This is a genomic window from Niallia sp. FSL R7-0271, assembly GCF_038005785.1.
Taxonomy (GTDB): Bacteria; Bacillota; Bacilli; order Bacillales; family Cytobacillaceae; genus Niallia.
Genome location: NZ_JBBOTZ010000004.1, coordinates 1 through 115343 on the forward strand (window position 1 = coordinate 1; position 115343 = coordinate 115343).

Annotated in this window: 129 protein-coding genes and 3 pseudogenes (1 of these 132 running past the window's edge); 47 read left to right on the plus strand and 85 right to left on the minus strand. The window is 32.8% G+C overall.

Translation table 11 applies throughout. From position 1 onward, the window contains the following. The 24 genes from MKX82_RS29135 to MKX82_RS29250 all read right to left on the minus strand — a co-directional run. Positions 1-207: type IV secretory system conjugative DNA transfer family protein (locus tag MKX82_RS29135; RefSeq protein WP_341082251.1), on the minus strand; the 207-nt coding region annotated here is incomplete at its 3' end. Then, positions 207-635: a hypothetical protein gene (locus tag MKX82_RS29140; RefSeq protein ID WP_182102350.1), complete on the minus strand. Its 429-nt coding sequence runs from the start codon at positions 633-635 to the stop codon at positions 207-209. The genes MKX82_RS29135 and MKX82_RS29140, both read right to left, overlap by 1 nt. A 9-nt stretch (positions 636-644) precedes the next feature. Continuing rightward, on the minus strand, positions 645-1229 hold the full coding sequence (locus tag MKX82_RS29145; RefSeq protein WP_182102351.1) for a hypothetical protein: 585 nt from the start codon (positions 1227-1229) through the stop codon (positions 645-647). Between the two features lie 11 nt (positions 1230-1240). Continuing rightward, the gene (locus tag MKX82_RS29150) at positions 1241-2308 is read right to left on the minus strand and encodes a bifunctional lytic transglycosylase/C40 family peptidase (protein ID WP_182102352.1); all 1068 of its coding nucleotides are present in this window, start codon (positions 2306-2308) and stop codon (positions 1241-1243) included. Beyond that, complete coding sequence (locus tag MKX82_RS29155; RefSeq protein ID WP_182102353.1) at positions 2308-3714, minus strand: hypothetical protein; 1407 nt, start codon at positions 3712-3714, stop codon at positions 2308-2310. Before MKX82_RS29155 ends, MKX82_RS29150 begins: the two co-directional genes overlap by 1 nt. Next, a complete protein-coding gene (locus tag MKX82_RS29160) occupies positions 3715-5697 on the minus strand; it encodes a VirB4 family type IV secretion system protein (protein ID WP_341082252.1) in 1983 nt (660 codons plus the stop codon). A gap of 15 nt (positions 5698-5712) precedes the next feature. Further along, positions 5713-6309: a hypothetical protein gene (locus MKX82_RS29165; RefSeq protein WP_182102355.1), complete on the minus strand. Its 597-nt coding sequence runs from the start codon at positions 6307-6309 to the stop codon at positions 5713-5715. 38 nt (positions 6310-6347) lie between these two features. After that, complete coding sequence (locus MKX82_RS29170) at positions 6348-6737, minus strand: hypothetical protein (protein WP_182102356.1); 390 nt, start codon at positions 6735-6737, stop codon at positions 6348-6350. 57 nt (positions 6738-6794) lie between these two features. Next, a complete protein-coding gene (locus tag MKX82_RS29175; RefSeq protein WP_341082254.1) occupies positions 6795-7202 on the minus strand; it encodes a CagC family type IV secretion system protein in 408 nt (135 codons plus the stop codon). 8 nt (positions 7203-7210) lie between these two features. Further along, positions 7211-8341 (minus strand): hypothetical protein, encoded by a 1131-nt coding sequence (locus tag MKX82_RS29180; RefSeq protein ID WP_182102358.1) that lies wholly within the window; start codon positions 8339-8341, stop codon positions 7211-7213. A 69-nt stretch (positions 8342-8410) separates the two neighbouring features. Next, the gene (locus MKX82_RS29185) at positions 8411-9460 is read right to left on the minus strand and encodes a WxL protein peptidoglycan domain-containing protein (protein ID WP_182102359.1); all 1050 of its coding nucleotides are present in this window, start codon (positions 9458-9460) and stop codon (positions 8411-8413) included. Between the two features lie 57 nt (positions 9461-9517). Beyond that, positions 9518-10129, minus strand: a complete 612-nt coding sequence (locus MKX82_RS29190; RefSeq protein WP_182102360.1) for a hypothetical protein — start codon at positions 10127-10129, stop codon at positions 9518-9520. Then, complete coding sequence (locus tag MKX82_RS29195) at positions 10129-10749, minus strand: hypothetical protein (protein ID WP_182102361.1); 621 nt, start codon at positions 10747-10749, stop codon at positions 10129-10131. Before MKX82_RS29195 ends, MKX82_RS29190 begins: the two co-directional genes overlap by 1 nt. A gap of 43 nt (positions 10750-10792) precedes the next feature. Continuing rightward, on the minus strand, positions 10793-11032 hold the full coding sequence (locus MKX82_RS29200; RefSeq protein WP_182102362.1) for a hypothetical protein: 240 nt from the start codon (positions 11030-11032) through the stop codon (positions 10793-10795). A gap of 145 nt (positions 11033-11177) precedes the next feature. Next, positions 11178-11315 (minus strand): hypothetical protein, encoded by a 138-nt coding sequence (locus tag MKX82_RS29205; RefSeq protein WP_182102363.1) that lies wholly within the window; start codon positions 11313-11315, stop codon positions 11178-11180. A gap of 5 nt (positions 11316-11320) precedes the next feature. Next, positions 11321-11686, minus strand: coding sequence for a hypothetical protein (locus MKX82_RS29210; RefSeq protein ID WP_182102364.1), 366 nt, complete (start codon positions 11684-11686; stop codon positions 11321-11323). A gap of 17 nt (positions 11687-11703) precedes the next feature. Then, positions 11704-12462, minus strand: coding sequence for a hypothetical protein (locus tag MKX82_RS29215; protein ID WP_182102365.1), 759 nt, complete (start codon positions 12460-12462; stop codon positions 11704-11706). After that, entirely contained in the window at positions 12450-13277 is an 828-nt protein-coding gene (locus MKX82_RS29220) for a hypothetical protein (RefSeq protein WP_182102366.1), read from the minus strand. Before MKX82_RS29220 ends, MKX82_RS29215 begins: the two co-directional genes overlap by 13 nt. Beyond that, complete coding sequence (locus MKX82_RS29225) at positions 13277-14467, minus strand: CpaF/VirB11 family protein (RefSeq protein WP_182102367.1); 1191 nt, start codon at positions 14465-14467, stop codon at positions 13277-13279. The genes MKX82_RS29220 and MKX82_RS29225 overlap by 1 nt, the downstream gene beginning before the upstream one ends. A gap of 26 nt (positions 14468-14493) precedes the next feature. Continuing rightward, positions 14494-14853: a hypothetical protein gene (locus tag MKX82_RS29230; protein ID WP_328170219.1), complete on the minus strand. Its 360-nt coding sequence runs from the start codon at positions 14851-14853 to the stop codon at positions 14494-14496. 271 nt (positions 14854-15124) lie between these two features. Continuing rightward, on the minus strand, positions 15125-18274 hold the full coding sequence (locus tag MKX82_RS29235) for a MucBP domain-containing protein (RefSeq protein WP_182102369.1): 3150 nt from the start codon (positions 18272-18274) through the stop codon (positions 15125-15127). A gap of 82 nt (positions 18275-18356) precedes the next feature. Further along, a complete protein-coding gene (locus tag MKX82_RS29240; RefSeq protein ID WP_182102370.1) occupies positions 18357-19490 on the minus strand; it encodes a hypothetical protein in 1134 nt (377 codons plus the stop codon). A gap of 589 nt (positions 19491-20079) precedes the next feature. Further along, complete coding sequence (locus MKX82_RS29245; RefSeq protein ID WP_182102371.1) at positions 20080-20358, minus strand: hypothetical protein; 279 nt, start codon at positions 20356-20358, stop codon at positions 20080-20082. Then, the gene (locus tag MKX82_RS29250; RefSeq protein ID WP_182102372.1) at positions 20327-20629 is read right to left on the minus strand and encodes a helix-turn-helix transcriptional regulator; all 303 of its coding nucleotides are present in this window, start codon (positions 20627-20629) and stop codon (positions 20327-20329) included. Before MKX82_RS29250 ends, MKX82_RS29245 begins: the two co-directional genes overlap by 32 nt. 117 nt (positions 20630-20746) lie before the next feature. On the opposite strand from MKX82_RS29250, the gene MKX82_RS29255 reads away from it, so the two are divergent. Continuing rightward, on the plus strand, positions 20747-21199 hold the full coding sequence (locus tag MKX82_RS29255) for a helix-turn-helix domain-containing protein (RefSeq protein ID WP_182102373.1): 453 nt from the start codon (positions 20747-20749) through the stop codon (positions 21197-21199). Positions 21200-21265: 66 nt separating this feature from the next. Here MKX82_RS29255 and MKX82_RS29260 read toward each other — a convergent pair whose 3' ends face one another. The 3 genes from MKX82_RS29260 to MKX82_RS29270 are packed head-to-tail and all read right to left on the minus strand — an operon-like array spanning position 21266 to position 23650. Continuing rightward, on the minus strand, positions 21266-21853 hold the full coding sequence (locus MKX82_RS29260; RefSeq protein WP_182102374.1) for a response regulator transcription factor: 588 nt from the start codon (positions 21851-21853) through the stop codon (positions 21266-21268). Continuing rightward, positions 21846-23222: a sensor histidine kinase gene (locus MKX82_RS29265; protein WP_182102375.1), complete on the minus strand. Its 1377-nt coding sequence runs from the start codon at positions 23220-23222 to the stop codon at positions 21846-21848. Before MKX82_RS29265 ends, MKX82_RS29260 begins: the two co-directional genes overlap by 8 nt. Continuing rightward, positions 23219-23650, minus strand: coding sequence for a hypothetical protein (locus tag MKX82_RS29270; protein WP_182102376.1), 432 nt, complete (start codon positions 23648-23650; stop codon positions 23219-23221). Before MKX82_RS29270 ends, MKX82_RS29265 begins: the two co-directional genes overlap by 4 nt. A gap of 210 nt (positions 23651-23860) precedes the next feature. On the opposite strand from MKX82_RS29270, the gene MKX82_RS29275 reads away from it, so the two are divergent. After that, complete coding sequence (locus MKX82_RS29275; RefSeq protein WP_182102377.1) at positions 23861-24208, plus strand: helix-turn-helix domain-containing protein; 348 nt, start codon at positions 23861-23863, stop codon at positions 24206-24208. A 495-nt stretch (positions 24209-24703) separates the two neighbouring features. Here MKX82_RS29275 and MKX82_RS29280 read toward each other — a convergent pair whose 3' ends face one another. The 3 genes from MKX82_RS29280 to MKX82_RS29290 all read right to left on the minus strand — a co-directional run bounded on the left by MKX82_RS29280 (position 24704) and on the right by MKX82_RS29290 (position 27575). Continuing rightward, positions 24704-25900, minus strand: coding sequence for a hypothetical protein (locus MKX82_RS29280; protein WP_182102378.1), 1197 nt, complete (start codon positions 25898-25900; stop codon positions 24704-24706). Positions 25901-26431: 531 nt separating this feature from the next. After that, positions 26432-26743, minus strand: a complete 312-nt coding sequence (locus tag MKX82_RS29285; RefSeq protein ID WP_182102379.1) for a hypothetical protein — start codon at positions 26741-26743, stop codon at positions 26432-26434. Continuing rightward, on the minus strand, positions 26736-27575 hold the full coding sequence (locus MKX82_RS29290) for a ParA family protein (RefSeq protein ID WP_182102380.1): 840 nt from the start codon (positions 27573-27575) through the stop codon (positions 26736-26738). Before MKX82_RS29290 ends, MKX82_RS29285 begins: the two co-directional genes overlap by 8 nt. 460 nt (positions 27576-28035) lie before the next feature. Here MKX82_RS29290 and MKX82_RS29295 point away from each other — a divergent pair, with 460 nt between their 5' ends. The 4 genes from MKX82_RS29295 to MKX82_RS29310 are packed head-to-tail and all read left to right on the plus strand — an operon-like array spanning position 28036 to position 30513. Then, positions 28036-29187 (plus strand): ParM/StbA family protein, encoded by a 1152-nt coding sequence (locus MKX82_RS29295; protein ID WP_182102381.1) that lies wholly within the window; start codon positions 28036-28038, stop codon positions 29185-29187. Between the two features lie 54 nt (positions 29188-29241). Further along, positions 29242-29667 (plus strand): hypothetical protein, encoded by a 426-nt coding sequence (locus tag MKX82_RS29300; RefSeq protein WP_182102382.1) that lies wholly within the window; start codon positions 29242-29244, stop codon positions 29665-29667. A gap of 38 nt (positions 29668-29705) precedes the next feature. Continuing rightward, on the plus strand, positions 29706-29870 hold the full coding sequence (locus MKX82_RS29305) for an antitoxin VbhA family protein (RefSeq protein WP_182102383.1): 165 nt from the start codon (positions 29706-29708) through the stop codon (positions 29868-29870). Continuing rightward, the gene (locus MKX82_RS29310) at positions 29863-30513 is read left to right on the plus strand and encodes a Fic/DOC family protein (protein WP_182102384.1); all 651 of its coding nucleotides are present in this window, start codon (positions 29863-29865) and stop codon (positions 30511-30513) included. Before MKX82_RS29305 ends, MKX82_RS29310 begins: the two co-directional genes overlap by 8 nt. Before the next feature lie 296 nt (positions 30514-30809). Here the strand turns inward: MKX82_RS29310 and MKX82_RS29315 are convergent, their stop codons facing one another. Together MKX82_RS29315 and MKX82_RS29320 are read right to left on the minus strand one after the other, a co-directional pair. Continuing rightward, complete coding sequence (locus MKX82_RS29315) at positions 30810-31061, minus strand: hypothetical protein (RefSeq protein WP_182102385.1); 252 nt, start codon at positions 31059-31061, stop codon at positions 30810-30812. Further along, entirely contained in the window at positions 31042-31290 is a 249-nt protein-coding gene (locus tag MKX82_RS29320) for a hypothetical protein (protein ID WP_182102386.1), read from the minus strand. The genes MKX82_RS29315 and MKX82_RS29320 overlap by 20 nt, the downstream gene beginning before the upstream one ends. Positions 31291-31551: 261 nt before the next feature. On the opposite strand from MKX82_RS29320, the gene mobQ reads away from it, so the two are divergent. From mobQ to MKX82_RS29340, 4 genes are all read left to right on the plus strand, one after another. Further along, positions 31552-33615 carry a MobQ family relaxase gene (gene mobQ / locus MKX82_RS29325; protein ID WP_182102387.1) on the plus strand — a complete coding sequence of 688 codons (2064 nt, stop codon included), beginning with the start codon at positions 31552-31554 and terminating at the stop codon, positions 33613-33615. A gap of 31 nt (positions 33616-33646) precedes the next feature. After that, positions 33647-35161, plus strand: a complete 1515-nt coding sequence (locus MKX82_RS29330; RefSeq protein WP_182102388.1) for an ArdC-like ssDNA-binding domain-containing protein — start codon at positions 33647-33649, stop codon at positions 35159-35161. Between the two features lie 27 nt (positions 35162-35188). Beyond that, a complete protein-coding gene (locus MKX82_RS29335; RefSeq protein WP_182102389.1) occupies positions 35189-35374 on the plus strand; it encodes a hypothetical protein in 186 nt (61 codons plus the stop codon). Between the two features lie 643 nt (positions 35375-36017). Further along, complete coding sequence (locus MKX82_RS29340; protein ID WP_182102390.1) at positions 36018-36380, plus strand: hypothetical protein; 363 nt, start codon at positions 36018-36020, stop codon at positions 36378-36380. 14 nt (positions 36381-36394) lie between these two features. On the opposite strand, the gene MKX82_RS29345 is transcribed toward MKX82_RS29340, so the two are convergent. The 4 genes from MKX82_RS29345 to MKX82_RS29360 form a co-directional block, all read right to left on the minus strand. Next, on the minus strand, positions 36395-37231 hold the full coding sequence (locus tag MKX82_RS29345) for an ATP-dependent DNA ligase (RefSeq protein WP_182102410.1): 837 nt from the start codon (positions 37229-37231) through the stop codon (positions 36395-36397). A 171-nt stretch (positions 37232-37402) separates the two neighbouring features. Continuing rightward, positions 37403-37645, minus strand: coding sequence for a hypothetical protein (locus tag MKX82_RS29350; protein WP_341082258.1), 243 nt, complete (start codon positions 37643-37645; stop codon positions 37403-37405). 204 nt (positions 37646-37849) lie between these two features. Beyond that, complete coding sequence (locus tag MKX82_RS29355; RefSeq protein WP_341082259.1) at positions 37850-38410, minus strand: hypothetical protein; 561 nt, start codon at positions 38408-38410, stop codon at positions 37850-37852. 411 nt (positions 38411-38821) lie between these two features. After that, a complete protein-coding gene (locus MKX82_RS29360; protein ID WP_182102392.1) occupies positions 38822-39085 on the minus strand; it encodes a hypothetical protein in 264 nt (87 codons plus the stop codon). Positions 39086-40133: 1048 nt separating this feature from the next. On the opposite strand from MKX82_RS29360, the gene MKX82_RS29365 reads away from it, so the two are divergent. The 12 genes from MKX82_RS29365 to MKX82_RS29420 all read left to right on the plus strand — a co-directional run bounded on the left by MKX82_RS29365 (position 40134) and on the right by MKX82_RS29420 (position 46060). Beyond that, the gene (locus tag MKX82_RS29365; protein WP_182102393.1) at positions 40134-40409 is read left to right on the plus strand and encodes a hypothetical protein; all 276 of its coding nucleotides are present in this window, start codon (positions 40134-40136) and stop codon (positions 40407-40409) included. 558 nt (positions 40410-40967) lie between these two features. Further along, entirely contained in the window at positions 40968-41225 is a 258-nt protein-coding gene (locus tag MKX82_RS29370) for a hypothetical protein (RefSeq protein WP_182102394.1), read from the plus strand. Between the two features lie 36 nt (positions 41226-41261). After that, entirely contained in the window at positions 41262-41516 is a 255-nt protein-coding gene (locus MKX82_RS29375) for a hypothetical protein (RefSeq protein ID WP_341082260.1), read from the plus strand. After that, positions 41516-41929 (plus strand): hypothetical protein, encoded by a 414-nt coding sequence (locus tag MKX82_RS29380; RefSeq protein WP_182102396.1) that lies wholly within the window; start codon positions 41516-41518, stop codon positions 41927-41929. Before MKX82_RS29375 ends, MKX82_RS29380 begins: the two co-directional genes overlap by 1 nt. A gap of 96 nt (positions 41930-42025) precedes the next feature. Then, positions 42026-42427 (plus strand): hypothetical protein, encoded by a 402-nt coding sequence (locus tag MKX82_RS29385; protein ID WP_182102397.1) that lies wholly within the window; start codon positions 42026-42028, stop codon positions 42425-42427. Further along, positions 42424-42798: a hypothetical protein gene (locus tag MKX82_RS29390; protein WP_182102398.1), complete on the plus strand. Its 375-nt coding sequence runs from the start codon at positions 42424-42426 to the stop codon at positions 42796-42798. The genes MKX82_RS29385 and MKX82_RS29390 overlap by 4 nt, the downstream gene beginning before the upstream one ends. After that, positions 42795-43055, plus strand: a complete 261-nt coding sequence (locus MKX82_RS29395; protein WP_182102399.1) for a hypothetical protein — start codon at positions 42795-42797, stop codon at positions 43053-43055. Before MKX82_RS29390 ends, MKX82_RS29395 begins: the two co-directional genes overlap by 4 nt. A 550-nt stretch (positions 43056-43605) precedes the next feature. Then, positions 43606-43878 (plus strand): hypothetical protein, encoded by a 273-nt coding sequence (locus tag MKX82_RS29400; protein ID WP_182102400.1) that lies wholly within the window; start codon positions 43606-43608, stop codon positions 43876-43878. Positions 43879-43955: 77 nt separating this feature from the next. After that, a complete protein-coding gene (locus MKX82_RS29405; RefSeq protein ID WP_182102401.1) occupies positions 43956-44105 on the plus strand; it encodes a hypothetical protein in 150 nt (49 codons plus the stop codon). Positions 44106-44108: 3 nt separating this feature from the next. Further along, positions 44109-44495, plus strand: a complete 387-nt coding sequence (locus MKX82_RS29410) for a hypothetical protein (protein ID WP_182102402.1) — start codon at positions 44109-44111, stop codon at positions 44493-44495. Further along, positions 44492-44938 (plus strand): hypothetical protein, encoded by a 447-nt coding sequence (locus MKX82_RS29415; RefSeq protein WP_182102403.1) that lies wholly within the window; start codon positions 44492-44494, stop codon positions 44936-44938. The genes MKX82_RS29410 and MKX82_RS29415 overlap by 4 nt, the downstream gene beginning before the upstream one ends. 483 nt (positions 44939-45421) lie before the next feature. Then, entirely contained in the window at positions 45422-46060 is a 639-nt protein-coding gene (locus MKX82_RS29420) for a hypothetical protein (protein WP_182102404.1), read from the plus strand. A 332-nt stretch (positions 46061-46392) separates the two neighbouring features. On the opposite strand, the gene MKX82_RS29425 is transcribed toward MKX82_RS29420, so the two are convergent. Continuing rightward, positions 46393-46761 carry a hypothetical protein gene (locus tag MKX82_RS29425; RefSeq protein ID WP_182102405.1) on the minus strand — a complete coding sequence of 123 codons (369 nt, stop codon included), beginning with the start codon at positions 46759-46761 and terminating at the stop codon, positions 46393-46395. Positions 46762-47064: 303 nt separating this feature from the next. Here MKX82_RS29425 and MKX82_RS29430 point away from each other — a divergent pair, with 303 nt between their 5' ends. From MKX82_RS29430 to MKX82_RS29455, 6 genes are all read left to right on the plus strand, one after another. After that, positions 47065-47298 carry a hypothetical protein gene (locus tag MKX82_RS29430; RefSeq protein ID WP_341082262.1) on the plus strand — a complete coding sequence of 78 codons (234 nt, stop codon included), beginning with the start codon at positions 47065-47067 and terminating at the stop codon, positions 47296-47298. A gap of 12 nt (positions 47299-47310) precedes the next feature. Continuing rightward, a complete protein-coding gene (locus MKX82_RS29435; protein ID WP_259347140.1) occupies positions 47311-47466 on the plus strand; it encodes an aspartyl-phosphate phosphatase Spo0E family protein in 156 nt (51 codons plus the stop codon). A 216-nt stretch (positions 47467-47682) separates the two neighbouring features. Continuing rightward, the gene (locus MKX82_RS29440; RefSeq protein WP_341082263.1) at positions 47683-48141 is read left to right on the plus strand and encodes a JAB domain-containing protein; all 459 of its coding nucleotides are present in this window, start codon (positions 47683-47685) and stop codon (positions 48139-48141) included. 755 nt (positions 48142-48896) lie between these two features. Beyond that, positions 48897-49286: a hypothetical protein gene (locus MKX82_RS29445; protein ID WP_182102327.1), complete on the plus strand. Its 390-nt coding sequence runs from the start codon at positions 48897-48899 to the stop codon at positions 49284-49286. 16 nt (positions 49287-49302) lie between these two features. Continuing rightward, complete coding sequence (locus MKX82_RS29450) at positions 49303-50046, plus strand: hypothetical protein (RefSeq protein ID WP_182102328.1); 744 nt, start codon at positions 49303-49305, stop codon at positions 50044-50046. Between the two features lie 31 nt (positions 50047-50077). Beyond that, entirely contained in the window at positions 50078-50830 is a 753-nt protein-coding gene (locus tag MKX82_RS29455; protein ID WP_341082264.1) for a hypothetical protein, read from the plus strand. A gap of 37 nt (positions 50831-50867) precedes the next feature. Here MKX82_RS29455 and MKX82_RS29460 read toward each other — a convergent pair whose 3' ends face one another. From MKX82_RS29460 to MKX82_RS29495, 8 genes are all read right to left on the minus strand, one after another. After that, positions 50868-51416 (minus strand): GNAT family N-acetyltransferase, encoded by a 549-nt coding sequence (locus MKX82_RS29460; protein ID WP_182102330.1) that lies wholly within the window; start codon positions 51414-51416, stop codon positions 50868-50870. Between the two features lie 264 nt (positions 51417-51680). Further along, complete coding sequence (locus MKX82_RS29465; protein WP_341082265.1) at positions 51681-52337, minus strand: SEC-C metal-binding domain-containing protein; 657 nt, start codon at positions 52335-52337, stop codon at positions 51681-51683. A 266-nt stretch (positions 52338-52603) separates the two neighbouring features. Then, complete coding sequence (locus MKX82_RS29470; RefSeq protein WP_182102332.1) at positions 52604-53119, minus strand: hypothetical protein; 516 nt, start codon at positions 53117-53119, stop codon at positions 52604-52606. A gap of 27 nt (positions 53120-53146) precedes the next feature. Continuing rightward, positions 53147-53719 carry a toll/interleukin-1 receptor domain-containing protein gene (locus tag MKX82_RS29475; protein WP_182102333.1) on the minus strand — a complete coding sequence of 191 codons (573 nt, stop codon included), beginning with the start codon at positions 53717-53719 and terminating at the stop codon, positions 53147-53149. 341 nt (positions 53720-54060) lie between these two features. After that, positions 54061-54444: a DUF3888 domain-containing protein gene (locus MKX82_RS29480; RefSeq protein ID WP_182102334.1), complete on the minus strand. Its 384-nt coding sequence runs from the start codon at positions 54442-54444 to the stop codon at positions 54061-54063. A 190-nt stretch (positions 54445-54634) separates the two neighbouring features. After that, complete coding sequence (locus tag MKX82_RS29485) at positions 54635-55027, minus strand: DUF3888 domain-containing protein (RefSeq protein WP_182102335.1); 393 nt, start codon at positions 55025-55027, stop codon at positions 54635-54637. A 255-nt stretch (positions 55028-55282) separates the two neighbouring features. Continuing rightward, positions 55283-55882, minus strand: coding sequence for a DUF4304 domain-containing protein (locus MKX82_RS29490; protein ID WP_182102336.1), 600 nt, complete (start codon positions 55880-55882; stop codon positions 55283-55285). A gap of 157 nt (positions 55883-56039) precedes the next feature. Beyond that, positions 56040-56690, minus strand: a complete 651-nt coding sequence (locus tag MKX82_RS29495) for a uridine kinase family protein (RefSeq protein ID WP_182102337.1) — start codon at positions 56688-56690, stop codon at positions 56040-56042. Positions 56691-57001: 311 nt separating this feature from the next. On the opposite strand from MKX82_RS29495, the gene MKX82_RS29500 reads away from it, so the two are divergent. Both MKX82_RS29500 and MKX82_RS29505 read left to right on the plus strand, forming a co-directional pair. Continuing rightward, positions 57002-57331, plus strand: coding sequence for an ArsR/SmtB family transcription factor (locus tag MKX82_RS29500; RefSeq protein ID WP_127738749.1), 330 nt, complete (start codon positions 57002-57004; stop codon positions 57329-57331). A gap of 1 nt (position 57332) precedes the next feature. Then, entirely contained in the window at positions 57333-57566 is a 234-nt protein-coding gene (locus tag MKX82_RS29505; RefSeq protein WP_127738748.1) for a hypothetical protein, read from the plus strand. A 44-nt stretch (positions 57567-57610) separates the two neighbouring features. Here MKX82_RS29505 and MKX82_RS29510 read toward each other — a convergent pair whose 3' ends face one another. Both MKX82_RS29510 and MKX82_RS29515 read right to left on the minus strand, forming a co-directional pair. Next, entirely contained in the window at positions 57611-58369 is a 759-nt protein-coding gene (locus MKX82_RS29510) for a DUF5626 family protein (protein WP_127738747.1), read from the minus strand. 424 nt (positions 58370-58793) lie between these two features. Continuing rightward, positions 58794-59321 carry a GrpB family protein gene (locus MKX82_RS29515; RefSeq protein ID WP_127738746.1) on the minus strand — a complete coding sequence of 176 codons (528 nt, stop codon included), beginning with the start codon at positions 59319-59321 and terminating at the stop codon, positions 58794-58796. 379 nt (positions 59322-59700) lie between these two features. Between MKX82_RS29515 and MKX82_RS29520 the strand changes: the two genes are divergently transcribed. Beyond that, positions 59701-60258 (plus strand): recombinase family protein, encoded by a 558-nt coding sequence (locus MKX82_RS29520; protein ID WP_127738745.1) that lies wholly within the window; start codon positions 59701-59703, stop codon positions 60256-60258. Positions 60259-60315: 57 nt separating this feature from the next. Next, entirely contained in the window at positions 60316-61128 is an 813-nt protein-coding gene (locus tag MKX82_RS29525) for a helix-turn-helix domain-containing protein (protein WP_341082269.1), read from the plus strand. A 280-nt stretch (positions 61129-61408) separates the two neighbouring features. On the opposite strand, the gene MKX82_RS29530 is transcribed toward MKX82_RS29525, so the two are convergent. From MKX82_RS29530 to MKX82_RS29560, 7 genes and pseudogenes are all read right to left on the minus strand, one after another. Further along, positions 61409-61957: a DUF421 domain-containing protein gene (locus tag MKX82_RS29530; RefSeq protein WP_002029079.1), complete on the minus strand. Its 549-nt coding sequence runs from the start codon at positions 61955-61957 to the stop codon at positions 61409-61411. A 247-nt stretch (positions 61958-62204) separates the two neighbouring features. Then, on the minus strand, positions 62205-63698 hold the full coding sequence (locus tag MKX82_RS29535; protein ID WP_000454745.1) for a phospholipase D-like domain-containing protein: 1494 nt from the start codon (positions 63696-63698) through the stop codon (positions 62205-62207). 352 nt (positions 63699-64050) lie between these two features. Beyond that, positions 64051-64558, minus strand: a pseudogene (locus tag MKX82_RS29540) (DUF421 domain-containing protein). Positions 64559-64672: 114 nt separating this feature from the next. Beyond that, on the minus strand, positions 64673-65533 hold the full coding sequence (locus MKX82_RS29545) for a DUF421 domain-containing protein (protein ID WP_048519831.1): 861 nt from the start codon (positions 65531-65533) through the stop codon (positions 64673-64675). 29 nt (positions 65534-65562) lie between these two features. Further along, positions 65563-65769, minus strand: a complete 207-nt coding sequence (locus MKX82_RS29550) for a DUF1657 domain-containing protein (protein WP_000215800.1) — start codon at positions 65767-65769, stop codon at positions 65563-65565. Between the two features lie 11 nt (positions 65770-65780). Then, a complete protein-coding gene (locus tag MKX82_RS29555; RefSeq protein WP_088015411.1) occupies positions 65781-66044 on the minus strand; it encodes a SpoVA/SpoVAEb family sporulation membrane protein in 264 nt (87 codons plus the stop codon). Between the two features lie 126 nt (positions 66045-66170). Continuing rightward, positions 66171-66728, minus strand: coding sequence for a recombinase family protein (locus MKX82_RS29560; protein ID WP_000583545.1), 558 nt, complete (start codon positions 66726-66728; stop codon positions 66171-66173). Positions 66729-67090: 362 nt separating this feature from the next. On the opposite strand from MKX82_RS29560, the gene MKX82_RS29565 reads away from it, so the two are divergent. Together MKX82_RS29565 and MKX82_RS29570 are read left to right on the plus strand one after the other, a co-directional pair. Beyond that, positions 67091-68083 (plus strand): exosporium leader peptide-containing protein, encoded by a 993-nt coding sequence (locus MKX82_RS29565; protein ID WP_341082272.1) that lies wholly within the window; start codon positions 67091-67093, stop codon positions 68081-68083. A gap of 326 nt (positions 68084-68409) precedes the next feature. Further along, positions 68410-71372, plus strand: a pseudogene (locus MKX82_RS29570) (Tn3 family transposase). A 201-nt stretch (positions 71373-71573) separates the two neighbouring features. Here the strand turns inward: MKX82_RS29570 and MKX82_RS29575 are convergent. Next, on the minus strand, positions 71574-73010 hold the full coding sequence (locus MKX82_RS29575; RefSeq protein WP_001053964.1) for an IS4 family transposase: 1437 nt from the start codon (positions 73008-73010) through the stop codon (positions 71574-71576). Positions 73011-73150: 140 nt separating this feature from the next. On the opposite strand from MKX82_RS29575, the gene MKX82_RS29580 reads away from it, so the two are divergent. Beyond that, positions 73151-73441, plus strand: a complete 291-nt coding sequence (locus MKX82_RS29580; RefSeq protein ID WP_000009206.1) for a DUF1281 family ferredoxin-like fold protein — start codon at positions 73151-73153, stop codon at positions 73439-73441. Between the two features lie 191 nt (positions 73442-73632). Here the strand turns inward: MKX82_RS29580 and MKX82_RS29585 are convergent, their stop codons facing one another. The 8 genes from MKX82_RS29585 to MKX82_RS29620 all read right to left on the minus strand — a co-directional run bounded on the left by MKX82_RS29585 (position 73633) and on the right by MKX82_RS29620 (position 80207). Beyond that, positions 73633-74016, minus strand: a complete 384-nt coding sequence (locus MKX82_RS29585; protein WP_000955217.1) for a hypothetical protein — start codon at positions 74014-74016, stop codon at positions 73633-73635. A 446-nt stretch (positions 74017-74462) separates the two neighbouring features. Then, complete coding sequence (locus MKX82_RS29590; RefSeq protein WP_001998774.1) at positions 74463-75089, minus strand: hypothetical protein; 627 nt, start codon at positions 75087-75089, stop codon at positions 74463-74465. A gap of 260 nt (positions 75090-75349) precedes the next feature. Beyond that, the gene (locus MKX82_RS29595) at positions 75350-76207 is read right to left on the minus strand and encodes an HAD family hydrolase (RefSeq protein ID WP_000243342.1); all 858 of its coding nucleotides are present in this window, start codon (positions 76205-76207) and stop codon (positions 75350-75352) included. A 108-nt stretch (positions 76208-76315) separates the two neighbouring features. Next, a complete protein-coding gene (lacD, locus tag MKX82_RS29600; protein WP_000949804.1) occupies positions 76316-77305 on the minus strand; it encodes a tagatose-bisphosphate aldolase in 990 nt (329 codons plus the stop codon). A gap of 17 nt (positions 77306-77322) precedes the next feature. Then, positions 77323-78258: a hexose kinase gene (locus tag MKX82_RS29605; RefSeq protein WP_000603954.1), complete on the minus strand. Its 936-nt coding sequence runs from the start codon at positions 78256-78258 to the stop codon at positions 77323-77325. A gap of 178 nt (positions 78259-78436) precedes the next feature. Beyond that, complete coding sequence (gene lacB / locus MKX82_RS29610) at positions 78437-78955, minus strand: galactose-6-phosphate isomerase subunit LacB (RefSeq protein WP_000587220.1); 519 nt, start codon at positions 78953-78955, stop codon at positions 78437-78439. Between the two features lie 53 nt (positions 78956-79008). Then, positions 79009-79437 (minus strand): galactose-6-phosphate isomerase subunit LacA, encoded by a 429-nt coding sequence (gene lacA, locus MKX82_RS29615; RefSeq protein ID WP_001023673.1) that lies wholly within the window; start codon positions 79435-79437, stop codon positions 79009-79011. 17 nt (positions 79438-79454) lie between these two features. Then, positions 79455-80207 carry a DeoR/GlpR family DNA-binding transcription regulator gene (locus MKX82_RS29620; protein ID WP_000910758.1) on the minus strand — a complete coding sequence of 251 codons (753 nt, stop codon included), beginning with the start codon at positions 80205-80207 and terminating at the stop codon, positions 79455-79457. A gap of 269 nt (positions 80208-80476) precedes the next feature. Here MKX82_RS29620 and MKX82_RS29625 point away from each other — a divergent pair, with 269 nt between their 5' ends. From MKX82_RS29625 to MKX82_RS29640, 4 genes are all read left to right on the plus strand, one after another. Then, positions 80477-80788, plus strand: a complete 312-nt coding sequence (locus MKX82_RS29625) for a PTS lactose/cellobiose transporter subunit IIA (RefSeq protein WP_001030968.1) — start codon at positions 80477-80479, stop codon at positions 80786-80788. Between the two features lie 18 nt (positions 80789-80806). After that, positions 80807-82471, plus strand: a complete 1665-nt coding sequence (locus MKX82_RS29630; RefSeq protein WP_033674580.1) for a lactose-specific PTS transporter subunit EIIC — start codon at positions 80807-80809, stop codon at positions 82469-82471. Between the two features lie 15 nt (positions 82472-82486). Further along, entirely contained in the window at positions 82487-83965 is a 1479-nt protein-coding gene (locus MKX82_RS29635; RefSeq protein ID WP_000400079.1) for a glycoside hydrolase family 1 protein, read from the plus strand. Positions 83966-84112: 147 nt separating this feature from the next. Beyond that, a complete protein-coding gene (locus MKX82_RS29640; protein WP_000398674.1) occupies positions 84113-85090 on the plus strand; it encodes an ROK family glucokinase in 978 nt (325 codons plus the stop codon). A gap of 177 nt (positions 85091-85267) precedes the next feature. On the opposite strand, the gene MKX82_RS29645 is transcribed toward MKX82_RS29640, so the two are convergent. From MKX82_RS29645 to MKX82_RS29665, 5 genes are all read right to left on the minus strand, one after another. Further along, positions 85268-85420, minus strand: a complete 153-nt coding sequence (locus tag MKX82_RS29645) for a hypothetical protein (RefSeq protein WP_001998766.1) — start codon at positions 85418-85420, stop codon at positions 85268-85270. Between the two features lie 841 nt (positions 85421-86261). Continuing rightward, positions 86262-86459, minus strand: coding sequence for a hypothetical protein (locus MKX82_RS29650; RefSeq protein ID WP_000273339.1), 198 nt, complete (start codon positions 86457-86459; stop codon positions 86262-86264). A gap of 304 nt (positions 86460-86763) precedes the next feature. After that, a protein-coding gene (locus MKX82_RS29655; protein ID WP_085964999.1) for an IS3 family transposase occupies positions 86764-87920 on the minus strand; the annotation gives its coding sequence in 2 pieces (ribosomal slippage) (positions 86764-87668 and positions 87668-87920; 1158 coding nt in all). A 163-nt stretch (positions 87921-88083) separates the two neighbouring features. Next, complete coding sequence (locus MKX82_RS29660) at positions 88084-88812, minus strand: Fic family protein (RefSeq protein WP_000462861.1); 729 nt, start codon at positions 88810-88812, stop codon at positions 88084-88086. A 139-nt stretch (positions 88813-88951) separates the two neighbouring features. Beyond that, positions 88952-89944, minus strand: a complete 993-nt coding sequence (locus MKX82_RS29665; protein ID WP_000418884.1) for a helix-turn-helix domain-containing protein — start codon at positions 89942-89944, stop codon at positions 88952-88954. A 402-nt stretch (positions 89945-90346) separates the two neighbouring features. On the opposite strand from MKX82_RS29665, the gene MKX82_RS29670 reads away from it, so the two are divergent. Then, on the plus strand, positions 90347-91495 hold the full coding sequence (locus MKX82_RS29670; protein ID WP_000566232.1) for a tyrosine-type recombinase/integrase: 1149 nt from the start codon (positions 90347-90349) through the stop codon (positions 91493-91495). A 710-nt stretch (positions 91496-92205) separates the two neighbouring features. Here the strand turns inward: MKX82_RS29670 and MKX82_RS29675 are convergent. From MKX82_RS29675 to MKX82_RS29705, 7 genes are all read right to left on the minus strand, one after another. Next, a complete protein-coding gene (locus MKX82_RS29675) occupies positions 92206-92385 on the minus strand; it encodes a hypothetical protein (protein ID WP_341082273.1) in 180 nt (59 codons plus the stop codon). 95 nt (positions 92386-92480) lie between these two features. Beyond that, positions 92481-92780 carry a hypothetical protein gene (locus tag MKX82_RS29680; protein WP_000442224.1) on the minus strand — a complete coding sequence of 100 codons (300 nt, stop codon included), beginning with the start codon at positions 92778-92780 and terminating at the stop codon, positions 92481-92483. An 84-nt stretch (positions 92781-92864) separates the two neighbouring features. After that, the gene (locus MKX82_RS29685; RefSeq protein WP_002170402.1) at positions 92865-93359 is read right to left on the minus strand and encodes a hypothetical protein; all 495 of its coding nucleotides are present in this window, start codon (positions 93357-93359) and stop codon (positions 92865-92867) included. Positions 93360-93373: 14 nt separating this feature from the next. Next, entirely contained in the window at positions 93374-94069 is a 696-nt protein-coding gene (locus tag MKX82_RS29690) for a hypothetical protein (protein ID WP_161799219.1), read from the minus strand. A gap of 270 nt (positions 94070-94339) precedes the next feature. Further along, positions 94340-95071, minus strand: a complete 732-nt coding sequence (locus MKX82_RS29695) for an alpha/beta fold hydrolase (RefSeq protein ID WP_001040756.1) — start codon at positions 95069-95071, stop codon at positions 94340-94342. A gap of 84 nt (positions 95072-95155) precedes the next feature. Then, complete coding sequence (locus tag MKX82_RS29700) at positions 95156-95386, minus strand: helix-turn-helix domain-containing protein (protein WP_000974627.1); 231 nt, start codon at positions 95384-95386, stop codon at positions 95156-95158. 9 nt (positions 95387-95395) lie between these two features. After that, positions 95396-95872 (minus strand): DUF2975 domain-containing protein, encoded by a 477-nt coding sequence (locus MKX82_RS29705; protein ID WP_000820334.1) that lies wholly within the window; start codon positions 95870-95872, stop codon positions 95396-95398. A gap of 392 nt (positions 95873-96264) precedes the next feature. Here MKX82_RS29705 and MKX82_RS29710 point away from each other — a divergent pair, with 392 nt between their 5' ends. The 6 genes and pseudogenes from MKX82_RS29710 (at position 96265) to MKX82_RS29735 (ending at position 103773) form a co-directional block, all read left to right on the plus strand. Further along, positions 96265-96891: a recombinase family protein gene (locus MKX82_RS29710; protein WP_000690663.1), complete on the plus strand. Its 627-nt coding sequence runs from the start codon at positions 96265-96267 to the stop codon at positions 96889-96891. Between the two features lie 2 nt (positions 96892-96893). Then, the gene (locus MKX82_RS29715) at positions 96894-99941 is read left to right on the plus strand and encodes a Tn3 family transposase (protein ID WP_012477907.1); all 3048 of its coding nucleotides are present in this window, start codon (positions 96894-96896) and stop codon (positions 99939-99941) included. Positions 99942-100021: 80 nt separating this feature from the next. Continuing rightward, positions 100022-100786, plus strand: a pseudogene (locus tag MKX82_RS29720) (Mu transposase C-terminal domain-containing protein); the annotation flags it as partial. Then, entirely contained in the window at positions 100779-101588 is an 810-nt protein-coding gene (locus MKX82_RS29725; protein ID WP_127738743.1) for an AAA family ATPase, read from the plus strand. The pseudogene MKX82_RS29720 and the gene MKX82_RS29725, both read left to right, overlap by 8 nt. A 295-nt stretch (positions 101589-101883) precedes the next feature. Beyond that, entirely contained in the window at positions 101884-103050 is a 1167-nt protein-coding gene (locus MKX82_RS29730; RefSeq protein WP_182102338.1) for a YaaC family protein, read from the plus strand. Positions 103051-103170: 120 nt separating this feature from the next. Then, positions 103171-103773: a recombinase family protein gene (locus tag MKX82_RS29735; RefSeq protein WP_182102339.1), complete on the plus strand. Its 603-nt coding sequence runs from the start codon at positions 103171-103173 to the stop codon at positions 103771-103773. Positions 103774-103842: 69 nt separating this feature from the next. On the opposite strand, the gene MKX82_RS29740 is transcribed toward MKX82_RS29735, so the two are convergent. From MKX82_RS29740 to MKX82_RS29755, 4 genes are all read right to left on the minus strand, one after another. Next, positions 103843-104595 carry an adenylate/guanylate cyclase domain-containing protein gene (locus tag MKX82_RS29740; RefSeq protein WP_182102340.1) on the minus strand — a complete coding sequence of 251 codons (753 nt, stop codon included), beginning with the start codon at positions 104593-104595 and terminating at the stop codon, positions 103843-103845. A 139-nt stretch (positions 104596-104734) separates the two neighbouring features. Then, positions 104735-105490 carry an adenylate cyclase gene (locus MKX82_RS29745; RefSeq protein ID WP_341082277.1) on the minus strand — a complete coding sequence of 252 codons (756 nt, stop codon included), beginning with the start codon at positions 105488-105490 and terminating at the stop codon, positions 104735-104737. 2 nt (positions 105491-105492) lie between these two features. Then, positions 105493-106056: a Pycsar system effector family protein gene (locus tag MKX82_RS29750; protein ID WP_182102342.1), complete on the minus strand. Its 564-nt coding sequence runs from the start codon at positions 106054-106056 to the stop codon at positions 105493-105495. A gap of 250 nt (positions 106057-106306) precedes the next feature. Further along, entirely contained in the window at positions 106307-106780 is a 474-nt protein-coding gene (locus MKX82_RS29755; RefSeq protein WP_182102343.1) for a hypothetical protein, read from the minus strand. A gap of 442 nt (positions 106781-107222) precedes the next feature. Between MKX82_RS29755 and MKX82_RS29760 the strand changes: the two genes are divergently transcribed. Then, positions 107223-108029 carry a hypothetical protein gene (locus MKX82_RS29760; protein ID WP_182102344.1) on the plus strand — a complete coding sequence of 269 codons (807 nt, stop codon included), beginning with the start codon at positions 107223-107225 and terminating at the stop codon, positions 108027-108029. Between the two features lie 289 nt (positions 108030-108318). Here the strand turns inward: MKX82_RS29760 and MKX82_RS29765 are convergent, their stop codons facing one another. The 6 genes from MKX82_RS29765 to MKX82_RS29790 form a co-directional block, all read right to left on the minus strand. Then, a complete protein-coding gene (locus MKX82_RS29765) occupies positions 108319-109029 on the minus strand; it encodes a restriction endonuclease (protein WP_259347137.1) in 711 nt (236 codons plus the stop codon). Positions 109030-109112: 83 nt separating this feature from the next. Beyond that, positions 109113-110150: a hypothetical protein gene (locus tag MKX82_RS29770; protein WP_259347138.1), complete on the minus strand. Its 1038-nt coding sequence runs from the start codon at positions 110148-110150 to the stop codon at positions 109113-109115. A gap of 115 nt (positions 110151-110265) precedes the next feature. Continuing rightward, positions 110266-112314, minus strand: a complete 2049-nt coding sequence (locus MKX82_RS29775; protein WP_182102345.1) for a DNA topoisomerase — start codon at positions 112312-112314, stop codon at positions 110266-110268. Between the two features lie 65 nt (positions 112315-112379). After that, positions 112380-113408 carry a DUF3991 domain-containing protein gene (locus MKX82_RS29780; RefSeq protein WP_182102346.1) on the minus strand — a complete coding sequence of 343 codons (1029 nt, stop codon included), beginning with the start codon at positions 113406-113408 and terminating at the stop codon, positions 112380-112382. 55 nt (positions 113409-113463) lie between these two features. Then, positions 113464-114909 carry a hypothetical protein gene (locus tag MKX82_RS29785; RefSeq protein ID WP_182102347.1) on the minus strand — a complete coding sequence of 482 codons (1446 nt, stop codon included), beginning with the start codon at positions 114907-114909 and terminating at the stop codon, positions 113464-113466. A gap of 12 nt (positions 114910-114921) precedes the next feature. Continuing rightward, positions 114922-115343: the 3' portion of a conjugal transfer protein TrbL family protein gene (locus tag MKX82_RS29790; protein ID WP_182102348.1), read on the minus strand. The gene runs 445 nt beyond the window's last position; only the last 422 of its 867 coding nucleotides appear in the window; the start codon falls outside the window, past its right edge; its stop codon occupies positions 114922-114924.

Genomic DNA, 115343 nt, shown 5'->3' on the forward strand with positions numbered 1-115343 from the left:
CCCTTTCGGATCAGTAACAACAATACTGCAGTCCGTTATATTAATCATGTTGGTCAAAACAAAAGATTGTGTCTTAAATGAACCTGGACCTCCTACTACATAATAGTTCCTATTAGCTAATTTGCTTGTCTCATGTTGAATTAAAGCTTTTCCATCTTTAATCCCCATTACTATTCCACTTGCATTTGTTTTTTCAGTAGTTGCCATTATTTCACCTCATTATCCTTATCCTTCAGTGTCCTTTTAAGTTCGTCATACATACTTTTACTTGGCAAAATAGTAATTTGATCAGGAACTTTAAAAATTTCTGTATTTCTGGCCCATCTAGAAGAACCTTGAACTCCATATTTATCCCCAACGTTTTCATAGTCTTTATGACGGGACTTAAATAGTAAATAGATGAATAAAACAAACGCAGCTGCAGTTGAGACATATAACATTGGATTCTTTTCTTCATGCATTTCATTAATATTTTCAAATGGGTGAACCAGAATATTTATAGAATAATCACCTAATAACTCTGTACTAAATTCTTTTTTATGCTCCGCAATAAAAGGAAAAAAACCTGCAATGAACAAAGAAAAGAAAAATAAAAAGATAAAAAGCAAGGTAAAACTTATCACTTTTATTTTCATTTTGTTACCTCAACTTTCTGACATAGAAGCAAATGTGCCTAGTACATCTAGAGAGATGATTTTTTGTCTTCCATCCTCTTCCGCAACAGTAACTTCATATATTTGTGTGGTTTCTGGACTATCGACACCATCAATCGTATAAACGGTATCCAATACTACCAATCCAGTCAGTTCTTTGTTTTTAGCAGCCATATATAACTTCATATTAGTAATATTATTTTCAAATTTTATGTTTGGGGTATCGGGTACACCAGCAGACATCAATTGTCCATAAACGTCCTCATTCACATAGGCTTTTATCTTTTGGAATTTTTCCTTATATGTACCTGTAGAGTAGTTATATTGAGTATTAAAGAAGTTTTCTACCGTTTTCTTGGCTTCCTCATTACCTGCTAATTGGTCATCCGTTATTGCGCCTTCAGCCTTATCTAAACCATTTTCTAGTTCTTTTACTTGAGATTTTAAGTCTTTATTTACTTTCTCGAATTTTTCATTGTCTTTGCTCTCACTACTAACATTGAAGCCTAATGCTATATTGCTAAAAATAGAAACGACCAGCATTATAACTAGTGCGACTAAAATTTTTGTATTCATTCCTGTTCCTCCTATTTAACAACTCGACCGAAACCAGCCAAATGTTGTTTCCAGTAGCCTTGATTCCAGTTCGAGTACCCAATACCACCATTGTTAGCGTCGTACATTCTTTTATCATCCACGTAAATGCCTACATGTGTAATAGAGCTAGCTGGTCGACTAGGATTTGTCCCCTTGAAGAATACTAGATCCCCAGGTTGTGGTTCAGCTACTGGTATCGAATGAGATTCCTGTTCAGCTGCAGTTCTTGGCAAATCATATCCAAGCAATTTAAACGCATATTGCACTAACCCACTACAATCAAAACCAATCTTTGGACTTGATCCACCCCAGGTATAAGACCAGCCATCGTATTTTTGTACTTCTGCCATTAAATCTTGATAGGCTTCCGCACCTAAGGCAGAAGCATCTACATTACCTATATCACCTGTTCCAGATCCTGGAGCAGAAAGATATTGCTGAATTAGCATGACATAGTACATGTTTCCGTATGCATAGCGAACGTTCCCGTTAAAATCGGCCACTGGATTACTGTACTTAACTGTCTTACCTCCTGCTTGTTTGCTAGAAAAGGCACTAGCTAGTTCAAAGGAATATTGTTTTCCATTTTTCCCTACATAACTATTAAACCCAGAACCAAAATTGTAACTTTGAACAGGAGTCCAAAAGTCTAAGTCACTTTTACGAGCGCTTTTTACTACACTTGCCAAATGAGAAACTCCAGCATCAATAGAAACTATTGGATCAGTGATTGAATTAGGGGGAAGTCCAAGTGATTCTGAACTCTGCATAATATCTAATCCTTCTCCACCTGTTTCCACCATCATGATGGCTAAAATAACATCGACATACTCTGGTATTCCGTACTCTTCTGCATATCCAGCTACTACAGGTTTCCATGCTAAAACAGCTTCATTTACTTTGGCAGTTCCAGAATTCCCTTGATCGCCCCCAACTAGCAACATGACACCAATAACCATAACCATAAAAAAAGCTAGTACAATAAGTACTAGCTTCTTCCAATGTTTCTTTGCTTGTTGGGCTGCAGTTAGGGCAATTTTAACTGTTACAGCATCCATTAATCATCCATCCCTAAATCTTCATCTACCTTAATAAGCTGCTTTTGCAAATCAACTAGTTTATCCTCTGATTCCTTTAATTCTTTCTCCCTTTTTGCTTTTTCTTCTTCTGTTTCTGCAAAGTTATCATCCTGATTTAACAGTGAAATTTGTTCATTTTGACTACTAATTTCAATTTCTAACTTTGATTTCTTCAGTAATTGATCTACCTGTTTTTTCTCCGATTTAGTCAATTGAAAGCTTTCAGAGCTTTTCATTCTTTCCAATGTTTCTTTTGCAGAATTAAAGTCCTCATGCTCTATAAAAGCTAAAGCCAATCTTTGAAGAGTCTCCTTATCTTCAATAAGTGGTGCTTTTGATGCCAAATCATCTGCATCGAATTCTACAATTTCTTTCTCTATATTTAAATATGCTGACTTTGATTTCAAATCCAATAGCTTTTCTTTTTGTCCTATTTTGTATAGATAAGAAACAACATATTTTTCAATAGTTTTATCGTAGGCGATAGCTTCGTCAAATTTCCCAGCTTCTACAAGCATCGTTGCGATATCTTCAGGATTGTCACCTTTTTTCTTCATTAATTCTTTTGCCTTTTTAGTATCACCGCTTGATACAGCAAAGGTTAATTCATTATCTAGTTTCATTGTAGCTATATCATTCCTATACTCAGCTGCAACAGATTTCTCTACCTGTTTCACAGAACCTGCAAATAATAGACCTAAAACGATAACACCTAACCCCCATAGGTAAAACTTTCGTTTCTTCCCCTTCTTTTTGCTTATAGCTTGGAATTGAACTTTTTCGTAAAATCTTGATTGTTCTTTTTCTAGTTCGTTATCTACTAAAGTTTTAAGTTCTGCAAAAGATGTAACGGCATTAACTGTAAACATGAATTCGTTATTTTCTTTTCTTAACAGATTATCCTTATTAATTAAAAACCTTTTATAAGAAAATTTATCACTATAGAAACCTAAAACAAACAACTTATATTGCTCCAATGTGCTTAAATCTTTATGGTATGGTAGATAACCATTTGAACGATAAAGTACCTTTATATCCTTAAAGCTTTTAAAAAAGACATTGGTTAAATCTAAATATGTCATTCCCTCTGCTTCTAATAATGGATCTGTATCCAAAAGATTTTTTATCAATTGTAGTTTGATTACTGGTACATATTTTTTAGCATTCTCCAACGTTTGATATGTATTTGGTATATCGTAAATCAAATAGATTTTATTATTTTGCCGACTAATGCTTTCTACATCAAAAAAACCTGGTAGCGATTGCTCCAAGTCTTCTATTTCATCAAGGCTAGAAACCTTCGTAAACTTTTCGTCAATTTCTATCTTATATTCACTCTTATTGACGTAAAGAGTAAGGTTATCCATCATCGTTATTTTTTTCATTTAGAACCCCTCAACTTTATTCAACTCATTCGTTAGTTGGCTAATTTCATTTTGAGATAATAATACTTTATCAGACCAGTCAGGTATTTCTTTTGCACTACGTCCTGTTTTTTCTTCGTATTTAGCTGGATTTAATAAACGTAATTCTTCCTCCGTCAAAACAACTTTTAATAAAGCACGTTGGGAACCATATATAATTAGCGCTTCCCCTTGTTTTTTAGCTTGTAGAAAATGAATTTCTTTATCGGATAATGGAATTTTTAAACGATTAATTATTTGTTGAACTTCCCGTGGCTCAAAACCAAACATTACTTTTGTATAGCTATTACCTACAATAGCCTCACCAATCCCCCCAGGTGCATCGAGAAGGTCCTGAATTTGTTGAGTAGTGACCGTTGCACCAGCGTTATATTTTCTAAAACGTTTATATGCTTGAAAAAAGAAATCTGCACTTTCAGGATTTTTCAACAAGAAATGGAACTCATCGCAATATAGCTCATCCGATTGGGAAACATCACTTGTGAAAAGCTCCCATAAATAACTAAAAGTATTTAAATATGCAGCAGCTTGTAATTCTTTCTCTGTTTGTAATGGTTTAAGATTAAAGGAAATAATTTTTGCACTCATGTCTACATTGGTATATCCATTAAAAAGTGTACTAGAACCATAGACCATGTCTTCTAAAATAAAACAATAACGTTCTATTAATTCAAATTTTTTCATATCTGTTTCTTTTAATGCTAATAAGGCATTTAAAAGATTTTCTAAAATCGGCCAATCTTCATTACTCATTTGGTCTAAGTCTTTTTTCTCTCTAAATTCTCCATAAAGATCCATCGAGACATTGGATATAATGGACAATTGAACCTGATCCATATCTGCCATGTTTACCTTATGAAAACCTTTTAAGCGATTAACTTTTTGCCTTATTAAATTATCAACTTCTTTATCAGTTAGTTGACGGCTTCTAATCACATTATCATCATCTGAGTCTAATGCTTGGGAAAGAATTTCAAATGGATTCATACGAGTAGGGCTGGCACTTGATAAATCAATAACAGTCCCATCATAAGCAATGACATCTTTTGAATATTCATCTTCTGGATCAATAATGTAGATATTATCCTTTCCTTCCGCAATTTTTCTGAGTACATTACTTTTTTGATAAGTCGATTTCCCCCCACCCGAAGTACCCAAGACAATTTTGTTTCGATTCAATGTTCTGCCTCGATCTTTATAATCTATTGCAATCCAGGAGTTTGTTTCTTTATTTATTCCTTCAATAGTTGCTCTTGGAGTTAAATCGCAAATCTCGTTATCGTCAAAGGGGAAGAAAGAGCTAGCACTTACAGTATTAGTCATAGCATATGTGTACTCTTGCAAATTATTTATACCTAATGGAAAAGACGAAAAGTAAGCATCATCAATTCTTCTATAGGGTGTAATTGCTTTTAAATTAATTTTAATCAATACTCTATTCAAACTTTCTTCAAGAGAACGCAATTCTGACTCTGATTGTGCCTGTAATAGTATATAGGTGTAAAGATATATAAAAGCACTCTTTTCATCTAGAGATTGTTCCAACTGCTTTTTGGCTGTATTTAATTCTCTTTTTATTTGTTCTCTTCTTTGGTAATCTAATGTCTTTAAAAGTTCTGCTTCCTTGTTTTTTATTGTCTCATTATAATGTCTATTCAACACTTCACCATTTGCTGGTTCAAGATGCTGAGAAATCGTAATATTGCCTTTCAATCGTTTTAAGGGTGATAACCAGTTCCCTGTTGGTTCAGATGGATAACTAAGTATTACATATGGTTTTATATAGTTTCCACTAGCTGCAATATATTCTCGATTCAATTCAAATACAAAGGGATATCTACTTTCAATGACATCTTTATCAATTAAACCGCTAATCTGATATTCTTCTTTTACTCTCGGCTCACTTTTTTGTTTGGTTCCAAATATTGATGATAATAAACCCACTGTTTGCACCTTCTTTTAATGTTGATTGTAGATAGACGTTTTATAATCTAGGAATTGATGTAGTACGGATAATGCTTCATTAGCACTTAATACTTCTTGTTGGCTGTCATAAGCATTTAATACCTGATGGATCGCTCTTATTATTTCTTCTCTTTTTTCTGTTAATCTTCTTTCAGCTTCTTGTAAATATTCAAGTGTAGGCTTCTTTAATTTTTCTTTAAGTACAATAAAGTGAGCTTTAACAGCCATACTTAAATCAGTTTCTTTTTGCTGATATTCATATAAGTAACTAGCCCTTAGCTGTCGTAGATTTTCGTTCACTCCATTATCTTGCGAAGATTTCACATGTTGAAGTTTCCATTTATGTAGATATGGACCCATTTTTATTGGAACTGTCATAGAAACTGTCTGAGGACGGTAATGAATATTTTGAGCCAAAAATGCTCCATATTCATCAAAGATGGAATTCTGCTCATAAAGAGATAATAAATCAAAATTCACACCTTTTACTTTTATAATGGTAATCAGAGCATGTTCCTTTAAATAAATAAAATCGGAATATACTCCCTCAATTGGACTAATATCATTGAAGGAAATTTCTTTCTCGCTCAAACTATTCACTCCTATATTTCATTTTTGCTGGTTATAAATTAATTTAAAAATTTATCTTTAGGTTTGACGAAATACATCTTCTTTTTCTTTTGATAATCAAGAAATTCTTTAATGAAGTCTTTCGCTCGTATGTTATCCCTAAATTTCACAGGACGATAATTCACATAAATTACTGGAAGAATAATAATTAATACAATAAAAACAGCTTTAATAAGCCAAAAGACAATAGAATTGTAGGGTGGAATAGCTCCAATTCCTACTGAAATCAATAGTGCTGGAAGGATATAAACAAGTAACTCTTTTATTGTCATATTTGCTAATACTTTGTACTGGTTATCTACATTCTTAGGGAAAAACCACTTACGTCCCCTTTTCTCATTGCCATCTATCAATTCTAATAAGACTTGTTTCACTTGATCTTGATCCATACGTATCACTCCTTAAAGAATAAGAGAAAGCTTTTAATAAGCTTTCTCTTGTTATTATTATTTGAATAAAGAATATACCCAAGGAGCAATCCAAATGATGGCTGCAGATGCTGCAACAGCTGCTAGTACTCCACCAAGAGCTTTCCACATTTCATTTTTCGTATGTGGATCATCAATGTTAGGTAAGTGTTTAACGATAATTTTCAATGCAGCTACAACCCCAACGATAACTACGATGGCTGTTAATACTGTTTGAACTGCAGTTGCAGCGTTTTTCAATTTAGTTTGAACAGAACTTGTAGTTTCTGCTGCAAAACTTGCATCAGGTAATAACATAAATACTAAGCAAGCAATAGCTACTAGAAATATAGGTTTCCAATTTACATTTTCAAACTTTTTAATAGATAACATATTAATAACTCCTTTATTAAAGCAAGCACTAATAAAGTGCTTGCTTCTTTCCATTTAATATTTTAAATTTGTAATTCTAATTCTTTTTCTTTTGTTTTTACTTCGACTTTTGGGGTATCAGTTTTTTGTACTTGTTGAATACTATTCTTTAAGTCCCTATAGATAGATTGATAAACTTCAGGATGTTTATCTTTAACAATATTTAAAAAAGTCTTTAACCCATTGTTTTCTTTTTTCAACTGTTTAATTAACGTATCACTTGGAACCTCATCACCTTCATTCTGAAAACCGATAATACCATCAGGAACCGTTTTAACGGCTGGGGAATCCTGTTTATCTATATTCTGTTTTAAATCTTTCTCAGAAGGCTCTTGTGCCTTATCTAACGATCCCGTTTGTTCCATTCTCCTGTTACGTAATTCTTTAGTTAACTGCAAATCTGCAATGTTAAAATTTTCTACAATTTCACGATTTTTCGACTTATGAACAGGTTTCTCACTATCTATGTAACGATACTCCAGCGCACCTTCTCCAGTATTTAAGTCAACTGTTAACTTGTGATAATCATTTGATTGTCGACTAGCCGCCATGGTTAAAATCCATTCATTTCCTTGAGTAAATTCATTTTGTACATCAGTAAATAAATTGTTGTGCTTTTCCTTTAGCGTTTCTAAATATGGATTCATTAGATTTTTCAATTCTGTTTTCAAGTACTTATTTCCTGATTCAGTACTAAGATTCTGTTCGGGTATTCCTTTTTTTTCTATAAGTGAATACTTTTCATCTAGAGTATCGGTAAAGTTTTTAATCTTATCATTTACACTCTGAACCTTAGAAGCAATCTTATTATGAATATCAATTTTGATATCATTTACTTTATTCTCAATTCCAGTGCGAACTTGTTCTTTCGTACCTACCACTACCTGCTTTAAACCATCGGTAAGATCAGTGAATAATCTCTTTAGCTTTCCGACAATATTCATCTCTAATTGAGGAATTTCCTTTAAAGGAGCCTTTTCCATTTTCTCTGTGAATTCAGTTAAAAGCTTTTCCATTTTCAAGAAATGTTTATCTAATAAAGCAGATATTGCAGGTTCTTCAGGAGACAATCCTTTTTGCTCAAGAACACTCTTTATTTCTTTTACTCCCTCATTAACAACATCCATGACTGGATGATCTTGTTGCTTTTCCATTTATACCCCCCCAATCTTTTATATAATTCATTAGTCTTTTCTATATCACCACCTTTAAAGGGATAGGTTCTATCCATTATGATTTTTCATTACTTTCCTTTGTTTCATTATGACGAGTACAAGTATAAGAAGTACGATTAAGACTCCTATTAAACAACCTATAAGCAAGCCGTTAGAATCACTTTTTACAACAATTTTTTCATCATTGAATGTTTGTTTCCCCACCTGTTCTACTTCTTTATTAGCGATAGAAAAATCAAAGGAATTTCCACTTCTTTTCTCGTTGAAAGTTGTTTCCACAGATGCCTTATAATCACCACTGGATAGTTCTCCATTCCATGGAATTTCTAAAGTTGTCTTTGATTTTGGAGCTAACTGCAAGTTTGTTTCAAAAGAGAACACCTTTGAAGCATCTTTTAAAACAGTAATATTGATTTTCCCTCCATCTACTAAGGCAGCATTATCATTTTCTACATCAAGTTTTAAATTACCGTCTTCTTGTCTCACAGATTTAACGAAAGACTTAGCTAATGATTTGTTATCAATTGCAGTTGGCTTTCCTATCGTAAATTCAATAGGTAGAATTTTTTCAATTTCATAATTTGTTTTAATTGTGCCTGTCTGTTTTTCCTCATTACTAATACTTGTAGATTCTCCAGATTGTTCTTCTCTAAAAGAAATGGCACCTAAATAGGTGCCATCTTCTAAATCTTTTGTATTTAAATTAAAGGGAATAACCTTCTCTTCATTAGCTTTAAGTTCTACAGTTTCCTCAATACTCAAATGGGAAGCCACTTCATATCCCTTCTCTGTATACTGATTATTATCTGAACCTTTTATAAACCCAATTGAACCCCCACTTTCAGTAATAGCATTTAATGGTTGTGGACTTAATGTAATAGCTTTATTGGAATCATTGCGAATACGAAAAGATAAAGGATAATTGCTGTCTTTTTTTAGTGATAACTGAAATCTACCTGTTTGATTTGGATTTTGATTATCTTCGTAGATAGGAGTAATGATGTAATTACTTCCTATTGTTTTATCGTTGTCTTTGGCAAAAGAAATGGAAGGAATACAGAGAAGTAAAATTGCTATTAATAAAGTTATTTTTTTCATATCTAATGTCACCCTTTCTTTAAGCCAGAAGTTTCGCTCCTGGCTTTCTATTATGTGTTAAAGCCCTTGAACCACACTAAATGTAATCGTAGTTTCATAAGGTGTCGGAGTTGTTGGATAGTTGATTAAATCGACCATATTTTTATTAGGTGTTATTGTTGTTGTTATTTCATTTACTGCATTTATAGTGGTCGTTCCAGATTGCGTTCCACCATATAGCGTTGCTGTCATTTTATCTATTACAGCTCCTGAAACTGTTCTTGTTATATTCGTATTGGAGATTGCTTCTGATGTCACACGATACTGAATTGTATTTCCAACTATTGCCGAAGTTCCTGATTTAAAGCCTCCAGCAGGTGCTTTCTCTGTTAATGGAGTAGCCGATAACTTCAGTGACCACGCACTATTAGTTCCAGTAAGATCTTCAACTTTAATTTCTGGAAACTTTGCTAACACTATTTTTTGTGTTTCTGCACTTACAGTTACTAACGGATTTAATATTTGTGGATTACTAATTGTTAAATAGACCCCTTGGCTCTGGACTCCAGCTGTTGCCGTAGTTACATATTGATCTGCAGCAGCTGCCTTGGAATTAAAAAGAACAATACAAATAACAAAAGAAGACAAAAGAGAAATTAGTCTCTTTTGTCTCATACTAACCTTACGCATTATAACCCCTGTACTACACTTAGCTTAACAGTAGTTTCATAAGGAGTTGGACCACCTGGATAGTTAACAGGATCTACAGTTACCTTATTTGGTGCAACTGTCACATAAATTTCATTATCTGCAGTTATTGTCGTTGTTCCCCCTGCATTACTACCAGAATATAAAGTAGTGGATGTCTCTCCAGCAAGGTTAATACCAGAAGTTCCACTGAATGTTACATTTGGATTGGATATGGTTGAAGAATTTGTTTTAAGTACCATAGAATTAAATGGTTTTAAAGCTGATGAACCTGTTTTAAAACCACCACTTGGTGTTTTTTCGGTTAATTCAGTAGCACTAACTTTCAAAGAGAAATTAGAACCAGTACCTGTTAAATCTTCTACATTTATCGTTGGGATTTTTCCAATGACTACCTTTTGTGTAGAAGTACCTACAGTAACTGTTGGGTTTAAATCTTGAGGACTTGTCAAGGAAACATTATACCCTCCACTCTGAATACCTGTAGATGCCTTTGTTGTTGCTTGTTCAGCTGCAAACGCTGAATTACCTCCGAATAAAAACCCTAATGACATAACTCCTGTTAATGCTAATATCCCAAATTTACTTTTCGATAATCTCATGTTCTTAATACCTCTTTCAAAATAGTTTTAATATCCCTTAATTTTAGGCAACGTTTTTAAATACTGATTGGACACTATCCAATACCATATTAGGGCTTGCGAAGTTTACTACTTTAGGTAAAGAAGTAATCATGCCGATTGTATTAATTTTATTGTTCATAACATCCACTAATGATTCGAATACAGCTGGCAGTGCTACAGCTAATATACTTCCAATTGCCACTCCAATAATTAATGAATAAATCCCGTTAATACTGCGATCTGCATTTGCTTCAAAACTCATAATCAAAAAACTCCCTTTTCTTTTAATTTTTTTATTTTTTAATTCCTTACTCCCTTAATTAGCCTCAAAACCTTTTATTTATTAATGAATTGAATCACCTCCTTAAAAGAAAAAACACTATATTTAATAGTGTTTTGGAATAAATTTATTTAAAAATAATTGCTCTATAGTTTAGTTTTGCAAATTCCTTAAATACATCAAAATAATTAAAGGAAAAATCCAAGAGTATTGCTAAAACTGCAACACCTGCTATCATCAACAGATTTCTTACACCACTTTGCAACTGAGTCACCTCACTTTACTTACGGCACTCCCTCTAGATGTAATTAGTTGATCAGGTAGATCAAAGAAAAAAACTTCAATATTACCAGTAACTATATAATTTACTTCTGAACCAAATGACTTTTTATCTGAACCTGATAAACTAGTAACCTCAAACTTGCCATCGTAAAATTTATTCGAGTACTCATTTATATTTTCAACAGCAGTTGAAGTTAATCCACCATTGCGTTCAATCTGTCCATCTATATAAGTCTTAAAGTCAGATGATTGAATATAACTTACAAAGAATATGGTTATAGCCATTAAAAACATGACAAAGGCCATTAACATAATCTGTAATGAAAATTCGCCAGCAGCGTCTTCTGCATACATTTAACCACCCATTTCTCTTAAAGATTGTTCATATTTCGGGTAAAGATATCAAAGGCAGCCCCAGCCATATAACCAATCATTGGTATAAAGTTCACCATAGTCAGTTTAGTTGGATACATAATAAATGTTCTTTCTTTATGTTTTCGAATATCTTCAATACCTCGCATCATTGCTTTTCTAGCTATATCACTTAACTCATCAATAATACTGCTATCACTTGTGTGGTTTGTATAATTATAAAGTGATGTCATAAACGTGCGAGCTTCATCGGTTCCCCCTGCAGCTACTTCAGCAAATTGCATATATGGTTGAACCTTATTGGGACTTTCCGTTATATCAATAATCAACCGATACAGATTATTTTTAAATTCTCCATCCTCTAAGCGATCTAACAGCTTTCGAAAAGTAGTTATGATAGACTCATTTGAATCCTGTAGATAGGTGACAATTAATCGTTGAAAAACATACCATGAAATTTGTTTTTCATATACTAGACCGTTATATTCATGTTTTTCTTTTGTGTAAGCATTTCTCCAAGAATAAACGAAAAAGATTATAGATAACAACGATAGCCAGGGACTAACTAGAAAAGCTGGAATAACTGCAGCAAGAGTAGACAAGAGCGCATTTCTCATTCTTCTCTTCTGGAACAAATAAAACTCGTATTCTCCAAACCCTGACTTTTCAACCATTTCATACAGATCTTGTTCGGCGACTAAATGCCAAAATCTCTGCATTCTTGTTTTTTCTATAGGTATTTCAGTTATTTCCTCCACATTTTCACCTCCATTACCTCATCATCTGCTAAGTTCATTTGAAGGGAATGAAAGTAAAAACATAATGCTCCTATTAGTATGGCACTACACACCCAACCGATGATATTGTGAGCGTAATAAAGTAAATAAGCATCTACTCCCCTTGCAAAGGTTAAAATGCCGACAACTACTACAGGATATAAAGTTGTTGCTTTAAATTGTCTCTTATACAAAACTTTATTCTGTATAAATATATTTCTTTGCTCTAACACATCATTATGCCATGACTTTAGTTCCTTTATCTTTTTAATATCTGTTCTTCCTTCTAACGAAGCCGTAACTAGGTTGTCCATAAATAAACCAAAAACAAAATCACTAGTATATTTTTCCTTTAATAAATTAAATGCGGACTGGACTTGTTTGGGTGTAGCATCCATTAAATCAACGATTAATTGATCCAATTCCTTTTTTAATTCACCTTTAGCGATTTCCTTAGCACACCATTTTAAAGCAGTTACGACTGTTTCATCTGGATTAGCTAACAAACTAGTCATTGTATTTATAAATCTGTTTCTCTGTATCATGGATTCTTGGTTATAGATACGCTCCACGCTAATTTTCATTAGTACTATGAACCCGTAAGATACACCTACAACTCCAGCAATTAGTGCCAACCACCAATAGTAGGTAAGAACATAAACACTGAAAAAACTAACCATAAAAGGAACTACTAAAGCCGTAAAAATCTCCTTTTTCATTAAAGGATTTCCATATGCAGTACGATAAGCATTCAGCTCATCTATACTCAATACTTTGCTTTCACCAAATAATTTCATTATTCCTCATCCCTTTTAAATCCTTCAAAGTCTGAACCCAATTCGTGAATTCTTTCAAAGAAGTCCTGACTAAGTTCTCCATATGATATATCTAATGAGCCATCTTTTTTCATTCTTTGTTTAAAAACTGTGGTAGCTGTGTGATCTCCATGAAACTCTACAATTTCCGATAAGAAACGTCGACCATTTATCTTTTTTAGATGAATGCCAAAATGAACATAACTATAGATATCATCTAAAAACATTTTATCGTCTACTTCATAACCAGATTTCGCCATACCAAGTAAACGTTTTGGGATAGCTCTGGCATCATAAGCATGAGCAGTAGTCATAAATCTATGTCCTGTCAAAATCCCTTGTAACATTTGATAAACTTCTTTTCCAAGGATTTCACCAACTATAATCCAAACGGGATGACTTCTGAGTCCAGCATATGCTATTAGCTCTTCTATACTTACTCCCTCAGTTGCTAACCAACTGAATATATCCTTGTTAGGCCATAATTCTTTTGCGTAAATATCTATGGTTGATTCAATAACTGCCATTCTTTCTTTAAAAGGGATATAACTCATTAAAAGCTTTTGAAATTCGGTTTTCCCTGAACCAGTCTCCCCAGCAATAACCATATTTGACCTTCCCTTAACAGCAGCCTTTAAGAACTCTAAAATTTCTAAAGGAGCAAAATCCTTAAAGTTCTCTTCGCTTAATGCCATATATGGTCGAGAAATACGAATTGCCATTGTAGTTCCACTAGGTGCATTTTGTTTATGAACAGCGTTTAATCGCATAAAGTCTTTACTAGTGTTAAGGATTGGATTTTTACTTGAAATTTCTTTTCCAGTAGAATTAGAAAATTTAGCTATTAATTTTATTACTTCATTTTCAGAAACAGTTTCCAATGAATACTTTTCGATACCATTTCCTTCCACAATTAACTTTGTACCATCAAAGCCAACATCCGTAACTCTTAAATCCTCCCTTAACTCTTCAACCAATCCTAATCCTACTAGCTCCCTTACAACGGATTCCAGTTTTTCATCATCATTTAAAATAGAACCATGCTTGTTAGCAATAATTTTCTTTAGTACTTCTCTGGTTTCCAAGTCAGCAAATGCTTCTTGAAATTCCTCAGCATGATTCTCTCTAAGATCATTTTTAATCTCTAATAAGAGATCCTCAGATATAGACATTACATACCTTCCTTTCTCCTAAGCTCTTAACCATTTACAATATCTGTTACAAAAGTCGTTTGATACAACGTATCCTCATCATCTGTAACTTTTATTTTCACTGCTTTTAAATAACCATCACTGGTTTTTAAATATTCAAAGCTATAACTTTTCACATTGACTTTCACATTTGACTTTTCAAATTGATTCTTAAACTTTTCCTCAAATACTGGTTCAACTATAGCTGCTTTATCTTCAATAGCCCTTGTGCTGTTATCCAGGCTTTTAGTAAGTGCAATATTAGCAGCCTCATTTAAAACATTGGTTAAATCGTTATATCTGTAACTTTGCATGGAATAGATGCTAACTGTAACAATAGCGATGATTCCGATTAAAAATAAAATCATCCACTTGGGAGCATGTCTCATCTAAAAAAGTCCATTTTATAAGCGATTAATAGTAGAAAAACAACTACAAGAATTACACTATAGATGTTATAAAGTACTTTATCTCTCTTTACCTTCGCCAATTTAACTCTAGTCACGATTGTTAGAACCATTAACAAACCACTAGCTATAAGTACTATCCAAAAGTAATCATTTAAAATATTTATCATATTAATTTCCTCCTAATAAAAAAAGAAGTCTTTTTAATAAAAGACTTCTTTTCTTCTGAATTTTATTTTGTTATCCAATCTATATCTGATTGAGTCCAGCCAGCTGGAAGCCCTTCAGGGAATGGATCATCACCATTAACTGGTTTTAAAAGTATTGCGTCCTGATCAATCGTCTCAGAATCTATATGAACATACATATGAGCAAAAAGATTAATATTATCTTCTATTTGAAGCTTCACCTTATTTGCTCCGATTTCTGTAGACTTATAAGATACGTCATATGATCCTAAGTCATTCCAGATTGGTATATAGAATTTATTACCACCATCTCGAAGCTCATCTGTAATATTACTATCTTTATTAGCTACTTGCTCATCCGTAAATAGATTTCCTGTAAGTTTTTCAACATTCATATGAGGAAAGATAAACTCATTGGAACGGACAAAATCACCATTTAGCTGTTTGGAAGTTTCCTTATTGAGAAGTTCTATTTTCATATCAGATCCTTCAGTTGGATAATCAAGATAGGAATCTCTTAAACTATCAGGAGCATAGAAGGAAATTTTATTTTCATTAACCTTTGTAGCGAACTGATAATCTGTTCCCAGCTCATTGCTGTAATCAAAACTCACTTTTGTTTCTACTCCATATCCAGTTCTTACCTTTTCTAAAGGTGTAGCCTCATATTTAATAGTCTCATAAAATGATTTCATTGTTGTTTCAGGTGTCTTTTCTGTCATAACAACATAAGATTTACTACCTTCATGTGCAGACTCTCTTTTCACATCGAAGGTAACAGTACCTTCAAAGGCTGTATACCCTTTTGTCGCAAGACTCTCCTTCCCTTTAATTACATCAAAATCATTTTTATTAAACCCTTCAAGTTTAACGGTATATGTTTTATTTTCATTAACTGCTAACTTATTTTTAGGGATTTCAAACTCCAAATACTCAGGAAGTTTGGAAGCCGTGTATTTCTTATCTGTAATCTTTGTAGACCCTTGATATAAAGAAACGTTTATTGTTTTATTCATATCATCATAGTCTTTTATTTTAGTACTATCACCTTTGTAATTTATTACTTTTGAAAGATAAACTCGAACTGGTAATCCTTCTTCTGCTTTAGCTGTATATATTTGTACTTTCTCTAAACCAGTTTTAATCAACGGTTTATCGTAATAATAGTTAATAACAATATTGTTAGTTCCCATTATTCCACTTTCCGTATCCCCATCAGTTCTGACATACCGAAGGGTATATTTACCATCTTTTATAGTGATTGGACCTTCTGAGTATTTATCCTTTTCGTGTAGATTATATGTCTTTACTTCAGCAACCTTTTCCCCTGTTCTTTCATCCAAATAATTGACTGTAACACTTCTGCGAAGCTTATAATCAAAAGTGTGCGAAGCATCATTATTATGTGGAGTTAAAATTGATACGGAATTGTTGCCAAATAAATCATAAATTCTATTACCACTTAACTCATGTGTATCTGGAGCCGTAAATTTATTTGTTGTACCTACTTTATATCTTTCCTTTATATGATTGAATACATCATTTTCAGGATACATATTTTGTTCCCAAACATTCACCCACACATAAGGATCATAATTAAGTGTAATTGTTTTGTCTTTCCTTGGCATTGTACCCGATTTAGCTGCTGAACCTCTTAATTTATAAGAAATATCCTGATAAGTTATACTTGTCCTAGCATCAAAGTTATAATCTGTACCTACTTTATAAGTACCGATCTTATCCGTCTTTCTTATGGTTTCACCTGTTTGGTAGTCCTTATATTCTGCATATAAATCCCATGCTGTAGTGTACCAAAATGTTACAGTGAAATTCTTATTTGGTACAGTTCCACTCTTTGATTTATCATCATCGAGTAAGGCATCCTGACCATCTGATTTCAAGTTATTCTTATATGACACTTTATAACTGTCACCTATTGTAACTGTTTTCTTTTCTCCTAAAATCTTTTCTCCTGTTTGTCTATCTTTATGGTCGATCCACATTGTAACTTCTTGCTTTTCAAATTGAGCTTGAATTCGGACTGTTTGAGCAGGGTCAGTATACCATTCTCCATAACCCAATGTTTGATAGCCAGAAGATTTAGGAACTGAGATTATAGATTGGAAAGCTTTCATAGAACCTCTAATATTTCCTGTATCCAGCTTTCCAGCATAATCTGAAGGTGCCTCAAAATAGAACCAATCCCCACCAGAAACTGTTACCTTCCCACCACGTTTAGAGTAGTTATCCGTCTCATTAATCAACTTAACTTCATCAGGAATAGTAAAAGTTAAAGTATTTGATTTATCTGCTTCAAATTTAGTAGTTTGGGTTTTTTGAACTCCATTAGAAAAGCTTACTGTCAGCTTTTCTCTATACATTGATACATCATCATCAGGTACAGACCCATTTTGAGATAAGTCCCACAGTTTATCGTAACCTGAAATACTTTGACCACCTGCATAATCCCCATTGTAAAGCCTAGATAAAACCAATGATGTGACCACAATACCGCGTGCTTTATCACTACCAAATATATTTTCAGGGCCATTCCAGCCATAATACAAAGCTTTCAGGATCTTAGCATTATTATAGGGAACAGGAGACTCATAAGATGCTCCAGTACCAGGAGTAGGCTTTTCGTGTTCAATACAGAAAGCTTGTACTCCATTAACTCGAAAATCACCTACAATTGAACCTCCATAACTAATTTGTCCACGGTATTCAATATCTGGAGCAGACGCAGCACTTACGATTTTACCAAATATAATGCTTTTTACCGCTGTTGCTACTGTAAGTTTTTGCTTAACACCCTTTTTCATTAGATCATCAAGCTTGGCAGGTATCAGTTCGTTACCTGCACCAACATATAAAGGCTCATCTCCATACATTAACTCGCCTTTTTCGTTAACTGTAAGGTAGTCTATTTCTTTTTCAGCCTCTTTTTCACCTACAATTTCCTCCAAAGTCGGCTTTGCTATAGGCTCATCTCCTGAGACGTATCCTCTTCCAGTCAACTTTTCAGTCTCGTTTACATTCGTTTCATTAATTTCTTCAGGAGAATTTTCATCCTCTAAGGAAATCGTTTCTGCAAAAGTCACAGATAAAGGGTACTCAAGTATTTGTAAAAATAAAGTCATTAATACAAATACAGAAATTAATTTAAAGCTAGTTTTTTTAATTTTATTACCCATTAAAATAATTCACCTCAAAATCCGTTTAAAGGCATAAAAAAAGTCTAGCAACTATATATTAGTTACTAGACTTTTTTCTTTATTACCAGCCGCCCCACTCAAAAGTTCCTTTTTCATAAGTCGATGAACCTTGTTCTGCAGTTTTACCATTACCAGTAGGATCAATTGTTCCTTCCCCTGTCTTCTCAACATTTGAAACTTTTCCAGTGTTATTAGAAGAAGCAGAACCACTAGACTTACTGGAAGAACTAGATTTATTTGTAGAACTGCTATTTGACTTGCTAGTACTACTTGAACCATTTGACTTATTTGAAGTCGCTGAATTGTTTGAGGTAGCAGTTGTTTTATTGCTTGATCCAGTTGAAGAACTACCACCACTTGTCGAACCAGTAGAACTACTATATGTAGCACTTGAGCTTGGCTTACTTGCCCCACCTGAGCTTGAGCTATTTGAGCTTGAGCTTGAGTTAGAAACTGAACTTGCACTTGAGCTTGAGCTTACACTAGTTGTAGAAGAAGTATTGTTAGAAGAAACTGTAGAAGTTTCTTTAGCAGCAATTGCCTCAGCTTCTTTTCGTTTAGCTTCTTCTGTTTTAGCAACTAGCTTTTCATTTACAGTCTTCAATTGTTTAGTAAGATCACTTTGCTTTTCATCATTCTTCACTTTTGCAACAAGTTTGGATGCAGAATCATAATCCTTTTCCTTCAATGTCTTTTCTGCTTCTTTCACTTTTTTAGATGCCTCATTAATTGTAGCTAATTGCTTACTAGCCTCATCTAATTGCTTTGTTAATGAACTATAAATTGCTTCATTCCAATCTTTAACCAAGCTTACCTTCTCAGAAACTGTTTTAACTTGTTTTTCAGAAGCTTTCTCAACAACCACTCCATTCTTTAGGATGCTGGAAACTTCTGATTGAATATTGGATATCTCTTCGGCATTACTAATCTCTTTTGATAGAAGGGATTTTTCATCTGAATCTCCTACCTTCTTAACCGCATCCTCAGCAGCTTTCAACTTACTTTCAAGGCCAGAAGCTAAAGCTGTTCTATCGCTGTTATAAAGAGCTTTTACAGCATTCTCAGCCTTCTCGACTGTCTGAATTCTTTGTTGCTCTAGTTGAGCAGCTTCAACTTTCTCATTATAAGCATAAGCACCTGTTCCTACGGCAAGTAATGAAATTGTTATTGCAGTTGCGAGTACCTTTTTTTTCATTATTTACCAACACCTCCTCAATTTTATTATCGTTCTTTATTAACAACTGTTAAGGATTAATTAAAGGAAAATCTAATTTGTTTCATACGTTATCATGTTTACAATTCATTTTTACTATATCGGAGGTCGCATAATAGCAACCTCCGTTAATTTTATAAAAACGCTATTGCGAGTATATTCATATTCATTCGAGAACAAGGGTTTATTACTTGATATCGTCCTACCGATAGCAATAAACAATCTTCTCCCCATTTTTGTTGGTTTTTGGCTTGTTCCAACAACCTTACCAATAGTTAATATTACTGGACGTTTTATTAGGTTTTGGCTTGTCCTAACAACCTTACGATTAAACATCGACGTGTTTTTTGCTGGATTTTGGCATGTTCCAACAACCTTACGATTAATAGTGTTTAATATTAACCGATGCAGTCAATTTGTGGATTTTTAGCAGTTCCCCCACTAACTCAAGTAAGTCGTATAGTACTCGAATATGACCATTTCCATCGAGACCACGCATATTTTATTTTCAAGGATCATTGGTGCAAATAAATAAATTGCACACATCATAACGTATTTTTAACAGTTTGTATTAAATAACTTTTGCTTTTGCTCTTGCTTTTGTTGAATTAAAGTATAATTCTTTTCTTCTATTTGTACGTTTAGCTATAATATTTCCACTAATGTTTCTTACAGTTCTTATGTCATAATAGATATCTTCAAGCCTTTTAATTTCATCCGTTTCCATATTTTTAACCATTAAGTTTGACTTTAATATGTAAACTTCTTTGCCAAAAGTTCGAACAGTTACCCGATTGACATAAGGTAAAAAATGAAATCTACACATTTTCACTAATACTACCTTGTTCACCGAACACATCACCTTTCATACAATTTTCTTGATAGTCTAAAATAACTTCCTCTTGTATAAAAATTTCTTCAACTTTAATATTTAAAGCCCTAGAAAGTTTCATAACAATAGAATGACTAGGATTTTTTCGGTTTCCTGTTTCAATATGAGAAATTGTAGGTTGTGGCACACCCGACACTTCAGATAATTTAAATTGGGTCCAGCCTTTTCCTAGTCTTAGATCCCTTAATCTACTAATGGTATTCACCTCCTTATGTATATAATATTCCATTTGTAATATTTATGTCAATAATAAAATTATTTCATTTGGAATATTTCATTGAACAAATTATAATCACATATTTTTTTTGATATTATTATCATAATTAGGTATTTGTGAGGGACGTATATGAATGAATTTAACGAAGAATTAGGGAGAAATATATATAATTTTAGAAAAGCTATTAATATGTCTTCAACAATGCTTGCAGAACTGTCTGAAACATCCCAAAGTAATATTAGTAAAATAGAAAATGGATTAACTACAGTAAATATACAACTATTAATAAAGATATGTGAGGCAATGGGAATTACTCTTTATGATGTACTTCCAAATACCCCACCCCCAAAATCTTTAGAAATCAATTCTGTTGATCCTAAAAAGACACAGCTATTCAATCTAATTGAACGCATGTCAGAGAGTGAAATAGAACTCATTTTTACTTTTGTATTAACTTTTCTCAAAATAGATATAGCTCCAGCATTAAATAATATTTATTCTCTCGCAAAAAAATTCGAAACCCTTAGTGATAAAGAACGTGAATACATAATTACTTTCTTTAATTCCATTACGAATAAGTGATTATAGTAAAATCTTACTAGATATAGTTCTTTTTGGGGAGGGTTAAAATATTACCCCCCCCTTTTTTCATGAAACAGAATCATTAAGTTTCTTCTTAATAATTTGTAATTGCTTCTTAATTGTTTCTGTGGATTTAACTAATTTTTGAGCTATCTGACTACGTGTAAATCCTTTTATTTTCAGCCTATAGACTTCACTTTCTATTGGCGTTAGCACTCTTGTTTTACGCTCTAGCTTTAATTCATTCATAATGACATTAAATATATCTGGTCTTATATTCACTTTATTTAAATGGGCTTCTCTAATTACGTTAGGAATCTCTTTATAGGAACTTTTACTTATAAAATTAATCGCTCCATTATCAAAAGCCTTCAAAATTACAGCTGGATCTTCCCATGAAGTTAGCATGATAACTTTATCTATTCCTTTTTCCTTCAAATGCTTAACTACTTCTAAACCACTAAAATCTTCTTTTTTAGATAAAGAAATATCTAAAAGAGCAACATCTATATTAGAGCAATCTATATTTAAAGCTTCTTCTTTAGAGTATGCTTTTTTATTAACAGTTAAGTCTTCTTCAGCCTCGATATAATTCGCTATACCCTTCATCCAAACAGGATCATCTTCTACTAACATTAATTGTATTTTATCCATAAGTTATTTCCCCTGATAATTTATTTATTGAATTCTTTTTAGGCCATACTTTTAAAATTCTCTTTTTAGGTAGTAATAATTTTATGGTTGTACCTAAATTAAGTTGGCTTTCTATCTCTATATCTCCCCCATGTTTAGCCAGGACGTTATAGCAGTAAGTTAAACCAAGACCATAGTTTCCCACTTCTTTTTTTGTACTGTAGAAAGGTTCTATTATCTTAGTAAGATTCTCTTTCTCGATTCCTTTGCCATCATCTGAAAATTCAATACAGAGATTTTTTTTATATTGATAAACTTTTATTAACATTGTTCCATTCTTATTCATAGCTTCAATGGCATTTTTCATGATATTTAAACATGTTTCTTCAAGATGAATAAAATCACCATAAACTTCAAAATCAGCTTCCAGATTTTTTATCACTTTCACGCAAAAAAGGTGAGGTTTCATTAAATCTATAGATGATTGAATTAAATGGCTTATTAGGAACTTAGATTCTTTAAGTTGCATTATGTCTAGCTTTCCTTGTATTCGGCTAGTTAACTCCATCATATGATTTGTGGACTTTAATATTAGATCAACGTTTTCTATAGCATCCTTTGAAACATTTTCTTTTAATTCATTTGTTAATAAATCAATCTTACCTATTTCATTTTTGATTGTATGATTTAGTAAGGTTGTTCCTGATGTTACAGCTTGCATAGTGGAACTTAACCTTTGTTTTTCGAACTTTATTTTCACTCCTAAAAAACCGTACCTGCTGCCAAAATAAATGAAAAATAGAAACTCCGTAATCATAATCAAAGGATTTAGCTGCCACCCTCCCCTAACACCAAATGCTGGAAGAATTACATTAGTAAGCATTACAAAAATAAATAAAGGAATAACAATAATGCATGTAATAATTTTATGATTTTTAATGGTTTTCCTTTTCTCTCTAAAGGCAGCGAATGTTAATAGGACGCAGGTTATTAATATATAAGGAATAATCCAAATTGCAATAAGTGGAAAGTTCGTCTCGAATACTGGATATAAAGAAAATGAAAATATTGGAGTATATGCAAGTATAGTTGGTATAACTAATATGATTTTCGAAACAAATTTCATTTTCTTACTTTTAATCGCATCCGAATATAACAATCCGAATATCAAAATGGTATAAGGTGTCCAAAAGTGACCGATAGATGTTGAAATACTATCCATTATGATTAACCATTCTGGACGATCTGCTCCCTTTCCTAGAACAATCCCTAAGCCTCCAAATCCTTCACAAAATCCTATATAGCTCCCCCACCTTGTTTTATCCTGTTTTATATTTACAAGCAATAAAATGAAGGCCATAAGCCAGGATAACAAAACAAAGGATATCATCTGATTACACCACTTAGCTTACGCTGATCAGGTTTTTCTTTAGTTTCTTTATTCTTGTTGTTAGTGGGATTATTCAATATAGAATACGTTTGTATTTTTTTGCTTGAATCATTTATAAAGGCAGCACTGTAATAGTTGAGATTGTTTAGGACCCAAATATCAATGTAAATAAACTGTTTCAAGGCTAGTGAATCCTTAGCAGTGGTAATTGGATTAGTTTGTATAAAATTCTTTACAGAACTTAAATAGGAGTGAGCTGGAGTCTTTTTTCTGTGATAAGAAAGTGGAAGTGTAAACATATGTTGTCCTATAACCAATATTCGATCATGATAAATCTCGGTTAACTTCGAGTAAGCATTTATTTGTTTTTCGATAGTTAGTATTTGATTTACTTTTATAGCTTCGTAACTCTTTTTATTTGAAAACATGGTGTATCCTCCTTTATCAAATTACCGAATAATCATTACTAAAATAACTCAATTATAGGAATAATTACCCGTGTATATTATACCATCAGAAATAGGAATATCCATTCCTTTTTTATAGATAAATGCTTATATTAAGCTCGTTTTTAAATAAAAATGTAGATGTTATAAGCATGATGTAAAAAAAAACTGTAAAAATTATATACTAGTTTTATGAAAACATTAGGCGATCGTTTAAGAGAATTAAGAAAAGGAAGACGTTTAACGCAGACCGAACTTGCTAGCCAGCTGCATCTAACAAGGCACCAAATCAGTACATATGAAAATGATCAAGTATTGCCAAGTTTAGAAGTAATAATTAACTACTGTAAGTTTTTTAATGCTAGGGTGGATTTCTTATTAGATATAGATAATGATTTTGAACATGCTGATTTAGAGCAGCAGGTTATTAACCAGATTATAAAATCTTCTAATAGGTTATCTTCAAGTCAAAGGAAAAACTATTTGAATCAGGTTAGGTTATACGCTATTTTTTTGGAGAGACATAAAGAAAATTTGTAACAAGTAAGATATATATTTATATTTATTTGTAAACACAAACGTTTAAGGAACAATAATATATAAAGAATCAATAATAATAAGAAATTCAATTAATAATAAAAAAACAAATAAATATAAGGGGAAAATAATAAAAGGCTGAAACCTATATACACCAAGGGTTTCAGCCTTTTATTATTTCTATTAAAATACTATATTCACAGTTCACACATAATTTGAAATACAATATTCAGTTCACACATATTCTGAAATACAATACTCTAAATTTCAGATAACTAGAAATACAGTTAATGAATTTTAGATGTTTTGAAATACAGTTTAAATACACTATACTTTCCCCTTGTTTTATACAATTGCCTTAATACCTGGTTATTGAAACCTGTATTCTTATATTCTATTAAAGAAAATATAAATGATTCTTATTAAATTGCATGACAAAAAGCCCTCCCTATTTGAAAATTTTGAAAAGGCTACAGGTAGTTATTCGATTTTTTAAAATTACTTATTAGCGTTCTGTGGTGTTAAAAAGTCAGGGTAGGTACCATATGTTTTATTGTAAGCATGGCCTATCTCAATAACGTCAGACTCGTCCATATATTTTTCTTTAAAATTGAACAATGCTTTTGTAAATTGACTGTTTGCAAATCTACCAATAGATTTAATAGATTTTAATTGCCCTTTAATATGTAATTCCTCCAGCGTGTCTGCAACTGACGAAATAGTGAAGCCTAACATATCTTTAGATAAGTTAACAACTTCAAAATGAACAGAATAGTTGACCATTCTACTTATAGATTTTTCTATGTCTATTTTATCTCTGAATTTCAAAGGAATTTTAGCGTTTTTAATTCTAGCTGACATTTCCTTTTTCCAAGTAGCAAATGTCTTCCTTTGACTTTTTTCATCAATTTTCTTATAACATGCGCTGTTTAGAGTGAAATTGAACTTTTCTATACACACTTGTACAAATTCTCTTCTTCTGTTCATACGATCTTTAGATGGAGTTTTAAGCGTTTTATCTACTGGAATAAAAGAAAATACATTATTGATTATAGATAAGAAATTCCTTACTCTTTTTGCTGTTGTGTTTAAAGTCTTTTTTAGATAAGACATAGTTCTATCACCTTTAACAAGCTCTACATCTTCAACCAATCTACGGTTAGTCCCAATTTGCCTTTGGAAAAATTCACACAACTTAAGTAAAAGGATTGGTCCTTTGTGATAACGTTGTTTTATCAGTTGACCGAAAACTTTCTCCTTAAATAGGGCTAATGGGATATGGAAATATGTTGATCTATCAGGATTTTTACTAGCGATTAACTGATTATACTTAGCAAAATCAACTATTTCATAATGCATCCCAAATTCTGTATATACTTCTTGGATATATTTTCTTTCTATCAATTTATCAAATGCCTTTTTAACTGTTTCGTATGTAAGGGAATGCTCAGAAGCAATGTTAGAGATACAAAGAAGTTTACGATCACTTACATCTGGATCTTTTGTAAAAGAACGGATTTCTCCCATTTCATCAGTATATAGGTGAAGTATCATGTACAAAGAGATTTCAGATGTTGTTATTGGATGGTCTGTCACCTGTGAATCCAATTCAATTTTTTCTAAGTGTTTCTTGAAAAATTTAATGCCTTCGATGGTGAAGTTTTGAGGTTTGACTGGTTGTGTTAACACTGACATTTTCTTTGCTCCTTTTAGTACAACAAAAAAGACGATGTTCCCTTATGTATAAAAGGAAAACATCGTCTTTTTATGTCAGAAAATGGCACACAAAATAGACTGAAAAACGGGAAATAGCTTTGACTTTCTTCTTATATTCAGTTAAAATACTGATATATAAGTTTTAAAAAAATGATGTCAAAAACGACTTCCTGTCAGTGTTTTCCCTAGTGGTATTAGGGGAAACCGTCTAAGAGTGTGGGGACACTACTTAGATGGCGGGGGTCTTTTTTATTGTCGTTCGATTTATTTGTGATTAGTATAGCAATAATAACCAGCCGTTGCAATATGCGAACTTAGGCTAGAAGTGTATATACACCGCAGTTTATGGGTGTATTTTTTAGTATGTATGTATGCATGTATGCGTGTATACTTATATAAAACCCTTGCATGTATTGATATAGCAAGGGTTTTATATATCTATTTTACATACATGTATGCAAGTATGCAAGTATGTATGTATATGTTTGTGGTTGAAATTTATTTAAAAATTTATTTTTTTTTGGAATAAATTTTTAAAAGAGTGTCGTAATCTTTCTTTTTATCTTTGGACAAAGTAGTTTCATGTTGAGTTAACACTACATCTAAAACTTGATCAATGGAGTCCTTTTCTAATAACGACATAAGGGCTTTTAATTTATCTCTATTCTTTGTCGTTAATCTTATTGAAGTAGTCTTTTCTTTTACAATTTCATCTTTTTTATTTTGCTCAGGAACAAATATGTTATTAGGGTTGAAAGTCCCCTTTGGAGGCTGATTTTCAATTCTATCTATCTTTTTATTTTTATTAAGTAAATCAGACATATAATTCTGTCTCCTTCTCAATTCGTTTTAAAAATTCTTCGGTCACTTCTTCATACAATTCTATAATTCTCTTATCATGAATATCTGCTTTTATATCTTTATCTGGATCAACAATACCTATCATGTCGTACCTTTTTAGTCTCTCCATATTTTTAACTATTGTTTTAAATATATTTTTTTCTCCAAACTTCTCTTTAGCATTTTCCAGAGTATTCATATCTACAGCAGCATTGTTCTTTAAAAGTACTGGAAGAATACCTAATATATCAAATTGAGCATTATAATTATCAATTAATTCCTGTAGGTATTTTATATAAGATTCAGCTCCAACCAAGGATCTCTCCTGTGTTTGTAAAACAATCACAGTATAATCACTAGCCATTAGAGCTGTATCCGTATATATAGATAGTGTTGGTGGAACATCAATTAAAATGAAGTCAAATTCTTGCTTAAGTGGTTCTAATAGATAAGCTATTGATTTCGTTCTATCTACCAGGCTATCAGGGTGCTTTTTCTCTAAGAACAAGGGTAATGTTGAATAATCAGCATAACTAGGCAATAAATAAAGGTTATCTGTAATTTCGGTAATTACCTGGTGTAGATTTTCTTCTGCTACAGCTGCCATAAGTGTCTTGTCGATTTCTACTTTTGATTCAGGATTTAATCTAGCTTTTGTTTTTAGATATAGATCAGTTGCGTTTGCCTGAGGATCTTGATCAAGTACAAGAACTCGATAGCCTTTTTTCGCTAAAATATAACCAATCATAGTACAGTTAGTAGTTTTTCCAGTTCCACCTTTGAAATTAGCAAAGGTAATGGTTTTCGCTCGCATATATATCCTCCTTTTATGTAATTTCTATATTTGAATACATATATACAATTATACGAACATGCATGCATACAAGTATGCGTTCTTTCCTATTAGTATACTTTTATCAAACCTATCTTGTAAACATAGATTGATAAAAGGTAACAATGTTCTACAATTTTCATTTTGAAATCTTCCCTTTAAACTTTTTATATAGAAAATATATTTTATTTATATTAAAAGAATATATTAGTTATATAATTTGATATTGTATATTGTATTTACATAGCTAGTCCTTAATTAAAAGAATATAACTGTTATATAAAAAATATATAAAAAGAACTTAGGTAAATAGTTTGTCGAATTTTTATATATTTTGTATTAAAAAATTATATAAAAAGTATATAAAAATTATTTACTTTTTAATAAAAATAGGTTATTATATATATAAGGTTAATAAAACAATATATGAGGTGAACGGAATATGAAATTGATCGTTGGTAAGGATATAGGGAATGCTAAAACTGAAATTACATATGAAGTAAAAGGAAAAGAGACTTCTGTAAGACAGCCTTCAGTTATCTCTTATTTACCTAGAACACCAGAATCAAATGATCAGCCTGTTAATCAAATAATGGACAACCTATTAGACAATCTTGTTGTTAATATTTCTTCTCCATCAATAAAAAGAAATGGTGATTACTATGTAGGTAAGAAAGCAATGCAACACGATGGAATCAAAACAAACATGATGATTAGCTTAGGTGGTAAGTCTACACATGATCTACCAATTATTACTTCATTAGCTTTAATTGCAGCTATTGGAGTAAAAGAAGAATATGAGAAAAATGGAGAATTACCAGAAAGCTTATCTATGGAAATACAATCAGCAACAGCTATTCCTTCGTCTGAATACACTCGACAAAATGCTAAAATTTTGGAAGATAGATTTAAAAATAAACATATAGTTACTTTATACATCGGTGATAGCCAGGTGTTAGTTTCTATAAAATTCACTGACTGTAAAGTTACTGAAGAAGGAAAAACATCTATGTTAGCCTTTTTAAATAGTGATGAAGATATATTGAAAGATTATAATGAAACCTACAAAGAAAATAAAAAGCCATCTGACTTTACAAAGGCTAAATCTCTTCATACAGATATAGGAGACGGAACCTCTGAATTAACTGTTATTGAAGGAGTTAATCCAGTACAAGGATTAAGTAAGGGGAAAAGACTTGGAGTAGGTCATGCGTCGGATTTAGCAATTAGACTTTTGCGAGAGCAAATAAATATTAGCGACAAATTCACAAGACAGCAGCTGCAAGATTGGCTTGAACGTGATAACGAAAAGGGTGAGATTGCAAGAGATTTGATGAAAGAAGCAACATATGGACAAGCTCAATCTCTTCTAGAAGAAATACAATTAGCTTATCAAGAGTTAGCGTCATCGGATGTTGATTATGCATTTGTTCATGGTGGTGGAAGCGTAACATTTAAAGATGATTTACGTGAAGAATTAATGAGTTTTGCTGAAAGTAACCATTTTAGAGTAGTGTGGATTCCTAAAGAATTTGCAACAAATATGAACTCTCGTGGAACTTTCTACTTAGCAAAAGCTTTATATACTAAATAAAACTAAAAGGGGTCAGCCTGGCCCCTTCTTATTAGTTTTTAGGAGTGTGGTTTTATGTCTAACAATAATGAAGAAATAAAATTAAAAGAAACTTTTCTAATAAATATAAAATCTAGAAATGATGAGAAGAAATTAAAATTTAGTAAATGGCTCCAGGCACAAAGCAACCCACAAAATAGTTTTTTATCATTAATAGAACATTGTATTGATCGTTTTGGTTATGAAGATGTAACAGATCATGAAATTGCAAAAAAGTTACATACAGAAATACTTTACTTTAATAATCAGAAGATATCTGAGGTAACAGAAAAGTCAGAGCAGGTTATTAAATCGCAAAATGAAACAAAAACTAATCATATTGAAGAAGAATTGAAAAATAATAATTTCGTTAATGAAGTTGAAAATAATGGTGTTGTTAATAAGGAAGAACCAACAAAAAATAAAAATGAAAAACCTGAAATTGACTTAACATCATTTTAATTATCTTCTAAACTTAATTTTTAAGGAGTGCATCTTTTATGAAAAATAATAATGTGAACGGCATTGAATCAGTAAAAGCATCATTAGGCATGGAAGGATTAAAGTTATCTAAAGAACAAGAACAACTAATAATTGATAGTGTGGAAGGGAAAATTTCCGAAGAAGAATTTAACAAAAGAGCAAGGGAATTAGCTAATGGCTAAATATAAAAGTCAATCAATTCATGAATACGAAGGTTCAAATGTATTAATAAATAAATTTGATGAGAGAGATCCAGAAAAATTAAATCAATTAGAAGCACTATATACTGGTAGAAGAATGTTGCAGCTGCAAAACAAACCAATGTATGGTGCATTTGGTTTGAAACATCTACAAAAAATACATAAATTTATTTTTCAAGATATATATCCTTTTGCTGGAGAACTTCGCCAAGAACAAATTGAAAAGGGAACTACACCTTTCGCCCATCCATTGCACCTTGATGAGAATGCAAGAAGTTTATTTAAGGATTTAAAAAATGAAAAGTTTCTAAAAGGTTTAGATAAAGAAAAGTTTAGTGAACGAGCTTCTCATTATTTAACTGAAATAAATATACTGCATCCATTTCGTGAAGGAAATGGTAGAACACAACGTGAATTTTTAAGAACTTTAGGATTAAAAAATGGATTTGAAATAGATTGGTCACGTATGGATGAGAATGAGATGCTGCAAGCCTCAATAAAGTCTGTCTTTCGTGATAATCAATTTGTTGATATTTTTAAACAAGTCATTGTTAATGATGAACCTAGTTTAGAATTGATAAAGGAATTTAATTCTTTATCCAAAAAGAACGAATTAGAATTATAAAATTTAATGGATGATCAGAAATAAGATATAGTTTCATTTCAATTAATAAACAATTCTTGTTATTATAATTGGAATTGTGAAAGTAATGTATAAAAATAATTAAATAAAATGGTTTTGAAATGATACTTTTGATTGTTTTTTGTTTATTTATAATATTGATTAGTATGTTAGGTGTTATAAGTAGAGCAATACATATGAAATTTAAAATAAATATCTTTGACCTTAATTCATAAAACTACCTACTCAATAATTTAAAGATGAAAGATAAGAAATAAAAAGAGAAGGAATGAATAATATCATTTCTTCTCTTTTTTGTGTTTTTCTAACTTGTTCGATTTTACATATAAAGAAAATTGAGAAAAAATTTCTTCAATATCGTGAAGATCATTCTCAGATAGATCAAAGTATTTTTCTGAGAGTGCGCCAATCTGTATTAATCTTCTGGTGCGTTTCTTTCTGTTCTCTTTACTTAAAGAATGTTCAAATATTTTCTTTTCTCTTTCTAACTTTTTAATTTGAGAATCTATTTTACTGAGCTGATTGTCCATTGTTTACATCACTCGCAGAATCACTTGATAATGAATCTTTTGTTAGTAATTCAAGTGTATCCATAAAGGAATATATCTCATCAAGTGATTTGTTTTCCAAATTGAATTTCTCAAGAAACTTTTTTCCAGTACTTCTCTCTAGTTTGGTGATTTCTCTTTTCTTTTTGTCTTGTAGCTTCTTAATTTGTTCGTCAATTGAAAGTATTTTTGATTGTGTATTTTGCGACATTTTAAATCTCCTTAATATATTTTCTATAATCTTATCAAATTTCCTTTTATGCTTCAAATACTATCGAAAAGATTTAAGCTAATTATTGTGAGAATAGCTACATAGTGGTAAAATATATCCATAACGAAGTGACAATGGCGCACTTATACACTCTATCGAGTGTGTGCTAAAATCTGTGAGAACTACGTTCTCTCAGGATTTTCGTCAGGCGTGTTTGTTAAAATTCGCTTCGCTCATGTTTTATAGAAAGGAGATTCCTCAATGGCTATTTATCATTTTAGTGGACAGATTATGAGCAGAATATCTAAACACACTGGAAAACCTAAAAGTCCTTTAGCAGCTGCTGCATATCGTTCAGGAGAAAAGTTAACTGATGAAATAGATAATCAGGAATTCTTCTATAAACGTGATGTTGCGCCTGTCACTCATATTCTTTCACCAAATAATGCTCCTGAATGGACTTCTAATCGTGAAAGATTATGGAACGAAGTTAATAAAATTGAGAAAAATTACAATGCTCAATTTGCGAGAGAATTTAATGTTGCTCTACCAGTTGAGCTTTCAAATAAGCAACAAGAGAAATTGACTTTAGATTTCTGTCAAACAGCTTTTGTTGATCGTGGAATGGTTGCAGATATAGCGATACATAGAGATGATAAAAATAATCCTCACTTTCATGTAATGTTAACAGTTAGACCTTTTAATGAAGATGGATCTTGGGGAATTAAAGCGAAAAGAGAATATAAGTTTGATCAGTCTGGTAATCACATTTTAGATAAAAAAGGAAAGAAAGCATTTAATAAAATTGAAACTACTGATTGGAATAATAAAGATGTTTTTAATTCTTGGAGGAAAATGTGGGCTGATAAAGCGAATAAATATTTAAATGAAAATGGAGTTAAAGAAACTATTTCCCACCTTTCAAATGAAGATCGTGGTATTGAGCAAATGCCAACAATTCATGAAGGTTACGTTGCAAGAAAAATGGAGAAAAACGGACAAAGATCTGAACGTGTTTCCTTTAATAAAGAAGTGAAAAAATACAATAAAACAATTTCAGATTTACAGAAATTCAAAGCAAAAAAGGAGCAATTAAGTTATCAAGATAAATTTGTTAGAAAGTTCTCTCCGATGGAAAAAAAGCATCTTAGTGATATTGCAAAAGAATTAAAGATGTTTGTAAACTTTAAAACAATAAACGAGAGAAAAGAACAGCTCAAAGATTGGAAAAAGTCCATTCAATTTACTAAAGATAATGAAAAGAAATTGAGCCAATTATCTCAGATTGAAAAACAAGAGAATTTGATTTTCACTGCTGAAGAAATCTTTAATTCTGAAAGTACAAGATTTTTACAACAATATTATCCAACATGGGATGTCGATAGTTTTAATCTAGATGAAAAAATTTCAATTGTAGAAAGAACAATTGAAAATAAAATGTTACTGTCTGACGATGAATTGGATGAAATTGAATATGAAGTAACTTCAGATAAATTACTATCAGAAATCAACAGTTTAATCCACAATAGATATGCATTTGTTCTAACCATTAATAACAAGTTAGAAGAATTAATTCATTCTAGAAATTCTTTGGAAAAGCAATTAAATATTTCACCAAGTCAATTTGAAAAATCATTAAAAGAAGCAGCATTAAAACATCCACAAGAGATTGAAAAGTGGAAACTTATTATGAATAATACAAAAGAATTATTTACAGCTCGTGACTTAATAAATGATTTTTATAACTTGGAAATCAATAAGTGGTATCCTTCTGTCAATGTTGAAAAATTATCACTCGAAGAGAAAGAAATTTTAGTTGTCGGTACAGAGTATTTTGAAAAACCTATAACATTAGATTCTATTCATAATCTACAGCGTTATACAACTGAGGAGCAAACATTACTAATCAAATTATTGACTAGTGGTGAATCTGGAAGTGCAGAAAATATTTATAACATGTTCCCTAACTTCCAAGTGAATAATCCTCGTTACCTAATGTTATTTAAAGATGAGTGTTTAAGAAATATTAATGAATTACCGAAAAATGAAGCGAAAAAATTAAAAGAAATCAATCCGACTAAATTAGCTGAAGATGAGATTAGTAATAGCCCGCTTATTAAAGACTTGGATACGAGCATGAACGAAGAAATTGACAATTATAACACGAATAATTCAATTTCATTTATTCCTTCAGGTGTTACGAGTGGATTGTTCCAAGGTATTTTAGAAAAGAGAAACTTTGCATCTAAACAACAATTTGAGGATGATTTGAAATCTAAGAAAACCAAGAAGAAAAATATTCATAGATCTGGCCCATCACTATAGGTTCAATGAATAAATATTGGAGTGATACTAGTTGGCGAAAAGTAATTTCAAACGAAAATCTTATGAAGAAAGACAAGCCGAGATACAAGCGAATTACGATAAGTTAATGAACGGAGTTAAAAATGCAGCTGCAAGTCCTGAAGATTATATGCAATATTTAAACTTTGCTAGTAAGTTTCCAAAAAGATCTGTACGAAATCAAATGTTAATTTACTTGCAAAAGCCTGATGCTCATTTGGTTGCTGGTATGAAAACTTGGAACAAGTTTGGACGGCAAGTTGTAAAAGGATCTAAGGCAATTCAAATTTATGCTCCCATTAAAGTTAAAGAAAAAGAAATAGATAAAAAAACAAACAAGGAAGTGGAAAAAACTGTTCTTAAAGGATTTAAGATGGTTAATGTTTTTGATGTGAACGATACAAAAGGAGTACCATTACCACTTAATCCATTAGTACCTGAAAACGTAAAAGAAAGTGAGTTTGCAGAAAAAACGTATGAGCATGTTGTAAATGAATTACAAAAAGAGCTTCCTATAGAATTAGACGATAGATATTCAGATACTAGTAATGGTTATTACAATCGCTTAGAACATAAAATTGTGATAAATGCCAATGAACATCGTGATATTACAAATCAATATAAAACACTGATCCATGAATACGCTCACTCTATATTTCATAATGAAACAGGAAAATATAAAGGTTACGACAAGGACTCTAAAGAAGTACAGGCGGAAAGTGTTGCTTATTTAGTAACGAAGAGCTTCGGTATGGATACAAGTGATTATAGCTTTGCTTATATAAAAGGATGGGCTTTAGGTAAGGATGAAGAACTGCTACTTGCTTATCAGGTAGACATTCAAAAGGAAAGCGCAGGGATTATAAAGAAAATCGAGGATGTAATAATAGAAAGAAATATCACCTTTAATGTTCCAGCAGTTTTAGATAGTAATACTACTTCAGTTGAAGAAGGTGAACAGCAGCTATCATTAATCAAATATGGAGATACATATACGATAGCTAAAGGTGAATACAAGGATAGTTCTTTAAATAGCATAGAAGGACTTAAAAAACTTGGAGTGTCATTTGAAAGTCGGGGAGCAGCAGAAATAGCTTTTGAAATAATGAAAGGGCATATACCGTTACAGAGCGCTGAAAAGATTGGTAATGGAAAAGGGAAGATTCATGTATTTCAAAGAAATTTAGTTGATCCTACAGATCAATTAGAGAAAACAATGTATTTTGTAGGTGTTCCAAGTTTTATAAATATAAAAGCATTGACTGCTCTTACACCAGATAAAGAAATAGCTATGTCCAACTTAAGTAGGATGATATCAACAAGTGTGGGTATAGGTGAAAACGAAAAAATACAAAAGAATTTATCAACTAGAGACCTTGATAAGGATGGTCTGACGGATCTTCAAGAAATTAGAACAGGTAGTGATCCGACCAATCCTGATACAAATAATGATGGGATACCTGATAATCGAGATATCCATCCCCACAGCGTGAAGAAAAATCAGCTAGATTTAGAGTTATCCCTTTAATAGTATATAAACCAAGGAGTGTATAAATTGAGAAAGTATTATTTATATGAAATTGAAGCAGATGAAAAACCTGTCTACAACATCGGAGAATGGGAAAATGAAAATCATCTCACTCAGGACTCCAAAATAGCCCGAGAAACGCTTGTTGTTGCATATGGTGAATTAGAAGATGGAAAGTACATAGAACTTTATGAGAAGTCTCCAGTAGCTTGAGAACAGTGGTTTGTAAAATATAAAACAAAAAGTGTTAGGGATTAATCCCTAACACTTTTTTTACAATGCCCTAAATTTATATGCCGAATCAAGGGTTACCGACCCCTTTTTGTTAGCCGTTAAACAGGGATAACGACTTCCTTTTTATCAGTCGCTCAGGAAGTAGCGACACACTTAATTATGTATCTTATTATAGTTTCTAAAATTAATATATTCAAATCGTTATACTTTGCAAGATATATAAACAAAATCCTTTTATTTATTGCTGGCTGCTTTTTTATTCTTTAGGGTAATTCCTCCGTACTTTTTTTCACTACGCATTATCATTTTCTTTGCTAATAACTGAGCCTCTTCTTTCGACATTTTCATACTTAATTTCCCCTCTCCACTTCATTTGTATAAGTATGAACAAATTCTGAATTTTTTAAACAATCCTCCCTCTACTTAAAATATATCTAGTACATTTAGACAGTGTCCTAAGCTTTATCGAACAAAAAGGGGGGAATCAAGGTGGTAATGTAAGTTAAAAACGCACGATAAAATAGTGTATTTTTCGACTCCTTGAGAAAGAACGTTTGTTCTGTTATATTGTTCTTAGAAAGCCTCAATAAGGTACTTTATTTTTTATCAGGAAGTGGGAGTAATGACGAAGATTTTAGAAGAACACAGGGTAATACTGGAGCATTCCATTTATTTACCGCTTGTTTTATCAGTACTGGAATATGATCGTAAAGTAACCGAAAGATCACCCTTTAAAATTAAAAGGGTTTATTTAAACCTAATTGAGTTTACCATGCAGAAGGTACAAAAGGATCTAAAGGCAGTTCGAGATAAAATGCGGAAGCTTAATATGAAAACAGTACCTGGCAACAATGATGGAGTTTTTACGGAGTACGAGTTCTATTATAAGGGTTACCATGAGCAGCATCGTTATTTCAATGCTAATTTAAGAAACAACACTGAAAAGCTACTTAAATATTATTTTAAAAAGGATATCACTAAATAAAAAGCACATTGCTACTATGCAATGTGCTCACCCCAACTATAGAAAGAAGGAATTCTTAATAATCCCTGTGAAGTTAGGTTTCTATATTTAACTATACATGGTATAGGGCTTTTTAAGGAGTAAAACTTATCATTATCAGTATCTTTGCTCCTGTCAATATTTTTATAAAGTATAGACCGCTCCGCTCCAGATACAAATTCCATAACTCCTGCATACCTTCCATCTTTAAAAGTTAAAACAGCTCCAAATTTTTCTTTTCTTATTTTGGTTATAAAAACTGGTTCATATTTATAGTTAATTACTTTTAGCCAGGCATCAGAGCGCTTATTCTTACTATAACGGCTGTCTGCCTTTTTAATAACAATACCCTCAAGATCATTCTCAACTACCTGAGTGAAGTAATCCTCCGCTCTTCCCTCTAAGTAAGGAACTGGAAATATGGTTGTATTTCCATTAGGTAAAATGTTTTTTAGCATTTGTTTCCTCTCTGATAAAGGAAGGTTCATGATATCAACATTATTGCAATAGAGTATATCAAAAACACCATACTGAATGGGATTTTTGTTTTTGGAAGACATAAAGCGTTCCATAATTGACTCGAAACAAGGAACTCCGTCCTTTGTTACAATTACTTCTCCATCTAAAATAGTACCATCTGGAATAGGGAAATTAGTCAGCTCCTGAAAAGTTGAAGTGCATTCATTCCCGTGCCTAGTATATAAACGGATCTTCCCACTAAACTTTGTAAGTAGGAGCCTAATTCCATCTAGTTTAAGTTCTGTATAGTAATCTTGATTATTTTTATATTCAACCGTTTGTAAATCTCCAACGGTAATTCGCTCTAATAACATTGGGCTAATAAACAATAATATTCACCTCATTTTAATGATATTCTTTTAAAACGATAAATTCATTATGAGGTAGGTTCCAAGACAGGGAGAATTAACCTTGCATGTTTTCCTTTAATAGAAAAAGGATTGCTGCTGCAATCCTTTTTTGTTAGCTATTTATTTAAAATAATATTAACTCTTGTTTAGGATACTTTGAATATTTTTTTGAATTTCTTGTTCTCTTTTATTCTTTTCATCAATTTCAAGTTTTTGTTCCAAAATATATATTATTGCAGCGTATACAGTATCGTAGTTTTCCAAACATTCTTGTTCTGAAAGTTCATGAATACCCTTGCTTAATATACTGTATAGAGATTTATTACTTACTAGGAACTTAGGTAAATAATCTTTAAGATATTCAATTTTCTCAGCCATACGTAAGTTTTTGAAATCCTCACTATTATCAGTTGGATTTTCTGTTAGAAGAATATCATATTGACCGTATATTAAACGCTCAAAGATTCTACGCAGATAAACAAAAGAACCAATTCCGATGCCGTGAGATTTTAAGCCAGTTGAAGTATTTAGTTCTCTTATGATTTGTTTGTTCTGTTTTCCTTTTAATATTGATTTATATCTTTAAGAAGAATTATCAAATTCCCTTATGGAAGGACTTTGGCCAATCTTTGTTAAATAACCTTTCTTATCTAGCGCAAATATAATATTGAATTTATGCTGCTCTTTCGCAGTACAATTTAATTCAATATTTAAAATACCATTTCTATCAAACAATAGATCTCTAACAGCTTTATATCTTTCATCAAATACAGTTTCAGCGTGATTTACGTTAGCCTCATGAAGTTCTGAACTGTTAATATTATCGGATGATAAAATAGGATTTCTGATTGCCTCAGGAATCTCTATTGAGCTTTTATAAACAATCGGAACTGATTTATCGCAGAAGGGACAATAATGAAAGTTATTGATTTCTTCATTTAAAAAAATACTTTTCATTGCTTGGAAATCTCTATTTTCCAAAAAATGTGTTAGGGTAAACACACCTATGAGTTCACCATCACCGTAAATGGCTTCGTTTTCATCTTCTATTTCGAACTCTGTATTAATTAGAATTTTGTTGTATAAAGGAAAGTCTAACAGTAATGAATATTCATCACCTATAAATTCATGTAATCTTTTCATAAATATCCGTCCTTAAGTTGAATTTAAAATATATAAAAAGCTTATTAATTATGATGAATTGGTATATATTAACACATTAGATTGAAATGAATACAACTACGCTTAAAATGTAATTTTATCAAGAAAAACAATGAAAAAGGCGAACATAAACACCATAAACAACATTAAATTGAACTTACCTTATGAAATCTAATCATTGAAAGGGCAACGGAAGTCTGATATAGTTTACTCAAGAAAACTAAAAATTGTATAACAGTATTACCACTTACATATTTGGTAATATCTGTAAGTGTTATTAGTATAAATAATATATAATTATCTATACTAGACTACTAAGAGTAAAAAAGCACATTCGTTGGAGCGAATGCGCTTTAAAACAAACATCGATACCAAAACACTTGTTAAAATGATTTACACGTTTGGGCTGTCATTGTCTGTGTTTTTGGATTTTTTCTTAATTTCAGCGTTGGAGCGCTGAAATTTATGAATTGTCCAATAAAGGGCACAGACTAAAACCCAAACAGTCGACCAGTTGCTAAAAACATACCGTATCACTCCTAAAAGTGTCGGCTCAATTGCCCCCGAAATAAAACCATTAGCAATATGTTCTATGCTACCAGGTAGTTCGTTCACAATGAGTGAGTTTAATAATTCATTCATTAAATCATTTTTCAAGTTCTCACCTCCCCAAGAAAAGGAAGAGAAGAGTAGTAGTTAGCAATTAATGAATTCCAACCATTGAACAGTCGATAAACTTTCAATAATTAACATCAGTCCCCCCATTTTGAATTTCACAAAACCCTTATGTATGAAGACTCTAAGCTAGTATTTAAAACCTATTAAACGGGTTTTTGGGACTAGAGTCAATAGAGTCTCTTTGAATTTTTTTGTCAACCAAATTACTCCAATTTTAACGAATTTCGATTTGAATTTACTCTAAAAAAATGCAAAAAGTCTGATGAGAGTAGTCCTCATAAGACTTTTTTTATACGAAAATATATTCTATTTATCTACCTTTCATTAAATAACTTTATAAATAGTTTACGAGAAGATGCCAAATTTTTTATCTATTTTGGTGTCTTTTTCTTTTTTTCAGTGCGAATTTAGTTTCATACGGGGGTATTATTATTTGCTGAATAAATGTCCCAATTTTAATTTTACTTCGCTAAATAAGTATGTAGGGCACCTTTAATTGCTGTGCAAAATTATTTTCAACTTATGGACCATTAGTAGGATTTTTTATTTTTTTTAGAAATTGTTTAAATTTCCGCCTACTAATTTCACTTTATATATATAGAAGGACTTTTTTGTCCAGAAACAAGAACAACTTGCAAGTATTAGGATGAAAGGGTTAGAAATTAAAAGTAATTCGCAATATTTTTCTATCTAAAAATTTTTATCGCTTAAATGACCCACAATTGAACTTCTTTCACTATAACTTCTTTGTAATAAGGTTATGTCACAGTTTTACTTTTTCACTCTAATAGCAGATGTATACAACTGTATCTTTATAAGCATTGTTGTGACTATTAGGTGGATAAAAAAATTTTAGAAGATTAGGGATTTTTTTTAAAAGGTCTCGGCTTATATTAGGTAGTTAACTTTTTCGATTTAATTGCTTATAAGTTACCGAAGGCAATTTTATCCTTTAATGAATGTCACAATATCATTAATTATTGCAGGTTGTACTATTGAACACTAAAAAATATGGAGGTTTACCAAAATGAAAAATACTTTACAATCAATCAATGAACTATTGCATGAGATAAGCAGGAGGAAAGAAGATCCTCTTCTTAGCAGCCTGTATAAAGCTAACATCCTAGATGATCTTTATTCAGATGCTCTTTATATTAAAATCACACTAGAAGGCAATTCTTTAAATGGACAGGTATTAAAAGATCTTCAGATTCATATGAAGCATATTTTATCTATTATCCAGGAAGATTGCTTTTCTCCCTTCTTCCACTTAACAGCAGATATAGAAAGATTATTAGAATAAGTGCTTTATTTGGGCGGCAGCACTGACTACTGAATAACCAGCTACCTCCCTTTGGTCCGCATCTGCTAACCAGTAGTAGGTGTCGCTACGGCACTAAAAAGCTCGCTAACCACGGACTGTACGGCTTTCGCCTACATTCCGTAGGTTCCAGATCTTTTTGCCTTTCAGGCCGCACCGTACGAGCCGAAAACCATCAAAACATAAAGAAACGTAAAACCAAAGGATAGCAGGCTAACGCCTGCTTTTTTATTTGAGTCATTTTTCCCCTTTTGCCTTCCGTATGGTATTGATTCGCAAGGCCACTAAGGCTGCAACAGGCAGGGCACCCGAACCTTCCCTGCTGCAGCCTAAGTGGCCGAGGAAATAGGTCAAGGGGACAAAAACTTTTTCGTTTAAGGGCAAAATCGGAACAAAAAACTTTCTGTCTTTAACCCTTGACCCATTCCCTATGCGATCAATTCATACTCCATGTCAAAACGGGAAAAATAATTCCCTTTTAGGGAACAGCCTTCCATACGGAAGACAAAAGAAAAATGAAATTCAAAGGAGCAAAATCAAATGATTCTTAAAAACTTACAAAATCAAATAATAAAAAATGTAAAAGCTCATGTGGAAAACAGTAAAATCTTTAATTTTGAGGGACTTGAGTTTAGGCACTATGATAATGGAATTTTTAAGTTTTTAAGCTTTGAAAAGGAAATGAGAATTAAAACTATGATTAAGTTTGATCCTTATAATGGTCAAGTTTCTGCAGTATTTGAAGATAATAGAGAAACTTCTTGGCTTATTGGAGAAATCACAGAATTGCAAAACTAAAGGAAAGGAAGATCCTTTCCTTCTCAAAATAAATTATTGGGGGATTTAGATATGCCGTACAAATGGGAAAAAGAAAGTTTGCAAAAATATGGAGAACAAGTAACTCAAAATTTAATTGCTGGACAAAGAAGATATGAAGAACAGCATAAGGATAATGATTGTAAACACTGTGGGAAAGGAAATGAAGGAGCAATTATCGAGTGGGGGAATGGCAACCCTTTTATTATGCACTATGGATTGTGGAGCAATGGCCGATGTGAATTTTGTGGTAGATATTCGGGGGCGAATTAATGAATAACAATAACAATAACATAACTATTTACGGATATATAAATAAGCTGAAACAAATTAAACAAGGAGAATTTGATGGAGTCGTAAGCGCCTTTTATAAGGTGCCTTACGACTGGATGGAAAACATAGTACTTTGTTTAGGATACAAATCCATTAATGAATTTTTGGACACATATACATATGACAATACAGATGAAATTATTGATTTTGCTATTGAAGATAGGATGCTGATTGAATGCGGTGCTGAAGAAAAGTTCCTTGAGACGATGGCAGAATGGTGTCCTCATTGTTGCGCTGAAGTAGAACTTCCAATGATTTTTAAAAAACATATTTGTCCTAATTGCAAATTTGAAATTATACCGTGTGCTCAATGTGAAAAACAAAATTGTGGCCATTGCCCTTTAGCTTCTTAACTCATATACTCATATACTTGTATGCAAGCATATAAGTATATGAGTATACATTAACACTGAAAATCTTATCTTATAACAAAAGGAGAATCATAAATAATGAATTCAAAACAAGCCTATTTACTAGCCAATGAAGGTACTTACATTACAGTGACTATGAATAGTGGGGAAGTTATTAGTGGAAACGCAGACCATATTAGCAAGTATTATGACTTCATCATCCTAATTGATGAATTTGGTTACGAATATGAATTAGAACTAAATGAAATCAAAAGCTATTATCCAGCGATTAAACTCTACACTAATAAAGCTGGAGTAGAGACAATGGAAGAAAACACATACACATTTTATGCGTGGGAACATAACTCAAAATCCTACGCTACTCAAGTAGAGAGAAATATTGTACAGGGCAACATTGCTATCTTAGTTCCAAAACGCAATGCAAATGCACACCAGCATCAGCAAGGTGTATATCAATGTAAAGGAGGGAAACTAGCATGACAGTACAATATTTCCAATCAAAAGGCTGTATTGTAGCTACCTATGCACCTAATCAGGTAGTAGCACATGTTCCACACAGTCTATACGCTTCAGCTAAACAATACCTTTACATGCAGGAGATTTCACATTCAGTCCATGTTAATCCTGATTACGATTCTATAGTGCTGTTCATCTTTGAAGGCAATTTAGATATACCAGAATGGGATTTACAATGTGATTCCCTCCATTATAAAAATTACTTGTATTTACTCGATTACAAAGAACTTTGGATAGACGATGGAAAGAGCCAACCTAAACTTGTGGCAATGGATTTATTACCTAATTTACTTCGTAGTTCGTTAGAAAAAGCGCTAAAGGAGTGGTACATATGAAAAACCTATATTCCATTACAGACTTATTTCAAGATCTGCAGGTGGTTGTCGATTATAACTATTGCCAACTAGAAAAAGTAGACGGCGACCAAAGTAACGCTAATATAATAACCCTATTCGATGAAGAAGAAGGTGTATCTATATTTGACCCTTTCTTGTGTACTACCTTGATGAATAAAGTAGATCCTTTGACATACGGCAGAGAAAATCTTGAACAGATGATAAGTGAATACAGACTATTATTAGTATCCAAATGACCAAATAAAATCCTTTCTGTCTATAAGAAAGGATTTTATTTTAATGATTTCAGTAGATCATAAAATAGATCAATAATAAAAAAGGAAGAAACGAGAAATGGCTAAAAGGCAGCCATTTCCCGTTTCTTCATATTTAAATTCCCCACCCACCCCCCTTAAAACCAACTATTGGCCCCTGTTCATCCTCACTATAGCTCAGTCGTCATTCCAGGCAAGGGAGCGAAAAAAATTTTATTTCTGGTTAAACTCCGCTCTAATCGTGGTTTGACCTGGTGCGTCTCTTTCAAGGTGTGATGAAAAAGCATATCACACCTTTCCGTTCCTCCCATCTCAACCACGTTAAGGTTTTGGTCGTTCTTTGACCTGGTGCGTCCCTTCAGTCCTCCCATCCCAAGAACGAATTCAAAACTCGACTATATATTGCGGAAATAAAATTTTTTTCGCTTTTTCCCTTGCCTTCCAATCCTCCTTCGCTTCCGTTACAGATGAACAGGGGAAAAGAAAAAACATTCAAACCCTAAAACCTTGAAACATCTGGAGGAGTATTTATATGAAAATTCAAAGCATTACTTATGAATTGGTGAACGGTACGTATGAAGGAAAAAGCTACGATATAGATAGATATTTCATTGTAGGTAGAAGACCTTTATCTACTCATGAGCTTACTGTTTATGTGAACCATTTAGACAAAACTATATCAGGTGACTGTATCCGTTACGGCTCATGGGGAGATATAGACCTTGATGAAGTAATGGAAATGTTAAAAATAGTAGAAGGTGCTGGAGAGTTAAAAAGACCTTATGACGGTTACAAAGGCAAATAGAACAATAGCAAAGTTTGAGAGTAATGTCATTTGCTCTTAAGTATAAAAATAAAAGTATAAAGGAGTAACATCACCATATGACTAAATTCTTATTTTCAAATGAGTCAGGAACATTAATCTTTGACAGATTAGAAGCTATAGAAGTGTGTGAAGATTATACAGGGATTGTATTATATGAGCTTAGTAAACTAACAGACTATACCTTATTAATATTATTAAGAGCGTAAGGATTGGTAGTTGATTTAGTAGCTGAAGATATTGCAAAAATGATTCTTGCACAAGAAACGGAAGTTCAAAGAGAAATTAAACTTGAAAGAATAATTGATGATTCTATATTATCCTTCAAAGGTTGGGAATTTGAAACAAAAGAAGCAATCTACATAGCTGAATCTGATATGGAAGTTGACCTATTTAGACTTGAATATAATAAGACAAATAGGAGTTATCGTATCTTTGTCGCAAATCATGAAGAGTATTGTATTCATGAAGATGTTACTTATTTATTTAACCTTGTACAAATTATTAACCAGTGTAAGAAGCAAGAAACTGCTGATATAGATAACCAGATTAAATATTATTTGGAGTATGTATTATCAGAAGGAGGACTTGGAGAATGAAAATAAATTCATTAGATAAACCTAAACAATATTATTCTCATTACTGTAAGATTTGTAGGGCTTCTTTAAATGAGTTAATGGAAAATAAGTGCACGGAATGTGGCTCAAATAATGTTGAATTGATTTATTACACACTCCAAGATGAACAAAGCAAAATGGTTTGGACATATGTAAATGCCAGCAAACTAATCGAGTTAGCTAAAAAATCTATCCAGCATCATGACCACCCATCATTTAATTTTAATGAGTTTTCACTTGATAAAGCAATTAAAGCATTAGAAGCCGATGAATATTGCGTTACAGTACAGCAATGGATATTCACTATGACTAAAGATGAAATGGAAACGAAAGGCTGTGAGTGCGGAAACAAAGGACTTCTTCAGCTGGATATAAAGGAATTTGAATGTAAAGATTGTAGAAAAATTTATAGGATTGTTAATTGAATATAGCTGGTTAATCATAATGAAAAGGCAAGTGTAGAGCTTGTCTTTTTTGTCGTGTTGGTGTGGCCTGAATTTGCTCCAGCGCCGCTGCTTAACGTGGTATGACCTGGTGCGTCTCTCCGAGGTGTGATTTATTATCATATCACACCCCTCCGTTCCTCCCATCCCAACCACGTTTAAGGTTTTGATCGTTCTTTGACCTGCTGCGTCCCTTTGGTCCTCCCATCTCAAGAACGAGAGCAAAACACCAGCTGAGATTATACGTTATCTCAAAATATTAATATTAAGGAGATTGAAATTCTTTTATAAATAATTTTACGCATTCATAAATCTAAAATTATACTAAACTCTTGTGTATAGAGGACAATTTATAAAATAATATCTTTTTGGTCATACCTCTTCCCCATCCCCCATATATATAGAAATATCTTTAGGACACCAGGACAGTGTCCTAAACTAAAAATATGAAATGGACTGATGTATATGAAGAAAGTAGAAGTAGTAAAAGATAAAATTAGAAAAGTACGTTCAGATAAAAAAAGAGATGTTAAGCCAACAATATCTGCTGAACTAAAAAATTGTGTCTATCGACTTTCCTATATTACAAATACACCTGTTAAAGATGTAGTTGAAAAAATTTGTGAAAAAGGACTAGAATCTAGAAAAGTTTTAGAGTATCTTTCTCAATACTTTAGAAGAGATTATCAGTTTGTAAATACCATTTTTATTGGAGATCCAGGAAAGGAATCTCTTCAGAAGAAATCACAATCAGGAAGAAATGAGCGCATTACCACAAGATTTAACCAAGATACATATGAGAAAATAAAATACTTATCAGGTGCATTAGATGTAACTCCCTCAAAGGCAACGGCACTATTATTGGAAGCTAGTATAAGAAATACAGAACTATTAAATTCTTATATGAGAACCTTTTTACGTGGCACTTTAGATAAAATGAGAATGAAGGAATTAAAACAGGTGCAATCATTTGTTAAGAAGAGCAATCCATATAGTAAGGAAACTTCATGGTTTGATTTAATTGATACGATTGTAGAAGATGTTAAAGATAATACAGTTAACATTAAAGAGTCCATTACAACTTGGTTAGATAGGCTTAAATAAAGCACAAATAGCCCTAATAGATATGCTTTAGGGCAACAATTTCCTTTAATGCTAAAGTTCTATATAAGAGTACCTATCTTACCAGCAACTTAAAGGCACACACTTTAGGTATTGTTTCTTTTGCCATTGTTCGAACAGGGCATCTGATATTTGTGTTTGGAGAAAACAATTTATTATTACTTTCAATATTCATCCTTTGTACTCGAAGGAGAGTAAGAATATCCGAGTTGCGCGCTAACTCATCCAGATAATAATATTTTGTTCCCATTCACCTTTTATCATTATGGCCAAGTAAAAAAAATTTAAAACATTTATTAAAGGAAAATATGATATCAGCCCTTTTTCATAGCCTTTTCAATCACACTTTTTTCCACCGCAATTAAATTATCCTTATATTCTTTAAGTAAATTATAAAAGCACTCTTTGTCTACTTGATACACTTTTTTAAATCCTCTTTCCTTTCTAAAAATCTGAATAGCCTCTTTGCTTAATGTAGAAAGCATTCTTTCCCTTGAATCTGCTTCTACAACTCTACTGGTAGTTATAAGTTTATTTTCCTCGTTAATATCTGTTATGTCTTCAGAAAATGAGATTAAATCAAGAAACATGGTTTCATCTTCTATTAGAAAGCGAATCCTTGATATTGTATAGGTGTAAAGGGGAAATGTAGGGAACCCATCCGTATAAATTATATTTTTCATTTTTTTCTCTCCAGTAGTTAAATTATCATTTAAATAAAAAAAACCGATTTAATGTTTCCATTAGAACGGCTTTTAGAGGATTTTATAAAGTCATATTGACTTATTCTCATGCGACGAAACATGAGAATAAATTAATTTTAACATAAAAAATTATTTATTAGGATTTAAACTCTATTATTTTAAAACTATAACTATTTATAATGTAAAAACGTTATAAAAGAATCAAAGTATTTAACTGTTTATAATGTACTTATGTTATAATTGTATTAAGAAAGGAGTGGCAAAATGAATTTAGTTTTTCGATTGGCTATTGAAAAAAAGAAACTTAAAAGGCATCAACTAGTAGTAATTAAAGCCCAAAAGAAAGAGTTTCGGTTTACGATTGGTGAGCTTATACAGTTAATTGATCGGAAGATCGGATATGAAAAAGAATTCATTAATCAAACCATAATGATTATGTTGTTATTAGATTACGACATATGGGGAATTTTGATTTTTTTAGCAAAAACTCATATTATGGAAAATAGTAATTATTGAGGTGATGGTCAATTGTTAAAGGATTTCACAATAGAAATTGAAAGAAAAAGAAAAGAAATGATAAGGATAGGTATGGAAAAGGGTTTAACTCATAAACAAACAATTAAAATAAGTCAGGAAATAGATGAATTAATGAACTTATGGATTAATACTAAACGACAAACTTAAAAGCCTTATTAAAGGGAAAAAGGGAAATTAATTTAAATAATAGTTATAAAAAAATATATACAAATACTCATATTTCACTAGTTTTTCTTTGCTTTTATAATGTATAAATGTTATAATTGTATTATAAAGGAGGTAAGGAAAACAACAAAAAAAGAGCAAATCTAATATATGCTCAACAAATTAAACAATCACTCAAAAGAAAAAGGAGAGCGAAGAATGGCAGAGCAAAAATTAGAAATGGTACAAGAAATCGTAAGAATTAAACAAGTAGTAACGGAAGGTGAAATTGCAAGAAAGGTAATTACATCTCCAGATGTAGCAGCTGCCATTGCAACAGAATACATAGGAGACGAAGACAGAGAAGTTTTCCTAGTTATGGTTTTAAATACTAAGAATGAAGTGAACGCTGTTCATAGATGTCATGTAGGAAGTATAAATGCAAGCATTGTACATCCACGAGAAGTATTTAAAGCAGCCATTCTAAATAACGGAACATCTATTGTGGTTGCACATAATCATCCTTCTTACAACCCAGAACCTTCACGAGAAGATATCCAAGTAACAGGAAGACTTCAAGAAGCTGGTTCATATTTAGGAATAGAAGTTCTTGATAGCTTGATAGTTACTCAAGACCCTAACGTATATATTTCTTTAAAAGATTTAGGATACCTATAAGAATTAGTTCACAGAAGAGAGAAACCATTTTCTCTCTCCTGTGTTATCAACTAATATAATGTATTTTGTTAAATAAAATTAAGGAGATGAGTATTATGTATAAGGTTTTCGTTGAAAAATTAATATTAGTTGGTTATGAACGTGAAGAAGAATATAAGACTTTTAAATAAGGAAAATTTGAAACGAAATTATATAAATGCAGAAGGGCATTTTTTTAATGGAGTAATATACGGAAGTATTCTAAGTTTAATATTATGGATGTCTTTCTTTGGCTGGATAAAGATTATTATACTTTATTTTTGTTAGTTACAGAGAATTATAAAAGGAGTAATTATAATGTCAAAGTTATATTTGTTACGAACAAAAAGCCTTAAAATCATTGTTCGTTCAGAATCAGTTGAGAAGGCACGCTTAATATATAGGCAGTATTATCCTAATACAAATTACAGCATTCGAAAATTGAAACTAACCGATTTATCTAAGAAAAGTGAACCACCTATAATGGTGCTACCAGATATTCAGTATTTATAATCAATTGGTTTTCTTTGTAATATTATTTTTAATGGGTCGATAGTTGTGTTATAATCAAGGAGGAAACAAAAGGATATTTTTTCTTTTGATTGATTGTTTAAATGCTCCAACTTCATGGAGCTTTTTTTAAAGTAACTTAATGTATTGATGTTATAAATGTGTTTTGTGATAAGAAAGATATTGATTTGATTATTTTAAAAGCATTTAAATTGGAGGGAATAAAAATGAAGTTTGTGAGTGTAGAACAACAGAAACGGTTTTTGGAAATCAAAGAGCAAATGCCTTTTAATCTTAAAGGAAACGACAAATTGTTATCTTTAGCTTATATTATGTCCAGTAGCAATGAACTAAAAACAAAATTACAACCTTATATACAGTGGGATAAAGGTTACGACTATGAGAAAATGATCCGTGAAATCCCTTTTTCTAAGGAAGAATTAGTTTTAGTTAAAGCTTCAGTAACTTTCTTTGATAATGGTGTAATCCTTCAATTCTCTGAGGTATTTACAGAACTAGAACAAACTGAAAGAGAAATAGTCCTGAATGCTGCTGATATCAGATATTCAAAAAGAGATATTTATGAGCCTGGAGAAGGCAATTTATATACTAAATAGAAAAGGTTGAATTTAATTGAAACAATACTCCTTTAACATAACAGCTACAACCTTAGAGGAATTTAAAAAATTTCTCCCGACCCATAAAAGTAAAAAAATACTTAAAAATTATTTGCTTAATGAGTATAAACTTCCTGAGGCACTCAATGATCTGCAGGGTGGTGCTGATAATGAAAAAGTAATTCAACCATACTGGATGAATGAAGAAGAAATTAATAAGTTAGAGCTACTAGTTAAACAGGCTAAATTAAAGGGGGTTAATTTAAATCATTCTTCTATAATGAGAGATATCATTAAGAATTTGGTAGAACGTTATAGGAATAGTCCTTTACAAAAAAGTGAGTACAGTAGACAAACTTTTAAGGTACCAGTTGGTACAAAGAAAAAATTAGCTTCTTTAATTGTAGAAAGAGAGTTATCATATGAACTTTCTTCATTCATTATGGAAGGGTATATTCCTTCAAACAATTTTCCTTCAATGAGAAACCAAGAACAAGAAAACTTAGATTTTAAGTCAGATTTAGATGTTTTCAATAAGTTAGATGAAGTTGCTGAAGAATATGGATTCAAAAAAGGGAGAGCAAAAATCTTTAGGGATGCGCTCAGTCAATTTGAAAAATCGCTCAAACTTAACCCAATAAAAAAGGCTACTTTAAAACAAGAACTTAAATATCTTCTTGATGAATATAAGACGGTGGAAGATGTTTCGGTCATTCTTGAAGAAGTTAGTAGCTATTTAAAAGAAAAAGATAAAAAATAAAAAGGTAGAGACAATAATGGAAATAGATTCTATGAAGGTACAAGAAAAGATTGGGACCAAGAGAGCAAGAGCAACAGCACTATACTCAATTATCATTGGCATATTTAGTGCAGTTATAATCCTCCTTTCAATCTTAGGTTTATTATATTTAGTACTAGGAAATTTTTATATTTTAACATTACTGATTATAGGGTTTATTGTAGGGTATGAATATTTTCTTAGGAAGAAATCGAAATATTATTCGTATTACATTTCAAGCGAAGAGTATGAAAATTTAAAGAGTGTCAGACTTATACATTATTCAAATACCCTAAATAAAGATGATTATGAATATTATCTTAAAACAGGATTAGTTAGATTATATGCAAAGAGAAGCGCTGCTAAAAACTATGTTATGCAATTTAAAGATAAACGGAAAAAGTATATTTGGTTCCATCAAGAAGAAATTAATGGGGAACCTTCCTTTGCTTCCTTTTTTTTCACCCATTCAGGTGAAGATGAACCCCGAAAGTATAAAATTATTATGGATTTAAATAGAATTCCACAAGAAAGAATTTTACTAAGACCAGATAATCAAAATATTATTGTTATTGGTGATTTAGAAATACCTGGCACCATTGATACAAATTTTAACTTTTATAACCATAAATTATATTTTTGGTACTCGATTAAACATAAATTAGAATTATTAAATGGCATAAAAGTAATATATACCGGTTTTCACCAATTCTACGGTAAAGTTATTGACCATCTCGATGCTAAAAATATAAAGAACAAAAAATAAACCACATTTAGAGTGGTTTATTTTTTTGCAATCTTTTCTACTTTGTTTTCCATAAAATCTCGGCAGCTTTATGAACATTATTATTATTCTCATTCCACCTAACCAAAAAACCATTTTTTTTATAGAAATAATCAAGTTTTTCAAAATGCTCTTCGTCTGCATAAGATATCCAACCTGAAATTTGCTTGATAAAATTTTCTATTGCAAATTTAATTAGAGTACTTAATAAAACTGATCCGTAACCTCTACCTTGATTCTCACCAAATATTTCTATATCACAAATTTCAATTGTATCTTTATTCTTATACATTGCAGATAATCGAACTCTATCTCTTAAAATACCTTTAGTATTGATAACTCTAAGTTCAATATAAAATGAACTATATTGATCATCTGGATCTAAAGTTGTACGGTAAACAATTAAATATTCTTCATTTTGACTTAACTCATTCAACACTAACTTTTCAGGATCATTTTCAAGTTTTAGTAATTCGGATTTTAAGGTGCTTTCTAAATCTTTTGTATTTCCTTCCGTAAAACTTCTTTTATTTCTGAGGTTATCTATTTCTAATAAAAAATCGAACATAATAATTTTCCTTTCTTGTAATAGTAATTTTCGAACTTTACTTGACCAGATTTACTATTTGTTAGGTATGTAAAATTTTCAAGTGGTTTGTTTATTTATATAAGGACTTCTATTAATGAGATTAAAGATATTTGGTGGATGTTCATGAGCAATAATATATTCAGGCTTTAATCCTTCAGGAATCCAACAAGACGTAAAAGCGTACAGATGAAGTACGCTCTTCTTTCCTATTTTTAAACTCCTCTATATTACACTTTCTAAACTTTATTTTTGTTTTACTTTCTCATTCCACTCAGTTTTGGAGTATTGATTTATTAATTCTGTAGAAGATAATGATAAATTTAAATTTCGACCCAATATAGCTGCTAACTCATACAATCCATTGGGGAAACTTTGAAATCCTAACATATATGTATTGAAAGGAATATTTTTAATATTATCTGCATCTTCATTGTAACCTAGCCCAGTCTCGATTCCATATTCTATATCAGTTACTTGATTAGTATTCAAATCAAAACCATTAAAAATAGGGGGGGGTGTTTTGCCTACCATTTCTAATGGTTTAAATAATGAAACATCATAGATTTTTTTCTCTATTTCTATCCAAGAATGATCAAATGGTTTTTTATTCGGTACCTTTACCTCTCCAATATAAAGTTCATTATCTATGCCCTGTTCTTTCAGAAGAATATGTAAAATACTTGATGAAGCATGACAAGCTCCCATCCATTCTTCTCGCTCTATAAAATGTACAACCTCGAAAAATGTTTTATGAATAATATCCTTATCTTGTGAGTTTGGTAGTAACTTAGCGTGTTTTTCCCATCTAGCTACTTTTTTGCCATCTAAGCAACAGTGTTTATATTTAAACATACTTCCACATACACATGAATCGTTTCTATTAACCTTCAAATTTTTCACCTCAGTAAAAAAATAACATCTTATCCTATTTTAACAAGTAATTATCTATAGCACCATAAAATCAATATGGAGGAGTTACCTTTTTCCTTTTTCTATTGGTGCATTGAATAGTGTCTACCAATACATCATCCTCCTTTGATTAGTCTTTTGCATTCTTTACTTAATTACAGCTAATAAGGTTAGTTTTAATAAGCGAACATTAAATTAGTTTATTTCTTTTAAAAAAAGCTATGGTAGCACTTGATTGCTACCATAGCTTTTTTCTATTAAACCTTTTCTAATAAATTTGGTACCCCAGCAACTTTTGCTAATAATTTGGAATACTCATATAGAACCTTAGACGTGAAGTCTAGATGCTCTCTAAATTCTTTATTTTTCTCCCATTTTTGTTCATGTTCTAATCTTGATACAGTAACTTCTCGCTTATCTTCATAGTCTGATAGCAAAGGGTGCCACTTCGAAAGGAATGGACGAATTACCTCATTTAATATATTTACGGTAAGAAATCCAAGTGATAATTCACTACTTCCAGAAACCGCTATATCTGGACCGTATTTTTTCATTATCTCTCGACTTACAGCAAACAAAGCGTGTAATGATGATAATGTCTCTCTTAGAAGCCCTTCACTTTCCTTTAGTTCAATAACTGCCACTCTTGTTGATAATTCAACATAGAGTTCCCAAGCTGCTCTATACTGATCTTCATTGGGTTCCCATGTTCCTTTGACTCCAAATCCTGCTACTGTTAAATTCACATCAAGTTTTGTATTACGATAGACCATAATAAAATAACTCCTTTACTTTACAAATTAGAACCTAGTTGGCTTTACAATATCACTTAATGGATGAGTGTAGCTCGCCTGTAAAATACCTGTTTCAGCATATTTATAAGAGAAAGCTTCATTATGCTGAATTGACTTTTCTAGAGAGTCTAAGAAATTGTTTAGTTCCCTGATATCCTTTAAAAGTTTTGAAACATAGAGATAACTAGGTATATCCTTTACATCATTCAATAAAAGAGTAGCTATTTGAGCATTAGATTTTTTCCCATACCCAACTTCATATGGAACCCACCAAGACCTTTTTGTTTCTTCAGATACGATACACAATATATCTGTGGATGCACTTAATCCATTTTCTATACATTGAGTTACAGCATTATGATTATCAGAAGATTCAATTGCAGCTTGTAAATCACTATCATTTTCATCAAGATATATGTCTACACCCGCCTTCATTATATAATCTCCGATTTTCCTTACAGCTACCTTATCCTTTGATGCATGTGATAAAAAAATGCATCTCTTTTTACTATTAGCAGCATGTTCACTAAAATATATAGATTTATTTAACTTTGCTCTATTTAAACCTTTAGTTGCCATAAATAACTCCTTTACTTGTCTTTGTTATAAATCTCTTATGTTTATACGCAGAAATGGAAAAATAGTTTCATTATTTTGTTCAAACAGGGTAAACCCTGTTAAAACAAATGAAGTTATGTGTCACTTTAAGAGTTATTTTTCATTTAATTTAAGCGATAATTTACACTAAAAAACTCTTATATTGAAACATCTTATTTTACTAACGCCCCCGTTAGCTTAAGTACATTTCTTCACAAACTCTTCCTTTTTTATTCATTTATTATGAGAATCCTGCTACTAAAGCGACTAATTAAAGAGACTTTTCTAGAAAATCCCTTTTTGTTAATATTGTTAAAGTTTAATTAATCATTCATGGCTTCAGATATTTTGAATTTGTCCCATTCATTTTCTGGAATGACCCTATTGAAGTAATCAATTGGTACAACTTTATGTCCTTTAACTTTAAATGTAATAATCTCTTGCAAGTAAGGAGGATTATGAGGACCTTCAAAGCTCACCACTTGAACTTTTACTACAACTGTCCCACCGTCATCTTGTTTTACTTCTAATATTTTTTCGTTTCCCCTAAACCAATCACTTCCAATCACTGAAAGGATTTGTTCATTTAACAAATTTATTAACTCTTCCTCCTTAATGGTCTCCGGTAACTCTATAGCAAGTGGATACGTGGGTGTATTTATTAATAACATTATAAAAACTATTAAGGATGTAATTTTCCTATTCATTGAACCACCTCAGTGGTATTATGTGTGCTGAATTACCTTTTTATTAGTTTTTTTACAGTCCCTTTGTGTCACTATTCTGCCCTGTTTGTACCAGAGCAATAAAGAAGCATTGATTCCCACGTTTGTAAAATAAAAACAGCTGCTCTTAGCAGCTGAATTCTGTTCACCTTATATTCGTATGACTTTAATACTATCCTTTTGGATATGTTTTTAAATGTTTAAATGAGATTAATTTACCCTCTGCACTGACCACTATTTCATCTTCACCATAAAAATTATGTGCACCATAATAAGACGATACTTTTAAAGTTACTTCATACGCTCCACCAATTCCGTTAGTTTGTTTTATTTTCAAGATTTTCGTTGTATACGGAGCCCAAATCAGACCTTCAGGAGCTTCCTTATCATCTTGATAAATTTTAGCAATTGCTACATCTATTGGTTTACTTAAGCTTATGATTAAAGCTAACCCTAGAGCATCACACAACTTTGAATCCGTCTCATTTACAGTAGCTGAGTAAGCCAAATTATTAAAGTTTAAACATATAAGGAAAACAATAAACAGAACTAATGATTTTTTCATATTATCACCTATAAATAGTATGCAAGTAAAAAGAATTGATATACTCGATTTTTTTGGTAAATATTTAAACTACTGCAACAAACCTGCCGCGTTTCTACCATAAGCAGGTTTCAATTATTACAGGAATGCTGCCCCGTTAGTAACAAAACCAAAAACGAGGATTAATCCTTATGGATCATCCCCTCCTATTGCCCGAAGAAACTAGTAAGATTTTTAGCCATATTGACTATAAAGCTCTTTTACATGAGAATCCATTCACTCTATTGATAAATTTAGTTGATCAGCCACTTCTCTAATATATGGTTTATAACTAGCTTCGTTGTATGCTTTAATAATTCTTTCTTGTGCTTCCTTATTATATCCATATACTTGGTACAAAATAGTTAGTTCTAGATCGCTATAAGAGTCTTGTGATTCTTCTCTTTTCATCTCTTGTATGACGTCCTCAATTGTTTGGAATTTCTCAAAGTATGGAAAAACCAAACTTTCTATATCACTGCTTACTTCCTGTTTAACTTTAGCTAAGTCACTTGATAAGTTAATTTTATACCAGTAATCCTGTTCATTTTTCAGTTTAGAAATTCGGTGTCTAAGAACCGAATTAATTTCTGTTGGAAATTTGGGTGGTTCCTCTCTATAACCTATTCCAAATAATTTATCAGTAAAAATACCAGTATTAATAGTAAACTCCACTTCTTCCTTTGTATTCCACTTAGATGATTGGATATTTACAGTCCATGCAAAGTCAGAGAGTGTCTTTGCAAAATTATTTCCTTTCTTTTTAAAACCATTTTCCTTAAATATAGGAGCAATTTCATCTTTTATAAGTTGTTTAAATACTTCCTGCATAATCATCTCTATTTCTCCATTCCGTTTACCCTAGATGAGTTATATTCTCCTTCTTTTAGTATAATTCCTTCATCCCCTTATTACAGTAACTTGCCCATTTTAGCAACATAAGAAAAGGCACCCTACATTTAAGGAAAGCACCCTTTAGTGTAAGTACACTTTTTCACAAATTAAGTAAATGCCCTTTTTCAAGAACATAGTTTTCATTTGAATTTTTTAAAACTATATCGAAATTCTTATGATAAGGATGCATAAATAACTCATATTGAATTCTACGCTCTTCATGAGATTTTCTTAAATAATTTATATCTATTCCCCTTTCAGAAACATCACGAATACCTCTTCTCATCAGCTCGGTTTCTCCATCAGTATATAAGTAAACTTTTAGATTATACAAATTGGGGTCAGTAAAGGCAACGGTCATCCCTTCTATAATATTCACTTTATTTCTTGAAGAAATTAACTCGCTCTCTGTATAATGCGTGCCTATTGTATAAAAGTCTAAAGCATCCCTTACCATTTGAAGGTCTCTCTCTAAAGCATTTATATTATGAGCAGAAGGATGACAAGCTGTCATTTTGTCTTGATGGTGTTGATTCTTATATTCATATTTCAATATAGTGTACTTTCTAAGATGAGAGCCAATGATATATGGGTCAGTATTGATATAATTCACATTTTCATGTCCCAGAAGTTTAATCAGATTATGGGCAAATGTTGTCTTTCCAGATGCACCATGACCCGAAATCCCAATAACCGTTTTTTCATCACTACTGTTAATCAAATTAGCTATCTTATGTAGAACCTTTTCCATATTTACCTCCCAATCGCTTATCGAATTATGTTCATTATCTTGTCTTTTATACTGGATTTAGCAATAGCTAAATTTTATCATTAAAATTTTATCATTAATCTTCTATTGCTTGTTTAACTAACCTGCCCTGTTTCTCCCATAAGAGTTTTTTGTTTTCTTTTCTTGATATTCAAAAAGTAAGTCTCAACGGACAAAACTCTTTAACTAAACCTCGATGATCACCTTTTATATATTTTTAGGATATTTGAAATTTAATTAATTTTTCTAAAAATATTGACACATGTGTTACACGTGTAATAAAATACTTACATATGAAAGAAGAATATTCTAAAGAAATATTATTGAAGTCTCTTGAAGCCATGGCCAATCCACACAGATTAAAAATTATTGCAATTTTAGCAACAGGAAGACAATATGTGAGTGAACTAGCTCGTAATTTAGAAATTAGCAGGCCTTTACTTTACTTACATTTGCAAAAATTAGAGGAGGTTAATTTAGTTAAAAGTAATTTAGAAATTTCAACATCAGGTAAGGCGTTAAAGTTTTATGAATTAAGTTCTTTTCAAATTCAGTTAGATAAAAATGTAATTTATAAACTATTTCAACAAGAATTGAAAGATAATTTAAAAGGAGATTTTTAACTTGACGAATGTAACTACTTATTTAGGTCTATTTTCATTAATGCAAATTTTTCTTCCAATTATTTTAATTCTAATTGTTCTTTTTTTCATTGTAAAAACTGTTAAAAAATATGAAAAAAGAGCTGATGAAAGATTAAGGTTAGAAAAGCAACACATTGAAAGTAACCAGAAACAATTAGACGAAATTCATCAAAAAATAGATAATATTGAAAAAATGTTAAAAGACATTGAATGAATTAAAAAAATCTCTTTAAAAATAAAGAGATTTTTTTTTATTTATTAGTAACTATAGTCAGTACTATATGAATCTTTTCCAACAAAAAGTTTAATCCAACAAGTGCTGCTTGTTGCGCCGTTAAAGGCAACCCATGTGAAATCAAGTTTAGCAGATGCTTTTCCGTTTAGATTTTCTGTTTTTCTTGTAATCTTAAGGTTGTCGTAAGAAGCTGTACCGCCTATTCCTACAATTTTATAGTCATATACTCGTGAAATATAGTCATTACCACCTTGCACAATGGTGAAATCAGCATAAAAATGTGCATTAGCTATTCCAGTATATACATATGCTTTAGCTTTTTTGAAATTTTTATAACCACTTCCACTTGTAACAGTTCCTGGACTAACTGCAAATGTTGAAAAACCACCAGTAGTTGGAGCCTTTTCTGTAAATTCTACAATAGTTGGTTCTAATGTTGTTACTGCAATAGAACCATCTTTAAAAGTGGATATTGTTTCAACTCCATTTTCTTCTGTTGTTTTTTCAACAGTATTAACTGGTTCTTGACCTTGTTTAATAGAATCCCATACTTCTCCATTCTTTAATTTTGTAATCAATTGGTCTTGAGTTGTCTCATCTACATTATAACTAGTTAAAAATTCTTTTAGGGATGCTATATCTTCAGCAGTTATTTGCTGAGATTGTTCCACTACATTATTTGAGGTTGGGCTATCTAACTCACTAGCAAAACTTGTGGTAGCTCCCAACCCAAGAGAAAGCGCTAAAACTGGAATAGTTAAACCTGTAATGAATTTCTTCAAAATGATACCCACCTTTTTTGTAATTTTTTAAATTTTCCCAAATAACAATTTGATTATATACCCATACAAGTTATAAATCTACTAATTTTGTATAAAAATGTTATTTTTTTAAAAAAAAGGTAAAGAAAAACATTATCGATTGATAGAATTTTATTAAATTAACGTTAAATAATTACTAAAACTGAATAAAAAAGTGCCAATAACTAGAAAGACAAAAGAAGAGTAATACCATTTTAGGTATACTCTCCTTTTTTGATATAAACTACCAATCTATTAACGATTGTACGCTTATTTTTAAAAATAACCTCCAAATATGAAGGTTATCCTTATCTAGTATTCTTATTAAAAATCTTCAACTTTTATTAGAGAATGCCGGAAATGCGGTATTAATCCTTATTAGATCAAAGCCCTCGATATTTCACAACTATTTTCTTTTTCCGTATATTTCACTTACGAATTGTTCCTTATAGTCGGTGTATTCATCAATTCCACCATCTTTTTCTTTTACAAACTCAATTTTTATCCTTTTGTATTGTTCACGTGCTGTTTGGTTGGCATTTAAGTAATCCCTAAAGAAGATTAAATTTTTCCAGAGGTCTTTATTATATTCAACTAAATGAATAAAGTGGGTCTTTTCTTCGTAGGATTCATCAGTAAACTTTGCAAGTACGATTTCGTTTGGACGTTGTACTTGAAGTTTTAAAAATCCAGCTTTCTTTAGTCCTTGAAAAATAGTTTTTTCAACATTTTCAATATCATCTACACCCACAACTAAATCCAATATTGGTTTTGCAACCATATCCTTAATAGCTGTGCTTCCTATATGTTCAATTTGTTTTTCCTGAATAGGGGTTGAATTTAGAATATCCTGTTTCACCCTATGAAACTCTTTTTCCCATTCTACGGTATGTGTTTCTAATCTTAACTCATCACGTTTTAGTCCTAGTTTCATTTTAACCACCTCATTCTAAGGGTAACTTAAATGATTCGGCACTGTTACTTAAAATCCTTCTTCCATTAAACTTCCACTCTAATTCCATAAGTAAGGAACAAGCTAATTTCTTTTAACTTATCCTTACATAAATTTCCACACCAAAAGAATATAGAGCTATTTCCATTTTATAGGGTCTTTCCTAATTTATATTTTCCCTTATAAAAAAACATCTTTTTGTAACAAAAACGGTCATTTTTGTTACAAGAACAGTTTTATAAATAATTTAAAGTTAAAATAGCATTCTAGTTGTAACAAAAATATGTAACAAAATTAATATGTAACAATACTATTTTTATACCTTTTTTGATACAATTAATCTGAAAAGGAAGTGAATTTCATGAAATTTGGTTATATGAGAGTTTCCACTATGGATCAGAATTTAGATCGTCAGGAACAACAATTAGTAGAATTTGGATGCGAGAGAATTTTTTTCGAAAAAGTAACAGGTGCGAAACGAAATCGGCCAGAATTAAATCAATTGTTAGAATATTTACGTTCTGGGGATACAGTTGTAGTTACAGATCTTACTAGGCTATCTCGTTCTACTAAAGACTTAATAGAGATTGCTGAACTAATTGCAAAGAAGGGTGCAAATTTAAAAAGTTTGAAAGAATCCTGGCTTGATACTACAACAGCCCATGGAAAAATGCTCTTTACTGTTTTCGCAGGTATTTCACAGTTTGAGCGTGACTTAACTTCTGAGCGAACAAAAGAAGGAATTCTGGCTGCAAGAAAACGAGGGAAAGTACCAGGGAGGCCGCCTATTGATAATGAAAAAATAAATTTTGCTTTTTATTTAATGGAGCAAGGTATAACACTTTCTGAGGCAGCAGATAAAGCTGGAGTATCCAGAATGACTCTTTACCGCAAAATGAATAAAACCAATAATGATTAAAAATAGGAATAGATCAACTAGTAATTAGTTGCTTCCATTTCTGAAGGAGTTGTTTATATGAGTGAACTTCCCCCACTAACATCATTTTCAGAAGAACAAAGACAAAAGGCTATGGATAAATATTGGTTGATTGCTCCTTATCTTAATCAAGAAAAACCACTGAAAGCTATTGCTGAAGAAACTGGCATTACCAAACGAACACTTCATAATTGGATTAACAAGTATAACCATTTTGGACTAAGGGGTCTGATTCGTAAAGGTCGTACTGATTCAGGAGATTTTAAAGTTGAGAATAATGTATTGGAAGAGATAAAGAACCTTATATTCAATCATAGAAGGAATTCGGTCTCTTCTATCCATAGAAAAATATGTGAAGTATGTAAAAAGAAAAATTGGAAACAACCTAGTTATTATCAAGTCTATTCCATTTCGAAATCTCTTTCACCCAGTCTTAAGAAGTTAGCCTATGAAGGGAATAAAGAATATAAAAACAAATATGATTTGATATATCGACGTGAAGCAAACTACCCCAATGAAATTTGGCAAGCTGATCACACTCTACTAGATATTATCGTGTTAAATGAAAAAGGAAAACCAGAAAGGCCTTGGTTAACAATTATCTTAGATGATTATAGTCGAGCAATTGCTGGGTACTATTTATCCTTTGAATCCCCCACTGCAATAAACACATCATTAGTTTTACACCAAGCAATATGGAAGAAAGGAAATCGTGATTGGCCAATATGGGTGTTTTTGCCCATCCCCCCGAAAAGGTGGAATAAGGAGTACCTCACTGAAAGATTAGGGAAGTACTCCTTAAACATCGCTTACTCTGTTTCCGATATTACGTTTAATTGGGCTAATTCTTGAATAATTGCATCCAAATCAACAGACTCTTGTTGTATATTAAACTCGTATCTTCCATAGAAGTTAATATGTTGCCATGCAACTGGGGATATTTTTTTCATAACGGGGTAGCGTCAGGAAAATGCGGATTTACAACGTTAAGGAAACCAAAATATAAAAAGTCTAATTTCTCGGTGTTATAAGTGAAAAATTAGGCTTTAGTTACTTCATTAAAGCGCCTGATTGTTGAAGACTAAAGTTTATATTCACCAAGAAAATTGATGTGCTCTTATCCTAACAAATTTTATTTAGGACTTACATGTATGCCTTCACGCTCTCGCCAATCTGCGTAAAGTATACGCTTTACATTATCATATCCATTGGTAGTTAATTGGTTATCTAACCACTGTTGATCAAATCCGAGTTCATGTAAATTATCCCATAAAATTTCCCCATCTATAATTAACGATGTTGGGAGGTCTACTGGACTTTCTGGAAGATTGAGATCTGGTTTTTGATACTTGGATTTTAATAATAAACTTATTTGCCCATTAGCTTCCAATATACCGTATTTGACTTCGCGAACTGAAAAGACATTATTTTGACGGAGTATACTCAATACTTGATTTACATCCAATTTGTTCTTTGTAAGTAACTTTCTGTCCATAACACCATCTCGAATGATGATGTTAGGATTGCCTAATAAGAGAGAACGTGTCGATTTATTTTTTAGAGTCATAAACTCTATTCCCAACATAAGAAACGTCCACAATCCGATGGCATATAAAAAATGAAAAATCCCTACCTTATCTTCATAAATGTTATTTCCTAAAAAATCTCCAAGTACTAACACAAAAACTAAGTGAAACGGGGTTTAACTGATAGATGGATGTTCTGCCTGTTATGATAATGATAAAAAATAAAGTTGCAAAACCTACTATGACTTTGATTGCCAGTAAACCCAAAAAAACTTCACCCAAAATTTATTCCTCCATTTTATATTTCACTCGATTTCAAAAATCCTCATGTTTTAAAATATTTATATTACAACATGTAAGCTAATTAAAATCAGAAAGATAAATAATACCGGTTTTTTCAACTTATAATAATGGAGAAAGCACGCGAGCACCCTGTTCAACAATGCGCTCGGTCAGGGATCGTTGCACCAAGTCTTCAATTCTTAATGGTACAGAATCAGTAAGATCCCTCTCGAACTGCTCTGTGAGTTCCCTTGTCACATCAGCACTGTACACGACTTGACACACCTCATAATTCAGGCGAAAACTTCTCATATCATAGTTTGCTGAGCCTACGGCAGCAATCTCCTCATCGATGGTCAACACCTTCGCATGTATCATTCCTTTGTCGTACTGGTAGATTTGAACTCCAGCTTCTATAAGTTCTCCGTAATAAGTACGGCTTGCAAGACCCACGATTTTTTGATTATTGTGGCGAGGAACCAGCAATCTTACACGGACACCACGAGTTACTGCTGTCTTTAATGCCATGATAATATCCGTTTCTGGTACAAAATAGGGTGTTGTTAAATCAATAGTCTTGGTCGCCTGTGTTATACATATAAAGTAAGCTTGCCGAATGACTGGGGTAGGAATTCCAGGGTTTCCTTCCAACGTATGGATATACGCTTTATGCAATGTCCTAGTTTTTCCGGATATGTCCATTTTTTTATCATCAAGGGTGCTCAACTCTGATCCCAATTCGGCTGACCATTTGGAATGATCTGCTCTGCCGATTGAATTGATTTTCGTTACCTCTGATTTTGTTTTCAAATTTGTTTTTGATTTTATCCTTTCCGGCACAGCGATTTCCCAATGAACATCAAAAACAGTCTGCAAGTCGCCTGTTGCTTCCCCTATAATTTGCAAATGAGTGTCCCTCCAAAATCCTACGTCTGGCTTTAATCCTGTATATTCATACCCAACGTTCATACCGCCAGTAAAGGATTCCTTTCTGTCAATCGTCACAATCTTACAATGATCCCGATAATTCCAATTGGACAAAATCCAGGGAAATCGCAGAGGAAATATTGTCCTGCATTCTATCCCTGCTTCAACCATCTGCCGGATTTTTTCACGCGGGAATTTATAACTCCCCAAGCTATCTCTCATAAAACGAACCTGCACTCCATTTAATGCTTTTTCGATTAGCAGTTCTGTGATTCGATTACCAATTTGGTCGTTCCGATAGATGAAATATTCCAGATCAATGGTTTCTTGGGCTTTTTGCAGGGATACAAGGAGTTGATCATATTTTGCTATCCCATTGTTAAACACTTGGACTTGGCCCATTCGAAGCCCATTCACAGTGAAATGCCGTAAAGCATTGGCAATTACCGATGCTGAAGCACCGAATGTCTCAGGTAATTTGTTAGATTCATTTTTAGAACAGGTCAATCTTTTTCGATGAATAAACTTAGGGTTTGATATGCTAAGATATAGCCAGAAACCAATGACAGGTAAAAAAAGGACGATTATTATCCAATTCAAAGCCTTGGCAGGCCGACGAACTTCCCAAATTGCTATGAATAAGATAAAGAACGTATTTAACAGGTATAGATAAAAAATCCACTCCAACTGGAATCCCTCCTTCTGTTACTCTTAATATGTACAAACTATGTAACCAGTATACGTATGGAATATGAAGGGATTGTCTGTTATATATTATGGACTACCTTTATAAGAACTTGTATAAGATATTAAGAACGAAAAAAAGAGAATTAAGGTTGGGAAAGTTCTGACATCAAGAAAGGCGTAATGATCTGGGCACTGTCCTAACTAGAGACTTAGTGATTTTGAAAATTACCATCTGGTAAATTCCTAAATATAGGTATAATTTTTTATAAATTTGGAAAATGAAAGTGGTAAATGCAATAAGAAGTAAATAAGAGAAAACATTAATTTATATTGGGAGGAAATCGTCTTAAAATTAGTCGTTAACATCTTTTTTGTTAATGGTTAATGAATGATCGGTATCTCTAACAGCAGCATAAAAAAAATCTTTGATTTGAAGATATCCCTTTGCCTTTAGTTCTTCCTTTAACCACTTTTCATTTTTGTTGATAAATTTTAATTTACGCTTTTGCACTTTCCCTTCAATGACAACGGCTATGGGTAATCCGCGGTATTCCACTTTCATATGTAAATCTTTTGGAGTAATAGGAACTAATTCTTTTCTTGGAAAAATGCTAATTTCACCTGTTGCTTCCAAAATCGCATATTCATTATCGTGAATATCCGGATATCCTGTTGTTCTTAAATTAGACAACAGCTCAGGTAAAGGATATCTACTTTCCTTTAACTTTCGATTAAGATAAAAAAAGAATCGCTCCAAAATCATGAGGGGTAAGTTGGGCTAGAGCTGATTTCCCTAAAATATTTACTGCTACAATAAACACAATATAGATAAAAATAACTTTAACTAAAAAAATAGACACTTCTAACACCTCGTAAAAAAATTCACCTAGTCCGAAATTGGACTAAGGTTTTTAAACTTATTTCAATTAAAAATGGTATCTTTTTTTCGTCATGTATGAATCTAAGCTAAATCCTTATCCTTTTAAAATAGGGGTCACTTTATCAATGGCTTCTTGTAATTTTTCACTGTTTAACCTATACATTTGTTTGGCGTCTTTTGATTCCGTTCCAAGAGCAAATAGTTCTAAGTCTGCTTGACATTTTTTCAAGGTTGAAAGAATTAAGGGTCTTTCTTGTGGGGGTGCGACTTGTAATTTATCGTCAAACAGATCAATCGTTAACTCTCCGTAAGAATTAACCTGTCCCAGAAATACATTTTCAATCGTTACCCCTAGTTTTTCTAATTCAGTTTGTAGCCAAGCCCGACTTCGTCCAATCGTGGCTAGTGGTTCATCCATTATTGTACCATCCATAATAATGGTCTGAGGCTCCTTGATTGAAGCAACCTTCAAGTTTATATCCTTTGCTGTTAAAGGTTGATTTTCTTTCTTTAGCATCACAGATAAATCACCTGTTGCCTCTAAAACAGCAAATTCTACATCAGAGACTTGAAAGACATCCTTCCTGCGAAGGAGATCTAACAGTTCATCTGTCGTATATCTTTCCTTTTTTAAATTATCTTCCATAATCTTCCCATCTTTGATAAATACAGTTGCTTTTCCTTCTATAAAATTGCGAAAACGTTTACTTTTTAAGGAAATTAAACCAGCGAAAAAGGGAATAGCCGCAAAAATGACAATTCCAATAATTCCGTGAAAAATGTTCCGTTCAAGTCCTATAGCCACTTCTGCACCAATATTCCCAATAGAAATACCGGTGACATATTCAAAGAAAGTTAGTTCGGAAATTTGCTTTTTCCCTAACCATTTTGTAATGAAAAATAAAACAGCAACAAATAATGCTGAGCGTACAGCTATATCTAACCATTCAGGCACTGCTTACACCTCCTGTAAATATAGTTTTTCTAGAAACCTTTGTACTGAAGTTCCTCTCCTTCTAGTTCTCCTACTCTTTTTTTTAAATCTTTTGTTACTTCGTGTACTACCATCATAGCCTCATGCAAAGTTCGCTTCGATTCATCATCAAGAGTCCGTAATGCTAAACTTGAGAGACTTGCTTCTACCCCTCTTAGACTGGCAAAACACTGTTTAACATCTGATCCTACTGTCATCCTAATTCTCCTTATCCTTTTGGCTTAAAAATTAAAGCTCCTATCATGCCGAAAACAATGGCAGCTGAAATACCAGAACTAGTTACTTCAAACATTCCTGTCAGTACACCAACTAACCCATGTTTTTCAGCTTCCTGCATCGCACCATGAACAAGCGAATTCCCAAAACTTGTAATCGGAACGGTAGCCCCTGCCCCAGCAAAATCAATCAAAGGCTCGTATAGTCCAAATCCATCTAAAAGCACCCCAATCACTACAAGGGGTACCGCCAGCATTTCGGAAAAAAACCACGCTAAGAGAATTTATCTAAAAAAGAGCCGAAATTTACCCCGTTAAGAGTAAATTGGCTCTTTAATATGTAGAGGGTGCATAGAAAACTTAGAGGGTTATTAATTCTGTGTTTATTCGAGTTTTCGTTGATTAATTGCTCGATAAAGAGAACCTTGTGATACACCAGTTCCTTCTACAATTTCTTTAATAGAGTATTCTTTACTGTCATACATGCGTAATGCAATTGAGAGTTTTTCTTTTTCTAATTTGGGTCTACCTAATTTTTTTCCACGTTTCTTACTTGCTTCTAATCCTTCTTTCACTCGTTCTGCAATCAAATTTCTTTCTAATTCTGCAATGACACACATCATTTGCAACATAGCCTTACCTGTAGGCGTTCCTGTATCCATATTCTCTTTCAATGATACAAATTGAACTCCTATTTCTTCGAACTGTTGGATAATACTTAGGATATCTAATGTTTTCCGTCCTAAACGTGAGATACTTTCAACTACAACAGTATCTCCTTTTCTTATCACATCAAACAAATTTATAAGACCTTGTCTTTTTCGAATTGTTCCAGTGAATTTTTCTTGAATGACTTTTTCACATCCATATTCAGTAAGTGAATGGATTTGCCGATCTAAATTTTGATCAATCGTAGATACGCGTGCATAACCAATAATCATTTGCTTCCTCCTGTACAATCATATATTTTCATTGTACCGAAGGTTCATTTATTGTAAAGGTATTTGGTAATACTTTTGGTAACTATTTTTTGTAACTCGAAAACCCTTATAAATATAGAAATAGAAGCAAGGGGAGAAATGTTACAAAAATATTGGTTTTTGGTAAGAGTTCTTTTAATGGATTTTTTATAAAATACAAATGAGATTAACCTTGATTAATAATAAATAAATAAATAAATAAATAAATCTTTGAAAATCCAAAGAATATTTTCAATTATTTTAGAAAAGACTGTTTTTTTATAATTTATAGTATGTACAAGCCCTACATTGAATAAATTTTTTAAAGAGAAAGGAGGTATATAATGTCAGATGAGAATGAAGAAGAGTATTCAAACGAATTAGCCCAAGCTGATTTCATATCTGCTGCAGCGTTTGATCCTAGTCTTGTAGGCCCTACATTGCCGCCAACTCCACCATTTACACTACCGACCGGTCCGACCGGAGCTACTGGTTCTACTGGAGCCACCGGTCCTAGCGGAGCCACTGGTTCTACGGGAACTACAGGCCCTACCGGAGATACAGGCCCTACCGGAGATACAGGTCCTACCGGAATTACAGGACCTACCGGAGTTACAGGTCCTAGCGGAGCCACTGGTTCTACGGGAGCCACCGGTCCTAGCGGAGCCACTGGTTCTACGGGAACTACAGGCCCTACCGGAGATACAGGTCCTACGGGAATTACAGGCCCTACCGGAGTTACAGGTCCTACCGGAGCTACTGGTCCTACGGGAGCCACCGGTTCTACGGGAGTTACTGGTTCTACGGGAGTTACAGGTCCTACCGGAGCTACTGGAGCTACAGGCGCTACAGCAACAACTTCTACAAAGGCTATCCTTTTTGGTGGTACTAATGCGGGATTTCAGCGCATAGCAGGATCACCTGGTGCAGATTCACAAACGCTCCCTTATGTAACAGCAGGAGCTGGTAGTGTTGTTGCGTTTTCTGCTTCTATAAATGTAAATAACTTAGGTACAGGTGTATATTTGTTGCGAGTATGTGATAATGTACCTACTAATCTAGCTTCACCGGGTGCTGGTCAAATAGTCTCTACAATTACGCTTACACTTACAGCCAATATTACTGGAACTATAGTGTTTTCGATTAAACCAACTGATATTGGAGCACAACCTGTAAAGGTATTTAATCCTAATCCAGTGGTAGCCCCTGCAACAGTTACATGGACTAGTACAATACCTGGTAATCCAGTTGCAAGGACAGATGCTATCTCACTTTTTATAACTCCAGGAATTACTCAAAGTGCTGTATACTCTGTATTTATATCTACTGCAGTTTAAAAAAATTAATACTATATACATACAATACTAGTTTTGAAGGACTACTATTGTATACGAATTTATGGTAGAGCCCAAGGGATATAGGGCTCTTTTTTTATGGATTAAGACTGGGATTTTACATTTGATATATACTAATCAAATTATACTTAGTTAAATGTTATAATTTGTATAATAAAGGCTATTCTCATGTCCCCTTATAGCATCTGCAGAGATCTTTCTACAAGTGGTTAAAGAATTAACCGTATATACAACATTGCCCTACATAACTTTAAACTACCTAAACTAAAAAATAAAAATAAATTCTTAAAGAGAGGAAAACGGAAATAATGGGAGTTAAACAATTACTGTCGGAGGCACAACGAATTGAGTTAATGGATTTATCACGTTTAACAGAATGGGATTTGGTAACATTTCATACCTTTTCTAAACATGACTTACATTTAATCTTCAAGCACCGTAGAGGATATAATCGTTTAGGTTTTGCTCTTCAACTGGCATTAATTCGTTATCCTGGATGGGCTTTAACCGAGTATAAAGATATTCCTATGTCAGTAATCAAGCATATCGCAAGACAGCTACAGATTCCTGCAGAAGAGTTTTCTAGATATGCCAATCGTAGTAATACATTATGGGAGCATCTTAGTGAAATTCGTGAGGAGTATAATTTCACTAATTTTTCTTCTAGCCATGAAGAAAATCTGTTGAAACATCTCACACAACAAGCTATGGAAAACAGCAATTCACTTCATTTAATTGAAATAGCACTGTCCATGTTACGGAAATCAAAAGTTATTCTTCCTGCCATGTATGTAATTGAAAATATAGTTTGGGAAGCCAAACAGCAAGCAGATCAAAAAGTATACAGTATTTTGTATGATGACTTAACATCTGAGCAAAAGAAAAGAATAGATGCTTTACTTCTACCCACAAATAATGGAATTTCGCCATTGGCTTGGTTAAAACAACTTCCCTCTCAACCATCACCAGAGTCTTTCCTCAAGGTTGTGGAGCGATTTGAATATGTAAAAGATATAGGGCTTGTAGTTGATACGAGCAAGATTAATTCCAACCGCCTTCGGCAGCTTGCAAGATTAGGATCAAAATATGAACCATATGCCTTTAGAAGGTTTGATGAAGTGAGAAGATACAGTATTTTAGTTGCTTTTATGTTAGAAATCACACAAGATTTAATTGATTATGCAATTGAAATACACGATCGTATTATGATGAATCTTCAATTAAAAGGAAAAAAAGCACAAGATGAGATGCAAAAAGTAAATGGTAAAAAACTGAATGAAAAACTTATACAATTTATCAAGATATGTGGAGCACTTATTGAAGCAAAAGAAGTAGGAAAAGATGCTTTTACAGCTCTAGATGACGTTATGCCGTGGGATAAAATGGTGGAATCGGTTGAGGAAGCCAAACAGCTATCAAGACCTGTAAGTTATGATTATTTAGATTTATTGGAGACTAGATATTCCTATATTAGGCGGTATGCGCCTACTCTATTAAGGTCTTCCAGTTTGGATCAACTAAATCGGCAGATCCAGTACTTCAAGCGCTTCATACTATACATGATTTAAACATAAACGGAAAGCGAAAAGTACCGATGAGTGCACCTTTGAATTTTGTATCAAATCGTTGGCAAAAACATGTATATGATGACGAAGGTAATGTTAACCGACATTATTACGAACTTGCAGCATTAACAGAGTTGCGAAATTATATAAGATCAGGAGATATATTTGTTTCAGGCAGTAGACAGCATAAGGCTTTTGATGATTACTTAATATCTGAAGAGGATTGGAGAAACATAATAAATGCAGAAAATTACTTGGCAGTTCCTTTAACGGTCGAGGAGTACTTAACAGAAAGGATTACTTCTCTAAACCAACGTTTGGACTGGTTATCAAAAAATAGTGAAAAATTAGAAGGTGTTGATATCAGCCAAGGAAAGCTATATGTGGAGAGGTTAGATAAAGGGACTCCAGAAGAAGCAAAAGCATTTAGTATGCGCCTACATAATATGTTACCAAGAATAAAACTCACAGATTTACTATTAGAAGTAGCTAGCTGGACTGGATTTCATGAGCAATTTATTCATGCTTCAACGAACAAATCTCCTGATCAAGAAGAGAAGAATATAGTATTAGCAACTCTGATGGCAATGGGAACAAATATTGGTCTTACAAAGATGGCAGAGGCTACTCCTGGAATCTCTTATAGACAAATGGCAAACACTGCGCAATGGAGAATGTATGATGATGCTATGGTTCGAGCTCAGTCTGTTCTAGTTAACTTTCAACACAGGCGACAATTAGCAACATATTGGGGAGACGGTAATACATCGTCTTCAGATGGAATGCGGGTACCTATTGGCGTTCGCTCTTTACATGCTGATTCAAACCCGCATTATGGAACAGGAAGAGGAGCAACTATCTATAGGTTTATAAGTGATCAATTTGCTTCCTTCTATTTAATAGTAATTAATACAAATGCCCGAGATGCACTATACGTCCTTGACGGTTTACTTCATCATGAAACAGACCTCATGATTGAAGAACATTATACAGATACCGCCGGATATACAGATCAAGTTTTCGGATTAACACATCTTCTAGGCTTCCGCTTTGCACCACGTATTCGTGACTTAATGGATACAAAACTTTTTACTATTAACGGTGTGCAAGAATATCCAAATGTTCAGTCACTATTAAAAGGGAAAATTAATTTAAAGGTTATTCAAGAAAATTACAATGATGTTTTACGGTTAGCATACTCCGTAAGAACAGGTAAAGTATCTAGCTCACTTATAATGGGGAAACTTGGATCTTATGCAAGACAAAATAAATTAGCAACCGCCCTTGGTGAAATGGGTCGAATAGAAAAAACGATCTTTACCTTAGATTATATTTCGAGTAAATCAGTGAGGAGAAAAATACAAAAAGGCTTAAATAAAGGCGAAGCCACAAATGCCTTAGCCAGAGCTATATTTTTCGGAAAGAGCGGAGAGTTTAGAGAAAGAGCCCTCCAAGATCAATTGCAACGGGCCAGTGCACTTAATATTATTATTAATGCGATAAGTGTATGGAATACGGTCTATATGGAAAAAGCCGTAGAAGAATTAAAAGATACAGGCGAATTTCGAGAGGATTTAATGCCGTATATATGGCCTTTAGGTTGGGAACACATCAATTTCTTAGGTGAATATAAGTTTGAGGGATTACATGCAACAAGTTTACAATCCTTACGCCCTTTGAATATAAAAGAGCCGATTTACTCTTAACGGAGTAAAATACGGCTCTTTTTTCATATAAATTTGCTTAGCGTGGTTTTTTTCCGAAATGCTGGCTGTACCCCATGCCCATCAACTTAAGAACGAAAACAAAATGAACTTTCGTTCAAACAAACTAAAAAACACGTAATGTACTTTTGGTATTGAAAAGTACACACACCAAATAAACTCTAACGAGTTTCATTTTAAAAATTATGCAGCTTTCTTTTGTTTTCCAAACCCATTATACTCATAGACAACACCCATAATATCAAAGATAGTTTTCTTCTCATATCGATGAGATTTCCGTCCATTCTTCTGTAGGAGGTCGAACAAACGGATTAAAATCTTTGTTAGATTTTGGGTGTTTCTCTGTATCGCTTGATATAACAGCGATACATGATCTTGAATCATCCCAATGGCTTTATATTCACTTAATTCTCTTTTGTTCTTTTGCAAAAGAAGTTTACGCATCTTAAACATCGTAGAAGAACAGATAAAGATGGCAATAAGTCTTCCATACACATGACATTCTAATCGCTCTTTTTTGATAGTTTGCCAATGATGAATTTGAAATAAGGATTTCCACGTTTTAAAAATAATTTCTATTTGCCAGCGAAGGGAGTAAAAGTCATGTATTTGTTCCATCGGAACAACTCCTTCAGGCGTATTTGAGACATATATGTTGATACCCGTTAATCGTTTACTCTTTTCTGAAAATGTAATACCCTTTTTACTTTCAGTGTAACTTTGTTTTTTTCTACGTTCCTGTATCTGTTTGTCTGTTAAACGATAGATAATTACACGTGTGAATAGTTTTTGATTCTTTCCAATGTAAGCTTCTTTTATTTCGTATGTTTGACCGGGTTTTAAATTGTTCATAATATGTTCTAAATCAACTTGGATATACTGTGATTGCTTTTTTACGGTTCCGTTTCGAAAGTATTCTGGAAACGGATTTTTTACATACACGGTATGGTTTAATTTTAATCTGGATATATAATAAGCACCTCGTTGATCCATTTGATCTAAGTCTTCTAATGAAAAATAACCTAAATCACGGATACATAAATCGCTTGGACGTAATGTGTCTAAGCATTCTGTTCCAAAGGTCTTATCATTATTTTTTCCTGGACCTATCTGAAAGTTTAGAAACTGTCCGCTATGTAAGTCATATTCTAATTGAATCTTGATACCCGCTGTTTGTGCACAACCACCTGATCCAGGATATACATGGGCTAAATGTTTTGGTACTTGGAAAATCGTCGCATCTAAAATACGAATTCGTTGAAAATACGTGAGCGCCGCGCTTGAAATGGCCGATGTTTCACAGATTTTACTTTTCCATAATGCCGAAAAAATATATTTCAAAAATTCAACCGCTTTTTTATCAAAGCGTTTATTGAGTCCTTCTGGACTCATAAGAGTGCCTGTGGCCGCATGTAATTGACTGCATAGTCGAACAAGCGAGTCACTCGCTGTACGTTGACTTACCCAAATACATATGGTAGCTAATTCATTTCCAGAAAACTTTCGTTTTCTTTTTACAAAACCTAATTCTTTTGCGAGTTCTTCCAAAAGAGAAGGGGTTAAATGACGATACAGTTCTTCAGAAAATAGTTGTAATTCATCTTGAATCGAAAGATTCATAAAAAATGTCACCCTTTCTAGCTAGCTTTTTAGAAAGAATAACGTTTTTTGTCACTTGGGGGTAGTGAAAATTCTTAAGTTGATGGGCATGTGGCTGTACCCCTAATACTCTTATTGTGAAAGGAAATGAAAAGGAAAGAATGAGCTTTTTAGTATCAGAGGTAAAAGCCCCGAAAAACTATGATGGCTCTCTTTATATTCGTCAAACAGCAGAAGAAATTTTTTTGTTGTTTGAGACTCGTTGGAGTCCGGATGAACACTGGTTTCAGGAAGCCTGCGAGAAATTTCCTACTCTTGAAATTGAATTAATCCATGTGGAAGAAAACGAGGGGATTGCCGGTAGAATGTGGAACGATGGTGGGAATGTCAAAAGCATCTTAGCTTACAGAGACGAAGATAGACACGCCTATAACCAAATTGTGTATTCATAAGAATATCGCTTGATATATTAACCTTAAAATATATCAATACCAATAGGTTAATCTAGTTTACTAGGTTAATCATTTACAAATCACGATAATTTTATAAAGTGAACAACAAAATGAACTAAAATAAAAAAACCACAATGCACATTACAATGCAACTTGTGGTTTTTTTATTTCAATACGTTTAACTTGTTCTTTTATTTTTCACGAAGTCGATTCATTTGTTCATACAACTGTTGTATTTGGTTAGTATAAGCTTCATTCATCTTGCGTATTTGATTTGCATATTCTTCATTAGCAGTAGTTAATTTTTTTTGATACTCTCTTTCTAATTCTAGCAAAGCGTTATTCTTTTCGTTAAGTGCTTTTTCATCTTTTCGCTCTAACTCTACCATGTGATGTTCTTTTAACGCTTCCATTTGATCGTTCAAATTTTCAATTTCCTCCTTTATGTCAACCGTTTCATAAAAGTGTTTCTGTATCTGCGCCTTTAACTCTTCTCGCTCAGTAGCAAACTCTTCTTTCAATTTCTTATTTTCATCAACGTAAGACTGGTATTCATTAGCTATTCCGGTCAGCATATCAATCCTTATTCAAATCAATTATATTACTATGTTAACTAGGTTAATAAAGTTAACTAAAAAGATATATTTATTTCATTTATTGTATCATTCCAATTCCTCTTCATCTATCGTTACAAACGAGAAGAATAGATTTAATTGTTTCTGTTAAACTAAAACTTTAACCTTTTCTCAATACATTACTAACATCTCATTTTAAAAAAATATTAACCTTTTAAATATTATATTATCGATTGATTAACCATATTAACCTAGTTAACTTTTATAAAAAAATAAAAAACTAATAATAAAATAAAATAGCCACTTATTCATATGAACAGGGGCTATTCAGTGCTTGAGAATCGCATTTAAACGAAGCTATCTTTTATTTTGTGCGTAATTGGTCACTCGATGCAAAATAAACGCATTTATTTTTTCGGTGATATTTCAGAGCTACAGTATTCATTTTAAACTCTTCTTCTTTGGTGAACGCTTTCAAGTGCTTGATTAATTGTTCGTTCTACCCATTGGCTCATGGTGATATTCTCTTGTTCGGCTAATTGCTTTACAGTGTCCAACATCTTTATTGGTAGTTCTAAATTCGTTTTACGATAAGCACTCCGAACAACCAAGAAGCCTTCAGCAATCTCAATCGTTCCCTCTTTTATAAAAGGAATAAGCTGGTCTAGTTTAAAAGGAACAGAATGATGGAGGGATATTTCCCCTGCTTTCATCGAAATATACACACCCTGCTCCTGTTCCCGAATCCCTACATTTTCAATTCCCCAAGATTCATACAAAAAGTCAATAAACGGATATAAAATATCCTCCCCTTTAGGAATCTGGATATGAACGTAGCCTTTATAATCTAGTATATCTTTATGGATTTCATAACAAGGTTCTAGGCCATACTTTTCAATCCCTTCATTATATTCTACCCATTTTTGATAGTATGGAAGATAAAATCCCCAGTTTAATTCTTCATCTTTCATCACCCTGGCAGCTGTACTATCTGGAGATTGAAAGTACTGAAAAAGCACAATATCATGGTTAGTATCATAATATTCATTTTTTCGAACACGCTCAAATTCCAAGGACTGAAACAATTCTTTTGCTTCTAGGAATGCCTTTTCTGAAATAACATAATTCGTTCGATAATTTCCATCACAAGCTATGTGTTATTTATAATTATCGAACACATCATAATAATATACAAGAAAAGGAGGTTAATCATTATCTCAAATGATTAACCTCCTTTTCTTGTATATTACAAATCTCTCATGAAAACCAGTTTTTTCGGAGTGTCACAGTGACCGGTTTTTTGATTCTAAAAATCTCAATAAACTTCGGGCGGTCACAGTGACAGTACTTTAGATTTAAGATAATGGTATACTCCATCTTCATCGCAGGTGAATTCCGTTACATCATCCGCGATTTCTTTGATATGTTCTGGAGCGTTTTTCATAGCGACAGCATAACTAACAAACTGTAACATTGGTAAATCATTATCGCTGTCCCCAATAGCGAGAGTCTCTCCTCCGGACAAACTAAAATGCTGCAGCATCTGTTTTATCCCTGTTGCTTTATTCACGTTTGCAGCCATTAATTCAACATTGTGTTCAGTAGATGAAGAGGTAGTAAAATCCATTACCTGCTTAATTTTATCAAGTTCATTTTTCCAACTATTTATTTGTTTTTTTGTTCTAGCAAAGAAGTAGAACTTTGAGAATTCATTTCCTTCTATTTTATCCATCCATGCTATTTCTTCTTTAATGGAATGCTTACGAGAAAGCCACTCGTTCATACCGACACTGTTTGGTTTCGGTTCTTTTACTTCATTTAAAACATATTGTTGATCTTGTTTTAATATAACTCGGGATGCTCCATAAGGGTAAAGCTCATAATATACTTTATTTTCTCTAGCTTTGTTAATAATAGTTTCCACCAATCTAAGTGATAGTGAATGTTTAAATATAACTTTTTTCCCTACATACCCTGTCGCACCATTTGAGGTAATTAACCCATCAACTTGAAAACCTTTTGGGACTAATCTTTCTATTTCATCCGCATCTCTACCTGTAGCTAGAATAACGTATATTCCTTGATTACGTAATGCATCAATGATTTCCTTTGTTTGAATTCGCACCTTATTTTGGTGATTTAATATGGTACCATCCATGTCCAAGAAAATAGCCTTAGGTTTTAATACCATAATGATTCCTCCTTATATAATTATGTCTAGATACTTCTTTCAGCCATATTGAAAAATGGTAAAAGCAGAGTAATATCATATACTCTGCTTTACTCAATGAGTTTTTAATTAAATATTTTCTACTTTATCAAACCATGGACTTGCTGTTTCTTTTAAAACGGCATTAAGTTCTTCGATGTTTTGTCTGCCTTCTGATCTTAGCCATTCTCGGCCATCTTGTTCACCTTTTTCACCGAAAACATTAACACCATTCTTCCAGGTTGCTCGTCCGCATAATACACCATTAAAGGTAGATCCCGCCTCTTTTGCAAATGTTAATGTATCTTGGAATAACTGCGCTGAAACACCCGCACTTAAAAAGATGAATGGTAACGTCGTAGCATCACTTTGTTCTTTAAATAATTGAAGCGCTTCTTCCCTAGAATGGATAACTTCATCTCCATATCCTTCTACGAATTTCATATTAACAGGAACTTCGACTTTCAGGACGTCCACTTTGTATTGTGGTTTTGAGAATTCCTTCATTGCATCAATCACTTTATGAGGTTTCACCTTGGCATATTCTTTTCCTTTTACATCATCGTTATTGGCATCATAAGTCACAATTTCTAAAAAGAAGGGGATTTCTTCAGCCTCACATTCTGAACCAATTCGCTCCATATATACATGTTTATACTCATTAATTTTTTCTTCTTCATCTACATCATAGTAGAGTAAAAATTTAATAGCATCGGCACCAAGGTCTTTTAGGCGTTTAACAGACCATTCCTCCAATAAATCAGGCAGGCGTCCTGGCTCTGATGCATCATAGCCTGTTTTTTCATAAGCCATGATGAGTCCGGCATCTTGATGTCTTATTTTCGAAGCGGGTAAGCCATATTCAGGATCAAGTAAGATCGATGAAGCAAAAGGTGTCAGTTCCTCCGATACCAATTTTTTATACGTAATGATTCCTTCATCTCCAATCTCCTGATCACTTGCATTAGCAATCATTTTCTTAAGAGATCCACGTTGGTCAATCGCAAGTGCCCCGATTACTCCGTTTTCATTTGATAATCGTTTCAATGCTTCTAATTTATTCTTTTTTAATGATAGCATAGTAGTAGTCTCCCTTTTTAGTAGATTTCGTTTATCTCAACTAAATTAAAATAGTGCAGAAAGTGGTTCAGATTAACGCTTCCGGTCCCAGCTTCTATTGTGTTCAGCATCCCTGCCGTCATCGAGGTTTTGATGGCGGTTTCAATGGATTCCCCTCTATTTAAAGAAACAGCTAACCCCGCAACTGTCGCATCACCTGATCCTACTGGATTTACCACATTAATTTTTGGTATAATTGCGTTATAGAATCGATCCTTATATTTAACCAAAGCACCTTTACTTCCCATTGAAACCATCACGCATTCAATATCGTTAAATAATTCATGCGATAATACTTCTTTTAAGAGATTTCTATCATTATTGACCTCTTTCCCAATAAGCTGAGACAATTCAGTATGGTTTGGTTTAATGGCAAAGGGCTTTTCCTTATGAAGAAGTACTTGTTTTAAGGATTCTCCCGAGGAGTCAAGTATCACAGGAACGTCTTTTTTATGACTGATGACTAGCATTTGATGGTAGAAATCATCGGGTAACCCTTTTGGCAGACTTCCTGAAATCGTAACAAATGAGGTCTTTGATAATAGACCTTCAAATTTATCTAAAAATGCTTTGCCTTCTTTTAGGGATAGGGTTGGACCCGATTCGAGGATCTCTGTTTGCATTCCTTCGTGAAGAATGGCAATACAATTTCGTGATTCTTTTTCAGTCTTTAAAAAGTCATTTTTAATACCAGCTTTTTTTAATTCTTGGTTGATAAAATCACCAAGGGTGCCGCCAATAACACCAGTAGCCAGAACATCTTCTTCTAATTGTGAAATAACCCGTGTAACATTTAATCCTTTTCCGCCTGCGGTTTTACTCACATGTTCTATTCTATTAATCTCATTTAATTTAAATTGTTTAAGAGGGTAAGAAATATCAACTGAGGGATTCATTGTGACTGATAAAATCATTTCACTGCCTCTTTCTCGTGTTTTTTCTTTTTTAGCTCTGTTTATGATGAATGTTGATAAATTGCCTTTGGGCCATGTGATCAGCATTTTTCTGCATAAATGGCTGAACGTATGCCCCGAAGGCAATTGCAGCATCAACAAGGATGTTTAACAAAGCCTTTCATTTCATTGCTTATCATCAATCGTGATATTCGCCCCTATCCCATTTTTCTAGGAACTCGTCAAAAAAGTGAATGTCTCCTGTTTGATGATCATTTTCTGGTTCAAGGGACATAATTTTTTTCACTAATTGGTTGTTTTCCTTTGTTTCATCATATTTTGCTTCGATAAAGTGATCGACAATCTCTAGGATTAAATGTTCTCCAGTAATTTTGCCTCCAACGCCAATGACATTTGCATTTAGTTTTTCTTTAGCATATTTGGCCGTGGCAACGTCTCTTACCAATGCTGCTCTTGCTCCTAGTACTTTAGCGGCTGAATTTGTAATTCCTACACCTGTTCCGCAAATCACTACACCTAAATCAGCTTCTCCGGTCGTAACCGCTTCTGCCACCTTTTTCCCATAGATAGGATAATGTGTTCTTGTAAAATCATACGTCCCCATATCAACAACCGTATGTCCTTTAGATTTTAAATGGTCAGAAACTGCCATTTTTACATCTGTTACAATATGGTCACAACCTAATGAAATAATCATCTTATACTCTCCCTCATTCTTTTAATGTAATCTCTTTAAATGGTTTATACGTTTTACATCATTTTGTTTAACATATCTACTCGGATTTGATGGCGTCCCCCTGAGTACTTTGAGTTAATAAAGGCCATCACAATACTTTCAGCCAAGCCTTTACCTACAACTTCGGCCCCCATCGTAATAATAGAAGTGTTATTATGGTCCCTTGTCATTCTTGCTGATCGTTCATCAGAGACTTCCGCACAAACGATGCCTTTTATTTTGGTTGCTGCCATAAAAGAACCCGCTCCATAGGAATCGATCAGAATAGCAAGTGAATCGCTGCCTTCTTTTACTTCATTTGCGACTAAAACAGTTGAATCTACAAAGTCAACGGCTCCATCTAGTGTTTTATCTATTACATCGATGTTTTTTTCTTCTAAGAAAGTTTTTATATGATTTTTCAACTCTAACCCAGCTTTATCTGATCCTAATAATATGTTCATGTCCATTCACCTCATATTTAATAAATTACTTTTACAAACTCTTCTAGCTTAAGCTTCTTTTCTTCGGGAATTTGATCATCGGTTATTAAAGCAGTTACCCCATCCAAATGATAGAAGCTAAAAAAGTCCTGTCCCCAAATTTTGCTATAATCAGCAACAATGTATTTTTCGTGGGCATTATCTAAAATAATGCTCTGTGTAATTCCTTCCTCTTCATTAGCTGTGTAAACTTCATTCCCATGGACGCCATTTGCGCCTATAAAGGCTTTTTTTACATTAATCTTTTTTAATGTATTATTCGCGAAGCTTCCGACAAAGGCTCCAGTTCGAGCTCGATAGCTTCCACCAATTAAAATAAGATCATAACCTTCGTTTTTATTAAAACGGTTGAAAACATGAATGGAATTGGTCACGATTCTTGCAGGAAATACCGTCAAGAAGTCATACACATACTCAATCGTTGTACCTGGACCGAGAAAAATTGTGTCATTTTCTTCGATTAAGGAGGCAATCGTTCTAGCAATTTGTTGTTTTTCTTCTATATTGATGCCTTGCTTCTCAATATGAGTCAGCTCTTTATCAGAAAATCCATTGACAGCTTTTGCTCCCCCATGAATTCTCTCAACTTGACCTAAATCCTCAAGCAGCTGTAAATCTCGTCGAACAGTCATTTCTGTTACATTTAATAATTCAGTGATTTCTGAGACGCGCACCATTCCATGAGTATTAATTAACTTTAATATGGTTTCTAGGCGTTGCTCTTTAAGCACACTGTCACTCCCTTCTCGATTTGTTCTAAAATGTTTGATTTTGTTCCTTTTCCTAGAATTTATCACCCGAAACGATAAATGTCAAACAAAAAAATAGTGGTGATACAATTAGCGAATAATATATTAACAGTTAATGAAAACGGTTGACAAAAAAATAATCGCTGATTTATAGTTTAAATGTAAACAAAAATAAACAAAAAGGAAAATAATAGAACATAATACAAACAAAAACAAAGCATTTCTATTATTTTCAGTAAGGAGTATTAGATATGAATAAAGAAGAAGTGAGCATGGTAGGTTTCGAAATTGTTGCATTCGCCGGTGAAGCACGTTCCAAATTATTACAAGCTGTTAATGAAGCAAAAAAAAGCAACCTAGATGCTGCAGAAGGACTAGTGAAAGAGGCGAAGGAAAGCTTAGTAGAAGCACATAATTCCCAAACCCAAATACTAGCAGCAGAGGCTGGCGGGGAATCCGTTGAGTTAGGCTTTATTATGGTACATGCCCAGGATCATTTAATGACTACCTTACTATTAAGTGATATTGTTGAACATTTAATTGAGATTTATACGAAGGGATGATTATTTATGAACTCCATGATGAATTCCTTAATTGCACAAATAGAAAAAATGAAACCTTTTTTCGAAAAGGTTTCTCGGAATATCTATTTAAGAGCGGTTAGAGATGGCTTCATTTCTGGAATGCCGATTGTCTTATTCTCAAGTATTTTTTTACTGGTAGCATACGTGCCGAATATTTTTGGTTTTTATTGGAGCAAAGAAATTGAAACAATATTAATGAAACCGTATGCATATTCAATGGGAATATTGGGCTTAGTTGTCGCGGCTACTACAGCAAAACATTTAACTGACTCATTTAATCGGGAATTGCCAAAGAATAATCAGATAAGTAATATATCTACGATGCTAGCGGCTATTGTTGGATTTTTGCTGTTAGCTGCTAATCCAATTGACGGTGGTTTTGCAAGTGGATATATGGGATCAACCGGATTACTTACAGCATTTATTATTGCTTTTATTGTAGCTAATATTTATAAAGTATGTATCAAAAATAACGTGACAATCAAATTACCTGAAGAAGTTCCGCCAAATATTGCCCAAACGTTCAAGGATTTAATTCCATTTGCAGTTACAACGATCTTCTTCTGGCTTTTTGACCTGGCATTTAGAAGCTTTTTCGAAATAAACTTTGCGCAGGCAGTTATAGAATTCTTCAAACCTCTCTTTTCAGCGGCTGATGGTTATTTAGGTCTCACGATTGTTTATGGTGCGATAGCATTATTCTGGTTTATCGGCATACATGGCCCTTCAATTGTAGAACCAGCTGTTGCGGCAATTTATTACGTTAATATTGAAGCAAACCTACAAATGTATCAAAACGGGGAACAAGCAGTAAATATTTTAACACCTGGTGTTCAACAATTCGTTGCTACTTTAGGCGGAACTGGCGCAACTTTAGTTGTTACTTTAATGTTCGCTTTCTTAGCAAAGTCAAAACAACTAAAAGCTGTTGGTAAAGCTTCTTCCATCCCGGTTCTTTTTGGTGTCAATGAACCATTATTATTTGGTGCACCGATCGTTCTAAATCCCGTTTTCTTTGTACCATTTATACTTGCACCGATTGTAAACGTTTGGCTTTTTAAATTCTTTGTTGATGTTTTAGGTATGAATTCATTCATGTATGTCTTGCCTTGGACAACTCCTGGTCCACTTGGAATCATCATGGGTACTGGATTTGCCGGTTTTGCCTTTCTCTTGGCCATTCTATTATTAATGGTAGACTTTCTTATTTATTATCCATTCTTCAAAGTTTACGACAAGCAAAAGGTTCAAGAAGAACTTGAAGAAAATAATCATCCTGTCAAAGAAGTAATTGCTCCGAAAAGCGAAACAGTTGTACTTGAAGTTAAACAAGACATAATAACAGATGAGAAAAATGTTTTAGTCCTTTGTGCAGGCGGTGGTACAAGCGGATTATTAGCTAATGCCTTAACAAAAGGTGCAAAAGAATGTAATGTTTCTATTTCAGCTGCGGCAGGAGCCTATGGATCACATAATGATATTTTGAAAGATTATGATTTAGTTATTTTAGCTCCACAGGTTGCATCAAACTATGAAGTGCTAAAAAAGGATACAGATCGTTTAGGAATCAAATTGGTATCTACAGGTGGTAAAGAATATATAGATTTGACTAGGAATCCTGAAAAGGCATTAACTTTCGTATTAAGCCAATTAGCATCATAAGAGGAGGATATTAAATTGGAACATATCAAAAAACAAGCATTTCCTAAAGACTTTTTATGGGGAGCGGCTTCTGCAGCTTATGAAATAGAAGGTGCATGGAATGAGGATGGGAAAGGTCCTTCAGTTTGGGATGTCTTTTCTCATATTCCCGGCAAGACACTAAAAGGAACAAACGGTGATGTTGCAGTTGACCATTATCACAGATATAAAGAAGATATTCGTTTAATGGCTGAAATGGGTCTGAAAGCGTATCGATTCTCTGTAGCATGGAGCCGGATTTATCCTAAAGGGTACGGTGAAGTGAATGAGAAAGGACTTCAATTTTACGATGATATTATAAATGAATTAATCGCCAATAAAATTGAACCTGTATTAACCATCTATCACTGGGATATCCCTCAAGCTCTAATGGAGGAATATGGAGCATGGGAATCAAGAAGGGTCATTGAGGATTTTAAGAACTTCGCCATTACCTTATTTAAACGGTATGGAGACCGGGTTAAATATTGGGTTACATTAAACGAACAAAATGTCTTTATTGGTCACGGATATGAGGCCGGCATCCATCCGCCGGGTGTACAGGACAGAAAACGAATGTATCAGGCTAACCATATTGCGAATCTTGCTAGCGCAGCTGCTATTAGTGTATTTCATGATTATGTACCAGATGGAAAGATTGGTCCAAGTTTTGCTTACTCGCCATACTATCCATTAGATTCTAAGCCAGAAAATGTATTAGCAGCAGATGAAGCGAATGATTATAACAATTATTTTTGGATGGATGTCTATGCGTTTGGCAGATATCCTAAGAGAATGTGGCGATACTTGGAGGAAAATGATTTACTGCCTGAAATTGAAGAAAGCGATTGGCAGTTACTTGAGAAAGCGAAACCAGACTTTATGGGAGTAAACTACTACCGGACAGAAACAGTTGTTGCCAATCCACTTGATGGAGTTCAAATGAACCATGCATTTAATAACACGGGTGAAAAGGGAACAACTCCTGAGAAAGGGATTCCTGGCCTGTACAAAATAGTAAAAAATCCGTTTACAGATGCAACAAATTGGGACTGGACCATTGATCCAACTGGTTTACAAGTAGCAATTACCAGAATTACAAGTCGATACAATCTTCCGGTTCTTATTACAGAGAATGGATTAGGGGAATTCGATACGGTTGAAGATGGCAGAATTCATGATGACTATCGAATTAAATATTTGCGTGATCATGCGAAGGCGATTCAAAACGCTATTGCGGATGGTTCCGAGGTGATTGGCTATACACCTTGGTCTTTAACAGATTTACTCAGCTGGTTAAATGGTTATCAAAAACGATATGGATTTGTATATATTGACAGAGATTTTGATGATAACGCATCAATGGAGCGTATAAAAAAGGATAGCTTCTATTGGTATAAAGAAATCATCAAGTCTAACGGGGAAAAATTAACTTCTGATGTTCAAGCATTAATTTCAGAAGGGTTAGCGAAGTAATTTCATTAGAAAATTTTTATAAACAGAAAACAAAAGGACTGGGTTTTTTCTCGCAGTCCTTTTCCTATCCAAGTAGGGTTTTCCAGCTCCTAGATGACGCAAGCAACTAAGTATTTATGATTAATATTCAACGATAGGATGATGAAAATGGAAGGTTTAATCTTTGCAATTGATTTGGGTGGAACATCAACAAAATTGGCTATTCTAACGAATGAAGGAGGTTTTGTGCATAAATGGCAAATTCCAACGGATACAAGTGAAAAGGGTCAAAATATTTTGCCTCATATTAAAGAGGCTTTTTATCACATTTTAATAGAATTAGATCTGAACTTAGAACAATTTATAGGTGCAGGGATTGGTGCTCCTGGTCCTGTAATGAATGAGGGAGTTATAACAAAAGCGGTTAATTTAGGATGGACCAATTTCCCGTTAAAAAGCCAATTAGAAAATCTCCTATCTATTCCTGTCTTTGTAGGCAATGATGCAAATTGTGCTGCCTTAGGAGAGATGTGGAAAGGAGCAGGAGAAGGATTAAAGGAATTAATATGCATCACATTAGGTACCGGTGTCGGTGGTGGTGTTATCACAAAAGGAAATATTGTAGAAGGAATAAAAGGTGCTGCTGGTGAAATTGGTCATATGACAGTAAAATTAGAAAACGGCCAAATGTGTAACTGTGGTAAGACAGGATGCTTAGAAACGATAGTCTCTGCAAATGGAATCTTGCATGTAACCAAAGAAAAGTTAAAATCCTGTAAAACAGAAACGAAACTAAGAAAAATAAAAGATGAAGAGTTAACTGCCAAAGATGTATTTGATTTGGCCGCTCAAGCTGATGAACTAGCATTAAAAATAGTGGATGAGGTTTCTTTTTATTTAGGTTATGCACTAGGAACCTTGAGTACCGTTATAAATCCTGAAGCCATTATCATTGGCGGTGGAGTTTCCAATGCAGGTGAAACATTAATTAAGCCAGTAATAAATTATTATCAAAAGTTTGCATTTCCAGCATCATCTTCGAATACGAAAATATTACGGGCAACTCTTGGAAATGATGCTGGAGTTATTGGTGCAGGTTGGCTAGTTACAAATGCAAGTTCAAGCATTAACCTTTTTACTAGATAATCTCAACTAGATTACTATTGATATAAGAGGAAAAGAAAAAACTTTTCCTCTTATACTGCAAATCTTAACTACTTCGGGTTGACCACTGTGACGGTTCCGGAGAACCTTCCCCCGCATTTCTTCAAAGTGTGAAACAAGGTTTTTCGGGGCGTCACAGCGTATCGAAGGTCCCCCCATTTATGCGTAGAGTTCAGCTCCTGATACAACACCTATACCTTGAATGCTGAAAATGAAGGCTCCTTTTATTTGAACAAATAAACCTTCGATTTTTCTTTTTAAGATTTTAATTTGGTCACTTAAAAAGTGTAATTGGTCTAGTTTTTGAGCCAAAAGGAAGATTTCTGTTTCTACCTTTTCTCTAGGCTTAGAAATGGATGTCTTGGCAAAATCTAATAGAAGTTGAATACATGAATCCCTTAGCTTTAAGTTTTCACGGACCGAAAGGTCTCATTATTCCTGTTCCCCAAGCTCTAGAATGTCACTAGGATGCGGATAATATCGCATGAGATAACAAGGAGCTTTCCCAAAATTTTTAGAAAAGGGCCGGACATGTTTTCACTTTCCATCTTTCCATATAGATTTACTCTGAAACTTTCGAAAGATATGTATGATCCATATATACAAGAATTAGATTCTCGGTGGAGCTCCTTTCATTGACAAGTTCCCTGCGGGCATGTATTAATTTTTGTAGGTCATGAACCTTCCCTGTAGGCAGTTCATTAAAGGTGCCCCGGCCATTAATCATGGATTGTAGAATAGCCATAAGGTTCACATTATCTGTTTTTGACCAGTTTAAAAGGGCTTTTCTTTCCTCCACAGTAGTACAGCAATAATCGTACGAACATGATATCCTTCTAACTGACAAAGAAGAACTAGGTCCTAATAGTGACCAGTAGTTTCAATTCCTAAAACAATTTCTTTCATGTAATATCGATCTTTTACCGTTTTAATCTGTTGCCTTACCAGATCCAACCCTATCAATGAGTCAAAATTAAAAAAAATGGGACTTGGTCTTGCTTCGACCTAGTTACCACTTTTTCATAGACTTATTAATTGTTTATGACCTATACTTTTAGTAGACATTTTGTGTTCCTTTGTAGAAGATTTGGGAACATTTTATTAATCCATTATTTAGAAGCGCCTAAATGGAAACTTTCGCTGGAGGAATTCTTTAAAAAACAAAATTAAAGGTATAGTCTCCTTCTTGATTTGGTTTAAGAACGGACATACCCCCTTCCGACAAATCTAAATTTTCTTGTAGTCTTTCTTCTTCATTATAAATATTAAAATCCTTTACTTCTTCTGAGACGGTTTTTAACTTTTCATTAGTTTCAATATAAACCTTTATTTCATTGCTAGATTCATACATTCTATTAATGTCTCCAAGGTATTCCTTACCAGTATTTTTTAGAACCAAATGGTAACTAATCAAAAGAGGTTGTATGATTTAAAAACACCACTCCTAAACTAACCTTCCGTTACCTTAGGTATATAATTTCACAATCTCCTTTACAATTTAACATATAGATATAATTTTCTTTAAAAGGACTTGCTCCACAATATGACACTATAATGAAGTATGAAGTAACAAAGGGATACCATTTCAACAAGAGCAAAAAAATCCTGCTTAAACTATGAAGTGAACCCTGAAAACGGGACACCAATCAAAACACCTAAACCACTTGTTCCCTAAATTCTTTAGGGGATAGGTGGTTTAATTTTTCTTGAATTCGCACACAATTGTAGTAATGAATGTATTCTAGCACAATCTTTCGCACAGTTGTGTTGGATACTTTTGTTATCTTTTGTGAATAGAAAGCTTCACTTTTCAAATGACCAAAGAAGCTTTCCATGACGGCATTATCATGGCAATTTCCTTTCCGGGACATGCTGGTGATAATGCCGTTTTCTTTGGCGTACGCTTGAAATTCTTTTGCTGTATAAATACTTCCTTGATCCGAGTGAAGAAGGACACCTTTTACTTTTCGCCCTCTCATTGCTTGTTTTAATGTCTTCATCGCCAATGTTAGTGTTTGCGACTCGCTGATGACACAACTAATAATTTCACGATTAAAGGCATCCATAATCGTTGATAAATACAAGGTACGCTCTCCAAATAATAAATAAGTTACATCCGTAAACCACTTTTCATTTGGTCTGGATGCATCGAATTGGCGCTCCAATCGATGAGGGGCTACCATTGGTTCCGCACCATTGATATATTTCTTTTTCTTTCGACGTACTTTTGAAAGAATATGATTTTGTCTCATGATTCGTAATACTTTTTTATGATTGACACACAGTCCCATTTTTCGAAGAGTAGCGGTCACTCTTCGATATCCATACCGGAATCTATGCCTAAGACAAACATCCTTTACTTTCTCTTCTATATCCTCTTTTAGATCTTCCGTTCGTTGTAACCAACGATAAAATGTGGACCGGGGTAATTCTAATACGTTACACAATTCTTTTACCGTTAGCTTTGTTTTTAAATCGTTCCATAAAGTAACTACAGTTTCTGGTTTCAGCCCCTTTCGATTTCTAGATACTTTCCCCATACAAGTAATTTTGTTTTTAGATGTTTATTTTCTAAGCGTAACTGTTCCAATTCATTTAACTCTTTTGGCCCTTTTCCATAAGAATATTGTTTTCCTACAGGTTGTTGAAAACGGTACGTTTGACCGGTACGATACCATTTCATCCATGTCTTAATTTGGGAAACATTTTTAATTCCAAGCTTCTCCATAATTGTCCGATTGGAATATCCATCCTTTTTCATTTCAATCACTTTCCACTTTATTTCTTCTGGGTAATGAACTCTTGTTTTCAAACCAAAAACACCTCCATTGAATTTGCATACTTAGTATGCGAATTCAGGAGGTGTTTTTTTCATGTGCCACTATTCGGGTTCACTTCACTAATACAGGATTTTTATCAGCTTTATTTTTTAAAATCTATATTACCTATATTGAACCTCTACTGCAGCAGTAAATTTAACTAATTACACTTAAATATAAATTGAGTGAATCTTCCACCTCAGCTGCTACTAATTGAATAAAGTCATGGTAATCTTTTGATGTATGAGCTTTATCCAGCGCATCATAATATTCTAGTCGATTCGCTACTTTAATAATGACAGGTGGAAATCCATCTTTCATGAGTTCTAAATTAAGTAATAAACGTGCGGTTCGCCCATTTCCATCAATAAATGGATGAATACCGACAAAAATAGCATGTAACATTGCTCCATGTTCCACTGGATGAAGGGATTTAGCTTCTGATTGATACCATGTCATCACTTGTTCCATCTGTTCCTGAATTAAATAAGGAGCTGGTGGTACATGTGAAGCACCTGAGATAAAAACCTGCTGATCTCGATAGACGCCTGCATACGCATCATCAATCCCTTTAAGTACTAATCGATGTAAATTCTTAATCTGCCATTCAGATAAAGGTTCTCCTTTATGGACAATTTCTTCTACATAAGCAACCGCCTCTCGGTGGTTAATAACCTCTAAATGCTCACGAAGTGTTTTGCCTCCGACCGTAATTCCTTCCAAAACCACTTTCGTTTCATTGATGGTGAGCGTATTCCCTTCAATGGCATTGGAGTGATAGGTCCACTCTAGTAATAATTTTTCACGTAAACTTTTTATAGTATATCTCGGTAATGGGCGTTTGCTATCTAAGAGCGCTTTTTTTTGATCAATTTGTTCAAACATACAGCCTCACTCCTCATAGGGAATTTGAGTTTCTTCCTATTATATACTTTTTATAAACATGTCTCTATGTTAACTGTTTTAAATTCATAATCGTGTATTCCTATATTATTCTTCAGAAGTTGTAACAAATCCTTTCTCTCTAGGATTCTCCCATCTGTAGAGCTTGTTGAATAACCTGCTCTACCCACTGGCTCATGGTAAGATTCTTTTTTTCTGCTAATTGCTTTGCCTCATCCAACATATTGATTGGCAACTCTAAATTCGTTTTGCGATAAGCACTTCGAACAATAAATAACCCCTCTGCAATCTCAACCGTTCCCTCTTTTATAAAAGGAATAAGCTGGTCCAAGTTAAAAGAAATAGAATGTTGAAGAGATATTTCCCCAGCCTTCATCGAAATATATACACCCTGCTCCTGTTCCCGAATCCCTACATTTTCAATTCCCCAAGATTCATATAAAAAATCAATAAACGGATATAAAATATCCTCCCCTTTTGGAATCTCGATATAAACGTAACCTTTATAATCTAGTGCATCTTTATGGATTTCATAACAAGGTTCCAACCCATATTTTTCAATTCCTTCATTAAATTCCACCCATTTTTGATAGTACGGAAGATAAAATCCCCAATTTAACTCCTCATCTTTCATTACTCTCGCAACTCTACTATCTTGAGATTGGAAATACTGAAAAAGTGCAATGTCATAGTTAGAATCATAATATTCATTTTTCCGGATACGTTCAGATTCCAAGGACTGAAACAAATCTTTTACCTCCAGGAACGCTTCTTCTGAGATGACATAATTCGTTCTTTCATCACCGAAAGGTACCTCCACAGCTTTAATAGTTCCATCCTTGATATATTTATAGACACTTTGAACAGATAAACCCAACTGTTTGGCCACTTCTGAAGGTCGCATACCTGTTGGATATTGCTCCCTCTCACTGGCTAATCGATCCACTTCCTCTTTATAGTATCGAGCTTCTCGATGTAGCCGATGAGGATCTGCCATTTTTCTAATTTTATTTTGTTTGGCATAATGGTAAACTGTTGCCTTTGAAACCCCTAACCGTTCAGCCACTTGTTTTTGTGTATACCATTCATTGATCTCCGACCTTCCCAATTCCACGGCAAAATCCCCCTTCCATGTTTAATTAATACTTTTTACCCTACATATATATTTTTTCTTTATCTTAAATAATAATAAAAGCAATAAATAGTTATTATTAAGTTATAATTATTAGATATCTACTAACAATATAAATTAAACTATATATTTTTACATACTTAATTAAGTTTATTCTAAATTATATATAATTAAACATCAATAAATATATAGATAATAATAAAATCTAATAATATATATATTTAATCTTATATAAACAAAGGGAACATTTTTTTATGTTAATAAGAATATATATGTAATTTAATATTTGTTATAATTTAATTAACTGATTATATTAATGGAAATTAATAAATTTATTCTTAATAGATAATATGATTAAATAGATAAAAAGAAGGTGAATTAAATATGATTGATTTAATATTGAATAATAAAAACCTTCAAGTAAGTGAATGGAAAAAGAAGATTCAAGATAGTTCTTCCATTCATCTTTTACAAGAGCGATTGGATCTGGCGGAAAAAAATCAGGAAAAGCGATTTGCGGATTTTTCTGATGTAGAAATGATTCAGTGGTTTTTATATCGGAAGGAACATTTGAATCGGCAGCATGACAAATCCACGAGAACGATCAAAGAATATGAACGGGAACTCACACAATTTGTAGAACAGCTAGTTCAGTATTCTAAAGAAATTGATATCGATATGGACTATATAATAGAAGGTTCTTTATTCAAATCACTTTCCCCACGCCATATTAGAAGATACCAAGAATGGCTAGCAGAAAGAAGCCCGTATGTACAAAAGAATGGATCGTACTCCCCAGCAACCTTGGCCAGAAAAACAACGATTATTAAAAACTTTCTGCAGTTCATGTACGAAGTGGAGTATATTCATGAACCGTTGCATAACGGGTTATTTACGGCAACGGTAAGAAAAGATGATCGGCCTAATCGTGACCTTGGACCGCAAGAAGTAATGCAGCTGCTTGATCATTTTCGTAAAATCAATCATCCTGTAGCCTTTGCAATCATTCATATTCTGACCACGACTGGTTTGAGAAATGAGGAGTTCTGTAAGTTAAAGGTAGGAGATCTCGAATATGATTCAATTACCAACAGCTATCATCTGAACGTTTTAGGAAAGGGAAACAAACGGAGACAGATTCCTTTAAAGGAAAAAACCTTGAATAGTATTCATATATTTCGGAATGCTCGGGGACTTGAGGATGTATCGGTTGCGGATAAGAAGAGGCCATTAGTGACAACTAATACTGGTAAGGCCTATACACCATCTTATTTATCCCAGTACTTAACCAAAATGATAAAGGAAACCAACCTTCCTTTTCTTTTACATCGTTCATCACCTGTTGGACCGCATACTTTTCGTCATGCCTTTGCGATCATCTCTCATAAAAGTGGGGTGGATATTTATCAGATTATGCGCTCCCTCGGGCACGACAAAATTGAAACAACTATGATTTATTTAGAAAAGATTTTTGAAAAGGAACGACATGCAATTCATGGTTGGAATTCTAAAGTATTTGGGGAGTATATATAATTGAAGGAACTCGGAAAAAATGTGTAGTGATATTAAAAATTTTAATTCTTACACCCTCAAACAAACATAATCCCATAAAAGAATTAGGACGGGATTGAAATATAATTGTTGTATAATTTTTGTTTTAAATGTTTCTAAACACTTAATAATAGAACAATAAATATCGTTAAAGTCAAAAGGTTATTCCACGATTGGGCCTTTTAATGAAGATCTTAATGTAAAAGAAATCAATACTTCAAACCCCTACTTCTAATTATGCTAACGCTTTTGCGCCTGCCTGCCGGATCTCGGGAAACTTACAATAGAATTTTTAATAATCGTAGGGAAACGTTAATAAAACGTTCATATATGAGATATCGATTGTAACTGTTTATAAAGTATGATAAACGAGTATACATATTAATTTAGGACCGGGAGCTGAAGCGATGAATGAAAAAGTAGGTCTCATGTTAGAAAATAAGTGGCTCGAAGAAAATCAAATCGAGATAAATCTGATGTACGCTATATAACTATAGTGAGTCGATTTTAATCAGTAGCCCCAAAAATGTGAAAAGGGATATCCCGTTATCGTTTTATCGTCTTTGCTACAATGCCAACGAGAATGCTTGCTTTATCGATTACAAAATAAGGGAAGAAACGTTTAGCAACCGTAGGGAAGTAAAGAGGTTTATAAAAACAATGCATAAAGTTATAGAAAGAGGCTCGACGTCTTAACGTCGGGCTTTGTTTCGGATTCCTTCATTGAAATGTGGATCATTTAATTCTTCATTACTAGACATAGCAATTACTCTATACGATGAATTAGTCAACATAATCGCATTGTCTAGAAGCTTGGAAGCCATATCAATAACATGGAGAAAGGGAAAGACAATCCATTTAGGGTGCATCAATGTTGCCTTCCCCCTTTGATTCGTTATAAACAAAAAAACTATCTATTTCTGGATAATTCTAAAGTAAAATAGCTATGAAAGACGTCATCAATACACTAATTGTCTGCAACAGTTGTTCCCCTATAATAATTTAACTCTTCTTGTAAAGAATCAATTTCTTGTTGCATTTTTTCAAGACATTTTTCACAAACGTCACCAATAGGTACGCTATCCAGTCCTTCTGTTTCTCTTTCATTTAAATAAGAACCTGTAAAATTCATTGAATGATCACATATCACTGGAAATTCTTTTGCATGATTTCCAACACTCTTTATATGCCATTTAGGAACTCTCCTTCTTCTAGAATCCTCTTCTCTAATTAATTGGATTAATTGGTACTTCCAACGTCTTTCCATACTTTTAATCCTCCCGTATAAATAAAATTTTGTATTTTGATCGTCTATTTTTCCGCAAATACCCAAACTTAAATAATTTTTCCTTTACTTTTTAGAATTTCTATAAAACCCTTTTGTTGCTAAAACAAAAGGTGGCATGATATTCTTAAATAAGCGAATTTTCTTTGACGTTTTTAAAAACGTCTTTTTTTCTGTAATTTCATCTTTATTATTTTTTTCTATAGTCTGTTCTATCTCATATTTTTCTGTCTCTAACCCTAACCAATAATTCATATTTTTCATTACATAGTCGAAGTTGCCAATTTCCCTTGCTAAGAATGCAATCCAAATAATTATTGAACCAATATGTTCATCTGAAATATCTAAACAAAGATTTTTACATAAAAATGAACGATGATGTAAATAGCCAAATTCATCGTAATGAGTCTGAATCACCTTTATATAACGATCCTCACCGCCACGTTTATATATCCGACCCTCGTAGAACACCTTATCCCCCTGTTTATAAATATACGAACTTCCTCCAACATACTGAAACCCCAAGCCTTTTAACAAAGGTGTAATTCTCACTTTAATCAAATGTCATCACACCTTTATTCGAAATTCAGTTCCAATTCTTCTCTGCAAGCAATTTCGTTCCAAGCCTTTTCAACTTGTTCTTCGACATACGAAGAAAGGTTATTTTCACGAATTATGTTTATAATTTCTCTATATTTAGTTGGATTCCAACGATAAACTAAATTTAAATACTCAGTAGGATCATCGTCATATTTGAAAAAATATCTCTGAAAAACTTCTGCAATAACATTTTCATAGTCATTATCTTTATTGATTTCGTACTCGTACTCAATTTCCTCAAAGATTCCATGTTTTATTAGCCATTCCATAAAATCCTTGTACTGTCCCGCTAAGGGGGTAATCACTTCATTCCCTGATAGAATGTCAGTGGTATTGCGATAAGTTTGAATATCTGTAATGCATTCAAATTCATATAGTAAATATGCTTTGGAATCTATTACACTCATTGGAACAATTCCCTTTGGGGTTTCTAAAAATCTCACATCTCCAAATTCACTAATTATAACCTGAATCGCTGTCCCCTTATCTGTGGAATTCAGTCTTATTGAATTGAAACATGCCTCACGTAAAACTTTTTTTAGTTCATCTATATCTTCTCTGAATTTTTTATTGATTACTTTAAGCATCCTAGGCCTCATTCCTTGCCCGCCCCGTAATAATTTCTTAACCACTTCCTCCATTACTTCTTTTACTGATTCGTTTTTTTGCATTGCATACATTTGTAATCTTCGATGTAATTCTTCATGGGTGTTTTTGCCCATCCCCTCGAAAAGGTGGATTAAGGGATCTCCCTAAAAACAAATCCCCGTTAAAAGGCGCTTCCTTATGCAAGAATAGCGCCATTTAATGGAATAACTAAATTCTGACCTCTTCCATAAAATTACTTAATAAACTAACGCACCCCGATAGCGAGTATTTGGGTTGGGAGAAAATCGTATTAAACTGAGGGAGTTTAAGGTTTAAGTATTATCCTCCACAATTTAATTTTTAAAAATGTCAATTAGCTTTTTTATCGCACTAACTACTACTTCTGGTTCATCATTTTGTATAAAATGAGCACTGTTTTCAGCAATCACCAATTCACCATCTGAGGATATTTCAAGAATCTCTCTCTGCATGTCATTCCATAACTCTTGTGATTCCTTTGAATAATGAGCTTTCTTACCAGCTGAAAGAACAATTAATGGGACATTTAATTTAAGTCTGGTTTCTTTTAATTGCTTTAGACTTTCCATAAATTCATCATAATTGCCTTCATAAACAAATTGCTTGTTGTATGCTTGTTGAAAATCTTGTGACATCGTTGGGAGAAATCTTTCTCTGTAATCTTCAGGCGTAGAGTCAACTAAGACAAGTCCGCAAACTTCATTATGATATTCAGTTGCATATATCCGCATATTAACTCCACCAAATGAGTGACCAACTAATATGTACGGAGGTTTAATATTGGCTTCAATAAGAAGTTCCTTCAATTCTTTTACCATCTCACGGCTGGTTCTGGGGTTTGAACTTGTTTCACTTTTCCCAAGTCCTGCTCTATCATAAATTAGAACATTAGAGAGCATTGAAATATCCCCAATTACTGAATCCCAAGCCTTGGAAAAGTCTCCATATCCAGCGTCCATTATTATTGTTGGTTTTCCATTATTTTCCCCTATCAATTTAGCATATAGTTTACAATCACTTATTTGCACAAACATTTCTTTAGCCATTTAGTCCATTCCTCTCTTTTAGCCAACTATCATTAGTTAAAATTCAACAATTTTATGACATTCCTTCTTAATGTGTTTAAACTATCAAATGGTTGATTCTTGATTGTCAATGTCACTTTGATATTCAAGAATATCCCCAGGTTGACAGTCCAATGCCTTACAAATAGCTTCTAAAGTTGATAATCGAATCGCTTTAGCCTTTCCATTTTTCAAAATAGAAAGGTTAGCCATTGTGATTCCAACTCTTTCAGATAGTTCTGTTACACTCATTTTTCTTTTAGCTAACATCACATCGATATTGATTATAATTGCCACTGTTTCACCTCAGACCGTAAAATCATTTTCTGATTTTATATCTAAAACGTTTTTTAATAATTTCTGAAGAACCGCAGTGAAGACTGCAATAACAACAGAAGTAAAAATAATTGTTAATCCGATAATTGCTATTCCTGGGTGTAAGGCGTTTTGAGACATAAGAACGATGGTCCCTATCAAATATAAGATACTGATTGTAATTGCACAGTATTTTATATATTTCAAAACCTTTACAGACAATTCCGAAAAAGCATTGTTATTTTCAATGTAGTTTAAAAGTTTTAAAGCTTGATACAGAGCAAGGAAAAATGGTATCACAGTTACATACAAACCGATTAATACAGGATATTGCAAAAAAGCAAACTCCGGAAACATTTCTGCCGTATCATTTGCTAACCAAGGCAACCAAAATATACACAAGGCGAGTACCGTAATCCCAATAAGAAAAACAGCTATCTTTAAAAAAACAGTTGTTCCTCGTTTCATAAAAATGCACCTCACTTATTTATCGTTTTACAATAAATCATTATCCATATGCAATATATTATTGTTTTTTTTAAACAACCCCTTTTATTCTTATTTTTAGACTAAAATAAAAAGCATTCATCATTATAAAATACTTCACAATCCTTAGCTATTTAATTTATCTCTTGTTCAACTAAATGGTCCGTACGTGGAGCAAAAATTCCACACTCAATTCTTTGGGTTCTTTTTTGTTTATAAAGGTGTACTTTTAAAACCTGTCTAATAAAGGGTGGTTCTTGCGTTTATAAATCTATGAAAATATTTTTATAAACGTTTACTAAAATCGTCATACCTTTAGAAACTAAATATAGTAAAATAGTAGAAGAAAATATATCTTCTGGAGGAAGTTCATTGTGAAGATCGGTTATGTTCGCGTTTCATCTACAGATCAGAATGAAGAACGTCAAATCAAAAAAATGTTAGCTTTAGGCATCGAAGAGCGAATGATCTTTGTTGATAAACAAAGTGGAAAAGACTTTAATCGCCCCAGCTACCAGACGATGAAGCGTATCCTGCGGAAAGGGGATCTCCTTTATCTGGATGCCCTAGATCGATTGGGGAGGGATTACGAAGGGATTATCTATGAATGGAAACACATTACAAGGAACATTCAAGCAGATATTGTCGTGTTGGAAAACGAAACGTTATTTGATAGTCGTAAATATAGAGAGATGGGAGATATCGGAAAGTTAATGGAAGATCAGTTTCTAAACCTTCTCTCTTATGTGGCCGAACAAGAACGAAAAAAAATCAAACAGCGCCAAGCCGAAGGCATAGCGCTCGCCAAATCTCAAGGTAGACATTTGGGACGACCAAAGCTTAATTTACGGACCCTTTCCCATGAACAGCGCCAATTATTAGATTCTCACTATCCGAAGTGGAAAAATAAAGAGATCACGGGCGTTGAGTTCATGTGTTTACTTGGGTTGAAAAAGAACTCATTTTATAAAGTAGTCAGGGAATTTGAGATTGGAATATGAATATGGAGAATAATACAACTACCCAAAAACGGTTGAGGATTCTTAGCGAAGATGAAGTAAAGATCATTTATGACAGACCAGGTTTCTCATACGAAGATCGCTGTTCTTATTTTTCTCTTTCACAGCCAGAGAAAGAGCTGCTACACACATTGCGTTCTGTCAAATCTAAGGCTTATTTCGTTTTACAACTGGGTTATTTCAAAGCCAGACAACTATTTTTTACATTTGACCTCCATGAGGTAGAAGAGGATCTTCAATATATTCTGAAGGAACATTTCAACAACAGTCAAATTGATGACTTGAGTTCAATTGATAAGTCCACTAGGTTAAAACAACAACAATTGATTCTTAAATTATTTAACTACCACAGTTGCGGTGCCGAAGAACGGCGTAAGATGGAGGAAAAAGCTCAAAAGTCTGCGGCGTTTTGTGGTAAGCCGATTTACATCTTTCGAGAAATCATGAATTATTTGTCTGAAAACTGCATTGTTGTTCCTGGCTATAGTTTTATGCAAGATATGACAGGACAGGCAATAACCCATGAGCAAAACCGATTAATTTCATTGATGCAGGATCATCTAAAACAGAATGATATGGAATCCTTAGATCGATTACTTGAAGATTCTTCAGGGCTGTATGAAATAACACTACTGAAACACGAACCGAAAGACTTTAGCGCCACTGAAATAAAGCTTGAAATGAATCGTGGTAAACAAATACAGCATTTATATTACCTTGCTCAAGAACTGTTACCAAAGTTAGGTATTTCCAACGAAAGCATCAAGTACTATGCTTCATTAGTAAGTTACTACTCTGTCTACAAGCTCAAACGGCTGAATGTATGGATTGTTTATGTCTATTTGTTATGTTTTGTATCCCATCGTTATCAACGGATGCATGACAACCTGATCAATACCCTCATATATAGTGTAAGGGGGTATGCAGATGAAGCTAAATTAGCAGCAAAAGAACGAGTTTACGAGTGCTATACAGAGAGTAATCAAGACATCAAAAAAGCAGGGGAACTGCTTAAAATATTCACTGATGATCATATTCCTGCCAATACTCCCTTTAGGGATATTCAAGACCGTGCATTTACTATTTTGGAACGTCAGAAACTGGAATCCGTAGCCAAACAGATTACTACAAATATAAAATATGATGAAACTGCCTTCCAATGGGAACATATTGGTCAGCAGGCACGACGATTTAAACGTTATTTAAGACCTATATTTTTGCAGGTTGATTTCGTAGCTCCTTCACCAAATGATCCATTAATTAAAGCAGTGAATTTTATGAAAACTGCTTTTAATAAGAATAAAGCGTTAGGACAATATCACTCAGATGATTTGCCAAATGGTTTCATATCCGATGGTGTGAAGCGTTATATCTATGAACAAAAAACAATTTTAGCAGATCGATATGAATTTTTAGTCTATCGCCTCCTACGCAACCGTTTGGAAGCAGGAGATATTTTTTGTCGTGATAGTATCCGATTTCGCAGTTTTGAGGATGACCTGATCAATGATCGTCAATGGGAACAGAAAGAAATGTTGATCGCTGACACTGGTCTGACGATTTTCAACCAACCCATTCATAGTCATTTAGTGGAGCTTGAGAAGCGATTAGAAGATCGCATTACTAAAGTTAACCAGAGTATTTCATCTGGGAAAAATGAGCATCTTCAAATCAAAAAACGGGGTTCACATACCCGATGGACATTACCTTATACTCGTGACACAGAATCTATTAATCACTCATTCTACGATACATTAAAGCAAATAGACATTAGGAGTGTCTTGCATTTTGTTCAACAGCACTGTCAATTCCTTGACTCATTTGAGCACATCTTGGGACGTTATGCCAAACAGAATAAAGACAATCGAATTCTTGTCGCCTGTCTGATTGCTTGGGGAACCAACATGGGGTTAGGGAGAATGGGGGAAATTTCTGATATTAGCTATCCGTTACTGGCTGCCACATCTGATAACTTTATTCGTCTGGAGACTTTAAAAGAAGCGAATGATTGTATCAGTAATGCAATAGCCAAACTCCCAATCTTTAAACATTATGACATTGGGGAGACGATTCATTCTAGTAGTGACGGGCAGAAAGTTGAGACTCGAATCAATACCATTAATTCCCGTCATTCACCTAAATACTTTGGTCTTGGTAAAGGGATTGTTTCCTACACAATGGTAGCCAACCATATCCCTGTTAATGCTCGAATTATTGGGGCCAATGAGCATGAAAGTCATTATGTATTTGATATTTTATTTAACAACACAACTGATATTCAGCCTGATGTGCATTCCACGGATACACATGGAACCAATGAAGTGAATTTTGCTATCCTGAACTTTTTTGGTTATCAGTTTGCGCCTCGCTACAAGGATATTCACGATAAGGTCAACAAATCTCTTTACGGATTCAAACATCCAAGCCAATATGGAGATAACCTGATCAAGCCAGTTCGAAAGATTAATACGAATCTTATTATAGAGGAATGGGAAAATATTCAACGAATTATGTTATCCCTTGCAGTTAAAACAACCACACAAAGCATTATTATTGGTAAGCTAAGCGCTTATGCACGGAAGAACAAAACCAAACGTGCTTTATGGGAGTACGATAACATCATAAGAAGTCTATATTTTTTGGATTATATTGATTCTCCCCCTTTACGCCGGAATGTTCAAAAGGCATTAAATCGAGGGGAAAGTTATCATAAATTACGCAAAGCAGTATCCTTTGCCAATTTTGGAAAATTACGTTTCAAAAATGAAAATGATCAACATATTTGGGGCGAATGCAGTCGCTTACTCTCCAATTGCATTATTTATTACAATGCCAGTATTTTATCTAATATGTTGGCTTACAGAGAAACAAAGGCTCTAGATTCGGATGTTATGAAAAAAATATCCCCAGTTGCATGGCAACATATTAACTTCTATGGAAGATACGAGTTTAATATACAACAAGAGTCTGTTGATTTGGATGCAATTATTCAAGAATTAGCCCAATTAAACGTAATATCGGAAACAGAGTAAGCGATGTTTAAGGAGTACTTCCCTAATCTTTCAGTGAGGTACTCCTTATTCCACCTTTTCGGGGGGATGGGCAAAAACACCCAATATGTGGCATCCCAGAAAAATTCTACACAGATCACGGAAGTGATTTTACCTCTAAACATTTAGAACAGGTAGCAATTGATTTGAAAATTAACTTAGTCTTTTCGACTGTAGGTGTTCCTAGAGGACGAGGGAAAATTGAAAGGTTTTTTCTAACGGTAAATCAATTGTTTTTGCAAGATTTACCTGGTTATTTAGGTAATCAAACCACCCAGTCCCTTCTCACAATTAAAGAACTTGATGAAAAATTTTCAACATTCCTTATATATAAGTATCACCATAGGATTCATGGCACAACAAAAAAGGAACCAATACATTCTTGGAATAGTTCAGGATTTCTACCTAATATGCCAGAAAGCTTAGAAACTTTGGATTTATTATTATTAAACGTAGCAAAACCAAGAAAAGTGCATTCTGATGGTATCCATTTTCAAGGCATGAGATATATAGATACTAATTTAGCTGCGTACGTTGGTGAAACTGTGATTATTCGTTACAATCCAAGAGATATTGCAGAAATTAGAGTATTTTATCAGGATAAATACATATGTACTGCCATTTCTCCTGAAATCTCTGATTATACCGTAGATCTTAAAGAAATTGTTTCTGCCCGAAATAAAGTAAGAAAAACTTTAAAGAAACAACTAGAACCTAGAAAATCTGTTATAGAAGAAGTTAGAGATTCCAAACAAGAAGAATATACAATTCGTCCAGATAGACCTGATAAAAAGAAGTCAAAACTAAAGAGGTATCTAAATGAATAAGGAGCAAAAATTTATTGAAACAAAAGAATATAAACGTTTTACAGAATTTTGCGATGCTTGTATCAAATATAAATATATAGGTATTTGTTATGGGGTTCCAGGTGTCGGAAAAACCTTATCTTCAAGGTATTATACAAATTGGGATAATATAGAGAAGCAAATAGCTTATAAAAAAGCAGATGAAATTCCTTTAAAAACGGATGGAGCAATTCTTGAGGCCAACACAATTTTTTATACAGCTCCAGCAGTCCGATCTACTAAAATGACTGACAATATCAATACTTTAGGATTTAGAATAAATATGTCAAAGGCGATGTATAAACTACATACTACGGGCGAAGAAGAATATTATTCAGATTCCTATAAAGATATAGATTTAATCATTGTCGATGAAATTGACCGATTAAAACTGCAAAGTTTAGAACAACTTAGGGATATTTATGATCAAAACAACGTAGCAATGATATTAATTGGAATGCCAGGAATTGAAAAACGATTAGCTCGTTATCCTCAACTATACTCTAGAATTGGTTTTGCTCATGAGTTTGACAAACTAAGTAAAGATGAAGCTCATCATATACTTGAGTATAAATGGGAAGAGCTTGGACTTTCTATAAAACTTGAAGATTTTTCTGATTATGAAGCCATAAGCAACATCATAAAGATAACAGGAGGGAACTTTAGGCTTATACAAAGACTATTTACACAGATAGAGAGAATTCTTGAAATTAATAAACTTACTACTATAACTACAGATGTTGTTGAAGCCGCAAGAGATAGTTTAGTTATTGGAATTAAATAATAGTAAAAAAGCTATCCTTTATTATGGATAGCTTTTTGTATTTAATGAAAAATAACTATTAAAATAAGTGAAAAATAAAACCAAAATTTACAAGTTATGATAAAATCAAGCTAGAAAATGTTCAATCAGGGTTGTTCAAAATGGTTTGTGTGAATTCGCTAGTTTGGATGAAAGAAGTTTAATATATTTAATGATTCAGAATACCGAACGGAAAATTCAGTACAAAACAGGTTAGCTATTATATAATAAGGAATTATCTGTAATGGATTATAATATTTTTTGGAGGAATACCCATTTGAGAAAAAGTGAACGAATAGTCGCTGAAAATCCGCAAGAGATGATTTGGCTTAGATTCAATCGATTAAAAAGTTTAAAAATGTGTGAATCCTTAATGAGGGAAAAAAATCTCAACTTATCAGAGAAACAAAAGTTGGAAGATGATTTAATTAAAAAAAAATCGGTCGGACTTTCTTCTGCGATTGAAAGTGCATTAGGTTTTTGGAACTCAAGTTCTGAAAGTCTAAATGCAAAAGTATTATCTCGATACTATGCTTTGCTTCAATTGACTATTGCTGAGCAAGTTAGCTCTGTAGAAAATAAAGACGATTTGGAAAAAATCCAAAGACATACAGAATTTGGCCATGGTTTAGGTATTATTAGAAACTTAAAAGATAGTTTCCCAAAAAACTTTTTTGTTTTTATATTAAGATCAGGACATTTCTATTCTTTTTCAAAATCATTAGGCTTAAATATTAAAGATATTAGCTTTGAACGAAGACCAAGGGACTACAATCCGATAGAAAATAAAGAAAATCTTATTTCACTATTAGATCTTTTTAGATGTGTGCCTGAATTACAACCAGTGATCAATGATTACTTAAACGAATTACCCTTATCCTTTCAAATATCCTACAATAATTCTAAAAAAAGGATAGAAGCTAGAAATAAAGCTGTGCTAGAAGATGCTACTAGTAAAGAAAATCAATCTGTACCTAAAGAAAAAACAACTTATATTTCACTCTTCCCTGAATCTGAAGAAATAACCCTAGAATATCTAAATGGATTAAACCTTCCGATAAAGAATATTGAAGAAGATAGGGGTTTAATTGATGAGAGAATTTTTGTTGGAGAATTTACTCACTCTGCGGAAGGATACTGGCAACAATATATGGATACATATAAATCGTCACATTCAGGAACTTCAATCATAGTACCAATTTTAAATAAGATAAGTGATCCAATATTAATCCATCTAATGATTCTATATAGTCTTAGTATAATAGTAAGGTATCTTCCAGATATTTGGTATGAAATTTCTTCAGGAGAGCTTGATCACATAGGTTCCTTAATTGAGTATTACTTATCAATTGTAGACAAAGTTATACCGTTAGAAATGCTAAAACGTATAACCGAAAGAGACATAGACATTTCAATGCCAGGGAGTCTGTTTGGTCCAGTTTAAAGGTAGATAATAAATATATATTGAAGAAAGGCGTAATGCCTTTCTTCAATAAGATTACTTCCTCTAAGTTTCATCCCCCCTATAGAGAACATTTTATTATTTATAAAGGATTGGTTATAAATGATCTTTGGATATGCAAGGGTTAGTTCTATAGAACAAAACTTAGACCGACAAATAAAAGAGCTGCAAGACTATGGCTGCGAGCGAATTTACTCTGAAAAAGCTTCTGGAAAAGACTTTAGCAGACCCATATTTCTAGAAATGCGTTCTAAAATGCGTTTTGGTGATGTACTGGTAGTACATGACCTAACTCGATTCGGTAGAAATAAAAAGGAAATAATGAATGAATGGAAAAAATTAATTGATGATGAAATAGATATTGTGGTTTTAAATATGCCTATTTTAGATACAAGAAAATATAAGGAATTAGAAGGAATTGGACAATTAGTTTCTGATATTGTTTTATCTTTATTATCATGGATGGCGGAAGAAGACCGTCGTAGAATCCGAACAGCTCAAAGAGAAGGTATTGAAATTGCTAAATCTAAGGGAGTTTATACAGGCGGCAAAAAAAAATATCACAAAGAAGCTAAAGGTAAAGATAAAATTATATACGATGAAATTGTACGTTTAATCCAGGCTGGTGAAAGTGTGCAAAATATCCATAAAACAGTTGGAGTAGCAAGAAATACTATATACACTATAAAAAAAGAGTTAGGTTAAAGCAAAGGGATTGTTCCATATTCGGGACAATCCCTTAAAAAAATTTTAGTTCTCCTACACTTAATTATCTTAATCTTTCATACCGTCATTTATCCAGCTATTAAAGTCTCCTATTACTATATTTCCATGATAATAAGTACCATAGTTTTCATCAGAATCTTTTTCCCACCAATCTGCTGCATCTGGTTTAGTATCTTTTTGTTTATCTATATAGTTTATATAGAACGTTTCAGACATAACAATAGGTTTAATGCTGTTTTTATTGCCTAAGTCTGATAATTTAGCTGCTTTAGCTACAGACTCACCTATCCATACCAAATTATGAATACCAGAAGACTTTCTCCCTGCTTTCACTGCTAGGGTTTTTTTACATGCAAGTCCAATACCAGCTGAAATTTCCGGCAAATTACGATTACTTAACAACTTATTTAACATCTCTATGTATGTATTAATATAGAAGGCTCTTTTAGCAATGTCATAGATTTCATCTTTAGTTGTAGTTGAATATACAGCAAAGACACAATCTCCTCTTATCCCTATTTCCTTTAAATGATCATCAGTATCTAATCTCAATATTTCAATTATTTCAGAAGTAAAGCCTCTAATCACTTTAGCTATTTCTAAGTCATTATCTCCTGAGAAAAGAGTAGTTGAATCCCGTAAATCTACAAAAATTGCTCCTGCCCATGCTTTGTAAGCATTTGAATAGGTGAAACTATCATTACTTGGAAACTTTTCCACTTCGTTTACACTATTCGTATTATCTAAAATCTCTTCAACCTTTTTCTTGCGTTCTTTATAATCATAGGTGTTAAAATTCATTATTTAAATCTCCTTTAATTTTATTAAAAACATATCAATAGAAAAAAATTACTTATCAAGTACTCCAAGATAATATATCCATAAAAATTATAGCTAAATAAAGGGCCTTATTTTTACAAGGCCCTTCATAGGTAGTGAATTATTCATTCATTCCATCTTTTATCCAATTATTAAAATCTGTTTTAATTACATTACCATGATAATAAGTACCATAGTTTTCATCAGTATCCATAGCCCACCAATCTTTAGCGTTTTTATTAGTTTCCTCTTGTTTACTGATATAATTATTATAAAATATGTTTGACATTACGATAGGATCATTACCATCTTTATTGCCTAAGTCTGATAGTTTGGCCGCTTTAGCAACAGACTCGCCTATCCATACCAAATTGTGAATACCAGAAGACTTTCTCCCTGCTTTCACTGCTAGGGTAGGTTTACATGCAAGGCCAATACCAGCAGTAATTTTCGGTAAATTACGATTACTTAATAACTTATTTAACATTTTCATGTAGGTATTTATATGAAAGGCTCTATTAGCAATATCAAAGATGTCTTTCTTTTTTGGTGTTGAATATACTGCATAGACACAATCACCTCTTATACCTATTTCCTTTAGTTGATCATCAGTATCTACTCTTAATATTTCAATGATTTCGGAAGTAAAGCCTCTAATCACTTTAGCTATCTCTAAGTCATTATCCCCTGAGAATAGTGTAGTTGAATCCCGTAAATCCACAAAAATAGCTCCTGCCCATGCCTTGTAAGCATTTGTATAGGTGAAACTATCATCATTACTTGGAAACTTTTCCACTTCGTTTACACTATCCGTATTATCTAGAATCTCTTCAACCTTTTTCTTGCGTTCTTTATAATCATAGGTTTTAAATTCCACTTTCAAAAGCCCCCTAATTGTATAAGCACTAGGCCAATTAAATATAAAATAACCAATGAAGAAATACCTATGATTGAAAGTTTCATTCCTTTTCTTGAATAATTATATTTATATGTACATATTTTCGCATTAACATAAATTTGTGACAAAATGTCTTCTTTTTCATCTTCTTTAGTTGCAGTTAACATATTGTCCCTAAATTCCCTGTACTTGGTTTTAGCAATAGGTTCAAAGAAATATAAAGAATCAGATGGTCTCCCATCATTTTCGACCGTCTCTTTGCTTAATCTAGGAATTAATACTTTTGTCAAACAATAAATGCCATACATTAGAGATAAAACAGATAAGAATAATAGTAAAAGATATAAGAAATTAGAAAAATCTATATTTTTTATAGAACGAACTAATATAGTCTTAAAAGTTTTAGTGATAAAATCTGTAGTGAAAAAGGTTATAAAAATACCTATTCCAGCTAGTACAATTGAAGACTTAGTATCACAAGCTCGAATCCATTCTAAAAGACGATCGAGTCTATTTAGTAAATTATCTCTATCTAGTTGATCCATAATGAATGCTCCTCTTCCATAAAAAAAGGAACGTTAATTCGTCCCCATTCTCATTCTTAATTAAGAATTATTATATTAATTATAACATCTCCATTGCATAAGTACAATATATTGATAGTTTATGAATATTAATATCTATATATTGTGTTTATTTTTAACGTAATTCCAATATTAGGTTTAATTATAAAATATAGGTTTAATTAGTTTAATAGTAATACTCTAATAACTTTTATATCATTTTTCATTTCTATTATTTTTTTATTTGTTTAATGCTTAATATTGATTTTTCCTGTAATGGAAAAATGACTTCTTGTTCTTTTTTGATAGCTGGTGTGACAATATCTCTTCCCTCAAATTTTTTCACAGCTTCTATATATCCAATAAAGCTAATTGCAGGATTATCTTTTGTTGCTTCTGCTGTAATTATTGTATGAGAAAACAATGGATTGAACCAGTAAAAGTCTTTAAATTCTTCAGCTAATGTCCATGACACATAATGGTTATCAAGATCCACTTTATTAAGGCCTACATGAACTCTTTTTATTTTCCCTGTATATAGCAAACCTTTTGCATACTCATTTATCTCTTTATCTTCACTGTTCTCCCAATAACGAATATTTTGTATTACCTGCTTCCAACACTTATCATATTTATCTAAATTACTTCTACGACTTCCTTCTTTAGTATGATTTATCCACTCTTTAAACAATTCTTCTAAATTCATTTTTAACTCCTTATTTTTTATACATACAATTATACTCTCTTGAATAATTTAATTGCTCTTATTTCCATAAATCTGCAATTTATAATATTATTTGATTGCGTAGAATTTCATTAAGATGTAATTTAAAAAAGAGTAATGCATATAGCGATACTCTCCCCGTAGATTAGGGCATGACCCAATCCTTCCGATGGTATATCTAGTTTTATGCTTTAAATTAGAAATTATGTATGCTGTTAAATAATAACCTTTAAGGAATTTCTCTTTATTTTATTTAAAGATTAGAAACCAAAACATAGCCTAACAACAACCTTAATCTAAGGATTAATTACACAATTAAAAAATACATATTTCTGAAAATAAGCCGATATATACCTTATAAACACAATTTTTACATATATATAACTGAGATGTATTTAATGTTAATTAAAAAAGGAGAGAACTCATGATAAAGAAAATCCAATCAATAGTTGAAAATATCTTTACAACAGCTGACCAAAAACGTCTTATTTTAAAAACTTCAGAGAAACATAATGATGCGAAAAATATATTAAATAGAACTCTAAATGAAGTTAGTCTTTTCTATAGAATTGAAAACTTTTACTCATTTGAGGAAAAAAATAATGATAAAGGAGATTTAATTGAGTACATATTTTCTGAATACATTGGAGAAAATATTGATCTCCTAAACAAATCATTCAGAAAAAATGAAGGTACACTTTTTTTAGTTGATGAAGAGATTAAGAAGAAAATAAACAAAAAATTCCGCTACAAAAAACTATCCCACATCTCTCTAAGAAATGAGAGTACAATAAATCAATGTCCTGATTTTATCTATGAAGTCGCTGGTAATTCAATTTGGGTTAATTTAAAGGAAATTAGAACCAGCGAAGAAGAAGAAGAACATACTAATAATCTAGAAATCTTATATAAAAGTCTATTTCAGACAAAAGAAATTACCATTGATATTAACTTTGAGCAATACAATATTACAACATCAGAAAAAACTTATTCTTTAAATCATTTTCGATTAGAAAGAAATTCATTCCATTTAGTATTAGAAGATAGAGATACTAAGCAACTAATAACTCATACATTTGAAAAAATGCAATCGATAGCATATCAACATAATGATAAGAACATGAAGTTTTGGTTGTATATGGATGAAGGTACCTATAGATTTTTCATCCCAATTAATAATGATAAATTAAATAATATACCTATCGATCCAATTATATATAAAATATTTTAAAAAGAAAAAACATGGGGAAGTTTTTACTATCTCCATGTTTTTTTATAATTCAAGTTTTCCCTCTTCTTTTTCTTCTAAATATACGAATTAGAATTCTAATAATAAATACTATAACTGCGACTATAAATAACAATTGCATAGGACCCAAATCACCATTTGCCGCATGATTAACTACATTTCCAACTACATAATTATAAATAAACAAAAAGGATATTAAAACAATTGCATACTTAATAAAATTCCATGCCATTTTCTTTAACATTATTTTTCCTTTCTATTATAAAAGAGTTTATAACTTTTTAGTGTTCTTGCATCTTGGGTAGTTAGAACATCCGTAAAACCTGCCATACGTTCCTTTTTTAACTACCAAATCCCCACCACATTCTTTACATTTCTTACTCTTAGGAGTAACAGTATTTAAGATCTGTCCTGTTGATATTAAAGCGTTAGGATTCATTATTAATATAAGTTTTATTAACTCTTCTCGTCCAATTAACTTTACATCAAGGGAACTAGCTAAATTTATGGCTTGTTTCGTAAAAGAATTATTAGTTACTACCCATGCTTTATTTGCCCTATAAAATCCTTTAGCTGCTGTTATCTCTTGTATAGCCTTTAAACCCACTGGTTTAGAGTGTCGTTTAGCCTGAACGGCTATAACTTCTCCGTCTCTTTTAAGTATTAAATCAGCACCGTAATCGCCCCTGGACTTAGTGACTTGAGAAGTATATCCATTACTCTTGAACAATTCATTTAAATAATATTCAAATTGGAATCCATCCATTTGATCAATGTCACTGATTCCACTATTTTTTAAACGATTTATCTTTTTCCTATTCAATAGAAACAAAATAAAAATTATAAACACTAATATAGTAGCAGCTACCATAATTACGGCTGTTAATGAGTTAGTAATCATATATGTACACATACTGAAGGACAAGATTATTATCGCATAAAAAGATTCTAAATTGTTTTTCTTGCTTGATCTTTTGGCCATTATATTTCACCTCATAAATAAAAGATGTCTTTTTATTTAAAAAGACATCTTCATTAGAATATTCATCTTATCCATATAAATAATCAGATAGTAACTTCTCGTGTAAAATATGCTGTACTTTGTGCAGAGTAATTATTTGAGTTATCAAATAATTCTTTATTGCTGTTCAGTATATCCATGAATTCACTTTCAGAAATTTCTTCTGATTCTAATACCCCTTTGTCTATGTCTTTCCAGTATGAATCAATTTCCCATTTCACTTTATATCCACTTTCTTTTAGTAAGGGAACATTAGGTTTGAATTTTATTATGCTTTTATTATCGAAAGAGCAACTCACTAAATCTGATAAACAACACGAATTACCGTTATTAAACTGAAGATACTGTTCAATTAGTTCTTCAGATTCAAATAGCTTTTCATTTCCTTCTTCATCATAAACTTTGAATAACAAATCGAAGCTCATAGCACCTATATAATTATTTTTATATATAAATGATTTCTTTGGTAATAAAATGTTATCATAACCAAGTCGATACTTTTTAAGTTTTTTTGGCTCTTTATTATCGCTCTTTTCAATTCTTTTCTCCATTGCCTCTTTGCGCTTATTATCAAGTGATTTTTCAATACCTTCATAAAAATAAGGAAGAATGTCTACTTCCTCAATTATAAATTTGTTAATTTTTGTAGATCTATTCCCTTCAAAAAATTGATAATAATCATTGATTTTTTCAATCACGCTTTCGCTTAAAACTTCAGTTAAATTCCCATACTCTAACCATTCTACAAACTCTAAATAAAAAGGGTTTTCTTCCTCATTATTGTGTATTACATACCTTTCATTTATATCATCTGAAGACACTTTAATTACAAATGGTGTAATCACATTACCATAATTTCCTGTATTCAATTCCTTTGCAATTTCTTCATCATATTCAAATGTAAATAAAACATTAATATTGTCAGTATAATCATCAGTATTATTTAAGTCTCCAAACATTTCTTCAAAGCATGGGTGACATACATATAAATATAATCCCTCAAGAGCTTCGACTTTTTTTGCAGCTAGTGGTACACTCTTAGTTTTGTCAGTTAAAAGCGAACAGTGATCACATAGTATCATTAGAATTTCCTCCAAATTTATTATTAGTAATTACTTTTTTGTTGTATGAAGTCTTCACAATTATCTTCAGGAAACCCTTACCTAATAAAACAAGTAAGAGATACATGAGCATCTCTTACTTGTTAGCAAATTCGATCCAGTTCTTCTCTAAATTAAAAACAACATCTGCTTTATATGCTTTTCCTTGCTTGGATTTTAAATTAACCTTTACTATTTTGCCTGCAAAAAGCTTTCCTGCTTCCGTTTTAGTAATAGTCTTCTTACCTAGTTTCTCTAATCCATTTTTCCAAATAGTTGCTTTACACCCTTCTTTAAAACCAGAACAAGAGTAAGCTTTGCTATTTTCATAAATTGGCTTCTTACACTTTGGACACGTAGCTATTACTTCTTTCACTGGATTCGCTGCAGCTGAAATTGTTTTAACATTCCCTCTAATTTCTTCCGCTGTTTTTCGTAATAGTCCCTCTAATTCTTCATAAAAAATAACTTCATCCAGCTCACCATGCTCAACTTGGGATAGCATTGTTTCAAAATAAGCAGTCAGTTTAACACTATATAAGGAAAAGTCTTCAGGCATCATTCCGATTAACTCTCTTCCCAGGGTGGTTGAAATGATTTGATTTTTCTTTTTCTCAATAAAACCACGTTCTACTAGTTTTTCAATGATGGAGTCCCTTGTTGCAGTTGTTCCTATTCCTTCAACAGTCTTCATCATGTCTTTATCTGAGGCTTCATCCAGGAATTTAGCAGCATGTTTCATATCATGTAATAAAGTTCCTTCTGTATATCTTTTTGGTGGCTGTGTTTCTTTTTGAATTAATGAATAATCCCCTATATCATTTAAGCTACTTTTGCTTAATGCCCCCTTTTGAAGAACTTCTCCATAAAGCTCTCTCCATCCAAGTTCCACTAATAGCGTCTCTTTTGCTCTAAATGTATATTCTTGATCCATAAATACTGCTGTAGTTTCTTCTTTTACTGCATATGGGTAAAAAGCTGCCAAAAACCGTGTTGAAATCACATCGTATAAGATTGCTTCGTCCCCTGAAAGATTATTAGCTACTTTAGAAGTGATGATAATTGCCTCATGATCCGTTACCTTGGAAGGATTAACAAAGGAGGATTCAATCTTATATCCATTGTTAATTACTTTACTTACCCACTCGTTACCAGAATGCTTTTCTAACAGGGCAGGAAGCTCAGAATCATTTGCAATATACTGAGAGCTTGTACGTGGATACGTAACAAATTTCTTCTCATATAAAGCCTGTGTCGTACTTAACGTATGAGCTGCACTCCATTTATGTTTTTCATTCATGAATTTTTGAAGTTCAGTTAAATCAAATAGCTTTTCGGGTTTTTCCTTCTTATTTTTTGTATTGATTTCAAATGCTGTTCTGTTCCCAAGAGAATCTAATATAGATTGTGCAGCTGCCTTAGTTAACTGAGTATCTTTATCTAATAAAAGCTCGTATTTGGCCCCATTTTTATCAGTGGCTACAATAGAGTAATGTACCACTTTAGAAAATTTTTCAATGACTTTATCACGATTAACAATCATTGCAAGCGTAGGTGTTTGTACACGACCAAGAGATAATACTTTACTGCTTTTACTTAACTTAGTTACCAGCATTGTACTATTCATACCGACCAATAAATCTGACTCTTCTCTTAGCTTTCCAGCTACTGCTAAACCCTCATAAAGAGAACCATCTTTTGCATTATTAAATGCTTTAGTTAATCCTTCCTTGGTCATATCTTGAATCCAAAGACGCTTTAAAGGCTTATTTACCCCACTTAACTTATAAATCTTACGGAAGATGTGTTCCCCTTCCCTTGCAGCGTCTGTAGCAATATAAATGAGATCAGATTGTTTCATCAGACTTGTGACAGTCTTAAATTGTTTTTTTACTCCTGGATTTTCTATAACAGTTAAAGGAATATCTTTAATGAAAAAAGGCAATTTACTAACATTCCCTTTCCAACCCCACTCCTCATTAATAGACTCAGGTCTTACGCAACTTACAAGATGGCCAAAAGCAAATGTATAAATCTTCCCATCATTGCCGATATAATGACCTTCACCTTCTTTATACCCTCCAGATAATGCTGTTGCTAAATCCCTTGCTACACTTGGTTTTTCACAAACAAAAAGTTGATTCATTTATTTTTCCCTCCAATTATTTTTTAAATAAAAAAAGCACCCTGTTAGGATGCTTTTAATTTATTTCAAATCTCTATCTCTTCAGACACGTTTTTTTTTATTGGTGATTGGACTCTTGCTTTGAGTTCATTATTCCAATCCCACTTAGATTGACCTTTCGGTAAATCAGGAATATCGGAATTAATGATAATTTTTTTTCCGTCTTTACGATGAAAATCATAGCTTTTTACCTTATCAATAAATTCTCTGCCAGCATTATCATTGTCTACACATAACGTAATGGATTCTAAGTTTTTCCCTGCCTTTTCAAGATTCTTCACCGCATTCTTTACTGTTTGAACAAAAGTTTCGAATTTTAACCCATCCATACTTTTTAGTTGGCAATTACTCAGTGTAGATCTATTTAAAGTAAGGTAGCTTAAAGAGTCAATTGGAGCCTCAAAAAAATATAAATTCTCTGGATATCCTCTTGTTATGGAAAATCCGTCATTAGTAGCTTCCTTGGTTGTTGGCAATACTTTTTTAAAGTAGGCACGGTCAGCATGTATTCTCTTTTCAACAGGAATTTCCCGTGTTCCTTGAAGATTTGCTCCTATTAGCTCTCCTTTGTCTTTCCACTTGAATACAACATTTTTATAGGAGTCCTCTTTAATAAAATCCATATCAACCAACATATCCACTAAATCAGCATCTATTTTACGTTCATCTACCAAGTATTTAATAACATTATCGGTAGTAGCGCTCTCATCTACATCATATTGAAACTTATCAGGATAGGTAGGTTCTGGTGCCTTAAAAGCTATAAATTCTTTATCACCCAAGTCACTATTTATCTTCTTTACCGCAGTTTGAAAAGTAAAATTATGTACATTCATTAAATAGGTTACGGCATTGCCTGAAACGTTCTTACTGTTCCAACTGAAGTAATTTCTTTTTATATTAACAACTAAACTATCATGTTGTTCGTGTCGATAAAATTGATTCCCTTCCCTTTTTAATGGCTCACCTATTGATAATAAATATTCCAAAATATCAACGTTATTAGCTCTTTCCTTTTCTTCCTGAGTAACAAATTCTTTTACTTCCTGACTCAACAAAACCCCTCCCTATCTAAATTTTTGTTTATATAAAAAGAAGCTAGACAATGTTCTAGCTTCTTTTGAAAGATGATATTAGACTATCAACATAGTTTTCTATATCCTTAAGTATTGGAAATGTATCACCCAGATGGAATATATAAATAATCGCAGCTATAACTACTAAAAAAGCAGCTGTTTTCAAAAGAAATCCAACAAGGCCAAATTGTTTTTTAATCGGACTCTTTTTCATTGCTGCTACATACCTTTTTTCTATTCTATTTTGTTTATTCATTTCTTTTTCTTTTAGCCTTACAGCCTTTTGAATTTCCTTTTCTTGTTGATCTCGATCCTTTTTCAATTCTTCCATAAACTTAATTTTTTCAAGTGCTATTTTTTCTTCTATCTCCAATTTCTTAGTAGCGTCCTTCTTCTTAGCTTGCTTTGTAGCTAATTGTTTCACACGATATTCTTTAATCATCGTATATCCCTTTTTAGAATTACGAATGGTGAACCTAACGCTATATTTAATAAATTGAAGGAAAAGTCTCTTTGCTTCCTCAAAATCGAGTTCCTGAAGACGTTCTTTTAAGGTTAATTTTGGTACTACAATGCTAGGAGATGGTAAAACTTCATTTGTTGCAACTATTTCTGACTCTGAACTAGTAAAGCTTAATAATTCTTTTTGTTGTTCTAATTCCTCTTTATCTTTTTCAGCTTTCAAAAGAATTGCTTTTCTTGTAGATTCGAGCTTCCTTTCTTCTAATTCTTGTAGTTCTTTTTTTCTTTCCAGTTCCTGTTTTTCGAATTCAACTTCAGTATTTGCTAAATCAATTTCTGCCTTTTTTGCTTCTTCCTCTACTTGTTTTAATCGCTTTTCATGCTCTTCTTTCTTCTTTCGATCAATCTCTTTTTTTTCTTCCATTCTTTGTTGCGCTTTTATTGTTTCTTCTTCCAAGATTCGTAAAGCTTCAATGCGTTGAGATTCTTTGACAGCAGCTTCTTTTTCTTTTAGTGTAATAGATTTCTCCAAAGCTTCTTTTTCGTCCTGGATCTCTTTCATCTTTTTTTGATGTTCCAGTTCTTTTTGCTGCCGTTCCTTTTCATCCTTTTTCAATTGTTGTTGAATACTATTCTTTTCAACTCTCAATTGCTCAAGTTTTGCTTTCTCTTCTACATGATTATTATTAAAGGAAAAATCCTCTTCAGATTCAATGATTTCTCGATTTTCTATCTTCCTAACATATTCAGTTACTGACTTTGGAGTATTTGAATTTTGTCTAATAACCTCATATAGACTTGGAATATCTCTATCTATGGAAATAGTTGAATTAAATATACTTTCACCTGATTGTACTTCTACAATTTTATAGCCAACCTTCATACTAAGACCTGTTTGTTTATATCTTGATACAGAATCAACTAGCATTTCATTTGCTTTTAAAAATGTCTGAGGAGATTCGAATTCAAACCTCCCTTTTTCTGCATTCAATTTCTTTTTATATATTATTAGATACATACAAGTTCCTCCTTACTTTAATAATTTAGTAAGTAACATTCGGGAACCCATAGAACCTATGCTTCCTGCTCCTCTACCAAGAGAACGACTACCAGCTTGAGAACTGCCCGAACTATACCACATATTTTTGAGTACGGAAGGTGACTTTATAATTAATGCTCCTGCTCCAATTGCTAAAAAGATATTTCCACCCGTAAAAAGTATATTTACTATTAAAGTTACCAGGAATAATTTAACTAATAGCGATACTACAATAGATAACAACTCTCTCCACCAAACCTGAAAGTAGTTATTATCATCTGCCAGCATAGATAGTGCTACAGGTGCAATAAGAATTTGCATGATTATATAGTCTGCATAGAAAACACAAACAGAATATAAAAACATAATAAAAACAACTAAAAAGAATATTAATGCTACTGATAATACAAATC

Bases quoted from the DNA above. Each gene is read 5' to 3' on its own strand.
- MKX82_RS29140 (WP_182102350.1), bottom strand. From the start codon at position 635: ATGAAAATAAAAGTGATAAGTTTTACCTTGCTTTTTATCTTTTTATTT.
- MKX82_RS29145 (WP_182102351.1), bottom strand. From the start codon at position 1,229: ATGAATACAAAAATTTTAGTCGCACTAGTTATAATGCTGGTCGTTTCT.
- MKX82_RS29150 (WP_182102352.1), bottom strand. From the start codon at position 2,308: ATGGATGCTGTAACAGTTAAAATTGCCCTAACTGCAGCCCAACAAGCA.
- MKX82_RS29155 (WP_182102353.1), bottom strand. From the start codon at position 3,714: ATGAAAAAAATAACGATGATGGATAACCTTACTCTTTACGTCAATAAG.
- MKX82_RS29170 (WP_182102356.1), bottom strand. From the start codon at position 6,737: ATGGATCAAGATCAAGTGAAACAAGTCTTATTAGAATTGATAGATGGC.
- MKX82_RS29175 (WP_341082254.1), bottom strand. From the start codon at position 7,202: ATGGAAAGAAGCAAGCACTTTATTAGTGCTTGCTTTAATAAAGGAGTT.
- MKX82_RS29180 (WP_182102358.1), bottom strand. From the start codon at position 8,341: ATGGAAAAGCAACAAGATCATCCAGTCATGGATGTTGTTAATGAGGGA.
- MKX82_RS29185 (WP_182102359.1), bottom strand. From the start codon at position 9,460: ATGAAAAAAATAACTTTATTAATAGCAATTTTACTTCTCTGTATTCCT.
- MKX82_RS29190 (WP_182102360.1), bottom strand. From the start codon at position 10,129: ATGCGTAAGGTTAGTATGAGACAAAAGAGACTAATTTCTCTTTTGTCT.
- MKX82_RS29195 (WP_182102361.1), bottom strand. From the start codon at position 10,749: ATGAGATTATCGAAAAGTAAATTTGGGATATTAGCATTAACAGGAGTT.
- MKX82_RS29200 (WP_182102362.1), bottom strand. From the start codon at position 11,032: ATGAGTTTTGAAGCAAATGCAGATCGCAGTATTAACGGGATTTATTCA.
- MKX82_RS29210 (WP_182102364.1), bottom strand. From the start codon at position 11,686: ATGTATGCAGAAGACGCTGCTGGCGAATTTTCATTACAGATTATGTTA.
- MKX82_RS29220 (WP_182102366.1), bottom strand. From the start codon at position 13,277: ATGAAATTATTTGGTGAAAGCAAAGTATTGAGTATAGATGAGCTGAAT.
- MKX82_RS29225 (WP_182102367.1), bottom strand. From the start codon at position 14,467: ATGTCTATATCTGAGGATCTCTTATTAGAGATTAAAAATGATCTTAGA.
- MKX82_RS29230 (WP_328170219.1), bottom strand. From the start codon at position 14,853: ATGATTTTATTTTTAATCGGAATCATCGCTATTGTTACAGTTAGCATC.
- MKX82_RS29235 (WP_182102369.1), bottom strand. From the start codon at position 18,274: ATGGGTAATAAAATTAAAAAAACTAGCTTTAAATTAATTTCTGTATTT.
- MKX82_RS29240 (WP_182102370.1), bottom strand. From the start codon at position 19,490: ATGAAAAAAAAGGTACTCGCAACTGCAATAACAATTTCATTACTTGCC.
- MKX82_RS29250 (WP_182102372.1), bottom strand. From the start codon at position 20,629: ATGGAATATTATATACATAAGGAGGTGAATACCATTAGTAGATTAAGG.
- MKX82_RS29255 (WP_182102373.1), top strand. From the start codon at position 20,747: ATGAATGAATTTAACGAAGAATTAGGGAGAAATATATATAATTTTAGA.
- MKX82_RS29260 (WP_182102374.1), bottom strand. From the start codon at position 21,853: ATGGATAAAATACAATTAATGTTAGTAGAAGATGATCCTGTTTGGATG.
- MKX82_RS29265 (WP_182102375.1), bottom strand. From the start codon at position 23,222: ATGATATCCTTTGTTTTGTTATCCTGGCTTATGGCCTTCATTTTATTG.
- MKX82_RS29270 (WP_182102376.1), bottom strand. From the start codon at position 23,650: ATGTTTTCAAATAAAAAGAGTTACGAAGCTATAAAAGTAAATCAAATA.
- MKX82_RS29275 (WP_182102377.1), top strand. From the start codon at position 23,861: ATGAAAACATTAGGCGATCGTTTAAGAGAATTAAGAAAAGGAAGACGT.
- MKX82_RS29280 (WP_182102378.1), bottom strand. From the start codon at position 25,900: ATGTCAGTGTTAACACAACCAGTCAAACCTCAAAACTTCACCATCGAA.
- MKX82_RS29285 (WP_182102379.1), bottom strand. From the start codon at position 26,743: ATGTCTGATTTACTTAATAAAAATAAAAAGATAGATAGAATTGAAAAT.
- MKX82_RS29290 (WP_182102380.1), bottom strand. From the start codon at position 27,575: ATGCGAGCGAAAACCATTACCTTTGCTAATTTCAAAGGTGGAACTGGA.
- MKX82_RS29295 (WP_182102381.1), top strand. From the start codon at position 28,036: ATGAAATTGATCGTTGGTAAGGATATAGGGAATGCTAAAACTGAAATT.
- MKX82_RS29300 (WP_182102382.1), top strand. From the start codon at position 29,242: ATGTCTAACAATAATGAAGAAATAAAATTAAAAGAAACTTTTCTAATA.
- MKX82_RS29305 (WP_182102383.1), top strand. From the start codon at position 29,706: ATGAAAAATAATAATGTGAACGGCATTGAATCAGTAAAAGCATCATTA.
- MKX82_RS29310 (WP_182102384.1), top strand. From the start codon at position 29,863: ATGGCTAAATATAAAAGTCAATCAATTCATGAATACGAAGGTTCAAAT.
- MKX82_RS29315 (WP_182102385.1), bottom strand. From the start codon at position 31,061: ATGGACAATCAGCTCAGTAAAATAGATTCTCAAATTAAAAAGTTAGAA.
- MKX82_RS29320 (WP_182102386.1), bottom strand. From the start codon at position 31,290: ATGTCGCAAAATACACAATCAAAAATACTTTCAATTGACGAACAAATT.
- mobQ (WP_182102387.1), top strand. From the start codon at position 31,552: ATGGCTATTTATCATTTTAGTGGACAGATTATGAGCAGAATATCTAAA.
- MKX82_RS29340 (WP_182102390.1), top strand. From the start codon at position 36,018: ATGACGAAGATTTTAGAAGAACACAGGGTAATACTGGAGCATTCCATT.
- MKX82_RS29345 (WP_182102410.1), bottom strand. From the start codon at position 37,231: ATGTTATTAGAGCGAATTACCGTTGGAGATTTACAAACGGTTGAATAT.
- MKX82_RS29350 (WP_341082258.1), bottom strand. From the start codon at position 37,645: ATGGCTGAGAAAATTGAATATCTTAAAGATTATTTACCTAAGTTCCTA.
- MKX82_RS29355 (WP_341082259.1), bottom strand. From the start codon at position 38,410: ATGAAAAGATTACATGAATTTATAGGTGATGAATATTCATTACTGTTA.
- MKX82_RS29365 (WP_182102393.1), top strand. From the start codon at position 40,134: ATGAAAAATACTTTACAATCAATCAATGAACTATTGCATGAGATAAGC.
- MKX82_RS29370 (WP_182102394.1), top strand. From the start codon at position 40,968: ATGATTCTTAAAAACTTACAAAATCAAATAATAAAAAATGTAAAAGCT.
- MKX82_RS29380 (WP_182102396.1), top strand. From the start codon at position 41,516: ATGAATAACAATAACAATAACATAACTATTTACGGATATATAAATAAG.
- MKX82_RS29385 (WP_182102397.1), top strand. From the start codon at position 42,026: ATGAATTCAAAACAAGCCTATTTACTAGCCAATGAAGGTACTTACATT.
- MKX82_RS29390 (WP_182102398.1), top strand. From the start codon at position 42,424: ATGACAGTACAATATTTCCAATCAAAAGGCTGTATTGTAGCTACCTAT.
- MKX82_RS29395 (WP_182102399.1), top strand. From the start codon at position 42,795: ATGAAAAACCTATATTCCATTACAGACTTATTTCAAGATCTGCAGGTG.
- MKX82_RS29400 (WP_182102400.1), top strand. From the start codon at position 43,606: ATGAAAATTCAAAGCATTACTTATGAATTGGTGAACGGTACGTATGAA.
- MKX82_RS29405 (WP_182102401.1), top strand. From the start codon at position 43,956: ATGACTAAATTCTTATTTTCAAATGAGTCAGGAACATTAATCTTTGAC.
- MKX82_RS29415 (WP_182102403.1), top strand. From the start codon at position 44,492: ATGAAAATAAATTCATTAGATAAACCTAAACAATATTATTCTCATTAC.
- MKX82_RS29420 (WP_182102404.1), top strand. From the start codon at position 45,422: ATGAAGAAAGTAGAAGTAGTAAAAGATAAAATTAGAAAAGTACGTTCA.
- MKX82_RS29425 (WP_182102405.1), bottom strand. From the start codon at position 46,761: ATGAAAAATATAATTTATACGGATGGGTTCCCTACATTTCCCCTTTAC.
- MKX82_RS29440 (WP_341082263.1), top strand. From the start codon at position 47,683: ATGGCAGAGCAAAAATTAGAAATGGTACAAGAAATCGTAAGAATTAAA.
- MKX82_RS29445 (WP_182102327.1), top strand. From the start codon at position 48,897: ATGAAGTTTGTGAGTGTAGAACAACAGAAACGGTTTTTGGAAATCAAA.
- MKX82_RS29455 (WP_341082264.1), top strand. From the start codon at position 50,078: ATGAAGGTACAAGAAAAGATTGGGACCAAGAGAGCAAGAGCAACAGCA.
- MKX82_RS29460 (WP_182102330.1), bottom strand. From the start codon at position 51,416: ATGTTCGATTTTTTATTAGAAATAGATAACCTCAGAAATAAAAGAAGT.
- MKX82_RS29470 (WP_182102332.1), bottom strand. From the start codon at position 53,119: ATGGTCTATCGTAATACAAAACTTGATGTGAATTTAACAGTAGCAGGA.
- MKX82_RS29475 (WP_182102333.1), bottom strand. From the start codon at position 53,719: ATGGCAACTAAAGGTTTAAATAGAGCAAAGTTAAATAAATCTATATAT.
- MKX82_RS29480 (WP_182102334.1), bottom strand. From the start codon at position 54,444: ATGAATAGGAAAATTACATCCTTAATAGTTTTTATAATGTTATTAATA.
- MKX82_RS29485 (WP_182102335.1), bottom strand. From the start codon at position 55,027: ATGAAAAAATCATTAGTTCTGTTTATTGTTTTCCTTATATGTTTAAAC.
- MKX82_RS29490 (WP_182102336.1), bottom strand. From the start codon at position 55,882: ATGATTATGCAGGAAGTATTTAAACAACTTATAAAAGATGAAATTGCT.
- MKX82_RS29495 (WP_182102337.1), bottom strand. From the start codon at position 56,690: ATGGAAAAGGTTCTACATAAGATAGCTAATTTGATTAACAGTAGTGAT.
- MKX82_RS29500 (WP_127738749.1), top strand. From the start codon at position 57,002: ATGAAAGAAGAATATTCTAAAGAAATATTATTGAAGTCTCTTGAAGCC.
- MKX82_RS29515 (WP_127738746.1), bottom strand. From the start codon at position 59,321: ATGAAACTAGGACTAAAACGTGATGAGTTAAGATTAGAAACACATACC.
- MKX82_RS29520 (WP_127738745.1), top strand. From the start codon at position 59,701: ATGAAATTTGGTTATATGAGAGTTTCCACTATGGATCAGAATTTAGAT.
- MKX82_RS29525 (WP_341082269.1), top strand. From the start codon at position 60,316: ATGAGTGAACTTCCCCCACTAACATCATTTTCAGAAGAACAAAGACAA.
- MKX82_RS29550 (WP_000215800.1), bottom strand. From the start codon at position 65,769: ATGACAGTAGGATCAGATGTTAAACAGTGTTTTGCCAGTCTAAGAGGG.
- MKX82_RS29555 (WP_088015411.1), bottom strand. From the start codon at position 66,044: ATGCTGGCGGTACCCCTTGTAGTGATTGGGGTGCTTTTAGATGGATTT.
- MKX82_RS29560 (WP_000583545.1), bottom strand. From the start codon at position 66,728: ATGATTATTGGTTATGCACGCGTATCTACGATTGATCAAAATTTAGAT.
- MKX82_RS29565 (WP_341082272.1), top strand. From the start codon at position 67,091: ATGTCAGATGAGAATGAAGAAGAGTATTCAAACGAATTAGCCCAAGCT.
- MKX82_RS29575 (WP_001053964.1), bottom strand. From the start codon at position 73,010: ATGAATCTTTCGATTCAAGATGAATTACAACTATTTTCTGAAGAACTG.
- MKX82_RS29580 (WP_000009206.1), top strand. From the start codon at position 73,151: ATGAGCTTTTTAGTATCAGAGGTAAAAGCCCCGAAAAACTATGATGGC.
- MKX82_RS29585 (WP_000955217.1), bottom strand. From the start codon at position 74,016: ATGCTGACCGGAATAGCTAATGAATACCAGTCTTACGTTGATGAAAAT.
- MKX82_RS29595 (WP_000243342.1), bottom strand. From the start codon at position 76,207: ATGGTATTAAAACCTAAGGCTATTTTCTTGGACATGGATGGTACCATA.
- lacD (WP_000949804.1), bottom strand. From the start codon at position 77,305: ATGCTATCATTAAAAAAGAATAAATTAGAAGCATTGAAACGATTATCA.
- MKX82_RS29605 (WP_000603954.1), bottom strand. From the start codon at position 78,258: ATGATTTTATCAGTCACAATGAATCCCTCAGTTGATATTTCTTACCCT.
- lacB (WP_000587220.1), bottom strand. From the start codon at position 78,955: ATGATTATTTCATTAGGTTGTGACCATATTGTAACAGATGTAAAAATG.
- lacA (WP_001023673.1), bottom strand. From the start codon at position 79,437: ATGAACATATTATTAGGATCAGATAAAGCTGGGTTAGAGTTGAAAAAT.
- MKX82_RS29625 (WP_001030968.1), top strand. From the start codon at position 80,477: ATGAATAAAGAAGAAGTGAGCATGGTAGGTTTCGAAATTGTTGCATTC.
- MKX82_RS29630 (WP_033674580.1), top strand. From the start codon at position 80,807: ATGAATTCCTTAATTGCACAAATAGAAAAAATGAAACCTTTTTTCGAA.
- MKX82_RS29640 (WP_000398674.1), top strand. From the start codon at position 84,113: ATGGAAGGTTTAATCTTTGCAATTGATTTGGGTGGAACATCAACAAAA.
- MKX82_RS29650 (WP_000273339.1), bottom strand. From the start codon at position 86,459: ATGTATGAATCTAGCAATGAAATAAAGGTTTATATTGAAACTAATGAA.
- MKX82_RS29660 (WP_000462861.1), bottom strand. From the start codon at position 88,812: ATGTTTGAACAAATTGATCAAAAAAAAGCGCTCTTAGATAGCAAACGC.
- MKX82_RS29670 (WP_000566232.1), top strand. From the start codon at position 90,347: ATGATTGATTTAATATTGAATAATAAAAACCTTCAAGTAAGTGAATGG.
- MKX82_RS29680 (WP_000442224.1), bottom strand. From the start codon at position 92,780: ATGGAAAGACGTTGGAAGTACCAATTAATCCAATTAATTAGAGAAGAG.
- MKX82_RS29690 (WP_161799219.1), bottom strand. From the start codon at position 94,069: ATGCAAAAAAACGAATCAGTAAAAGAAGTAATGGAGGAAGTGGTTAAG.
- MKX82_RS29695 (WP_001040756.1), bottom strand. From the start codon at position 95,071: ATGGCTAAAGAAATGTTTGTGCAAATAAGTGATTGTAAACTATATGCT.
- MKX82_RS29705 (WP_000820334.1), bottom strand. From the start codon at position 95,872: ATGAAACGAGGAACAACTGTTTTTTTAAAGATAGCTGTTTTTCTTATT.
- MKX82_RS29715 (WP_012477907.1), top strand. From the start codon at position 96,894: ATGGAGAATAATACAACTACCCAAAAACGGTTGAGGATTCTTAGCGAA.
- MKX82_RS29725 (WP_127738743.1), top strand. From the start codon at position 100,779: ATGAATAAGGAGCAAAAATTTATTGAAACAAAAGAATATAAACGTTTT.
- MKX82_RS29735 (WP_182102339.1), top strand. From the start codon at position 103,171: ATGATCTTTGGATATGCAAGGGTTAGTTCTATAGAACAAAACTTAGAC.
- MKX82_RS29740 (WP_182102340.1), bottom strand. From the start codon at position 104,595: ATGAATTTTAACACCTATGATTATAAAGAACGCAAGAAAAAGGTTGAA.
- MKX82_RS29750 (WP_182102342.1), bottom strand. From the start codon at position 106,056: ATGGATCAACTAGATAGAGATAATTTACTAAATAGACTCGATCGTCTT.
- MKX82_RS29755 (WP_182102343.1), bottom strand. From the start codon at position 106,780: ATGAATTTAGAAGAATTGTTTAAAGAGTGGATAAATCATACTAAAGAA.
- MKX82_RS29760 (WP_182102344.1), top strand. From the start codon at position 107,223: ATGATAAAGAAAATCCAATCAATAGTTGAAAATATCTTTACAACAGCT.
- MKX82_RS29765 (WP_259347137.1), bottom strand. From the start codon at position 109,029: ATGGCCAAAAGATCAAGCAAGAAAAACAATTTAGAATCTTTTTATGCG.
- MKX82_RS29770 (WP_259347138.1), bottom strand. From the start codon at position 110,150: ATGATACTATGTGATCACTGTTCGCTTTTAACTGACAAAACTAAGAGT.
- MKX82_RS29775 (WP_182102345.1), bottom strand. From the start codon at position 112,314: ATGAATCAACTTTTTGTTTGTGAAAAACCAAGTGTAGCAAGGGATTTA.
- MKX82_RS29785 (WP_182102347.1), bottom strand. From the start codon at position 114,909: ATGTATCTAATAATATATAAAAAGAAATTGAATGCAGAAAAAGGGAGG.